Consider the following 94,355-nt stretch of genomic DNA (forward strand, 5'->3'; position numbering starts at 1 on the left):
GTGTGCGAACTGACCGATAGCCGATTCTGCGGGCACTGTTTCACCGGCTGCAACCTTGATATGGAACCAGCCCGCTACCGGCGCTTCCACGTCATAGACCACTTTTTCTGTTTCGACCTGCATTAACGGGGCGCCGCGCTCGACCTGCTGGCCTTCAGTGACCAGCCACTCGATGATGGTGCCTTCGTTCATGCCCATTGCCAGTTTCGGCATTACATAATCTGTTGCCATGATACCGAGCTCCTATTGGCAGACGTCGCGAACCGCCGCCTCGATGGCGTCGGGGTTAGGTGCCACGTAGGGCTCCATATGGCCGCCCGGCAGGGGGATATCGGGGATGCATACACGGCGAATGGGGGCATCCAGCATGTCGAAGCCCACATCGACCACCTGGGCCGCAATCTGGCTGGCCGTGCTGCGGCTGTCCCAGCTCTCGTCCACGATGACCAGGCGACCGGTTTTATCTACAGACTTGAGGATGGTGTCGATATCCAGGGGCGAGACGGAGCGCGGATCGATGATCTCCACGCTGATGTCTCCCTCTAGCTTGTCGGCCACTTCCACGGCGTTCTTGTACTGGATGCCGTTGGCAACCAGGGTTATGTCGCTGCCCTCGCGCTTGACCTCGGCAACCCCCAGCGGGACCTCGTAGGCTTCCTCTGGTACGGGGCCGCGGTCCATCATGGTGCCCAGGTGCCAGATAAAGGCTACCGGGTTGGGGTCGCGAATGGCAGATATCATCAGACCCTTGGCGTCGTAAGGTGTGGACGGCATGCAGACCTTGATACCCGGTACCTGGGCGATCATGTTATGCACCAGCATGGCGTGCTCGTTGCCCAGACGCATGCCTGAGCCACAGGCACCGGTAATCACCATCGGCAGTGACATCTGGCTGCCGTGAATGAAACGGAACTGGGCGGTCTGGGCCAGGATGGGGGAGGCTGCGTTGAGGAAAAAGCCGGCGAACATGAAATCGACGATTGGCTTGAAGCCTTCCATGGCGGCGCCAAAGGCGGTGCCGTACATGCCGACCTCAGCCAGAGGGGTGTCGACGATCCGGTCTGTGCCAAACTGCTCTACCAGGCCCATGGTGTGGGGAAAGATCCCCCCCGCGATGTCCTGGCCAACCATGAACACGCTCTCATCGCGCTCCATCTCCTGCTGGTAGGCTTCTTTGATGGCTTCAACCAGTGGTAATTCTCTTACTTCGCTCACAATAATTCTCCTGGGCAAGGGCTATGCGTAAACACCGGCCTGCAGTTCTTCGATGCTGGGCAGGGCGATGGGGCTGTCGTCGGCGAATTTCTCTACGACCACGACTTCCTCTTCCGCCTCCTTGATAATCTTGTCGATCTGCTTCTGGGTCAGCACTTTTTCCGCCAGTACGCGCTTGGTGGCCAGCACCAGTGGGTCGCGTTGCTTCAGTTCCTCCAGGTACTCGGGATCCCTGGGTTCGGCGCGCGCCAGGTCCGGCGTGCCCACGTCGTGCTCGCGCAGGCGCACTGTCTTGGCCTCCACAAAGGTCGGGCCCTTGCCTGCCAGGGCATGTTTCCGAGCCGCGATCACTGTTTCCGCAACTGCGAACACGTCCTGTCCGTCAATCACCACGGCGGGCATGCCGTAACCCTGGGCCAGGCTGGAGATATCCGGCATGGGGTGCATGTCGTCGGCAGTGGAGTGAATCGCCATGCCATTGTTTTCACAGAAGAAGATGATTGGCAGCTTCCAGTTCATGGCAGACAACATGGCCTCGTGGGCGCCGCCCTGGCCGTAGGAGCCGTCTCCGGAGGCCATCAGTACCACCTGGTTACCCTTGCGCTTGGAGGCCCAGCCCCAGCCGACAACCGGGCAGAAATGCCAACCGATAAAGCCCGAGGCGCCATAGACTTTCTGTTCCGGAAAAGACCAGTGGAAACTGGAGCGACCGCCGCAGCAGCCGTCTGCCTTGCCGGTGTGTTCTGCCAGGTAGCGGCCCACGTCGATACCCTTGCCGGCCATGTAGGCCATGCCGTGAGCGCGATGGTGAGGATTGAGAATGTCGTTCTCGCCCAAAAAGGTACTAGCGCCCACCCCGGCTGCCATGGCCCCGTCGCCGGGGTGATAAAAGCCGATGAGCTTGCCCTGCATAATGCGGTTCATCATCATTTTGTCGAAATGATCGGCGCGCACCAGGTTGCGGTACAGCGTTTTCATTTGTTCCTTGCCCAGAGCCATGGGGTTCCTCCTGCAGGATTAAGGCTGCCTGTATTGGCAGCGATAAAATTATTGTGTTTCAGACCTGCCGTTTGCAGGCTGCGTGTTGCTGTTTCAAATAAGATACGCAGTATGCCTGCATGCCTGAAGTTGAATTGGGGACAGATAAGTGTTCTATGGGGCCAACAAGGTACTACCAGCTTAGCTGCCTGTAGTTGATAAAATTGGCGGAGAGCCTGCCCCGCTTTATCGGGTATGAATACCTGTAAGCCTGACCGGATTTCAACCTCGCTTGTCCCCAAACGGTATTCAGTAAGCTCACGCGGCCCGACATAATAGCTCCGACGATTTGTGTCCAGGAGACTAAGTGCAATGACCAACACGAACTTTACAGGCAAGAATGTGCTTATCACCGGCGGCGGATCTGGTATTGGGCGAGCTCTGGCACATGCTTTCGCCGATGAAGGCGCCAATGTGACCATTACCGATATTAATCAGGAGCGAATCGACCAGGTTGTGAGTGAGGTTCAGTCCAGAGGCGTTCGCGCGGCGGGTTATAGCGTCGACCACGCTTCGGAAGATGAGAGCAGAAAATTTGCAGAACGCCTACTAGCAGACCAGGGCCATGTTGATGTGCTGTGTGCCAATGCCGGCGTGGGAGAGGGGAGTTTGTTGGAGAAAGCCGACATGGAAGACTGGCGCTGGGTCATGGGCGTCAATTTCTGGGGCGCCGTCTATGCCTTGCGTTACCTGGTGCCGTCCATGATCGAGCGTGGCAGCGGATCAGTGTTGATCACGGCCAGTGGTGCCGCTCTGTTTCCCGGGCCCGGAATGTCGATATACCACGCCAGTAAAGCGGCCGCCTGCAGCCTGGGCGAATCCCTGAGTGTTGAGCTTGCCCCGCAGGGGATCAACGTCAGTGTGCTGTGCCCGGGAATTATCAAGACCGCGATTGCCGCCGACTCACGTATGCATTTTGGCAATGAGGAGGCGGATAAGAGGACTGCTATAAACGCCGTGGAACTGTATGCCAGCGACCGCGCAGTGGAGCCAGCAGTGGTCGCGGCAGATGCCCTCAATGGACTGCGTAAAAGTAAGCTGATTATTCCCTCGCCGCGGTCTCATGTGTTACCAGGCTGGTTGCTTCACAGGCTGTCCCCCGGACTTTTCGGTCGCTTCATCGCCTTGCCCAAATGGCGCAAGGGGGAGATGATCAGCGGCATCAATGTGCGCTAGCGCTAGTGTGTTTATCCAACTAAGCAGAGGAACCGAAAATGATTCTTGGCGTAAACCATGTGGCACTGTCAGTCCCGGATATGGACCGGGCATTGCAATTTTATTGCGATTTGCTCGGGTTTAAAAAGCTGGTAGAAACAGGATGGGCTGCGGGCACGGAAGAGGCAGATACGATTCTCGCAGTGGCGGGTACGTCAGCTCGCGCATGCCACGTCGGCACAGAAAACCTGTTGATCGAGCTGTTTCAGTTCGGCGACTGTGATCCCGCACCCCAGGATCCGCGCCGCCCCGTGATCGACCATGGCATCACGCATATTTGCCTGGCCGTGACCGACCTGGATGAAGAGTACGCCAGGCTCAGCGCCGCCGGGATGCAATTCAACTCACCACCTACGGGCGTCGGTATTCCCGGTGTCCGTACTGTCTATGGCCGGGATCCCTTTGGTAACGTGGTGGAACTGGAAGAGGCCATCGGCCGCGTGAAGCCACAGCAGTCGCCGATGCCGGTGGTCTGACCCGCGCCCGTTCTGTCGAGTGAAAATTGATGATGAGCGTAGTGCTAGGCGTTCCTTTGTATAGCAGGAGAAAGTAATGAAATTTTCACGATATCTCGTTCTATTCGCGCCCTTTTTGTCTATAGCGTTTCCAATATTACTGGCGGCCCAGGAAAACCTGATCTCAAGGAATGAATCTACTGATGTCAGTGGAGTAAAGCTTTTCTATCGGGGCGATTACGATGGGGAGACGGTTACGGCCTCGAATGGCGCGATTGTCAACAAGGGCTATCATGCCAAGATACTCCGCGATGTGGAAAACGCCACCAAGGTGTTAAAGGTAACGGAGGGTGTATACACAATCGTTGGCTATAGTCTTTCCAACTATACTTTTATTGAAGGAAAAACCGGCCTGATCGCCTTTGATTCCGGTAATAACATGGGGATGGGTAAGGCCGCGCTGTCGAAGATCCGAGAGGTCACGGATAAAAAAGTTCAAAATATCATCTATTCCCATCATCACTATACGAACGGTTCGAGAGCCTACCAGGACGATGCCGGGGAACAGCTGAATGTCTATGCCCACCCAAATGTCGAGAATTTAATCAAGTCGACCTCCCTGACTCTTGGGCCGATGCAGATACGCCGTGCAGGCATTCAATTGGGCTACTACTTGCCAGAGGAAGGACCTGATGCGTATTTTGGTCCAGCTGAGCCTACGTTTGATGATCCTGCTCTGAGCGAAAGCGGGCATCTTACGGTTACTCATCCTGTAAAGAACGGCCAGACCGTCGTTATTGATGGTGTAAAAGCAGTTTTCTATCACATTATTGCTGATTCGCGGGACAGTCTCGTGGTGCATTTTCCCGATCTTGACCTGATTCTGCATAATGCAGCAATTACAAACACTGCCTTTCCTCTCTATACCTTGCGAGGAGACTACTACCGCCGTCCCAAGGAGTTAATTGCCGGTATTGATATTATTCGCCAGATCAAGCCTACCTATTTGCATGGCGCTCATGGAAAGCCCATTAGATCGAAGCAGGAAGCTTATGAAATAGCGACAGCACACAGGGACCTTTATTCTTTTATCTATAACCAGTCGGTACGCGCTATAAATTTGGGTATGACACCGGATGAGATGGTAAATACGATCCGTATCCCCGAGCATCTTGATCAGCATCCGTGGCTTTTCCCTGCCTATATTGACAACGAATACAGCCTGCGGGGTCAGTACCGTGGCATGGTGGGTTGGTACGATGAGGATACTGCTGAACTACACCCACCGCTTCCTGGTGAACTGGCGTCTGTGCTAATTGAAGGTTTCGGTGGTATAGACAATATGATTGCTGCGGCTCAGCGAGCTTTCGATCAAAGGAAGTACAACCTATCGGCAAAGCTTCTTTCTTTTGCATTGGATGGAGACGAAGATAACAAAGACGCACGCATGTTAAAGGCAAAGGCGCTGCGGGCTATGGCACATGCCACTCGAACTGGCATTCAGACACGCAATTTCATGCTGACACATGCCAGACACCTGGAAGGCAAGCAGGACTGGACCAAGCAGGCAGAGCATTCAATCATGCCACCTCCTACATTCGCCAGTTTAGAGGGCCTGCCGGTCGGATCCCTGGTCGAGATACTAGAAACCCAGATTGATCCGGCCAGGAGCAGTGAGATCAACAAGGTTATTCGGTTTGCCTATAGTGATGTGGGAGAAGAGTGGGCCATTCATGTGCGGCGTGGTGTCGCCGAGGTGTCAACGACTCTACCAGAGTCCGTCGATGCTTCCCTGAGTATCACTCGCGGCGGATGGATCAGGATTGCGCTCAAGCAGACATCACTAGAGCAAGAAATAAAAGGTGGTAGTGCTGTGATCGGCGGTGACCCGGCATCTCTGGCTTCTGTGCTGAGTGTATTTCAGTAGGCAGTACATAAAATTTTTCCCATGTCGGCCATTTGCCGGAAATCAGCAGTATTCGACCGCATGCCATCTTCAGGCCTCTCAAGGCTGCCATTATGCTGTGTATCAAGAGACAACCAGCCAGTCTGCTCAAGCATGCAGCTGTTGACCGTGCAAACTATTTGGGAGGGTTACTGAATGCAGCAATCAGATGTCGTCATCTATGGGTTAAGTGGGTATACGGGAAAATTGATTGCAGAGTCTTTGCACAACCGTGGTATTCCGTTCACCGGAGCAGGCCGCAATGCGCAAAAAATGGCTGCAGCACTTGAAATAGTCGCCGAACGTGCTGGTGTCGATAAAGTCGACGCTGCAATAGCCACTGTCAGCCATGATGACGAGGCGCTTACCGCTCTGTTTAGCGAGGCAAAGGTCGTTGTTAATGTGACTGGGCCCTTCATGCAAATGGGCGAGACGGTGGTTAGATCAGCGTTGGCCGCCAATTGCCACTACCTGGACACCACCGGGGAGCAGGATTTCATGATCGCTATGCGCACCGACTACGGCGATGCCTACGCGGCAAAGGGTTTATTGCTGTCTCCGGCCTGTTCTTATATGTGGACTATGGGTGCGCTGGCAGCGGAGGTGGCTTTGGAGAACTCTGCCATCGACTCACTGGAACTTTCGTATATCAGTGCACAGGGCGCGCCTTCCATCGCATCCAGCCAATCGTTTATGCGTATGCTTGCTGCCCCTCACTACTATCTCGCCAACAATGAGCTGATGCCATGGGCGTTGGGTCGCACCTGGGACCTTACAATTCCTGGATATGCCAAGGTCTTCAAGGCTTCGTCCTGGGGTGGTGCGGCGGAGCCCATCTGGTACCAGAACGACGACAGGGTTCGCAATTGCACTGTATATCAGTGTGCGGAAGATAACGATCTGATGGAAATGATCATTGGCGGAGTTGCGCAGATTATCGAAGGGGCAGCTGGTGATGAGCAAGCGCGGGAGGAAATGGCTATCGCCACTGCGGGCACTATTGTGCAAGAGGAGCCTCCCAAGGAAGACCCGCTGCTACACCGCGGCACGATTCACTGTAATGGTATGGGTTCAAAAGAAAAAAACTTCTGCACGCTGAATTTCCACTCGCCCTATGTTATTACCGGCGAATTCATCGCCCACGGCTGTGAGCATTTACTTGCAGGTGCTCCAATAGCGGCAGGTTTCGCCTCGGCGGCCAGTGCGTTCGGTCACAGGGAAATCTTGGAAATGCTGGAAAGACAGCACTTCGTCGACGTCACCGAGGGATAAATCATGCGCATGAATGCCTATATCGCGGGTATCGGGATGACCAGGTTTGGCAATCACCTGCAAAAGCCGTTGAAGCAACTCGCCGGAGATGCCATCACACTGGCGCTGCAAGATGCTGGTCTGGACGCAGGCGATATGCAAGCGGCTTACATGGCTAATGCAGCCGGCGGTTTGATTGTAGGCCAGGGCATGATTGGGGGGCAGGTGGCCTTGCGCGAGTTGGGCATAGGGCAGATACCCGTGCTGAATATTGAAAACGCCTGCGCATCGGCGTCTTCTGCCTTCAACCAGGCCTGTGCCATGGTCTCGGCAGGTTATTACGATGTCGCGCTGGTGTGCGGCTATGAAAAGCTTTTCCACAAGGATAAGCGGCGCACATTTGCCGCTTTTTCCGGCGCGGTCGATGTCGAATCCGAGCTGGGCTTACAGGGTCTGTTGCAAGGAATATGTGATGACCTGGGTGTAGAGGCTCCCAGCGCTGAGGGCGCGGACAAGCGTTCAGCATTTATGGATATCTATGCAGTAAGCGCCCGTTACCACATGCAAAAATATGGGACTACTGCGGCCCAGTTCGCTGCTGTCAGTGCCAAGAACAGTCTTCATGGTAGCCTTAACCCCAATGCCCAGTACCGTGATGTGCTGTCGGTGGAAGATGTACTGGCTGCCAGGGGTATTGTCGAGCCGTTGACACTGCCCATGTGTTCGCCTATCGGTGACGGGGCAGCCGCAGTGATAGTCGTCAGCGAACGCAAGGCGCGCCAGATGGGTTTGTCCAGCCCTGTGCGCGTGGTGAGCTCGGTGCTTGGCTCGGGGTGGGATCACGGGGTTAATGAACCCAACCTGGGAACACACTGCGCGCAAGCTGTATACGAAGAAGCCGGGGTAGATCCCCGGGATATCAGCTGTGTTGAACTCCACGATGCCTCTGCTCCCTCAGAAATACAGGCCTATGAATACCTGGGTCTGTGTGAGCCGGGGCAGGGCGGAGCACACGTGTAAAGTGGCGCCAGCACCCTGGGTGGTGCGCAGCCGGTCAATACCTCGGGCGGGCTCTTGCGCAAGGGTCACCCGGTAGGCGCTACCGGCACCGCACAGATTTGTGAGCTGACACTGCAGTTGCAGGGCAGGGCGAGTGAACGACAGGTAGAAAATGCCCGCTTGGGACTGGCACACAATGCCGGTGGCAGTCTGAAGACGGATACGGCCGCCACGGTAGTGACATTGCTGCAACGGGACGAGTTCAGCGGATGACTGCCCCCCCGAAACATTTGCACAAGATCCGTCGTAACGGTGACTTCATCAATCCTGTTTTGGTGATGAAAGTAATTGCGGAGCATCCTGCGGTGAACGACGGGTATGTCCAGGGCATACCCAGTGCCAATAAAGTGTATTGCGCTTAGGTCGCTATTTTTATGCTGAATTGCAAAACCGTTTTCATCACAGGGGCCGGTTCCGGTATTGGGGCGGCCACAGCCAGGTATTTTTCTGATCACGGCTGGTTTGTCGGTCTGTATGACCTCAATCTGGAATCGGTTAGAACACTTTCATCTGATCTGGGTGGCAATACTTGCTTTGCCCAGCTGGATGTTACAGTGCCCGATTCTGTGGCGGCAGCGTTCACTCACTTTGCTGAGCTTACCGGTGGTCGACTGGATGTCATGGTCAATAACGCCGGGCTGTTTCAGGATAAGCCCTTTGTGGAAGCTGATCTCGAGTTTCTGCATTTGATGATGCGGGTGAATATGGAGGGCGTGGTGAACTGCGCTCAAGCCGCCTACCCATTGCTAAAAACTACCTCGGATTCCCATTTGGTCAATTTGGGCTCGGGCTCCTCTATATACGGGATCCCCAGCAACGCAGTCTATTCATCGAGTAAGAGCTTTGTTCAGGGTTTGACTGAAGCACTGCGTGTGGAGTGGGAAAAAGATGATATTACCGTCAATGTGGTGATGCCGCTTTATGTCGCCACCCCAATGACGGAAGGCGTTAAGCTAACCCATAGCAAGGGTTCGAAAATGTTGACAGCCGAAGATATAGCGGCAGCGGTCTACGAGGCTGGAACCACCAAAGGGATGTACTGGGTGATGCCGTTCAAGGCTCGCCTGTTGTTTACTTTGCTACGGAAAATGCCTTCCATCTGGCTTCATGGCTTCGCAAAAATCTATCTGTCGGGTAAGCGCTGAATGGCCTATTTCGCGGACAAAGTCGCTGTAGTAACGGGTGCTGGAAGCGGAATAGGGCGAGCCCTGGTTGTGCAACTGGCGGGCCAGGGTTGCCATCTGGCGATTTCAGATATCAATGAGGAGAACCTCGCTGAGACGGTGTCGCTGATACCGAAGATTGACCAGGTCACAGTGAAAGCCAACACCCTGGATGTTTCTGACCGCAAGCAATTTTCCGCGTACGTCATAGGGGTTATGGCCGAATTCGGCCGGGTTGATGTAGTGATCAATAACGCGGGGATTTCTGGCCGTGACGTGACTATGGACGAATTCGATTATGCCGACTACGAGCGGGTTCTCAATGTGAATCTGTGGGGTGTTATCCACGGTAGTCATGAGTTCCTACCGCACTTGATAGCCAATCCAGGGTCTCACCTGGTGAATGTTTCAAGCATTTTTGGTTTGGTGGCACCTCCCATGGCAGGAGCATATTGCGCCAGTAAATTTGCTGTCCGTGGCTATACGGAAGCTTTGCGGACCGAGCTGCGCGATAGAAACGTACACGTCACCTGTGTGCACCCGGGAGTCGTTGCCACGAATATTGCCGCTGCTGCCGGCCTGGATGAAGAAACCATCAACACCTTTTCTACGAGAGGGCTGACGCCAGAAAGGGCAGCACGAAAAATTCTGAAGGGTGTCGAGAGGGGTAAGGCCAGAGTACTGGTAACCAGCGGAGCCTATCTGCTGGATTGTTTACAGCGGCTAATGCCGGGAGGCTACCGCTCGTTAATGCTCCCCATCATTGGTATCAAGAGCAATAAGTTGAAATAGCAAAAAACTGTCCCATGGAGGAATACTGGTCATGAGTCTACCTAGTCAAGATTTGAATGATCGGCTCAGTTTTACCGGGCTGGATAGCCAACTCGATGAGTTAACGCTTGAGTTTCAACAAAACCTGCACCGCCTCGCTGTTGAAGTATTGCGTCCGATAGGCACTGAACTGGACCGCATGACCCCGGAAGCAGTTATTGCAGAGGGTTCGCCCTATTGGGATGTCTGGACCGAGTTTAAAAAACTGGGTGCGAGTTTTTCGCTGTTGTATTCTCTCGAATCCCTGCAGGCCGCCCGCCTTATGAGCGTGATGCTCGAAGAGCTGACCTGGGGCGATGCCGGTCTGGCTATCTCACTGTCAGTTTCAGGAACACCCTGGCTGCTCGCCCATCATTTTGACAACCAGTTCCTGCTGAACAATATCCCAGAGGATTCCATCGGTTGTTGGGGCATTACCGAGCCTGACCATGGTAGCGATATGGTTGATTTCAACGGAGTTGCCATGAGCCCCGGCAGCAGCCAGTCACGACCCAACTGCATCGCCACAATCAAGGGCAATGAAGTGGTGATTAACGGTCAGAAATCCGCCTGGGTATCCAACGGCACTGTCGCCCAGTACAGTGCACTTTTCTGCAGCTGTGATCGTGGCAACGGCCTGGAAAAGGTCGCGTTGGTTGTCCCGCTGGATGCCAAAGGTGTTACTCGCGGTAAGCCGCTGGAAAAAATGGGGCAACGCGCTCTGCCGCAAGGCGAGATCTATTTCGACAATGTCAGCATTTCCACGGATTGGCTGATTGCCCCGGTGGAGCAGTACCAACAGGTAGCCAGAGCGCAATTGACCGAAGCCAATGGCGGTATGGGCATGATGTTTGCCGGCTTGGCGCGGGCCGCATTTGAAGAGGCACTAAACTATACCCATGAGCGCAAGCAGGGTGGTGTGCCCATTATTGGGCATCCGGGCGTACGTTCCAGGTTACTGCATATGTTTCGCAAGGTAGAAGCGGCTCGCGCCCTGGCGCGGCGCAATGCTGAATACAATATGACCGCACCGCAGCCGGAACTGCTCGGTTCGATCTCCAGTAAAATTACCAGTACCCAAGCGGCGTTTGAAGTAGCCAGCGATGCGTTACAGTTGTTTGGCGGGAATGGTATGACTCTCGAGTACCCGATTGAAAAAATGCTGCGCGATGCGCGTTCCTCGATGATAGAAGATGGTTGCAATGACGTTCTAGCGATCAAGGGGGGTAGTGAATTGGCCCAGGGTAAACTGCATAGCTAGTGTCGCTGCCGAAGACGTTAAAATGGTTCACTCTTACCATGAGTGCGAAGGGTAATGCCATGATAACGTCCATTTTTCAGAGTCGGGTAAATAGTTGGAGAAATGTATTTCTATGGACAGAATGGTTATTGATAACGAGGCATTCCTCTCAAGCTTGAAGAGTCAAAAACGGTTACGTTTGCTCTTCAGTGTATTGCTGGGCGCATCCTGCTCCACGGCCTTTGCCGAGAATTGGGAGCCTATGACAGGTGCGGATACTCTCCATCAATTTATTGCTGGCGCCACTGCAGAAATCAGTTTGACACCAGGGGTGACCGCCGTCGGAAAATACAATGTCGATGGTACAGCACAAATCAAGGCATGGAATGAAACCTTCCTCCGTCGTTGGGCGGTCAAAGGTGAGGATCTCGTCTGCTATTCTTCAGATGAAGAAACCAACTGTTTTCGTTTTGAAAAGAATCTGGACGACCCGGGCGCGTATCGTTCACAGAATGTAAAGACCAATGAATGGGTAGTCTTTCGAAGAGTTGAAGGTGAGGAGGGCTCCTTCAGTGGCAAGGGCCCGGGGGAAGATGATGTGGGTGGGCTGGGTACGCCATCCGCTGCCGAAATCGCAGCCGAGCTATCTGACCCCAATACCAGCCTTGGCAGTATGAACTTTCAGTTCGACTATATTGCCTACAAGGGCGATATACCTGGCGCGGGGGGCGCCGAGGCGCAGCGGGTGCTGTTTCAACCTTCGCTACCCTATAAGCTCAGTGAGACCAGCAACCTGTTCCTGCGTCCAGCCGTTCCCGTAATATTCAAACAGGATGTACCTGGGCGAACCGGTGGCTTTAACTCGGAAGGGGTTGACCTGGGAGACATCTCCTTTGATGCATCGTTGGCCAAAACGCTGCCCGGGGGCTTTGTGATGCTGGCTGGGCTTGCGGGTACGCTACCTACGGCTACCAATAGCAAACTGGGTCTTGATCAGTGGCTCCTCGGGCCTGAAGCTGCCCTGGCGACAGTGCGTCCCTGGGGAGTGGCGGGTGTTCTGGTAAGCCACCAGTGGGACGTGGCCGGTGAAGATGATTACGACACGAGTGTTACAGGGGGCCAGTACTTCTATGCGATCAACATGGGCGACGGTTGGCAGATCAACGCGTCGCCGACTTTTTCGTATAATCATGAGGCCCCCAGTGATGACAAGTGGTCATTCCCATTGGCGATCGGCGTCTCCAGAACCGTTATTTTAGCGAGCCGCCCCTGGAAATTTGGCGTGCAGTACTGGCATTATCTGGAAACACCAGACACATTCGGTCCCGATTACCAGGTCCGTTTTTCACTGTCGCCGGTGGTCAAGCTGCCTTGGTGACACCTTCAGTCGGCAAAGAATATGGGACCAATCTGGCCGTTTTCTAAGAGCGACTTTTCTGCCAGTTGCTACTCCAGTTTAGCCCGCCAACCGAAGGTTGTGTATTTTCCTCTGAGTCATGGTTCTGGCTTTCACCTGGACTCGCTGATCCAGAATGTCGTTTCGTCTTCCCTTGTATACATCGGCCGGTGCCAGGTTATCCAGGGATTCGTGGTAGCGCTCGATCTTCCCCTGCGTCATCGGGGGATACCTCCATTCCAGCTGCTACCAGCATATTCTATGCAACCTGCAGGATAGCCAGCCTCAGCCAAGCTAGGTATCATTGGCGGCTTTTTGCGGACACACGGATTGTCATGGCTAAACAACGCGTTCTAACCGGCATTACGACCAGCGGTACGCCGCACCTGGGCAACTATGTCGGGGCCATCAGGCCCTCTATAGAAGCCTCCTGCGACGACTCGCTTGATTCGTTTTTCTTTCTTGCTGATTATCATGCTCTGATCAAGTGCCAGGACCCGGCAATGGTGCGCCAGTCTACCAAGGAGATCGCCGCCACCTGGTTGGCGCTGGGTCTGGATACCGATAAGGCGCTGTTCTATCGGCAATCCGATATACCGGAGATACCGGAGTTGACCTGGGTACTCAACTGCAATGCGGCCAAGGGCCTGATGAATCGCGCGCATGCATACAAGGCCGCCGTGCAGGCCAATGAAGAGGCGGGGGAAGATCCGGACTTCGCAGTAACCATGGGATTGTTCAGTTATCCGGTGCTGATGGCCGCGGATATTCTAATGTTCAATGCCCAGCGTATTCCGGTTGGCCGCGACCAGATACAGCACGTGGAGATGGCACGCGATATAGCCGCGCGCTTCAATCATAACTTTGCCGACGTCTTCACCCTGCCCGAGGCAGTGGTCGACGACAGTGTCGCAGTGCTGCAGGGACTGGACGGGCGCAAGATGTCCAAGAGTTACCAGAACACCATCCCGTTGTTCCTGCCAGAAAAACAGCTGCGCAAACACATCAATAAAATCAAGACCAATCTGCTGGAGCCGGGTGAGCCTAAAGATCCGGATTCCTCCACGGTATTCCAGGTGTGGGCGGCCTTTGCCGATGCAGCGGAGACTGCCCGCATGCGCAAGGAATTTGAAAACGGCATCGCCTGGGGCGAGGCCAAGAAGCAGCTGTTTGAACTGGTTAATGCCGAACTGGCTCCGGCCCGAGAGCGTTACAATATGCTGATGGACGACCCCGGTCATATCGAAAGCGAGCTGCGCAAAGGCGCCGAGCGGGCGAGGGCGCACAGCGTGCCGCTGATGCAGAAGGTCCGCTACGCGGTGGGTATCGCCCCTATCACCTAAGAGAGTTCTCCAACTGGCGCCCGTCTTCTTTCTGGTGCCATTCCAGGCGCTGTCCGGCTCCCCATAAACAAGGCGGCCCAGAGCCGCCTTGATGCATTACGTTTCCTTCCTAGAAGTTGTAGCGTGCCATCAGGCCGATGGTGCGTTCGCGCAGAATATTGGTTTCGTTATACGAGCCGCCACTGAAGAACTGGTCATATTGGTCCGGGCCATCTTGTAGAATCACCTCGTCTGCGTCGAAGAGGTTCTTGACGAATACATTGACGTCCCACTTAACGTCACTGTCCCGCCAGCCTACAAACAGGTCAAACAGCTGATAGTCGTCGAACTCCTCTGCGACGGTGCCCAGACCCGCGGAGGCAGAGATATTGTCCCGCTCGCCGGTGTATTTGTAGAGGCCGCGGATATAGATTTCGGTGCTTTCCAGCGGGAAGAAGTATTCTGAGTTCAGGAAGCCGGACCATTCCGGTTCGCCTCCCACTCTCTCGCCGTCCAGATCGCAGGAACCAATCAGTTCACCCGGTTCACGGTCGTTACAGGGCTCTGCTGCGCCATCCCATTCTGCCTGCGTCCAGCTCAGGCCATAACCCATGGACCAGGTTTCGCTCAGCAGCACCTGTCCATCGAACTCAATCCCGGTCACATCTGCGTCGCCGTTGTATATCAGCCCCCCGGGCAGCACCACCGGGTTACCCGTATCGTCCAGGACCTCCACTCCCCGCACGAAACCCAGGTAGCCTTCGTACTGCTGGTAGTAAAGGGCGGCATTGAGACTGGCGCGCCCACCCCAGAACCGGGCCTTCATGCCCAGTTCAAAGGAGTCACTGGTTTCCTCATCATGCAGCAGGTACTCAGCGGGATCGGGAATAAACTGTACATTGGGAGACGGTACAATCGAGTTGCCCTTGGTGCGGTAGGCTCTGCCGTAGTTAGCATAAAGAGAGATGTCGTCGGTCCAGTCCCAGCGCAGGGTCAGGGCGCCCGTTATGGAATCATCGTCAATGTTCTGGAACTCATCCGGTATACCTTCGATGGGAAAGGCAGCGCCAGCCGGACCGGTAATCTGGTCTTTGAGGAAGTCCTGAAATTCTGGCGGGAAGCCTGCAACATCGGGCAGATAAGGGTATCCATTGAGCGTGACGGTCGCGGCACGGTACTTTTCGTACTCTGTGTAGCGTAAGCCGAGTTCCATGCTCAATGCGTCGCTGAGATAAAACGAATTAAACGTAAACAGAGACCACTGTTCCGCTTCTACCGGGACAATGGAATTGGACTGTAGCGTGAACTGATAACCACCCAGCGGGGGAAAGGCGGGGAATTCAGGGGGGAAGGTAGTCGTGGTATCAACGGTAAAATCGGCTACGACATCGGAGTCCTGATAGTACAGTCCAAGCATCCAGTCCCAGAAATCGTTGTCCGAAGAGGACAGGCGAAACTCCTGAACCCAGACCTCCTGGTCGACTGTTGATGTTTGGGAAGTACCCGCAAGCGGATTCTGGACGTAGTTTGCCTTGTCATTTTCTTCGCGATAAATCCTGGTCTCATCGGTCCAGCCTGTCACGGATGTAAAGTCGAGGCCACCTATCTGCCAATTGATCTGGAAATCGACAAAGTCGTACTCAAAGTCGGTTTTATTGACCGTCGGTGCAAGCGAGGTCCTGTCTTCCGGTTTCAGTGTCGGCCTTTGTCCCAGCGAGTCGACACCGACAACGGAGGCGGGATCGTCACCATCTCTATCGAAGGCCTGGTAAGTCAGGTCGGCGGACAGATTGTCAGTGATCTGCCAAACGGTATTCAAACGGTAGGAGGTGGCCTCCAACTCAGGGTCGTCGAGGCCGGTGGTAATGTTTTCCACGTTGCGCCCTCTATTGGTGTCGTAGACGGCGGCCACGCGTGCCGCCAGTTTCCCCTCGATCAACGGCATGCCATAGGCGACCTGGCCATTAATGCCGTCGTTGTCGTCAATGGTGCCCTGCACGTATCCGTCAGGTTCAAACAGGTCTGCCGACCGTGTGTTGATGTTGATCGCCCCTGCCGGTGATGAGCGTCCTTGCAGAGCACCTTGTGGGCCGCGCAGGATTTCGACGCGTTCCAGGTCATAGAGTTGGCCAAAGGCGATATTGTTGGTTACCAGCACATCGTTCATATAGATGGTTACGGTGCTGTCTACACCTGCCTCCGCATCCACGGAAACGCCGCGCATGGCAACTGTCTGTGATCTGGCGTTAGGCGTCGCCAGTGATACGCCGGCGGTCTGGGATTCCAGGTCTGCGAAGCCAAGGGACGAGAACTTGTCGATTGAATCGCCCGTCACCACGTTCACGGTGGCTGCAATGTCCTGCAGCGTGGACAGGCGCTTGGTGGCGGTGACGATAATTTCTTCCAGCACAAGGTCCTGCCCGATAGCAGGGGCCGTGAGGGCAGTGAGTGCGGAGGCCAGCAGGGTTTTACAAACGGTAGGAGTTCTGTTCATGCGATACCTCGATGCTGATTTGGCCTGCGACGACGGTGCTTCAGTGCCAAAAATTTATTATGAGTATGAGCAGGGTGCCGGAACACTCCGCAGTAGATGAAGCTCTCGCTTATCTTGCACCAAGATACCTAAACTGTGTGCCGTGAAAGAATGACCGAATCGGTCAATTCCGGGTGTGCATGTTAACCACGAGGGTTGCGGCGGGCCCCCACCAGACTGGCGACCACGACCGCCATGTAGAACGTGCTGAACATGGCCTGCATATAGGCCAGGGTCCTGCTGATGGCCAACGTTGGCGTGATGTCACCATAGCCCACCGAGGTCATGGTGATATAGCTGAAATAGATGACGTTGGTGAAATTGTCAGTCCAGTAGATATGTTCTATCCCGGAGAAAGAGTGGGGGAATATTTCCAGTACCATGAGGTAAATCGCTGTCCAGATCAGGCCCAGCAACATGTATATGGCCAGGGCGCCAACCACGATATTGAGATTGACCTGGTCGCTGAAAAGTATTCGCTTGGCGATCATCCAGGTCACACCAAGGTAAAAAACGAGGGTGAAAGACAGCGCCACCAGCGGCGCTGGCGACCAGTCTGCAAAGCGATGCAGCGCATTCGAGCCGGCGACCAACAACAGCGTGACAACGACAAAGTAACGCCATCGAGGGCCAAAGCGAAGGCTTGTATAGGCGACGAGTTGGGTAATGAATATAACCAGTTCCACTACAATGAGTTGCTTGCTGGCTGCGATGGAGTCCACCAGAGCAGTGGAAAACAGCAAGAAGAGTAGCGCCAGGGTGAAATAGATAAAGTTATTTTGCTCGCTAACGCCTTTCATTAACTTTCCCTTTCTGCAGCGGGGTGTGCACGTCTATAGTGAGTAGAGTCAGTAGGTCCAGCCAATCCCTGTGGTGATCGCGTAGTCTACGGTGTTGTCGTTCTCAGCCTGATTGTCCGATGTGACCCAGGACGTGATGTCCCAGTATAGGTCGTTGACTATCTCCCAGCGAATGCGCAAGTTGCCGTCGGAGCGGACACGGCCGGTGTCGGTGAGGCTGGGATACAGGTTGAAAGCCAGGTCAATTTTGACCTCAGGGGAACTGAACTGCCAAAGAGAGTACTGCGTGGACAGAAATAATTCCACATCCTCGTTAGTGTCCTCTCCGGAGAATCGCTCTGATATCACCTGCAGCCCGGTGGTCCCGGTAAAGCGGCTCCTGTGGGTGTCGATAAAATAGCGCCCCAGTCCTGCACCGGCGCCTATCCGTCGGTTGAGCCCCAGTTCGTCGTTGTCCTCATAGTTGGCGAACAGCGCGCGAAACGAATTACCGCGGTTCGTGCCCCAGGTGGAGCGGTTGATGTCAAAGCGGCTGCTCTGGCTGCGCTCGCTGTCGGAGTCAACAATGTCAGTACGGCCAGTGAGCGTATTACGAGACGTCTCGTTTTCGTAACTGACATTGGTGTTAAATGCGATCTGGCCAACAGCGCTCGCCCGGGTGTAGGAAACGGTAGTGGACAGGTAGACATCCAGCCGCTCCAGAAAGCTGTCTTCGATGGGTCTTAGTTCCACGACCTCGAGTGTCTCAATGCCTTGTTCGCCATCATTGGCGACCAGAGCGATTTGTCCCGACCTGATGCTGTCTTCAAAGGTTCCGTAGAGTCGATCTCCGTTGCTCAGGCGCAACTCGAAATGGTACTTGCTCTGGATTGAGGCAACCTCCGGCCACTCGATATTGATAGTTCCCATCGCGTCGGTACTGACCTCGAGAATGCCACCGAAAAGCGACTTGATTTCACCGGTGACTGTATCGCCGTTGTATAGCCTGATGATATCGGTCTTGCTATTGGCCAAGGCGCCGGGGCAGGCCAGCAACACGAGCAGGGTCAGGACGAGCGAAAATTTTATCTTCAAAACGGGTGCCTCACCAGGTACGAGCGTGCAGCTTAAGGCGCCATAGTAGTGAATCTTGCGGAGGTGTGCCAATAGCTCTGCCAGACGGGATTTTTTCAGGCAAAGCCGCCGTGCTATGCTGCAGTGATAAGGGATAACAACGCTGTCTTTCATGCTCACGCCTTCCAACCTGCTCAGCCTGGCGCTGCTGTACATCTGCATTCTGTTCGCCGTGGCCTGGTACGCCGATCGCAAGACCGCCCACGAGCCCGGCAGTCTGCGCCGCTATGTCGGTCGACCGGGCCCGCGAGGTGTGCTGTACGCACTCTCACTGGCTGTCTATTGTAGCTCGTGGACGTTCTATGGCGCTGTCGGTAGCGCCACCGAGTCTGCCTGGAGCCATGCCCCGATCTATCTCGGGCCGATATTGATGTTCGTCTTTGGCTGGCCAGTTATCAAACGCATGCTGCTGGTGGGTGCCCGGCACCGGGTAACTTCTATCGCTGACTACATAGGCGCCCGCTATGGTAAACGCCAGCTACTTGCTGTGCTGGTGACGCTGGTCGCTACGGCTGCCGTGTTGCCTTATATCGCTTTACAGTTCAAGGCCCTGGCCCAGGCCTGGGCGATCGTTGGCGGCACCATCGATATGCGTGAGGTCGAGGCGATAGGCGGCGATACCGGGCTGCTGGTGGCAATCATCCTGGCGGTTTTCACGATACTGTTCGGTGCCCGGCGCCTTGATGGTCGAGAACGCCATGAGGGCATGATGGCTGCTATCGCCGTTGAGTCAGTGGTCAAACTGCTGGCTTTCCTCGCTGTTGCGCTGCTTGCCCTGGGTTATCTGCTGACGCTGCCGGAAGGCGCGCGTATGGAACACCGTTCCGAGGCGCTGGGTGAAGTGGCCCTTTCTGCCGATTTTCTCGCGCGAACGCTGATCAGTGCCCTGGCGATACTTTGCCTGCCACGGCAGTTCCATGTGATGGTCGTAGAGGCGCAGGAAAGTACCGATACGCGCATTGCTCGCTGGATGTTTCCTGTCTACCTGGCGCTTTTCATGTTTATGATTGTGCCGATCAGTCTGGCGGGGGCCAGCGTCTTCTCGGTGGCAGATAACATCAGTCCCGATGTCTACGTCCAGATGTTGCCGCTTTCGCTGGATGCACCCTGGATAGCCGTAGCTGCATTTATCGGCGGTATTTCTGCAGCCACCGGCATGGTGATTGTGGCAACCGTCAGTCTGGCGATCATGATTACCAATGAGGTGGTGGCACCTATTGTCATGCGCGCCAGCGCGAGGTCTCCGACGGCGGTGCTTAAACTGGGAGACAGTCTTCGCCGTATCCGCCAGATCACAATTGCACTGATTCTGCTCTGTGCCTGGCTGGTCACCCAGTTGATCATGTCTATACCGTGGCTGGCGCAGATTGGGTTTATTTCCTTTCTGGCCGCGGCACAGCTGGCGCCGGCCCTGCTGGCCGGCCTTTACTGGCGTCGCGCACACGGGGTGGGTGTGATTGCGGGATTGCTGGTAGGAATAGCGCTGTGGTTCTACTGTGGCGTGCTGCCTGCCGTGCTGCCTGCGGAGGCAAGTCTTCTGGTTCACGGGCTTTTTGATCTGGACTGGCTGCGCCCGATGAATCTGTTCGGGATTCATGGCGAATCACGGCTTAGCTATGCCACCGCCTGGAGTCTGCTGGGTAACACCGGCGCCCTGGTAACCTTGTCCCTGCTACTGCGACCGTCGCTTGCGGATGAGCGGCAGGCTCGATTATTCATTGAGGACGGATCAGAAGTGTTGCGTGAAGAAGACCGCGACTTTGACCTCAGTCTTATTCGGGTCAGTCAGCTACAGGCACTGCTACTGCCTTTTGTGGAAGCCGAGGAGTTTACTTCAATGTGGCATCAGTTTGAAGATGCCTATCAGCAGCGGCTGTTACCCGGGGACAGGGCACCGGTGTTCGTTGTCAATCAGCTGGAGTCGGTGCTCGCGCGCATCATCGGTGCTACTTCTGCGCACCATGCCATGGAACAACTGGAGCGTAGTCAGCAGCTTCAATACAGTGATCTCGCCAGTATGGTTACGGACGCCAGTCGCTTGCATACTTTCAACCGGGAGTTGTTGCAGACCACCGTAGAGAGCCTGTTGCAGGGTGTTTCGGTAGTGGACAAGGAACTTCGCCTGGTGGCATGGAACAAGCAGTATGAAGCGATGTTCAACTACCCTGAACGCTTCCTTTACGTGGGCTGCCCCATCGAACGGGTTTATCGCTTCAATGCTGAGCGGGGAATCCTTGGCAGTGGTGGTCGCCCGGTGGAAGAGGAGGTTGAACGCCGCTTGAACTGGCTACGTGAGGGCAATCCTCATCGCCTGGAACGGCTGATGCCTGACGGTACTGTGGTGGATATTCGAGGCAATCCGCTGCCGCATGGCGGGTTTGTGACGACCTACATCGACATCACAGATTTCCGCGACGTGCTCGCACAGTTAGAGGAGGCCAAGCTTGAACTGGAACAAAAGGTCGCCACCGGTACGCAAACCCTTAGCGAGACCAACGCACGACTGCGTCAGGAGAATCGCCTGCGAGCCCAGGTTGAGTCGAGTCTGCGCGATGCGCACCAGAGCAAGACGCGGTTTATGTCTGCGACCAGCCATGACCTGTTGCAACCGATCAATGCCGCGCGTTTGTTTACTGCCGCACTCAAGCCCAGGCTTGGAAATGACATCGCTCCCGAAACGCGCCGAATCGTCGACCAGATTGACAGCTCTCTACATCGTGCGGAACAGTTGATTGCCGAACTGCGTGAAATTTCCAGGCTGGACTCCGGACGACAGATGCCGCGCCGCAGTCATTTTCCCGCTGCCGATGTGTTTGAGGCGCTGCAACGTGAGTTTGGCTCCATGGCCGGTATTCGTGGGCTGTCGCTCAAATTCCAGCCAACGTCAGTAAGCCTGTACTCAGATGAGTCACTGATCACGCGAATTCTGCAGAACTTCCTCTCTAACGCCATCAAGTATACGCCCCGCGGTCGGGTGTTGGTCGGTGTCCGGCGCCGAGCCGACGGCGCAGAGCTCCAGGTATGGGATTCGGGCCCTGGAATTGCCGAGGCGGACCGGGTAAGGGTGTTCCAGGAATTCGAGCGCTTGCAGAGTCAAATCCAGCAGGGAGAGGAGGGCCTGGGACTTGGTTTGGCGATTGTATCCCGTTATGCGGAGTTGCTTGGTCACCCGATCAGGCTGCACTCTAAACAGGGCCGTGGCACCATGTTTTCCATCACGGTGACCTATGGTCAGCAACGTGCACAGGGCAAAGATGAAGGAGACGGGGGTATTGGCACGGGCAGGGACCTGGAGGGGCTGAAGGTTATCTGTGTCGATAATGACCCGTTGATCCTCGAGGGGATGCAGCAGCTTCTGGAAACTATGGGTGCACAGGTATGTGGCGCACGAAATCGCGGGCAGTTGTTAAAGCTGTTAAGTGAGCGGGGTCGTCCGGATATTGTGCTGGCGGACTATCACCTGGATGAGGGTGATACGGGGCTTAATGCGGTTTTGGAGGCGTCTCAGCTCAGCGGAGGTGATGTGCCCTGTATTATTATCAGTGCCGATGACAGCGACGTTATCAGGGCCAGAGCCAAGGCAGTCGGCTTTCGATTTCTAGCCAAGCCGGTTAACGCGGCGCGACTGCGTGCACTGATACTCGCGCTGACTCGCAGCTGAGCCACTGCCGAGCGTCTAGTCAACACCCTGCATGCGGGCGAGGTGCTGCAGGTAAGGCAGGACCCTGGAGCTGATATCAGCGTTAGCCCCGTCGCCCCCAGGCTGTGCAGACAGCCCCAGGGTTTTCAGGACGAAACTTCCCTTGGTGCGCCCCCACTGTTCTTCTTCATAGCGGTAAGCATGACCCCAGGGATCAGTAGGGACGGCATCAAGGTAGCCCCCGTCGCGATAACTACCCAACTGGCGTCCGCTTGTGGGTTTTTCGACCAACGCCTGTAGTCCTTGTTCTGCACTCGGATAGTAGTAATTGTCGCGGTAGTACGCCTCCAACGCGTCAGCGATCAGCGCAAAGTCCGCAGTGATTTTAATGAGTTCGGTGCTGTCGGCCGTAAACGGGCCAATACCGGTCACTGCATATAAAGCTGAAGCCTGGTCGTCATTGCAATAAAACTGCCAATCATCTTCACTTGGCCGCTTATTCAGAGCGCCATTGGCCACGATGAACGGCTGGTTGAGCTGCCGTGGTTCGCTGTAGGATACATAGGCGCTGAAGCTACCGCATACAACGTTCCCCGGATATGCATCCAACTCCTGGAACTCCAGGTCGGTGGTAATCGTCAGGCTGTCTTCGACGGCCTGTTTGGCGAGACTGATGTCGGAGGAGCAAGCTGCCAGCATGAGCCCGATCAGGGCGATAGAGACTGCGCGCGTCAAGGCGAATTTCCTCTCGTTTAGTAAATGCGCAAGTATGAACAGATTGCCACCCGGACACAATTAATCTTGCGCAGCTCGACGCATGATCAGTGACACGTGTAGCCGCCATCTATGACCAGTTCAGCCCCAGTCATGTAACGCGACTCATCACTGGCAAGGAATAGACATCCGTTGGCGATATCCAAAGGCTCACCCATCGAACCCAGGGGTATTTCGCGTTGCAGGCGCTCGGCTATTTCGGCCTGGACATCAGCAGCCATCGCGGCGATACCGTCTTTCACCATAGCGGTTGAAATATACCCGGGGTGTATAGAGTTGACGCGAATCGGGTAACCCTCCGCTGCACAATGCAAGGCGGCTGATTTAGTGAAAATACGTACACCGCCCTTGCTATAGTTGTACGCGGGTACGTTCGCTTCACCGATGATGCCTTCTATAGATGAAATGTTAATGATCGATCCGCCGCAGTTTTTCATCACCCTGATGGCGGCCCGGGTGCCCATGAACACGCCTTCGCCATTGATTGCCTGTGTTGTGCGCCAGTCTGCCAGCGAAGCCTCTTCGACATTCCCGGTGATCGCGACGCCGGCATTGTTCACCAGGACATGCAAGCCACCGCACTCGGCCACGATGCCGTCTACCACGCTGTCCCACAGCTTCTCGTCAGTGACATCCTGGGTGCGAGCATGCGCCGAGCCGCCCAGACCCACGATACTTGCCGCTACACCGCGTGCGGCGTCGCCATCAACATCGCTTACAAATACGGTGGCACCTTCTTCCGCAAAGCGGTGAGCCGTTGCCGCTCCCAGACCGCCGCCACCGCCGGTGATGAGTGCAATTTTTCCGTCCAGTCGTGGTGACATGGCTATTTCCTCTTGAGTTGTTAGGTGTGTTGCCTTTGGCTAAAAGTCTGCGTAACACCTATTGAGCGGTAAGGTAACGCGCAAGCCTGTGACGCAGTCCATTTGGAAGAAACTTATCCAGCAGGTACCACAGCATGACGCCCGCGCCCATGGGGAAAGAAGTACCGTGACCCTCGGCTGCGCGCTGAATCAATGCGGCAACATCAGCAGCGTCCAGTTCTTTGGCCAATTTCTGTGGCATGTGGGCGGAGACCGCTTTACCCATGGCGGTGTTGATAACCGGCGGCTTTACGCAAGTTACATGGATATCGTGATCTCGCCACTCGAGATGCAGGGCTTCGGTGAGGCCGTCGATATAGAATTTGCTGGCGCTGTACACGGCGAGCTCCGGTACGCCGTGAATGCTGGAGGCAGAGCACAAGTTGACTGCCGCTGCTCCCGGCGTTGCCCGCAGCAGCGTAAATGCAGCCTGCAGCGTGTTGGTGGCGCCGCGTACGTTAACGTCGATGATCTGGTCATGACTCTGGTTATCTATGTCTACAAAATGACCAATGCTCAATACCCCGGCGTTATTCACCAGCAGGTCCAGCTTGCCGCCGGCGTGCTCGGCAAAGTGAGTGATCATGGACTGTACGGAGGCGTAATCTGTGACGTCGCAATAGTCTCCGCAGGCGTGTGCAAAGTCGCCGGAGGCGAGCAGTTCTTCAATGCCGCTGCGGTTGACGTCATAGATTCCCACAAACCAGCCAAGTGCTGCATAGTGTCGCGCGGTTGCCAGCCCGATTCCCTGTGCAGCACCTGTTATTAAAACTGTTTTCAACCTCATTCCTCCTGCGGTTGCGCATCCGGTTGCAAAATTTCTAGTTTCCGAGGCCCGGTTTGATGGCCTGCGTTTATCGCAGGGCCCTGCAGGCTCGCCACGGTTATCAAGTGTAGGCCGCGGTTAGCATCAAGCGAATGTGACAGCGGGACACATGTTTGTGATTTTCGGCCATTGTGCTACATTCCCGCTATTCGTTCAGGCCATCGGGCCCAATAATATAATGAAAAGAACCACGCAGATGCCGCCCCAGCATCCGCTTCGCGCGTTGCTTCCGCCGCTGGAGGTAATGGAAAAACTGGGCTATGACAGGTGCCGCTGCCTGCAGGGAACGGGTGTCACGCTGCAGCAGCTTGACGATCTTGGGTCGCGAATTACCCTGCAGCAGGAGCAGCGCTTTTACCGCAACGCCCTGGATCTCACCGACGACCCGCTGATAGGTTTGCGACTTGGAGAGCCGTTTGTGCCGCAGCGCTACGGGCTGTTTGGCTATGCGCTACTCAGCGCGGAGACCTTTCGTCATGCACTGGTTATTGCCGAAAACTTCGGCCGCCTGACCTTCAGTTTATTCAGTTTCAAGTTTGGTATTGAAGGGCAGTCAGCCTGGTTTGCCCTGTGCGATCCGCCCCTATTGGAAGAAGACCTGATAGCGGTGTACATGGACCGGGATCTCGCTGCTGCCCGCGTCGACTTTTCCGCTATCCTTGGTGAGCCGTTCAGGGTCGAGTCTCTGCAACTGCCACACCAAGGGAGGGGAAATGCCCAGGCTTACCGTCAGTACTTTGGCTGTGAGGTTGAGTTCGGTGCGCCCGATGCCCGCTTCTGTTTTGACTCGGGGGTTCTCGAAAAGAGACTTCCGCAGAGTGATCCTGACTCGTCGCGCCATTTGCAGCAGCAATGCCAGATGCTGATTGCCAAGCTCACAGCGCAGGGAAGCTTCATCGACGAGGTGCGCATGATGATACTCGCGCGCCCCGGCTATTTTCCCGATATAGACTACATCGCACAAAGGATGGAAATGTCTACGCGTACCCTCAGGCGGAAGTTGAAAAATGAGGGCAGCAATTTTCGTGACCTGCTGGAAGAGATACGCTACGGACTGGCCAGGGAATACCTCGCTGATACACAATTGCCAATGGAAGAAATTTCTTCGCTGTTGGGTTATAGCGAGGCAGGCAATTTCAGCCACGCATTTCGTCGCTGGTCTGGCATTTCGCCGACGGCCTGGCGCCAGAATGTGCCCCTTACGCGACCCAGATCAGTTTGATTCTCAGGTACTAATGACCACATCAGGGGAAACCAGGTGGATACAAAATTAATCGCTATTGTAAGCTCAGTGTTGCTTGCGGGCGCTGCATCATCGGCGCAAGCAGCAAGGCAATATACGGAAGAGCGCGTTCCCTGTGCTCGCTATGAGGAAAACCGCAGCGCTTTCTTTGGCGATCTACACGTGCATACCCGTTATTCACTGGATGCCAGCACCCAGGGAACGCGCACCACGCCGGCCCAGGCCTATGACTTTGCCCGTGGCGCACCACTGGGCATTCAGCCATGGGGTGACCAGGGCGAGCCCGGGCGCACTCTGCAACTGCAAAGGCCTCTGGATTTCACCATGGTGTCTGATCACGCCGAACTGATCGGCGAGGTGCGGATGTGTAATACGCCAGAGGTCGACGGTTACAGTAGTTGGCAGTGCTTGCTTTACCGGCATGTGCCGCGAGGCGCCTACTACCTGTTTAACTTTATGGCGACTATGAAGCAGACGCATCTCGGAATGTGTGGAGAGGAAGGCAAGAAGTGCAGGGAGGCCGCACTGATGCCATGGGAAGAAATGCAGACAGCCGCTGAGCAGGCTTATGACCGTAGCGAGGCTTGTACGTTTACCACTTTCGTCGGCTATGAGTGGACGGCAATGCAAAGCGAGAGTGGAGGAAACCTGCATCGTAACGTTGTATTTCGCAACGCCGAGGTGCCGCGCCTGCCACCTGATTTTATTGAGAATCCGGCGGCTAACCTGTTATGGGACGCACTTGATAGAGAGTGCCTGACGCCGGAAGGGGCCTGTGATGCGCTGGTTATTCCTCACAACGCCAACCTCAGCGCGGGCTATATGTTTTCAGGAAAACAGGACGATGGCGCAGCGATGACCCTTGACTACGCCAGGACTCGCGCCCGCTTTGAACCGCTGGTGGAGGTTATGCAGCACAAGGGGGCGTCGGAATGCTTTTACGCCGCTGCCGGCGGTGGCGATGAGCTGTGTGCTTTCGAGCAGCAGCCCACTGACAATATTGCAGTCTACGATGCCCCCCCCAGGGAAGATACCGGGTTTGTGCGCCAGGTGCTCGCGGACGGGCTGGCAATCGAGCAAACCCTTGGCGTGAACCCGTTCCAGTTCGGTCTGGTCGGCAGTACAGATACTCATCTGGGCGCGCCCGGTGCCACAGCGGAGGACAGATTCCCCGGGCATGGTGGTGCAGGTGTCCCAGCTCTCAAGAGAGTGCCTCCTGGCCTACCCGACAAACTCGAATACAATCCGGGAGGGTTGGCTGTGTTATGGGCGGAGGAGAATTCTCGCGACTCGCTATTCGCCGCCATGCGTCGTCGTGAGGCCTACGCGACCAGTGGACCCCGGATCAGCGCACGCTTTTTTGGCGGCTGGGACTATCCAGATGATCTCTGCGATAACCGGGAACGCATCAGTCTTGCCTACGCCGGAGGCGTTCCCATGGGTGGGGAACTGAGCGGGGCAGGGCAGGGTGATGCCCCCATGTTTATGGTGGTGGCAAGCAAGGATCCCGGGACAGCCAGTGTGCCGGGCACGCCTTTACAACGCATCCAACTGGTCAAGGGCTGGGTTGATGATCAGGGTGAAACCCACCATCGGGTTATCGATGTGGCTGGTGATGGCGACAATGGCGCAGACGTTGACCTGGCCACCTGCGAACGGCGAGGAGAGGGTTTTGCGCAGTTGTGTACAGTCTGGCGCGACGAGGATTTCGATCCCGGGCTAAGCGCATTTTACTATACCCGTACCGTTGAGAATCCCAGCTGTCGCTGGAGCCAACGGCAGTGTGTTGCGGCGGGTGTGGACTGTCGCGATCCCTCCACAATTGGAGAAGGTTTTGCAGGTTGCTGCGCTGTCGAGCACCGCCCTGTCATTCAGGAGCGGGCCTGGTCTTCGCCTATCTGGTATCACCCGCCGGAGGCCCAGGTTCAGAACTCCGTACTGCGGGATACGTTGACGTAAGTACCGGAGTGAAAACCGTTGAACCGTGTAGCCGTTACCGAGCCGTAGGCGCCAAGCAGCCCAAATTCCAAGTAGTCCCCCGGCCGCAAGCCCGCTGGTAGACGTGTTTCGCGCGAAAGCCTGTCTACCGGGTCACAGGTAGGTCCGAAAATGTGATACCCGGCTAGAGGTGCCTGCAGCAAACGACCTTCCTGCCAGGCGCGCACGGGCAGGGACAGATCGATCAGTGACTGCTCCTGCATGCCGCCGTATACGCCATCATTGAGGAACAGGCTGTTACCACAATCGCGAACGTGAATAATGCGCGTGAGCAGAGAAACCGCGGGCGCCACCATGGCGCGTCCCGGCTCACAGATTAGTGGAATATGCCGGTCAAGATGTTGCCTGGCGGCGGCTTTGATGGCGTCAAAGTACTCCTCCAGCGAGGGTAGTGCGGTTCCCGGATAATGTTCTGGAAAGCCGCCGCCCACGTTGAGAAATTGCAACGGCACTGCAGCGCGCCGAATTATTCCCGCTGCCGCCTTAATGTAACGCACGTACATTTGCGGGTCAGTGCACTGGGATCCTGGATGAAAGGTCAGCGCCGCCCTGGCACCTCTGGCCCTGATGTTTTTCAATAACGCCACGGCAGCGTCCTCGTTCGCGCCGAACTTGCTGCCGAAGTCGTAGGCAGCCCCGGCGTGATCCAGCTTGAAACGCACCGTGTAGGTAATTTGTGTATCGCCGCCGGTACAGCGATGGACCTTCTCCAGTTCAGCGACTTCATCTATCGCGAAGGAGCGCACCCCGTAGCGCAGGTAGGCTTCTGTGATCGATTCCTGTGCCTTGATCGGATTGTTAAAATGCAGGGTAGATCCAGGGCAGTGCTCCACAACGCGACGTACCTCGTCCAGAGAGGCGACATCGAAGCTCTGCATGCCGAAAGAGGAAAGCGTTTCCAGCACTCTTGCCTCGGGGTTGGCTTTCACGGCATAGCTGACCTGACCGGGGAAACCGTGTGTGAAGCACCTGGCGCGACGGCGTAGTGTGTCTGCACAGAACAGGTAAAGAGGGTCCAGCGGTTGTACCCTGCCGGTGATTTCTGCGCAATCCGCATAACCACCCTTTGTTGGTGGTCGGTTAAACACACTCGCGTTACTGCCTGTCATGGCGCGCTCCCTGATTATTATGCCTTGATTGTGAAGGACAGGGCTGTTCAGTCGACAGTTGCAAAAACTGGCTAATATGCTCAAATTAGAGTCACTTTGATAACCCCTATAGGCAAAGTGATGGAATTAACGCGCAACGACCGTAGGCTGATCGGTGTACTACAACGCAACGCTCGCCAGACTATCAGCGAGTTGGCGAGGCAACTGGACCTGTCAAGGACGACCGTGCAGAAGCGCCTGGCACTGCTGGAGTCCAGCGGCATCATCGCTGGCTACCAGCTCAAGTTGGGCGACGTCTATGAATCCAGTACCTTTCAGGCGTACGTGAACCTGGTCGTGGACCCACACCTGGGTAGTCAAATCGTGTTGGCTCTGGAGCGTATGCCGGCAGTAGAGGCCTTGTATACGGTCAGTGGGAAGATCGATCTGGTCGCGATCATACGGGTTAACTCGCCATCGGAGCTGGATATCACGCTTGATCGTATTGGCGAACTGGACGGGGTGAGGGATACAGAGTCTGCGATTGTACTGTCTACACGGTTTGACCGGCGATAGATGTTTCCGCTGGTCCGTTCAGGGCGAGTCTGTGGAGAACAGTAACAGCTGTTCTTGATTGCTCCGGTTGCGCGGTTCCAGGCGCAAACCAGCTCCCAGCAGGCGCACCGGGCGGCGCCCTCGCTGCCAGGCCGTTTGCAGGAGGCCATGGTAGGCCGCCACATTCAGCCAGTGTTCGCCGTTGTCCGGGATAATCTCTTCCATTGTGGTCTGGGTAAAGTCGCTGAACTTTACCTTCACCACACGTTTGTGGGGTCGGTATTGTTCTTCTATCGCATGGAAGCGTGTTTCCAGGTCATTGAGTAATTCGTCCAGTGCCGCGGTCATAGCGTCCGCCTCGGAAATGTCCTCGCTGAAGGTATTCTCTACCGAAATGGATTTGCGTATGCGACTGGTGCGGACCTCGCGATGATCGATACCATGCGCCAGTTGCGAGAGCCTGGAGCCGTATTTGCCGAACTTCCTGACCAGCGTTTCCAGTGGTACCTGTTGCAACTCGCCACAGGTCTTCGCGCCAAGAGCGGCCAACTTCGCGGCGGTAACGGAACCCACTCCATTGATGCGTGATACCGGTAAATCGCGCACGAAATCGGCAACCGCGTCGGGCGCAATGGTAAAGCAGCCGTCTGGCTTGTTCCAGTCACTACCGACTTTGGCGAGAAACTTGTTGGGTGCAATACCGGCAGAGACGGTAAGCTGTAATTCCTGCTTGATACATTGGCGTATCTGCTGGGCAATAAGCGTGGCACTGCCCTGGCAGTCAGAGCAGTCACTGACGTCCAGATAGGCTTCGTCCAGGCTCAGTGGCTCAATGCGTTCCGTGTAGCGGCGAAAAATGGCATGGAACTGGCGTGAAACCTCACGGTAGAGTTCAAACCGAGGCCTGAGTATCACCAGGTGGGGGCACAGTTGCCGGGCGCGGCTACTGGGCATTGCGGAATGTACACCAAAGCTGCGCGCAGCGTAGTTGCAGGTGGCGATAACGCCCCGGCCCTCTGCGGCACCGCCTACGGCAAGTGGCTGTCCGGCAAGCGAGGGATCCTCTCGCGCCTCGACCGAGGCATAGAACGAGTCAGCGTCGAGGTGAATGATCTTGCGCCCGGTTTCCGGTTCGCGGGGTGGTCTGGGCGGGTGGGGCGATGTCATGCTGATATCTGGGTGCTCGCAGCTATCAAGGTTAATACGAAATGAGTCTGCCGGGCTAGGCGTCAAGCGAACGACAGGTGTCCATCCATGATTGTACTGACTCCAGCGGGTAGCGCTGCCTGGTAAGTGCAAAATAGAAAGTGCGGCGCATATCCCGCCTGGGTAGGGCCAGCGGCACCAGGTCCCCGTTGGCGAAATTACGCTGTAATACGATGCGCGACAGGCAACCAATCCCCAGTCCTGACTCCACCGCATTCTTGATGGCCTCGTTATGGTGAAACTCCATATATACATTGAGGTCAGGGAGTAAGCCGGCCATGGCCTTGTCAAAAGTCTGGCGCGCGCCGGAAGCGGGTTCGCGAAGTATCCAGGCCGCGTCTTTTATGTCACGGGTAGACAGGCTGCGTTTGCGCGCCAGTGGGTGATTGGCGGCACAAAAAACCACCAGCTCATCCTCTCGCCAGGGAATCAACTTCAGTTCCCGGTGCTGGACCTCGCCTTCTATCATGCCGATGTCGATCTGGTAATCGAGCACCTTGGTCACAATTTCCGGCGTGTTGGCGATCTCCAGGGCGACATCTGCCTGAGGATACTGCGACAGGTAGTCGGCGAGATAGCGCGTTGCCAGGTGGTTGCCTATGGTGAAACTGGCACCCACCTTGATATGTCCCAGCCCTTTATGGGTCTTGAGTACTTCCTCAAAACTGAGCGCATGGTCGACCAGCGACTGGGCTTCTTTACGGACGGTCTGACCCACTGCGTTCAGCGTCAGTTTGTTGCTGACCCTGTCGAACAATGCAATATCGTAGCCGTGCTCCAGGGTCTGCAGGGCTTCGCTGGCGGCTGACTGTGACATATGCAGGGTGTGGGCCGCGCGAGAAATACTCTGTTGCCTGGCCACTTCGAGGAAAATCTGCAGTTGTCTCAGTGTGTACTTCATATCTGCGGTTCCAGCTGTGTATCGGTAAAACCGATAGAATGATCCATGATATCCTGTTTTACATATGGCACCAATGCCCGTAACCTTCGCCTCCAACAATAACCTGGGAGCCATGCTGGGCCGCAGCTCCCAATAGCAGCAGAGGAATGCAATTATGGCAGAGCAGAAAGCAACCAACGTGCACTGGCACGAGGGCGACATCACACGCGAACACCGCGAAAAAATTCTCGGACACAAGGGCGCGACGCTCTGGTTCACCGGACTCTCCGGATCTGGAAAAAGCACCGTGGCAGTTGAACTTGAAGGCACCCTGCATGAAATGGGCATACTGTCCTATCGCCTGGATGGCGACAATGTGCGCATGGGCATTAACAAGAACCTGGGTTTCTCTGCGGAGGACCGCACTGAGAATATTCGTCGCATTGGTGAGGTGGCCAAGCTGTTTGTGGATGCTGGCCAGATCGCCCTGTCCAGTTTTATAAGCCCGTACCGTGCGGACCGCGATCAGGTGCGTCAGCTGCATGACGAGGCCGGTATGGAGTTCATTGAGATCTTTGTCGACTGTTCGCTGGAGGCCGCAGAGGAGCGCGACCCCAAAGGGCTTTATAAGAAAGCGCGTGCGGGTGAGATCAAGAACTTTACCGGAATCGACGATCCCTATGAGGCGCCCAATAACCCTGAAATACACCTGCACTCGGACAAACAAACCCTGCAGGAAGAGGTCGATCAAATTCTTGCCGTGCTGCGCGAGCGCGGCATCATCAAACAGTAACAGGAGAGCACCATGATCAAGCCACACGGTTCAGATGAACTGAACCCGTTATTCGTCTACGACACTGAAAAACGCCACGCACTTATAGCGGAAGCTGAAAGCCTGCCCTCGCTGCTGCTGAATTCCGCGGCCGCGGCCAACGCAGTGATGCTCGGTGGCGGATATTTTAATCCACTGACTGGTTACATGAATCTCGCCGATGCGCTCTCGATTGCCGAGAACATGCACACTACATCAGGCTTGTTTTTCCCTGTGCCCATTCTCAACATGACCGAAGAGGCTGGTGTTGAGGCGGGTAGCCGTATCGCACTGCGTGACCCCAATGTTGAGGGTAACCCTGTGCTGGCGATTATGGACGTCGAGGCCGTGGAGACGGTGACTGACGAGCAAATCGACTTCATGGCGGAAAAAATCTTCCGTACCCTGGACGGGGCGCACCCCGGTGTAGCCACCTTCAAAAGCCTGGGCAAGACCGTGCTCTCGGGTCCTATTCAGGTGCTTGGCTTCTCCTACTTCCAGGCCGATTTCCCGGATACTTTCCGCACCGCCGTAGAGATTCGCAACGAGATTGCGGAACACGGCTGGGAGAAGGTCGTTGCCTTCCAGACGCGTAATCCCATGCACCGGGCACACGAAGAACTCTGCCGCATGGCGATGGAGGACCTGGGCGCCGACGGTATTCTCATTCACATGCTTCTGGGTAAGCTGAAGCCGGGCGATATTCCTGCCGAGGTGCGTGATGCGTCCATTCGCAAGATGGTGGAAGTGTATTTTCCTGCCAACACCGTCATGATTACCGGTTACGGCTTCGACATGCTCTATGCTGGCCCGCGCGAGGCGGTGCTGCACGCTGTGTTCCGCCAGAACTGTGGTTGCACGCACCTGATCGTTGGCCGTGATCACGCCGGGGTGGGGGACTACTACGGTGGCTTTGACGCGCAGACTATCTTCGACGAGGAAGTGCCCGCAGATGCGCTGGAGCTGGAAATCTACAAGGCGGACCACACCGCATACAGCAAAAAGCTGAACAAGGTGGTAATGATGCGTGATGCGCCCGACCATGCCAAGGAAGACTTCGTGCTGCTTTCAGGCACAGCAGTGCGGGAGATGCTGGGCAAGGGTATTGCGCCTCCTCCGGAGTTTTCTCGCCCTGAGGTCGCCAGGATCCTGTCCGATTACTACCAGTCGCTGGACAGCTGAAGACCTGGCGTAACCGTCAATGGCTGGCGCCGGGAAAACCTGGGCGCCAGCCCACTCCAATACGGAAAAGCAAATGAACTACGATCTTTTCAATGGCGACGCAGATGGGATCTGCGCGCTTATCCAGTTGCGCCTCGCCGAGCCGCGCGATGCCACTCTGGTCACAGGTGTGAAGCGTGATATCAACCTGCTCGCCAGGGTCGAAGCCGCACCGGGCGATGATATCACCGTGCTCGATGTATCCATGGACAAAAACCGGGCAGCGCTGGACACCGTTCTGGCTGCAGGAGCAAAAGTTTTCTATGTAGATCACCATTTCCCAGGCGAGATTCCAGATCACGCGGGCCTTACCAGTATCATTAACGAGGCCCCCGATGTGTGTACTGCAGCGTTGGTCAACGGTCACCTCGGCGGAGCACATGTCGACTGGGCCGTGACTGGCGCGTTCGGTGATAACCTCAAGGACACAGCGCGAACGCTCGCCAGGGACCTGGAGTTGTCAGCAGCAGACCTTGCCTCGCTGGAGCGGCTGGGCACCTGCATCAATTACAATGGCTATGGCCCGGCGATAGAGGACCTGCACTTTGACCCTGAAGAGCTATATCGAAGGCTTTACGCGGCGGGTTCACCCCTGGAGTTCGTGAGTGCATCGCCGGACTTCACTCGACTTGCGCAGGGTTATGACGCGGATATGGCGCAGGCTGCAGCGTTACAACCTGTCCATGCCAGTGAGTCTGTTGCAGTGTTTATGCTGCCCGACGAGGCCTGGGCCAGGAGGGTAAGTGGTGTATACAGTAATGACCTGGCTACCGATAACCCCGGTAGAGCCCATGCAGTGTTGACGCGCAAGGCCAACGGTAATTACCTGGTCAGCGTTCGCGCGCCATTGAGCAACAAGCAGGGCGCGGCAGAGCTGTGTATGCAATTTCCCACCGGTGGGGGCAGGGCAGCGGCAGCGGGTATCAACGACTTGCCCGAGGGCAGCCTGGAGAGCTTCACCAGCGCTTTCGCTGAAGCCTACTCCGGTTAACTGGCTTTGAGTGAATCGTTATTCGGGGGCCGTTGCTGACAACTGCTGTACCTGATCCACGAAGTGCCAGGGCGCCAGCATCGGCTTGAGCGCCTCTGCACTCACCGGCTCGCTGAATAAATAGCCCTGAATCAGGTTGGCACCGTTGGCGGTGAGAAAGTGGAACTGGGCCTCTGTTTCAACCCCGGTAGCCAGGGCCTTCAGTCCAAGGCTGCGCGCCAGGGAAAGGATCGCCACAACCAGTTTTGCGCCGGTGTCAGTGCGGTCCGCTTCCAGCAGGAAGCTGCGGTCAATCTTTAATTCATCCAGCGGATACTGGCTGAGATAGTGCAGTGGGGAATAACCCGTCCCGAAGTCGTCCACTGAGAGATAAACGCCGCTGTCGCGCAGCGCCTTCAGCGCGCCGACGGTCTCGGTTTCATTGCTGCTCATAATCGCCTCGCTGAGACCTAATTCGAGTTGATGGGCTTCTATTCCTGACTTTGCCAGTGTTGCATTGACCTTCTCAACGAAGGCCATGGAGAACTGCAGCGCGGATACGTTGATCGCTACTTTGCCCAGTTTGACGCCCTCATCATTGAATCGACGCACCTGCCTGCAGGCCTCAACCAGTACCCAGTCACCCAATTGCTCCATCAGCCCCGCTTTCTCTGCCAGGTTGACAAACTTGGCGGGCGGTATCTGGCCCAATTGCGGGTGCTCCCAGCGCAGCAGCGCCTCGGCACCGATGACGGACCCCGAGTTGGTATCGATTTGTGGCTGGTAAGCAAGGCTAAGACCACCCTGTTCCAGGGCGGTACGCAGGTCTGACTCCAGGCGCAGGCGCTCCGCACCCTGGTGACCCATGTTGCTGCGGTAGAAGCGATAGCGGGTTTCACTGCCGTCTTGCTTGGCATGATATTTGGCGGTACTCGCAGCTTTAAGCAGGCTCTCTACATCCTTACCGTCGGTAGGTGCGATAGCAATGCCCACGCTGGGGTGCAGCGACAACTTGTGCCCGGCGATAGTCAAAGGGGCTGTGAGGTTGTCGATCAGGCGGCCGGCCACCACAGCCGCCGAATCCGCCGAGTCGAGCTGATTCAGGATGATAGTGAATTCATCCCCGCCCAGTCTGGCGACATCAATCCCGGTCTTGCCGTCTGTGAGATAGCCGACGCTATCGCTATCGCGCACTGTTCGGGTAATGCGTTTGCTAACCTCCACCAACAGTTTGTCACCTGCACCCATACCCAGAGAGTCATAAACGCGTTTGAAGTCATCAAGATCGACAAACAGCAGGGCGAGAGTATGACCATGGCGCTGGTTCAGCTTCAGTAACAGGCCGAGTTGTTCTGTGAGCAGGTGCCTGTTGGGTAGTTTGGTAAGGTCGTCATAATTGGCCACCTGTTCCAGTTGGTCGCGCGTCTTGTTTGCTTCCTCCATTGCCTTGTCGAGAGCTTGACTGCTTTCCGATAGCTGCGAGCTGCGCTCCTGAACTTTCAGGCTGAGCAGGCGCTTGTCAATTTCGTGTACTTTTTTCGAATCACGGATGCCCTCGATAACGCCGTTAAACAGCCGGGTGATGTCCTCCAACTCCTCGCCACCACCCACTTTGATCGGCTCGTTGATCTCCCCGGCAGCGACGGCGTCAGCCATTAGTGCCAACTCTCGCAGTGGCCGGGTGACCCGCCTGGCGATCAACCAGGCAAGCAATCCACCGAGCATTGCCAGCAGCAAGTGGAAGAGCATGACACGCAGGCCAGCTGCAAGGGATTTCTCAATGAGCACGGCCGGATCCGACAATATGTGTACATAACCTATAACGCGCTGACTCGCATTGGCGCTATCGCCGGTTATAGCAACAGTAAAGTCTGTTGCGGTGAGTCCGGCTGCACCGGTGTTGACCTTGGTAAGAACCGGCAGGGTCTGATAAATGGGGGCATGTGAATTGCCCAGTGCCTGCCAGAGACTCAGGCGCAGTGGTGCGCCGGTCCCTGCGTCAAAGAAGCGTATGCCCCCATCCAGGGTCATCATACTTCGGCGTACCCCGGTAAAAGAGTCAGGCTCATGCCGGTTGGCTCCCGCGCGCGTGGCGCTGGCGAGAAGCTCGCCGAGGCCATTGAACACCTGTGCTGTGGTACCTGAGTCAGAGGAGAGAAACTGGGCGAGAGCTTGTTCCAGCTTTGCCCTGTCGGATTGGTAGATGAAATACTGCAACCCCGGTTGCCCGCGCAGATTGGCCTCGGCCCGACTGGCCAGTGCGGCGGTCTCCAGTTCGAATTCGCGAAGTGCCGTAGCGATGCCTGAGATCACCCCGATGGCGACAAGAGTGACGGCAAAGGTCAGACCCAGGCGGACTGAAATTCTCATCCGGCCCCAGCTTCGTTGTTTCCTGTTAACCCGGTGAAGGCAGTCATTGTCCTCGCCCAGCGCCCCTGTGTTTGCGTCTTTTTTCGTACACTGCTTCCTGGCAGGCCTGTGTCCAATCCAATGGCTGGAGTGCAGTAGTTTATGTAGAGGGAAGCTAGCATGAGGAAAGTGATCCTCGCAAATTCAAAAGGGAGAATAGTGCAGTTGTGTCGGTTGCGTAAAGGTGACAAAAGTTACGCGAAACAGGTCACACTACGCACCTCTGTCTCTGTATTTGCCTGTCCATTATCGACGCAACAAAGTATGCTAATGGCTTTAATAGGAAGGAAAAGAAGAAGCCGTCAATGATTGACCAGTTGTTGATCGTCGGGTTGTTTGCGTGCCTGGTTGCCAGCCTGATCTTTACCGATTGGCCTGCCGTCTGGGTGTTCACCTGTTCCATGCTTGCAGCCTATTTTGTCGGTCTTGTTGATACCGCAGACGTTCTGTCAAAGGCCTCCAATAGTGGCCTGATTACTCTTGTATTATTGTTGCTGGTATCCGTAGGCCTGGAAAAACTGTCCTGGCTCTCTCGCCTGTCTGGTCAACTGGTGACGGAAAGCTACACCTTCAGCCTGCTTCGCCTGGGTGCCGTGACGGCATTTTTCTCCGCATTTGTTAACAATACTGCGGTAGTAGCAACGCTTGCTCACAGTGTGCGCAGTAACAAACATCACCCGGCGTCACGCCTGCTGATTCCCCTTTCGTACGCCGCGATACTTGGCGGGACAATGACCTTGATTGGTACCTCCACAAACCTGATCGTGAGCAGCTTTCTCGAGGACGTCACCGGCACCGGCTTGGATTTTTTTGATTTCTTTGCGATCGGTGCAACCGCGACTGGACTCGGGCTTGTCGCGCTGGTTTTCTCTGCACGCCTGCTGCCGGCCACAGAGGACGATGCGATCGACATTACCGAATACCTGATTGAAGCAGAAGTGGATCCTGATTCAGCGCTGGTGGGAAAAAGTATCACGGAGAACAAACTGCGCGACCTGGAAGACCTGTTCCTCGTTGAACTTGTTCGTGGCGAGCACCTGATTTCACCAGTTGCCCCGCAGGAGTTTATCGAGGCAGGCGACAAACTGATTTTCTCCGGTGATATCAACCAGGTCAGTACCCTGGACGAGATCGACGGCCTGCGACTGTTCGCGATAGAAGAGGGCCTGCTGCGGGAGAATATGATCGAAGTTATCGTGATGCCCAACGCGACTATCGAGGGTAAGACGATAAAAGATAGCGGATTCCGATCGCTGTTTGATGCCGCGGTGGTCGGCATGCGTCGGGGTGGTAAGCGCCTTTCGGGGAAACTGGGCAACATCACCATACAGGCCGGCGATAACATGATGCTCGCGGTGGGCGCTGATTTCAACGAACGCAAGAACCTGGGCAAGAACTTTGTTGTGGTAGATGAGTCTGTGGGCGGGGTTAAAACAACACCACTGCAGAACTACTTGATTACTGCCGTGTTGTTGGTGGTCATTGTACTTGCAACCACTGGCATCGTGCCCCTTATCAAGGGTATGGCTTTTTTACTGGTCACCATGCTGATGATGAAGGTGGTGCGGGGCTCAGAGCTTCGTAGACGTTTTCCCTTCGAGATCTGGTTGATTATCGCCTCGGCCCTCACGCTCTCTCAGGCATTGACCAATACTGGTGTTGTGGGTGTGCTGGCTAATTTTCTACATGAACATCTGGCGGTTCTGGGGCCCTGGGCCGCGCTGGCAGGAATCTATTTTGGCACGCTGTTACTGACTGAAATGATGACCAACAATGCGGCGGCAGCACTGGCGTTCCCGATCGCCTTTGGTCTGGCGGAGAGCTACGGTCTGTCGCATATGCCGTTTATTATGGCGGTGGCGTATGGCGCCAGCGCGAGCTTTTTAACGCCCTATGGCTACACCACCAACCTGATGGTGCAAAACCTGGGTGGTTATGGGCTGAATGATTATTTCCGCGCAGGCCTACCCCTGTCCGTGGTCTATTCGCTTGTGGTGCTGGTGCTTATTCCCCGTCTGTTTCCGTTTTAGTGAACTACAGGGTGTGATTGAGCCAGGTATCGATAGCTTCAACCGCGCCATCAGGCTGTTTCGCCCACCCGCTATGTCCGAGAAACTCTCCCTGCTGCTGCTCGCCAAGATGCGTGCGTTCAATTGACGCATTGCAGAATGGCGAGAGGGCGCGTTCCACAGCGGCCGCTGTGCTGAACTGGTCTTTTTCGAAGCTAAGGGAAATGACCGGGCCCGCGTAGTCGACGAGCGCATCTGTCAGTCCCTTGTGGCTGTCGAAATCGAATTCGCCACTGATTGCCCACTGTCTCCATTGCATCATCATCGCGATGGATTCTTTTTCCCCAAAACCGATGAGGTGACCTGGGTAGTAGCCCGGGAAAACTGCGAACAGCGGTATGAGCCTGCACAATAGCTGAAGCATCCGTTTTTGCTTGCCGCTGTAGTCACCGATAAAAGGGAATGCGCAGGCCAGATGAACCACACCGTGTATCTCACCCGGGTGCTGCCCCGTATAGAGAGTCGACAAGTGTCCCCCCAGGCTGTGCCCGCCGATCAGGCGAGGTTTATTCTCTACCTGCTCTTGCAGCCATTGCATAACAGCCGGGATATCTTGTTCTAGTGTTTCAGTAAAAGAATAATGACTATTGTAGCCGGGCTGGAGTTTGCTAAGGCCGTGCCCGCGCTGCTCCATAATCGCGGTAGAGCAGCCTCGCGTCGAGAGTCCCGCCGCAAGAGGGCGGTAGAGCTTGGCCTGAATACCCAGCGCTGGCTGTAACAGCAGGGTTGCCCTGGGTGTCTGCGCGGGAGACCAGTAAATGGGAATGCTGGTGCCATCTTTAGCAGTGATATGACGTGTTTCCATTAGCGCTTTATATCACATAGTTGCACTGATCAGGGTTTCGCGGGCGGTGGCTGCAAAAATCGCTCATTATTAACGCAGCAGTCGTTGACCACCGGAGTAGGAGAACCTTAAGCTCATGGTTTTGTAACCCACGGAAACCTGAATGTCACAAAAGGAACTGCTTGCAAGGATTGATCGGCTCGAAGCCCTCGATGAGATACGCCAGTTACCGGCCAAGTACGCGCTGTCGCTGGACATGCGTGACCTGGACTCACACGTTAACCTGTTCGCACCTGATATCCGCGTTAGCCGTGACAAGGTCGGCAGAGCGCACCTGAAGCGCTGGCTGGACGACACCCTGCGGCTGCAGTTTACCGGCACCTCTCATCACACCGGTAATCACATTATCGAGTTTGATGACGTCGATCATGCGCATGGTGTTGTGTACAGCAAGAATGAGCATGAAACACCCTGCGCAGATGGCAGCATCGAGTGGGTCATTATGCAGATGGTGTACTGGGATAATTATGAGCGAGTGGAAGGGCGCTGGTACTTTCGCCGCAGGTTACCCTGTTACTGGTACGCGACGGACCTCAATAAACCGCCCGTTGGCGATAACAAGATGCGCTGGCCTGATCGCGAGCCCTATGCCGGGGCGTTCCACGACCTCTGGCCTTCCTGGGAATCCTTCTGGGACAATCCACCAGATGCTGACGAGCCAGAAGTGGCGGCACCAGCACCGCTGGACCAATTTCTTTCAACCATGCGCGGCGATGCCGGCGAACCAAAAATCAGGGTACGTTGAACCATGAGCACTGACCTATTTACACCTCTGGCCCTGGGCCAGTTGCAACTGAGCAATCGCATTGTTATGGCGCCTATGACACGCAGTCGTGCTGGCGCCAACGGCATGCCCAACGACCTGATGCTGGAGTATTACCGACAGCGCGCCGGGGCGGGCATGATCGTGTCTGAAGGTATTGCGCCCAGCGCGGCAGGGCTTGGTTATTGTCGCACGCCAGGTATCTATACAGCAGAGCAGGTCGCCCAGTGGCGGCGCATCACGGATGCTGTGCATGCTGAAGGAGGGACTATTGTTGCCCAGATCATGCATGTAGGTCGCGTTTCCAATGCCCTGAACAAGCCCGATGGGGCAGGGACGGTCGCGCCATCCGCTATTCAGGCAGCCGGCGAAATCTATACTGACCAGTCCGGAATGCAACCACATGATTGCCCCGTGGCACTGAGTTCGGAGGAGGTTGCTGCGGTGATTGAGGAGTATCGACAGGCAACGGTAAATGCCGTCGAGGCTGGTTTTGATGGGGTAGAGCTGCACTGTACAAGCGGCTATCTACCCGCACAGTTTCTTTCCACCGGCACCAACCAGCGCACCGACAATTATGGCGGCACGGTAGAAAACCGCTGCCGTTTCGTGCTGGAAACGCTGAGTGCCATGGCATCAGTTTCCGGTGCAGGCCGCGTCGGAATGCGTATCTGCCCGGCTAACCCGTTCAATGACCTCCACGATGATAATCCGCAGGAAACCTTTGAACACCTGCTCGCGCAGGCCCAGGGGCTGGGTCTTGGGTACCTGCACGTCATCCGTCTGCCCGGCGGCCGGGTAGACAACCTGGAACTGGGTCGACGCTTCTTTGGCGACCGATTGATTGGGAATGATAGTTACAGCTTTGAGGAAGCGGAAGAGGCTGTAGCTAAAGGAGAACTGAGCGCGGTTTCCTTCGGCCGCCACTTCATCGCGAATCCCGATCTTCCGGCGCGCTGGCGCAGTGGCGACGCCCTGTCGCGTTTTGATCCCGCCACTCTCTACACACCCGGTGAAAAGGGCTATATCGACTACAGTAATGCCTGAAATCACCAGGACGAGCAGATAACGATGCCCGTACAGCCCGTTGACCTGGCCGGTTGCAAACTGCTTGTTACCGGGCCCACCGGACAGGTGGCGATGCCAGTCGTTGAGCATTTCGCCAGGGTGGCTGACGTCTATGCCTTGGCTCGATTCAGCAAGCAGGAAGACCGTGATCGCATAGCGTCGATGGGGGCGAAGGTGATCGCAGCTGATTTATCCAGGCCCGATACCCTGGCCGCGATCCCTGACGATATAGATTACGTGCTGAATTTTGCGGTGGTCAAGAGTGGTGACTTTGAGTATGACCTCGCCGCCAATGGGGAGGGCGTGGGTAACCTGATGATGCGCTGTCCGCGCGCCAAAGGCTTCGTCCACTTCTCATCGACCGCGGTTTATGAATATGCCGGTCAGGAGCCTCGTAAGGAAAACTCGCCACTGGGTGATAATCATCGAGTCATGTTCCCGACCTATAGTATTTCCAAAATTGCCGCGGAGACAGTGTGTCGGTTTGTCGCCCATCAGCAGGGGATTCCCACGACAATCGCCCGGCTCAGCGTCCCCTATGGCGACAATGGTGGCTGGATGTACTTCCACATGTTGATGATGCAACAGGGCATTCCCATCGAGGTCCATCCGGATGCGCCCAATTACTATAATCCTCTGCACGTAGACGATTACATTGCCAAAATTCCCTACCTGCTCGGCGCCGCCAGTGAAGAGGTAACAACGATGAATTTCGGCGGCTCGCAGAAGGTGAGTATAGAAGAGTGGTGTGCCTACATCGGCGAATTGACCGGTCTCGAGGCCAGCTTCAGCGCGAACCCCAGGGCTTTTGGCAGCCTTGCAATCGACACCACGAAAATGGAAGAGTTGATTGGACCCACTTCAGTTGATTGGCGCGATGGTATCCTGCGTCAATTACAAAGCCTGGCGCCAGGGGTATTACGCGCTGCCAGCTAGACCAGCGAGGGTGTTTGCTGGCAGCTGGCGCTGTTTTCCCTCCAGGCGGCTACTTGACGGCGCCACCACCGTCAACGGAAAGGATCTGACCTGTAATGAATGAGGCGCGGTCGCTGCACAGAAAAACCACGGCCTCGGCAATTTCTTCCGGCTCACCCAGGCGGTTCATCGCCGCCGCGCGCTTCAAGCCCTCGGCGATCTGCGGCTGGTCCTCAAAGTACTGCTCCAGGCCCGGTGTGCGGATCACCCCTGGTGAGACGGCGTTGATGCGAATGCCCTGGGGACCATATTCCGCCGCGGAGCTCTTGGTCAGCAGGTTGACGCCGCTTTTCGCTGCCGCATAGGCGGTATTGAAGGCCTGCCCCCGCAATGAGGCGTTGGAGGAGATATTGACGATTGCACCGCCGCCCTGGGCAAGCATCGCGGGAATTTCGTACTTCATGCACAGCCAGGTATTAGTGAGACACATTGCCAGGGTCTGGTCAAAAATCTCTCTGGTGTATTCATGAATCGGGCCCGAGCCCTTGCTGAGTGCGGCGCTGTTGCAGGCAATGTCCAGTTTTCCGCAGTTTTTCAGCGCAGTATCGACCATTGCTTTGACGGACTCCTCGTCACTGACGTCGCCATAAGCAAAGCTTGCCTGGCCGCCCTGGTCGAGAATCAGTTGTACAGTCTCTTCGCCCGCCTCACGGTTGAAGTCGGCGACAACCACTGACGCGCCCTCGGCGGCAAAGCGCTGGGCAATGGCCCGGCCTATGCCCTGTCCGGCACCGGTGACAATGCCCGATTTATTTTCCAGTAACAGCATTTTCATTCTCCGTTTGTTGAGGGCAGTGGGCGCAGGGCGACCATCACCATAGGTACGACCAGAACAGCGGCCATGGCACCGGCCCAGAGGCCTTTGAAAAGAGAGTAGTTTAGTGGATTTACCTGTTCTATGCCGAACAGGTAGAAGCCCGCCAGGGTAAGCGGGGCGATCAGCAGGCAGCCGATCAATCCAAATAGTAAAGCGCTCTTGAAGACAGAGTAGGGGAAACGGTCGGCCAGGCGCTGCAGTGGTGACTGTGGTCCGAGATCTATGCTCTGCAAGCGGCCTTTCCTCAACTTGCTGCGCTGCAGGGGTATCACGATCAACGCTACAATGAAGGGCAGTAACAGTGCGGTAGCGATGATGTCTATGGCAAAGCTGTGCTCGCCCCCCCACTGCAGAGCAGGCCCGGAACGCAGCAGGAGCCAGGCGATCAGCCCATTGAATACAGCATTTGACACGCCACCGATCAGTGCTTCATGGCGCAGGTGGTGCCCAGCGGGAGCGTTCATGGCTGCTGATTCCTCGCTTGTTCAATTATCCCATTATGATAGTCTGCAAGACGGGTGGGGCAAGGTCTCCACCGATCATATTTATAAACATAATCAATCGCGGTCTGCATGAAAGAAGTTACCGTTCCGGCGAGAAAGTTTCTCCGTTTGCTGGATTACCTGCAACATCTCGGGTTGGACGCGGACGCCATTGCCGCTTGCGTAGGCCTCTCTATCAGCCGTGTCGAGGCTCTTGACCCGGGCGATCCGTTGTCTGGCAGGCAGTACTCCGCGCTCTATAAAGAAGCGGTCACACAGATGCAGACCCTGAAGCAGCCGCTGCCCTGGGGTGCGGGTGTCGGCAGTGAGGCCTTCGCCCTGATGTGCCATTGCATGATCAGTGAACGTACACTGGGCGAAGCGCTCACCATGGCGTCCCGATTCGAAAAAATGCTTTACCCGATGATAGGTCACCGGGTGGCTATTGATGTGCATGGCGAAGAAGCGCGCCTCTCCTACCAGATCAAGTTTACCGAACGCGGAGCCGCGCTGGCGCCCGAACACTGGGATCGCGCCGACTACCAGGACACCGTGGCCAAGGCTTCAGGGTTGCTGGTCTGGCGCGCACTTTGCGGCTGGTTTGTTGGCGAATGCCTGGAGGTGACTCAGGTCGAGGTGGCGGCACCGTTCGTCAATAGCGCTTATCACGACAGCATGACCGCGAAGTTTGGCGCTCCCGTTGAGTTTGATACGGCGGAAAACCAGTTTCGCTTCCCCGCAGCGCAGTTGACGCGCCGTATAGTGCATACCACCGAGTCATTGTGCGAGTTCCTGGATAATTCGGTGTACCAGCTTATTCTGATCGACCGTGAGCCATCGAGCACCAGTGCAGCGATCAAGTCGCTGATCAGCATTGACCTGGCCACAGGTCTACCCTCGTTTACCGATGTGGCGCGCCAACTGCACATGTCCGAATCAAGCCTGCGCCGACGCCTGCAGCACGAGTCAACGACCTATCAGCAGTTAAAGGACGAGGTTCGATGTCAGGTAGCCGTGGACAAATTGCTCAATGAAGATACCAAGGTCGCAGAATTATCCGACTACCTGGGTTTTACAGAGCCCAGCTCGTTCGTGCGTTCTTTCAAGAACTGGACGGGAGAAACGCCCCGTAGTTACCGCGACAAAATTCAGTCGCTGGGTGGTGGTCAATCCTGAGCGCAAATGTCAGCGGATTAGATCAGGCTGGTTTATTCCAATGCGCATCGTATAAACGATAATACTTGCCGTGTTCATGTCGCAGTCACAAGGAGCAGAATTATGCTGTTAGAAGGAAAGGTCGCACTGGTAACCGGCGCAGGGCAGGGTGTCGGTCAGGGTATTGCCCTGGCACTGGCAGCGGAGGGTGCCAGGGTTGCCGTAACCGGACGGACTCTGGAGAAACTCGAAACCACCTGTGCGCTGATTCATGAGCGTGGCGGGGAAGCGTACCCGGTGCATTGCCAGGTCAAGTCACTGGCTTCGCTGGAGGAGTGCGTGGAGTCGGTAGTGGCGCATTTCGGCGGTTTGCAGATCCTGGTCAACAATGCGCAGGAGGTGCCGCTGGGTACCCTGCAGGATGTCACCGACGAGGCCTTCACTGCTGGCTTCGAGTCGGGGCCTCTGGCGACCATGCGCATGATGAAGCTCTGCTACCCACACTTAAAGGGTGACGGTTGTATCGTTAACCTGGCCAGTGCTGCAGCCAAGCGCTGGGATATGAGCGGCTATGGCGCCTACGCGGCCACCAAGGAAGGCATCCGGTCACTGACGCGCGCAGCCGCCTGTGAGTGGGGCGGCGACGGCATTCGCACCAATGTGATTATGCCTCATGCGACCTCGCCGGGATTGAAATGGTGGGTGGAAAACCGTCCCGAAGAGGCGGCCGAGTTCGTCGCCTCAATCCCGCAGCGCCGTATCGGCGACTGCGAAGAGGACATCGGGCGCTTCGTCGCCCTGCTGTGCAGTAGTGGCTCAGCCTATGTCAATGGGCAGACCATTGCCCTGGATGGCGGTCAGGCGTTTATTGGATAAAGGGTATGACTATGCGGGTGATGGTGACAGGCGGAACGGGCTTCATTGGCTACCACACAGTGAAGGCGCTTCTGGATGCCGGTATTGAGGTGAGTTTGCTGGTTCGCAGCGAGGAGAAACTGACCAAGGTCTATGGTGAGGGCGTGGTACAGCACTTCACTTGTGGGGATATTGCCGACGCGGATTCAGTCAACGCGGCGATGCAGGGGTGTGATGCAGTGATTCACGTGGCGGCCCTGGTGTCCACTCAGGCTGCCGACGCGCAGCGGGTTTACCAGGTCAACCTGGAGGGTACGCGTAACGTCGTCGGGGGTGCTGTCGAAGCAGGCATGGAGCGGGTAATTCATGTGTCGAGTGTGACTGCGCTGTATGATCCTTCTGCTCGTATCCTTAATGAGGACTCACCCACCTCGCCAAAGCCGACAGGCTACGGTCGCTCCAAAGTGGCCTGCGAAAAGTATGTTCGTGCGCTACAGGAAAGGGGGGCGCCCGTTACCATCGTCTATCCCGCCTCGGTAATGGGCCCGGATGCCCCGGAACTTACTGAGCCGCATATTGGCTTGCAAACTTACCTGGCACAGTTTGTCCCCTTGATGAGCTCCGGGAACCAGTATGTGGACGCCCGTGACATCGCCAGCGCGCATCTGCAGATACTGCAGGGCAAGGCTGCGAGCAATCGTTTTGTGCTGGGCGGTCATTACATCCCCTGGCGCGAGTTAGGTCCTTTGCTGCAACAAATGACCGGTCAACGCATCATCAAGGTGCCGGTATCAGGCGCTGCCATGCGTATGCTGGGCAGTATTACCGAACGAGTCTCGCCTTTGTTTAACCTGGATGTGCCGCTGACCCGGGAAGGGTTGAACTATGCCACGCGCTGGGTGCGCATGGACAATAGCCGGATCGAGAAGGAGTTGGGCTTCCAGTTCCGGCCGGTGGAGGAGACGCTCGCGGACACCATACGCTGGATGTTTGAGGCGGGCTACCTTACGGCAAAGCAGGCAGGGAAGATCGCCGAGTAGCGGGTATCGGGAGTGGTATATTCCTCCCGGGACTTCCCGTTTGAAAAAAAATGGCCTAAAATCACAAAACCGTGTCCCATATCAATACGTGGTTGCGGAAGGCTTGATGTACTATGTTTCGCGAGTACGTAAACTGGCAGTTGCTCCAGAGCCGTGTTAAAAACAAAGTATGCGGCCAGTAGAGTGGCCCCAACAGGGGGCATGTAGTGTTAAAACGGAGTTATGCTGTCCCATACAGCGCAACATAAGATGCCGCTAGACCTGCGTTTCAACCAGTACTGTTATGACAGATTTTGCCGGCGTATGGTCGGCTCCAGCAGGGCCGGAGAATAAATCGGCTCGCTCAAGCAACTAAAAAAAACAGCGGTCCAAGCCGCCTTGACTATCAAAACGCACCACTACACTCGCAGAGGGAAGTAATATGAAGAAGAAGCTGCTCGCCATGTCGGTTCTCGCCGCCATCAGCACGCAAGCCAACGCTTTTCAGTTCGACACGTCAGATGACTGGGAAATCCGCTGGGACAACACCGTCAAAGCCAATGTCATGTCCCGTGTGGCAAGACAGGATAAAGACGTCAATACGCCTCGCCGTGGTGCAGCGTTTTTTCTCGCTGACGACGCCAGTCTCTCGGTAGATCGCAGCAACGGTGGCATCGTCAGCACCCGTCTGGACGTGCTGTCAGAGTTTGACGTGATCTGGCGCCAGGACTTCGGTTTCCGTATCAGTGGTTCCGCCTGGTACGACTACGCATATAAGGATTCGGATCACCCGTCCGATCGAATTTACACCTGGGCAAGTTCCAGCGTTGATCCGGGTGAATATTCCGATGCGGCTGATGACCTGCACTACTTCGGCGGTGAGATACTCGACGCCTTCGTATTTGGTAACTGGTACTTTGGCGACACCTCCCTGGGTGTTCGAGCCGGCCGGCACACTATCTACTGGGGCAACAGTCTGCTCGCCACCGGTGCGATAGCCGGTATAGGCGGCGCCATGGCGCCTCTGGACTTCTCCAAGGCACTCTCGGTACCCGGCTCGGAAGCGAAAGAATTGTTCATGCCCACGGCCAAGATCTCTGCCGTATTCCAGCCTACTGAAAACCTGACGCTGAATGCATTTTATAACTTCGAGCATCAGCGCTACCGTCTTCCGGAAACGGGTACCTACTTCAGCCCCACTGAGGGCCTGACCGAGGATACCGACTTCATTACCCTGCCGCCCGGCAGCCCTTCCGCGCCGTTTCGTACTGGTCTGAGCGGCAACAAAGACAAGCATGATAGCGGCGACTGGGGCTTCAACGTGCAGTATTTTGTTGACGCCTGGTCGTTGGAAACCAGCTTTATCTACCTCAACTACGTGGACAAGAACCTGCACGGTCTGCACGCCGGTTTCGATACAGGCCAGCTTGCCAACATTCAGGCCGCCAGCAACCCGCTGGCAGCAGTGTTGCTTTCCAGTTGGAATGGCGGTTGTGCCGCGGGTGTACTGGAGCCATGTCCGCCGAATGACCCGGTTATTGATCCTGGCGCCGGAACCATTGTATATGGCCAGGGCGGGTGGCTGTTCAAAGACGATATCGATCTGTATGCCATATCACTGGCGAAAGAGATCGGTGGCATCAGCGTCGGGGCAGATATAGTCCTGCGTCAGGATACCGGTCTTGCCCCTGACCTTGCTAAAGGTCTGCAGCGTTTCTATGGCGCACCTGAGCCCTTTGTGCCACTGATTGAAAGCGCGCTCGGCCTAGGTCATATCCCCGGCGATTATGATAGCTACGACTCGTCCAATTACCTCGGTCCGGTTGGCGATGTCTGGTCCGTTGTAATCAACGGCGTAGGCCTACTGCAAAGCGGGCGTTTCTGGGACGGCGGTTCCTATATTCTCGAAGCAACTTTCCAGATGCTCGATGACTGCACCGAGAACTGTGAATTGCTTGACTACCGCGTCTACGAAGACCGCGTCGTCAGCACCGTTGCTGCGGTTTTCCGCCCTACCTGGTACCAGGTTGCACCTGGCTGGGACCTGACTCTGCCCATGGCTGTTTCCTACACCATTGACGGAGAGAAGAGCCCCTTCACTTTCGGCGGCGATGAAGAGCGCGGCAGTGGCAGCATTGGCGTGGAGATGGTCAAGGATGGTGTATGGATTGTCGATGCGCGCTATAACGCCTATTTCGGCCCCGTAAACGCCGGCATCGCTGGCTTGCTCAAGGACAGGGACAACGTCTCCCTGACTGTAAAGCGAACCTTCTAGGAATGGTCTAGTCTACTGCTATAACGCTATAAAAAGATCGTATAAGAGGATTTACCTATGATGTATAAGAAAACTCTGGCTGCAATATGTTTTAGCAGCTTCGTTGCCGGCGGTGCCATGGCGGCGGTTTCCCCCGAGGAAGCGGCTCGTCTCGGCCAGGACCTCACGCCCATGGGCGCTGAGGCCGCAGGTAACGCAGATGGGAGTATTCCGGCCTGGAACCCGGCCGGCACGCCCATCCCCGCAAACTTTGTTGCCGGCTCCGATAACTACGTCAACCCCTACCCGGATGAAAAGCCGATATACAGCATCGACGGCAGCAACTATCAGGAGTACGCCGACGTTCTGACCGAGGGCACCAAAGCAGTATTCCAGAAACTCGGTGCAGATGGGTTCAGGATGGACGTCTATCCAACCAAACGCGAGTTCGTTGTGCCCGAGTGGATCTACGAAAACACCGCCAAGAACGCTGTGGCGGCGACGGTTGAAGACGGAGGCCAGCGAGTGGCAGGTGCTCTTCCCGGCGTTCCGTTTCCTCTGCCGCAAAGCGCGCTGGAGGTATTGTGGAATCACTTGACCCGTTATCTGACCGATCACTCGGTCACCTATGACACCTACTACGTCAGCTCTAACGGCAAACCCATCCTCTCTACTACCGGCTTCATTACCAATGTTTTGCCGATGTACAAGGTGCAGGACCAGGTGATTGGCGACATCCCGTGGGTGAAATTGCGCATTAACTACAAGGCGCCTGCCCGCCGTGCGGGTGAAATCCTTCTGGTGCATGAGCCCGGCGCTGACTTTACCGCTGGCAAGGGTCGTAAGGCCTGGCAGTACCTGACCGGCCAGCGTCGTGTGCGCCTTGCGCCGGCCGTATCGTTTGATACGCCGAACCCAGGTGTTGCGGGTACATCTACCTACGATGACTCCTTCATCTTTAACGGTTCTCCCGAGCGCTTTGACTGGAAGCTGGTTGGCAAGAAGGAAATGATCATCCCCTACACTTGCTACGATTTTGTCTTCCAGACAGAGGTGAAGGACGTGCTGGGTGAGAAGTTCATCGACCCGTCGGTGATTCGCTGGGAAAAGCACCGTGTATGGGTGATAGAGGCCACTCTGAAAGAGGGCAGCCGTCACCTGTATAGCAAGCGTCGCTTCTACATTGACGAGGACAGCTGGCAGGGACTTGCAGCGGAGAATTATGACGGTCAGGGCAACCTGTGGCGCGTGCAGTACGCCTACGGCGCCAACCTTTATGATATCAAGTCCAATTACCACTTTGCGTATGGCGCATACGACCTGGTACAGGGCCTCTACAACATTAACACCAAGCCCGTTCCCGGCGGTTTCAAGAACGGTGTAGAGCAGAGCGACTCCTACTTCACGCCCAAAGGCATGGCTCGTAGCGGTGTACGCTAGGGTATGTTGAAATCGGGGGCGCTACGTTTCGTGGCGCCCCTTTTTTGTCTAAAAACTGGATAATTACGGGAAGCAGCCCCATGGGAATAAGAAGAGCGCTGATAGGGATTCTTTTCGCGGTCGCAATGGCACCGACAGCGAACATGGTGTCTGCGCAACCCTATGACGTACTGGACCTGCCGGCAGTGCCCAGTGAACTGGCCGCCAGGTCGCTTATATTCGCCGTGCGCGAATTTAACGGCAAGTACTACGCCACGGGTCATCGTGGTCATATTCTGTATTCGGATGATGGCGTTAACTGGACTCAGGCGGAAGTGCCCGTACGCAGCAGCCTTTTGGATATCTACTTCGTGACACCGGAACTGGGTTGGGCAGTGGGTCATGAGGGTGTAATACTGCACTCCTCAGACGCAGGCAAGACCTGGGTTAAGCAATATGACGGTGAGCGTTATGGCGAAGAGGGTTTGGCCTACTATAAGCAGCTCACGGCGGATAACCCTGACAACGAATTGTACCCGTTCATGGTTGATGAGATGCAGTTTGCCATCGAACAGGGAGCGGATAAGCCGCTGTTCAAGGTGGAGTTCCACTCACCAACATATGGCCATGTGCTGGGCGCATACGGCATGATTCTGAAGACGGAGGATGGCGGCAAAAGCTGGGTCCATGTTCTGGAAACTACTGAAAATGACTCCTTTTACCACGTCTACGACGTTGCCAATCTTTCCGGGAAAAACCGTTTCTTCATGAGCGGTGAGGCGGGCTTGTTCATGATCGGTGATGCCGATACGGAAGTAGCAACACTGGTGGAGACAGTGCCCTGGCAGGGAAGTTTCTTCACGACGGCAGCGACACCGGGCGGTGCTATCGTGCTGGGTGGCCTTCGCGGCCGCATGTTCCGTACTGAGAATGAGGGGCAAACCTGGGATGAGGTGCCCAAACGCCCAACCAGTTCCATGGTTGATTCGGTGGTGTTGGATGATGGCCGCATCGTGTTTGTGGGTATCGCAGGCGAGATCCTTATCAGTGATGATGATGGAAGGACATTCAGCCTGGTGCCCCTGACCACTGGCAATCGGATATATGCCGTAGAGGAGGGACCATCAGGCAGTTTGCTTTTGGGCGGTCCCGCAGGCATCGAGAAGCTGAAGCTTCCGCAATAACAATAGATTATCGGAGAGAACGCAATGGCCCATGTGGAACAGTCAGACCTGCCGATAATTTCGGACCTGAATGACTTTGATTACAACTCCGGGACGTTCCTGGAAAAACTGGTGTTTAACCATCGTGCAGTGGTTATGGCAATCTGTGCCCTGGTGACGCTTGTACTCGGTTATCAGGCCGTCCAGATCAAGTTGCAGGCGGGTTTTGAGAAAACATTACCCAAAGCCCACGAGTATGTCATCAACTACCAGGCTAATCGCAACGAACTGAAGGGGCTCGGCAACAACCTGCGAATAGTCGTTGCTGTTAAAGATGGCACCATTTTCACCAAGGAGAACCTGAAGTTTTTCGAGGAGGTCAATGATGAGATTTTCTTCATACCCGGAGTAAACCGCAACGGGATGAAGTCCTTGTTTACGCCTAATACCCGCTGGCGTGTCGTGACTGAGGAAGGCTTTGAAGGTGGACCAGTAATTCCCGGTGACTTTGACGGTTCCGCCCGATCAATAGGCGAGGTAAAGGTCAATATCATGCGTGCCGGTATCATGGGCGACCTGGTATCCAACGACGAAAAGTCGGCCGCCATTATTGTTCCGCTTCTGGACAAAAACCCGGAGACAGGAGAGCGCCTGGATTACGCGGAACTGGGTAAGAAGCTGGAAGAGGTTCGCGCCAAGTTTACTGAAGGCAACCCGGATCGCTCCATTCATATCATCGGCTTTGCCAAGTTGATCGGTGACCTCATAGACGGCTTGATGGCGGTGATGGTGTTCTTTGGCGTCGCAGTGATCATCGCCACCTTGCTGTTGTACTGGTACACGCGGTGCTTCCGTTCAACGCTTATGGTGATTGCCTGTACATTGGTTGCTGTTATGTGGCAACTGGGGATACTTTCCTACCTCGGCTATGAACTGGATCCGTTCTCAATCCTGGTGCCGTTCCTGGTATTTGCTATTGGTGTTAGCCATGGTGCACAGAAACTCAATGGTGTGCTGCAGGATATAGGCAGGGGCACGCATCGCTATATTGCCGCGCGTTATACCTTCCGTCGTCTGTTCCTGGCCGGCGTCACAGCTCTGTTATCAGATGGAGTGGGCTTCGCTGTGTTAATGATTATCCAGATTCAGGTGATTCAGGATCTGGCCATTACTGCCAGTATTGGTGTGGTGGTGCTGATTTTTACCAACCTGATCCTGATTCCCATTGTGCTGTCTTACACAGGTGTTGGTAAAAAGTGTGCTGAACGCGCATCACACCCGCATAAGTCCATTGAAGAGATGCACTGGCTCTGGCGATTCCTGCTGGCGTTTACCAAGCGTGGACCGGCTGCGGCTGCCATCGCGGTGAGTGTGGTACTGGCGGCTATCGGTATTGTGGTGGCTCAGGACCTGCAGATAGGTGACCTTGATGCAGGGGCGCCGGAGTTACGTGAGAACTCGCGCTATAACAAGGACGTGCGCTTTATGATCGAGAACTACTCGGTCAGCACGGATGTCTTCGCGGTCATCGCAAAGACCCCGGCAGACGGCTGTATCGATTATGAGGGGCTCAGCCTGGCAAACGAGCTGGAGTGGCGACTGCGTCAACTGGAAGGCGTCGAGGACGTTCGCGGTCTCAATGTGCGTACCCGGGAAATAATGATGGGTATCAACGAAGGCTTCCCCAAATGGCAGGCACTGTTTCGTAATCAGGACACGGTGAATTATGCGGTGAGCGAGCTGGTTACGTTGGAGTACGTCGACCCGGCCTGTTCTATCTGGCCCATGTTGGTGTACCTGTCTGACCACAAAGCGGCCACGCTGACCCGTGTTGTGAATACCCTTGACCAATTCAATGTCGAGTGGGGTGAGAACGAAAAAATCCAGTTTATGGGTGCTGCAGGTAGTTCCGGTTTTGAAGCCGCCACCAATATCGTGGTCAAGAAAGCCAACCGTGAAATGCTGTTCTACGTTTACGGGGCAGTGACCCTGCTTTGTATGCTGACATTCCGCTCCATACCAGGCGTGATCTGCGCCGTCTTGCCATTGATGCTCACCTCAATCTTGTGTGAAGCGTTAATGGTGTGGCTGGGTATGGGTGTGAAAGTGGCAACCCTGCCGGTAATTGCGCTGGGCGTGGGTATAGGTGTGGATTATGCGCTTTATGTTCTAACCGTGATTCTCGCCAAGGAGAAGCAGGGTATGGAACTGACCCAGGCCTACTATGAAACGCTAAACTTTACGGGCCGTGTCGTTGCGTTGATTGGCGTGACCCTGGCTGCAGGTGTCATTACCTGGACAGCATCGCCGATCAAGTTCCAGGCTGATATGGGGGTACTGCTGACGTTCATGTTCATCTGGAACATGTTTGGCGCGCTGATCCTGATGCCAGCGCTGGCCCACTTCCTCGTCAAGCCCAAGAAGCTGGCTGCGCAGGCCTGATCGGGAGAGACAGCAAACGGCCACCGGGATCTCTCGTTGGCCGTTTTTTTAGCTCTGGAGAAAGCCATGAAACTGTTTTTACGCTTCGCACTTGCAAGTATTCTGTTGGTTGCTTGCGCCTGCTCAAGTCCCAAGATGAAAGAGTCGGTGGCGACTGAGTTTGCCCTGGAAAACCTGCATCCCGTTAGCAAGACCGGCTTTGAGGAGGCGTTCGCATTACCTGACGCTAACCTGCCGGGGTATGCATCAGTAGCATTCTCGCGACTGGAGTCGGCTGACGTAGATGTCCCCCAGACTACTATTAGTGGAACGCTGCGTCGCGACTGGCAAATGACACCCGAGAAAGAGGAAAAGCTGGCAGCGGTGTGGCGCGATGCCTCTAGCCGGGCATTTGCCGACTACCCTCGTGACGGGGCGGGTGCGTTACAGATAACCGCTGTACTGACCCGGGTAGCCCCCAGGCGCACTTCATCGAGTGCGGGTTCGGGGGCCGGCGCCGGTTACCAGAGTACCGGCGATGTGGTCGAAATTTCCGCCGAGTTTCGCATACACAATGCTGCGAATGGCGAGCTGTTGGCTGTTGTGCGAGACCGCAGGAATATTGCTTCCCTGCAGTGGGGTAGAGCCGCGGGTGTGGACCTGGTCAACCTGTTCAACAGTTGGGCAAGTCTTTTGCACACCCGCGTGTCAGGCAGGTAGGTTTTAGTGGTTGCCACAACCGGAGCAACGATCAGAGCCCACGTCGCTTTCGAGAGCCGCGGAGCCGCTGTTTTCCTGCCAGACAGCAAGAGCGAGTATCGCCGTATAAAAACCGATGATGTAAGCCATGTTGGTAACCTCTTCAAAGAGCCGAAGTAATGCCTCGGCGTTGCATACAAGGTAAGGGCGGCAAGAGTATTCTTCAAATGGCTTTATTTCATTATAATGATGAATTTAGTTCATAATACAGGGCGCTGCTAGATGGAGATACGTGAGCTTGGCCGGCTGGACCTGAATTTGCTGGTGGCGCTTGAGGCTCTGCTGGAGGAGCGTAGTGTGTCCCGTGCCGCCGAGCGGCTCTATATCACCCAATCAGCAATGAGCAAGACCCTGGGTCGACTCAGGGAGTTGTTCGACGACCAGCTTTTCGTGCGACGGGGTTCAGGTATGGTGCCCACGCCCCGTGCAGAGCAGATCGAGGCGAGCCTGCCCGATGTATTGCAGGCGGTCCAGGCCATGGTAAGGCCGCTCAGTTTCGATCCTGCCACTTATGATGGGCAGATGAATATCCTGATGCAGGGGCATATGGGGGTCTGGTTTTTGCCGGCACTGATGGCGCGACTTCAGAGCTATGCACCTAAAATGCGGGTCAGGGCCTTCTCCAGGATCGAAGATCCGTTTGAGCAATTGTCTAATGGTAACCTCGACTTCGCGCTGCAAATCGAGCGGCATCACTATCCCCCTGACCTGGAATTGACCACGTTGGCATTCGCCCGCCCCGTGCTATTGGCGCGGAGGAAGCACCCGCTGTTCAAACTGGACGAGGTCACGCTGGAGGACCTGACGCAGTATCCGCACCTTTCTTTGTTATCCACCGATATATCAGAGGTAAGCTTTCACGAGGGTGACGCTGAAGCTGTGCTGGAGTTCGAGCGCCGCGCGCCGCATCACTATGAAACGGATGACCTGCAGACCGCTTTGGAAATCGTCAGGAAAACGGACTGCCTGTTTCCGGCGCCGCCCATGTTCATAGAGCAGTTCAATTTGTCGCGCTATATATCCGCGGTGCCGATACCGGGCATTGGTGATGTGAGTATCAAGTACGTTGCGGTGCGCCATCAGCGGGTCATAGGATCTCCCGCTCACGACTTCTTCTATGAGCAGATTATCGAGCTGACAGAAGAAATACGTGACCGGTTGGGGCTTCCTGATTTGCCTGCTCTGCGCAAGCAGAGAAAGCTTGCCTACTGATAATCGATATGTCTTGCTGTGACGATCTCAACCACTGTTTACGACGAGGGCATTTCCGCTTGAACTCGCATCGCTCAACTTCCGTGCTCGCTTACCTTGCCTGCATCGCCATCTGGATGACCAACCCCGGCTTGTCTGCGGCTGAACTGCAACAGAGCCTCGATGTTGTGGAATCCACCAATCGGAGCGCAGAACAATCACAGTCAAAGATTGATGCGCTGTCGCGTGAAACCCGGATACTACTTGAAGAATACCGAAGCCTGAAAGAGAGCGCGGAATACCAGGAGGCTTACACTCGCGAGCTGGAAAACCTGGACACAGCGCAACGCGGGCAGATTGAGTCGCTTAACCGCCAGATAGCCCAGGCACGCATTACCCGGCAGCGTATTCTTCCGCTGATGCGTTCCATGGTGGACGCACTGGAGAAATTTGTTGTACTGGATCTGCCCTTTCACCAGGAAGAACGCATCAGTGCCGTGATTCAGCTGCGCCAACGCCTCGACCGGCCAGACCTGTCGGTGGCTGCCCGTTTCCGGCTGTTGATGGAGGCTTACCAACTAGAGCAGGATTACAGTCGAACGGTGGAGGCCTGGCGTGGCCCGCTGCACAGCGACGGGGAGGACCTGTCGGTGGAGTATCTCCGACTCGGCCGCGCAGCCCTTTACTACCAGAGCCTTGACCGGGAGCAGAGCGGCTACTGGGACAGGGCTCAACAAGTGTGGATACCGCTGGAATCGACGCATGGCCGGGCACTTTCCGCAGCACTGCGTGTGGCGCGCAATGAGGCCGCACCCGACCTGCTGCAGTTGCCGTTTCTGGCAACAGGAGGTGCCCCTTGATGCGCCGCTTCCTGATACTAATATTTTTATGCAGCGCTTCTGTGGTGTCAGCCCAGGAACAGGGTACACAGCAGATCGACAATCTTGACCAGCTATTACAGTCGGTGCGGCAGGAACAGGAACGACAGCGAAGCATCAACAAGCAGCGTGAAACAGCATTCCTGGCTGACAAGCGGGCGCAACAGCGACTGCTGGCCGAGGCTCAGCGGGAATTCGAGCAGCAGCAAAAGCAGAACCAGCCGCTGCTTGCGGTGACGGATAACAATGCCCGAGAGATCACCCGGCTGGAAAATGAGTTGGAGACGGTGGTCGAGGATATCGGCGATCTCTCGAGTACGTTCAGGGAGTTCGCCGGAGATTTTGCGGCGGTCTTCCAGGAGTCCATGCTCAGTGTGCAACTGGGTGAAAGGGTTGCCGTGGTGCGAGAACTCGCCTCCACTGACACCCAGGTCACCATTGAGGAAATACAAGCGCTCTGGCTGCTGCTGCAGGAGGATATGACTGAGGCCGGGAAATTAACGCAGTTTGAGGCACCGGTGATCGACACCGCAGGGGTCACGCGGACCACCAGTGTGCTGCGGCTGGGTGTGTTCAACGCCTGGGAGCAGGGCGATTATCTGCGCTATGTGCCGGAGACTGGCGAACTGCTGGCGCTTGGTCGACAGCCCCCCGCGCGTTACAGAGATGCAGCGCGCGCTATCGCCACTGCTCAAGACGGGGTGTTCACGCTGGCTGTCGATCCCACCCGCGGTAACCTGCTGGGCATGCTCAGCTTTACACCCGATTTACGCGAGCGGATCGCACAGGGCGGGACCATTGGTTTGATTATCATCGCCCTGGGTAGCCTGGGTATGCTGTTGACTGCCTGGAGGGTGGCTTATTTGCTGCTGGTTTCCAGGCGCATCAGGAGGCAATTGGCAATGGCCGCATCCCCCAGTGCTGACAACCCCCTGGGTCGGGTGCTGAAATCGGTTGAGGGAATACCCATTGACCAGGAGGAACTGCTGCAGCTGAAACTGGATGAAGCTGTGCTCGCAGAGATTCCGGCACTGGAGCGCGGCAACGGGCTGATCAAGCTGCTGGCTGCTACCTCGCCACTACTGGGCCTGTTGGGCACCGTGACCGGCATGATTCTGACCTTTCAGGCCATCAGCCTCTTTGGAACCGGTGACCCCAAACTGATGGCGGGCGGAATTTCACAAGCGCTGGTGACCACGGTGTTGGGTCTGGTTGTCGCCATCCCGCTGTTATTCGGTCACAGCGTGGTGGCATTTTTATCTCGCGCCACGGTGCAGCGCCTCGACGAGCAATGTGCAGGCGTGCTGGCCCGTTCCGCAGAGGGCCCGTAGCGTATGTCCTGGTGGTATGCAGTGAGTGATTTTATCGAACAGGGCGGTGGTGTGCTGTGGGTGTTGTTTGCCACCTGTCTGCTACTCTGGTTACTGATTCTTGAACGTGCCTGGTTCCTGCGCATTTCCTGGCCCGGCCAGGCCCGCCACCTTGTGGTCGAGTGGCAATCACGGCGGGATCGCGCGTCGTGGCTGGCAAGGAAGGTACGCCAGTCCATGCTTTGCGAGGCGTCCCTCGCTCTGCATGCGAACCTGTCACTGATCAAGGTGCTGGTGGCGCTGTGTCCCCTGATGGGCCTGCTGGGCACAGTGCTCGGTATGATTGGTGTTTTCGAGGTGATTGCCGTGAGTGGCAACGATGATGCCCAGGCCATGGCCCGCGGTGTCTACCGGGCCACTATACCCACCATGGCCGGTCTGGTAGTGGCGCTCACGGGGATATATTTCACGGTGCGCCTGCGTCAACTCGCCGACCGTCGAAGCAGCGCCCTGCGTGACGCGATGCCAGTAAGTGGAAGGGACCCTGTGGTATGAGTGCCCGCCGTCACTTACCGGAACAGGACGAAGCCGAACTCGATATGACGCCGATGCTGGACATCGTGTTCATCATGCTCATCTTTTTTATCGTGACCACTTCGTTTGTCAAGGAGTCAGGGGTCACGGTGTCAACGCCGCAGGCCAGTACTGCGTCAAAACAAGCCAATGCAAATATATTCATCGCGATTACTGCGAAAGGTGAAATTTGGGTAGACCGGCGTCCAGTGGACCCGCGCAGTGTCCGCGCTATCGTGGCGCGCCTGCACGCGGATAATCCGGAAGGCTCAGTGATTATCCAGGCCGATGAAGAGGCGTCTACCCGTACGCTGGTAGAAGTGATGGATCAGGTAAGGCTTGCGGGGGTCGAAGGCATAGCCATCGCAGCGGAGAAAGGCGTGCAATGAGTCCAAGGGCGTTGCGCCTGCTTCCCTCCCTCAGCGGGGCAGTAGTGATTACAGTAGCGATATTCCTCTTTATGCACGGCCTTATCCGCCTCAGCCAGGTAGAGCAGGTTGAACTGGCTGTCTTCCAGAACGTGGAAATACTGCGAACTGAACCGCCAGAGCCTGAACAGGATGCGCAGCAGGATCAGCCAGAGGAACTCACCCAGGAACCGCAACTTGAGATGCCGCAACTGGCGCCGCCCAGCCCGCAAACCCCACAGGCGATGGAGATGCCCACGCTGGACATGGCATTGGGAGACATTGCCATACAGGCGGTAGGCGACAGTTTCAGCGCGCCGCTGGGCGCCGGTGGGGTTAGCATTCCGGGTGGCGGGCAGGATGCACAGGGGTTTGTTGAAGTGGTGCCCTACAACACGCGCAAACCCAACGTGCCCGATGTCGCCTGGCAGAACAAGATAAGTGGCTGGGTACTGGTCGCTTTCTCTGTGACCCCCAGTGGTACCACGCGCAGCGTGAGAGTGCTGGATGCGCACCCCCGGGGCGTGTTTGAGGAAAAGGTTATCGCCGCGGTGGAGGACTGGCAGTATTCGATCAGTTTTTCCGGGCGTAGTACCGCTGATGTGGTGCTTACACAGCGTGTCGATGTGCGTTGGCAGGACTACCCTGCGAATCTTCCCAATGTCGATTAGTACTCTTCGCCTGTGCGCCGCGACACTTTGCGCCGCGCTAATATGGGCAGGCCCACTGGGCGCCCAGAACCAGGGGCAGTATCGCAGCCGCATTCAGCTGGACCCTCTGGGTGAAATGGGAAAAGGCTCGGAGATGTCCGTGTCGGAACTGGAGGCCCAGATCGATCAGATCAAGGACCCCTATGCCAGGTCCAGCGCCGGCCGTTTTCTTGCCCGGCACTCGGTGCAGGAAGGGGATTACGAGGGCGCCATACGTTACTACCGGGAGGCGCTGGGCTCGAAAGGCTTGTCCGATGTCGCCAACCGTCAGATGCTGCGAGAGCTGGCCCAGGTGTATCTTCTCAACGAAGACTTCCGGCAGGCGGCGATCACCCTTGAGCGCGCGCTGGATATCAAGCTGCAGCCCGAGCCAGCAGACTTCCTGTTACTAGCGCAGGCGCGCTACCGACTCGGCGATTACGTTGCTGTGGTCGTTGCGCTGGACGGCATCAGTGCCGCCGGTCTCCAGCTTGATCGTCGCCAACTGGGCCAGGCGTTGGCGCTGTACTACCGTGCTGGCGCCTACCAGCAGTGCGAGCATATCCTCAGGCAGCTATTGCAACTTGAACCAGAAAACCCACAACACTGGCACCAGCTCGCCACGGTATACCTGCAGCAGAACAAGCGGCGCGATGCCCTGGATCAGTTATCACTTGCGCTGGAAAAGCAGGTGCCATTTACCGGGCCAGAATTACAGTTGCTCATTGACCTGCGTGCCGATGGTGGCAACCCTTACAGTGCCGCTGTGCTGCTGCAGGAAGCGATGGTGCAGGGCAGTCTGGACAACAACGCCGCCAACCAGCGCAAGCTTTTTGAGCTGTGGTTGCGGGCGAGGGAGAGAGACAAGGCCATAGCTGCACTGCAGGAGGCAGCCCGCAGCAGTGGCGACACAGAGCTTTATCTGTACCTGGCGCAGTTACAAATGGAAGACCAGCAATGGCAGGCCATGCTTGCCACGGTGCTGGCCAGTTGCAGCCAAAGCCTGGATGATCGCTATGTCAGCCGGGCCAACCTGCTGCTGGGCGTGAGCCTGTTCAAACAGGGCCGTGAAGAGGAGGCGCGTCGGGCGTTTATCAATGCGACGCTGGTCGGCGGCGCCAATGAGCAGGCGGCACAATGGCTGCAATTTATGGATGCGGCTCCCGCCACTGAACAAGAGCTGCGTCAGGTACGTGGGCCTTGTTACGGCAGTGCGGGCAAGAAGAGCACGCTGCAACCGGTACCCCGGCAGGTTGCGGCCCGGGCAGAAACAGGCGCCGACAATCCTGTGCAGGAAACTATGCGAGATAGTTTGCCCGCGGAAGTTGCTCTCAAAACCGTGCCCGCTCGACGCTTTTATTATGTCAGTCAGGACGAGTCGATAACGCAGTTGTTGCCGCGCATACGTGCGCTTGCAGTGCGACTCAACGTCAACCTGGTCAAGTCAGGTGGCTCTGCAGATGGTCCGGTTACCTTGCTGGCGCTACCCGGTGAAGATCTACGTCTGGCACTGCCCACCAGGGGTGCGCCGCAGGCCAGCGGGCGTTATCGTCTCTATAACGCGGCGAAGTTCAAGTGTGCCTGGCTGCACCTGGTGCAGGGGGAGGGTGATGCGCAGGCGATGATGGCGGGTTTTCGTAAGGACGTGGAAGCCGCTGGCTATCGCCTGACCGGGGAATACCGGCTGCAACAGATTCCCGGTGATGACACCACGGTGGAGCTGCAGTTGGGGGTCGAGTAGCGGGCAGGCGTCGCGACAGACGCCCCAACCGTTTTGCTCAAGCGCCCTGAATAGTCTTTACCACGTCTCGTGCTGAGAGTATGGCCCCGTCAATATAGCTGACATCGAGACAGTCGCCGATGCGGTGTACTTCAGCATCCAGACTGTCCAGTTGCCCGGCCAGGCTATCATCCCCTTCGGCGCCCAATGCAATAATGACTTGCTTTGCCTTGAATGAGCGAGTCTCATCGTCGATTTCGCACACCACGCTGTCAGCGGTAATCTCCTTTACCGGCGCCTGGGCGTGAATATCCACGCCATGTTCGCGCAACATATGTAACACCCGTGCTCTGCGTACGATCGCCAGTTCGGCGCCGAGTTCGCGCCCCGGCTCCACGATGGTGACCTTGCGGCCCCTTTCCACCAGGTATTCCGCCAGTTCCAGCCCGACGAGACCGCCGCCTATAATCACTATCTGGTCAGCCAGTGGCATCCAGATGCGTGAGGCAAAACGCAGCAGGGCCACGCTGCGCAAGGCCCCTGTAAGACGACCTATCAACAGGGCACAGCGTGCAAATAGTGAAAGTTTGCGTGCCGCTGCCGGGTCGGTGCCGAAGAGTACGCCGCGCAGCTCTTCGCCGTCGAAGACATGGCGCTGGGACTTGCCGGGTATGTCCGGCGCCTGACGCAAGGCACCGGTGGCCAGAATTACGTGGTCTACATCTGCGGCGTGAATAGCAGCTGCCTGGGCCGTTTTGCCCAACTGCAGGTCGACGGGTAGCCGGCGCATCTCACTGGAGAGGTAGTCTATAAGACCCTCGTTGGGCGCATAGGCCAGTGCGGCGATGCGGGCAGTCCCGCCAAGATCTTTGTCGCGCTCCCATAGTGCAACCTTATGGCCCTGTTCAGCCAGTATGCGTGCTGCTTCCATGCCGCCCGGGCCTCCGCCGACCACCAGGACGCGGAGCGGGTTATTGCTGCTCGCGAGGATGTCACCTTCCCATTCGCGCCCCATGTTGCTGTTGACGGCACACATCATGGGCTGATTGATGAAGATCTGGCTCACACAGATATAGCAGTAGATACAGGGCCTGACCTGGGACGCATTACCGCTGGCGAGTTTTTCAGGCAAATGCGGGTCCGCCAATAGCTTCCTGCCCATCGCCAGGAAGTCATAGTCACCGGCAGCCAGATGCTGTTCAGCGGCCTCCGGCTCGATTCGCCCCACGCCGATAACCGGGATACCTACAGCCTGCTTCACCTTTTTGGCGAACTCCACGAAGCCGCCGGGCTCGTGTACCAGCGGTGCCTCGGTGAACGCAATTGCATGCGCTACGTTACCGTAGGCACTCACGTCGATAGCGTCTGCGCCGGCTTGTTCACACAGCCTTGCGGTGACCACGCAGTCATCAGGGGTGATGCCGCCTTCCGTGCGATATTCCATGGCATCGAGACGCACGAGAATAGGAAACTGGCCCCCGGTCCTGTCCCGTACGGCCGCGATTATCTCTGTCAGGAAGCGTGCGCGGTTCTCCCGTGAGCCCCCGTACTGATCATCGCGCCGGTTGCTGTAAGGGGAGAGGAAGCTGGCGATGAGGTACCCGTGACCCGCGTGGATTTCGATTCCGTCGAAACCGGCACGCTGGGCACGTTCCGCCGCGTCGGCAAAGCCGGCAACGATCCCGGCTATATCTGCGGCCTGCATCTCAAAGTACTGCGGCCCCTTACCGTCAGGCCCGGCCGCTTTGATGAAATGCCCGATTTCGTTGCGTGTCAGTACGTGAAACATGTCGCTTGCAGAGGGGCGCAGGATGGAGGGCAGGGGGATTTTACGCCCCGCCACGGTGTCTTCCTGTGCCATCTTTCCGCCATGATTGAGCTGGGCGACAATCTTTGCGCCGTGCCGGTGCACTCTGTTCGCCAGATCAGTAAGGCCTGGGAGAAATTCGTCTTTGGAAAAACCCACTGTATTGGGCATGGTGGAACCGTTGGGGAAGCATGCGGCTGAAGTCTCCAGAACCAGCAGTCCGGCACCACCACGAGCTCGCTCTTCGTAGTATGCGAGCAGGCGTTCTGAGCAACTGCCGTCTGTATTCGCGAAATTTGAGCCCATTGCCGCCAGTACGATGCGGTTGCGCAGGGACATGGAACCGATTTTGCCGGGAGAGAGCAACTTGCCAAACGCTGTAGACATTTCTGTGACCTCTTTTCCTTTTATATATGAGAATATGGATGACAGGCGGTTGGGCTAAAAGTACGGGGCAGTCCAAACTCGTAGACATCTGCGCTCTGTCGGGTCTGTAGCGAACGCAAATGCACATGAAGTTGGAGGCCCATGTCCTGTATGCTTTAGCCCGCACTAATGATAATCATTGCCATGCGTATCACCCGATACCGTGGATGGTCGCAGATGGGAACCGCAGCCCATAACTAATAAACAGGAGCACACACTATGCAGAAACAATTCAGGAACTCACTCATGAGCGTTGCCGTACTGGCAGCCCTTGGAGTGTCTGACTATGCCGCAGCGCAACTTGAAGAAGTTGTGGTAACGGCACGAAAAAGAGCGGAAAGCATGCAGGATGTGCCTATGGCCATTTCTGCATTCAGCGCCCAGCAGCTGCAGGATGCGCAGATCGATGGCATGGAAGATCTTGAGCGCATGACCCCTAACGTCACCCTCACTGAAACCAGTGGTCTTCAGGCTGGCTCGATAGCGGTCTTCATACGCGGTATCGGCAATGATCCCGGTTTTGCGCAGGGTGTGGGCATTTACGTCGATGACGTGTACATGAACCGCACAGCTGGCGCACTATTGGAAGTCTATGACGTGGAGCGCATCGAAGTGCTGAAGGGCCCCCAGGGTCACCTTTATGGGCGTAATACCATTGGCGGTGCGATCAAGTACGTTTCTCGAGAGCCCTCTGAAGAGGTGATGGGTGGCGTCGAGCTCAAGACAGGCGAGTTTGACCTGATGCAGCTCAAGGCCAACATTTCCGGCCCTATCATTGGGGACACTTTGCTGGGTAGCTTTGGCGCACTGTATCGCGAACGAGACGGTATCCAGGAAAATACCCTCGACGGTGAGGAGTTCTGGGATCAGGATGTGGCATCCTATCGCGGCAGTCTGATATGGAACGCGACAGACAGCCTGCGCATCAAACTGGCTGGCGACTATTTTAAGGACGATTCCACTCCGCGCATACCCAATCGCAGTGGTGTAAACACAGCCTTCATGGGCCAGCTTGATTTCTTCACCAATGGCGCAAATTTCTTCCTGGCGCCCGGTACCGGCCTGCTGCAGTCCCCGAACGATGCGGGTTTGCCCTCGGACCCGGATGAAGTATCCACCGACCAGGGTGCACTGCTCGATGAGTATGAAATAGAGGCGACCACCGTAGCAGTGACCATTGACTGGGACATTAACGACCAGTGGTCTTTCAAGTCGATCACCGCCCAGCGCAATGTTGATCACATTCAGCCCTTCGATTTTGACGGTAGTGAGCAGAACTTTATCAACACCATCAATGATCGTGAGTTCGAGGATTTCAGCCAGGAATTCCAGGTTAACTATAGCGGAGACAGCTTTGAAGTCGTCGCCGGAGCCTATTACCTGGACGGTGATACCTCGGCCCCGGGTGTCACTACCCAGACTCCGCGCCTGTTGGGTACAACGCTGCAGTTCAAAGATACCTTTGTTGATGAGCGGGAAATTCAGTCAACCTCTGTCTACGCCAACGTGGACTGGAGCATCTCCGAGAGCTGGCAGCTGTCGTTTGGCGGACGTTACACCAAGGACGAGAGAGAGGAACGCCAGCAAGCCACGGTCGACCAGACCTTGTATGCGCTTGCGCTGGGTAACACGCCCTTTGGCGTTGTGCCCCTGGCCATCGCACCGGGACAGGGTGACAATGCCGCTGCCAGCCCCAACTTCGTGGCCTGGGCGACACCTTTCACCGATGCTATCGACATTTCATTCCCCGAGCCAACCAATGCCAAGGATGACTGGACCGAATTCTCGCCCAGCGCACGCCTGACGTGGTTTGCAACCGATGACATGATGGTTTATGCGGGCTTCTCCAACGGCTTCAAGTCCGGCGGTTTCCAGAGACAAAGTGGTAAGAGCACTGCATTCGACCCGGAAACTGTGGATTCCTACACTCTGGGTATCAAGAGCACCTGGCTCGACGGCACACTGCGTGCCAACGGTGAGGTCTTCCTCAACGATTATCAGGACAAGCAGTTGGCAACCATTGGCCTGGTCGAAGGTAACCTGGAAGAGTTTGTCGATAACGTGGGTGAACTGGAGACCAGCGGTGTTGAACTGGAGTTGATCTGGCTGCCCGCTTTAGAGGGACTCACAGTGGGTCTAAACGTGGGCTACCTCGACGTGGATGTGAAGGCCTTTGATTCTGAAGAGGGCGACCGTGCTGACACCACAGCAATTGGCTTCTCTCCTGACTGGACCGTAGCAGCGCGGGTCAACTATGACTTCGATCTCTCCGATTGGGGCACCATGATGATTGGTACTGACGTTGCCTATCGCACCGACTCTTACACCAACTCGCCCATCGACCTGACCAATGAAGCTGCCGCTGAAGCGCAGATTCAGGAAGAGCATGCGATCTGGAACGCCATCGCGGCATTCCGCAGCGCTGATGGCCACTGGCGGGTGGCGGTAGAAGGCAAGAACCTCGAAGACAAGCGGGTGGTCACCAACACCTTTGACCTGACCCTGTTCCAGACTGCCGGTTATAACATGCCGCGCACCTGGGCTGTGTCAGTCGGCTACGAGTTCTAGAACGGTAGTAGTGTGGAGCCCATTTGGGTCTCTTGTTGCCGCGTCCTACGGGCGCGGCTTTTTTATGCCTGAAAGTAACGCTATATAAAAGGATTGGATTATGAGATTCACCTTGTTAACAGGTCTGGGTGGAACAGCCGACTACCATCAGATCGCGCGCACTGCGGAGTCTGCGGGTTTTCATTCGATGGGCGTGCCAGACAGCCTCTTTTATCCGGAGATTACCGAGTCCGACTACCCGTATATGGATACGAATGCGGTACGTCAGGTGCTTGATGGAGTGCCGGTACTGGAGCCTTTCATCGCCATGGCGGGTATGGCCGCTGTCACCGAGCGCCTGCGTTTTTATCCGGCGGTGATGAAGGTACCCGTGCGTCAGCCGCTGGTTCTGGCCAAGGCACTGTCCTCGCTAGCCGTGGCCAGCGGCGGTCGCGTCAGCCTGGGTGCCGGCCTGAGTCCATGGAAGGAAGACTTTACATTTAACGGTGTTGATTTTGACCAGCGCGGCAAACTCTTCGACGAATGCCTGCATATTATTCGTGCGGCGATGAGTGGTGACTACTTTGAATATGAGTCAGAACATTTCAATATAGGTCGCTGTAAGCTCTCACCGGTGCCCGACACGGCAGTGCCCATGCTAATTGGTGGTCACGCCAAGCCTGCGCTGCGGCGAGCGGCCAGACTTGGTGACGGCTGGATCTCCGCCAATTCTGATTACGATACACTGAAAGGCCTGCTGCAAACGCTGGCAGAATTGCGCCGCGAGCACGGGACTGATCAAAAAGAAGGGTTCGAGATACACGCATTTGATGTCACTGCGCGCAAGATCGAAGATTACCAGCGCCTTGAAGCGCTTGGGGTCACAGATATCTGTGTAAATCCGTGGAATGCCTATGATCCTGATATTACGCTGGAGAAGAAACTGGCGGGTATCCAGCGCTTCGCAGAGGGTATTATCCACCGCTATCCGTAAACCCTGCGCCGGACTTATCACCCGGCTGTAATCCTGCCCCATACTGGGGCAGGCCAGGGTGAAATTCCTAGAGGGACTCTGGACGCATCATCGCATCGTGGCCGCCGTCGATATACAGCATCGCTCCGCAGATGAAGCCTGCACGGTCGCTGAGCAAGAAGCTGGCGGCGTCGGCCATGTCCTGGGGGACACCGGGCCTGCCGACTGGAATAGACGCAATAAACTGTTTTATCGCCTCACTGTAAGTGGGGTCATCCTCGACGGCCATGCTCAGGGGAGTGCGGGTGTAACCCGGCCCTATGGCATTCATGCGAATGCCCTCGGCAGCGTAGGCCTGGGTATTCTGGCGCATCCAGCGCGTTACCGCTTGTTTGGTGCCGGAGTAAACCGGCTGTCCTTCCATTTCTTCCGCCAGCGCAAAGGCCTGCTGCTCGTTTCCTTCCAGCAGTGCGCTGATGAAGTCGGGGTTTGTCGGCATGGGCGCGGAGTTTGAGGAGACCAGCAATACAGCTGCCTTGTTGCGAGCCAGCATGGGGCGCAGCCCCGCTATCAGCTCAACCGTGCCGTAGTAATTGACGCTGGTTATCAGTGACTTGTTGGGTACGTGCGAGCCAAGCCCTGCGCTGGTAACCAGGCCTGCCAGTTCGCCTCCGGTGGCGGCTTCTATGGCGCCGATGGCGTCTGTACGGCCTTCAGCAGTCGACAGGTCAGCGACGATGTCCGCCTCCTGGATGTCCAGGCTGAGGCAGCGGTTGCCTTCGCTCCTGAGCTGCTCAGCGATGGCCAGTCCAATACCGCTGGCGCCGCCAGTAATAACATAGGTTCCCATAATTTATTTTCCTGTTCTGTTAGTCGGGGGTGTCGTTTCCTGCAGTGCCGAGGCGGCAGTGTGCCCATCGGCATCAGCTTGGGGCAGGGCAAAGGCGATGTAGCTGTCTCCGGTGGGCGTGCCCAACTTGCCGCCGCTGCAGGTAACTACAATATATTGTCTGCCGCCGATTTCATATGTGGCCGGTGTTGCGTAGCCGGCCGCAGGTAATTTGTACTGCCAGAGCAGTTTGCCGCTGCGCTTGTCGAAAATGCGCAGCATCTCATCGGAGGTGGCTGCGATAATGAGCAGTCCGCCAGCGGTAACCACTGGACCGCCATAGTTGCGCGTGCCAGTAGCCGGAACGCCTTCCTCGCGTAGCTGCGCGTATTCGCCCAGCGTTACCTGCCAGGCCCGCTTGCCGGTGGCCAGGTCAATGGCGGTGAGCGTGCCCCAGGGCGGCTGCACCGCCGGGTAAAAACGTTCGTCGACAAAATCGTTGTAGCCGGCGAACACATAGGCGGTCTCGGTTTCCCCGTCCTGTTCTGCGCTGGCCTCACCCGCATCAAACGCGAATACGTAGTCCACGAGCGCTTCGAGATCATGGCGAGCCAGCTGGGGAAACGGCATCATGCGGCCCTTGCCAGCGCGGATCACCTCCATGGCGTCTCGCTTGTCGCTGCGCTGGGCAATGCCGGCCAATGCGGGTGCATAGGGATAAAAGCCCTGCAAATCCAGGCCGTGACAGCCGCTACACTGTTGACGAAACAGGAATGCTCCACGGCCCACACTGCTGCCTTTATTTACCTCAACTGCCTGCACCTGAATGATGTGCGGCGCCTCAATGGCGTTGATGTAGTAGAGATTGCTCTGCGGGTCAAAAGCACCGCCACCCCAGTTGCCACCGCCATAAAACCCGGGAAAGAGCACCGATTTCTTAAGCCCCGGGGGGCGCATGTAAGCGAACTCCTCGGCGTCTTCCAGCTGCTTTTTGACATACGCGTAAGTGCGGGGGTTTATCTGCGACAGGTCGTCAGCCGAAAAAGTCTGGCGGGTAAATGGTTCGGGTAAAGTGACCATGGGTTGTGTGGGGTAGGCCACTTCGCCCGGTACATTGGATGCCGGCACCGGCACTTCCTCAATCGGGAACACAGGTTTACCCGTATCGCGGTCAAGCAGGTAGAGCACGCCCTGTTTAGATGCCTGCGCCAGCACATCACGCTTGCCGTCCTGGGTGGTGACTGTCGCCAGGGTCGGCGCGGAGCTGAGATCCCGGTCCCATAGATCGTGATGCACGGTTTGGAAGTGCCAGAGGCGCTTACCGCTGCGTGCATCCAGAGCGATGATAGTATTACCAAAGAGGTTGGCACCGACACGCCCGGAGCCGTCAAAATCGGGTGTGGGTGAACCGGTGGGAACGTAGACCACGCCCCTTTCCCGATCCACGCTCATGCCTGCCCAGGCGTTGGCGCCGCCGGCCGTTTCCCAGGCCCTGGCAGGCCAGGTTTCGTGGCCGGTTTCGCCGGGGTGGGGAATAGTGTGAAAGGTCCAGGCCAGTGAGCCGTCAATGGTGCTGTAGGCTCGAATGTCGCCGGGTGCCGCGCCGGCGCTTTCCGCAACCGCTGACCCCATTATGATCAGATCGTCGAAAATGACGCCGGGCGAGGGTGCATTGATGCTGACCTTTTGTGGATCCCGACCCAAGCCCAGGCGCAGGTCTACTCTGCCATTTTCGCCAAAGCTCTTTATCGGTTTTCCGGTAAGGGCGTCCAGGGCCATCAGGTAATGGCCGGTTGTGAACAGTACGCGTTTGCCCACTTCCCCTTGCCAGTACGTGATGCCGCGCATATTGGAAAGCCCGACGTGCGTCAGTGGCGGGTTGTAGGACCAGAGTTCCTTACCGCTAGCCGCATCCAGCGCGAACACGTTGTACAGCGGGTTGCGGCCATAGAGGACGTTGTCCACTATGACCGGGTTCACCTGTAGTTCGGAGGTCGCTGGCAGTGGCGCACCCTTTGCACTCTCGTAGCGCCACGCCACGGTCAGTTGCCCGACGTTGCCCTCATTGACCTGATCCAGTTCCGAGTAGTGCGTGTTGCCGTCGTCACCGCCGTAGGTCTGCCACCCGTAGAAGTCAGTGGCGCTAGCGACTGAGCCCAGGGTTAGCAGTACCAGACCAGTTAATCCGACAAGGCCCTGCCTCATTATACGTCCCGGTTATCCAGGGTCAGCTTCCAGTCGGGTACGTGCAACTGCGGTGTCTTGCCGCCGTCCACCGGTAAAACGATACCGGTTATGAATGCAGCATCGTCAGAGGCAAGGAAGCAGATGCTATGCGCAAGGTCCTCCGGGGTGCCAAGGCGGTGAATGGGGATGGAGCTTGCCATCAGCTCTTTCATGGCCTCATTCTTACCAACCGATGCGTCCAGACCGGGGGTTTCCACTGCGCCAGGAGCGACCACGTTGACCCGCACGCCGTAGGGTGCAGCTTCCATTGCTGCGCACATGCTGAACTGGTTTACCGCGGCTTTTGCGGCGGAATAAGCGCCCGCGGCGACACCGGCGCGCAGGCTGCTCACCGAGGAAATGTTAATGATGGAACCGCTGCCCTGGGGCTGCATAATCTTCATTGCTGCCTGTACACCGATAAAGACGCTCTCTACCGAAACGCCGAAGTTGGCGCGCCAGTCCTCAATATTCTGGTCCAATACCATGCCGCCGATGACTGACGGGGCATTGTTGACCAGCACGTCCAGGCGGCCGAATTCTTCAGCGGTATCGGCAATGAGTTTGGCGAAGGCATCGATATCTCCGATATCCAGTTCCACTCCCTTGAACTTGCCACCAAACTGGGCGATCTCTTCTGCCAGGCTGTCCAGCCGCGGCATTCGGCGGGCGCAGGCAATAACCTGGGCACCTTCCCTGGCGAGTTGCAGGGCAGTGGCCCGGCCAATACCCATGCTGCCGCCAGTCACGATGGCGACCTTTCCGTCAAAGCGTTGCTGTGTCATGTGGTGTATGCTCCTCTCTTTGTGTGTTCCGAATCCATTCGTTGAATGCGCGGTTACAGTGCCAACGTGGCCGTGCCACTGACATGGTAGCCGCGGCTGTTGCGTCCGCCAAACTGCACTTCAACCTGGCCGTCGTCTGCGGCAGAAACCTGCCCCTGCATAACCATGGTATCACCGGGTACGTTTGGTGCCATCAGTTTGAATCTCAGCTTCTGCAGGCGGCTGCCAGGGCCAGCCCAGTCACTGAGGTAGCGGGCGCACAGGCCGCTGGTGGTGAGTATATTCATAAAAATATCGGGCATGGCCGCTGCTCTGGCAGCTGGTGCATTATGGTGTACGTCGATGAAGTCCTGAGTGGCAACGGCGCCGCTGACAATCAGCTTATGGGTGATGGGGATCGCCAGTTCAGGCAGCTGCTGTCCAGCGGACACTGAGCTCGGGTCAAGATCGACAAAATCAGGCTCCCATTCGCTGGTCGGGAGTGTTACCGGCTGTGCTGAATCTGCCGAGTTACTGTCATCCGCCTGCTGTTCCTGGGCAGGCGCATACTGCAGATAGGTAATCAGTGCCTCGGCGAAAAGCTGCTCGTTCTGGTCCAGATACTCAACTCGCTCAGTCACAAAGTAGCCCTGGCCCAGCCCGGTCTCTTTCAGTTCACTGATATTAACGACCGTCGTAAAGTGGTGGGCCCTGTCACCCTCGTTCAGGTAACGATGGAAGCTGATGTCATAGCTCACAGCCACGTTGGCCGGAAAACCGTGCTCACTGAGTGTATCGAAGACCTGATAGGGGGCGTCGTCGGTCGAGCCCGGCGCGTAGACCATATTGACGTCGCGCATGGTCCACATCTGCATCATTGCCGGTGGCGCTAGCGCAGAGGTGATACCCCGTGCTGCCTGGTAAGCCGTATCCAGGTAGAGCGGGTTGCGGTCACCCATGGCGCTGCACCATTGCCAGACCTGTACACGGCTTACCGGGTTAAAGCTGTTGTAAGGCCCCAGCCGATTGCCTGTCAGTGCCTTGGTATCCAGTTCTTTCTGATCAGAGACCGCGCGATTCATAATTCTGCCTTTTCTGCTGCACGATCCAAAATCTTAGGTCTTTTGCTTTGCAGCCGACAGCACCGAAGGGGTCGAATACATGTGCGAGATGTGTCAATCACCCAGCGGGGGCCCGGCAATGGCGGCATTCTACCCTTGAAAACGGCAGGCAGTGGCCCCATATCCCCCCGCAGGTAATAATCTAATTAAATTTCAATCGCTTAGCTATCGAGGTTGACCAATGACTGCAGATGTTAAAAAGGAGACCATGGGTTTCCAGACCGAGGCGAAGCAGCTGCTTCACCTGATGATCCACTCTCTCTATTCCAACCGGGAAATCTTCCTCCGCGAACTGATATCCAACGCATCAGACGCCATCGACAAATTGCGTTTTGCGGCCTTGTCCAACGAGGCCTTACTGGAAGGTCAGGGTGACTACCAGGTTCAGGTGGATGTGGACAAGGACGCGCGAACCATCACTATCGCGGACAACGGTATCGGTATGAACCGTGACGAGGTGGTCGAACACCTTGGCACCATCGCCAAATCCGGCACCGCGGCCTTCATGGAAAGTCTCACTGGCGACCAGCAGAAAGACTCGCAATTGATTGGCCAGTTCGGCGTTGGGTTCTACTCTGCGTTCATCGTGGCAGATCGCGTTGAGGTGCATACGCGTAAGGCAGGAGAAGATGCTGACCAGGGCGTGGTTTGGGAATCACACGGAGAATCAGAGTTCAGCGTAGAGCCGCGTGACAAGGCGACTCGTGGTACCAGTATCATGCTGTTCCTGAAAGACGACTGCGAGGAATTCGCAGACGACTTCCGCGTGCGTAGCGTGATCAAAAAGTACTCTGACCATATCTCGGTACCGGTAATGATGCTCAAGCCCGCAGCGCCAGTGGCAGAAGACGCGGAAGAGCAGACAGAGCAGCCCCCCGAATACGAAGCCGTTAACGAGGCCACCGCACTGTGGACACGCAGCCGCACCGAGATTTCAGATGACGAATACAACGAGTTTTACAAGCACGTATCCCATGATTTCGATGAGCCGCTCACCTGGAGCCACAACAAGGTAGAAGGCAAATTCGACTACACCAGCCTGCTCTACATTCCCAAGCGCGCTCCGTTCGATATGTGGAACCGCGACATGGCCAGGGGCCTGAAGTTGTATGTGCAGCGCACGTTTATCATGGACGACGCAGAGCAGTTCCTGCCTCTGTATTTGCGTTTTGTGAAAGGTGTGGTGGACTCCAACGACCTGCCACTGAACGTATCACGGGAGATCCTGCAGCAGGACGCAGCAGTAGAGTCCATGCGCAGCGCGTTGACCAAGCGCGTGCTGGATATGCTTTCGAAACTGGCGAAGAAAGGCGGTGACGACTACGCCGGTTTTTGGAAAGAGTTCGGCCAGGTGTTGAAAGAAGGCCCGGCTGAGGACTTTGCCAACAAGGAGAAAATTGCCGGTCTATTACGTTTTTCCTCGACGCATACTGATGCGCCGGAGCAAGACCAGTCCCTGGAAGACTATGTGCAGCGTATGCAGGAAGACCAGGAGAAAATCTTCTATGTTGTTGCCGAGAATTTCAATACCGCCAAGAACAGTCCCCATCTGGAGGTATTCCGCAAGAAGGGCATTGAGGTGCTGTTGCTCTGCGACCGCGTTGATGACTGGCTGATGAATCATCTCCAGGAGTTTGACGGCAAGGCCTTCCAGGACGTCGCTCGTGGGGCCCTGGACCTGGCAGCGGACACGGAAGAAGAAAAAGCCGAGCAGGAGAAGCTGCAGAAGGAAAGCGAAGCGCTGGTAGAGCGCATGACAAAGGTGCTCGAAGGCAAGGTGGCAGAAGTCCGGGCGACGGCGCGACTGACAGACTCACCGGCCTGCCTGGTGGTGGGTGAATTCGATATGGGCGCGCAGATGCGGCGCATAATGGAAGCGGCAGGACAACCGGTTCCAGACAGCAAACCGATTCTGGAGATTAACCCGGGGCATCCTCTGTTGGAAATGCTCGACCAGGAGCAGGACGAAGACCAATTTGCCGAGTTGTCAGCAATCGTGTTTGATCAGGCTAACCTGGCCGAGGGAGGGCAGTTGGATGACCCGGCTGCCTACGTGTCCAGGCTGAACAAGCTGCTGCTCACACTGAGCGGCAGGTAGGCTTTCCAGGCGAACCACGGCAGGCGTAGCGCCTGTCGTGGTTCGCCTGTCCCTGCAGAAATAACCCGATCCGCTGGATCGGTATCCCGGTCACCCCGATTCTCAATCATATACGAGGCCTGGCCTGGGAACAGGTTTTTGCGACGCTATGTAAAAAGCGCGCTCATGCTATTCGTTTTGGTAGACTGTGCGGCAAAAGCATAAGAATGGAGTTGGCGATATGACCACTCGACACACCGTCGCGGTGCTGGGCGGTGGCAGTTTTGGCACGGTTATCGGCAACATCATCGCCAACAACGGTCACAGCGTCAGGCTCTGGTTACGTAATGACGGCCTGGCCGCGACCATTAACAGCTCCCGGGAGAACAGTGTTTACCTGCCGGGGTATCATCTCAGCGACAGACTGTACGCGACGACATCATTGCGCGAATCGGTAGCGGATGCGGATATCGTTTTCGTTGCGGTTCCCGGGAAGTCGTTCCGTGAAGTCGTGCAGCAATTGCCCCGGATGATTTCTGGCGATAGCCAGGTTATCAGCTTGACCAAGGGTATAGAGCCAGGTGGCTTTCGCCTGATGAGCCAGATCTTGCGCGAGGAGTTGCCGGATAACCCGCTGGGTGTGCTGTCGGGCCCCAATCTCGCCAGCGAGATTGCCCTGGGCCATGTATCCGCTTCAGTGATAGCCAGTGAGTCGCCTTCCGTAACCCGGTGCATCCATGACCTCCTGCACTGCGAGGCTTTCCTTATCTACGCGTCTGATGATATGTACGGTGTGGAACTGGGCGGCGCGCTCAAGAACGTCTATGCGATTCTCGCCGGCGTCGGCGCAGCCTTGGGTTTTGGTGAAAATACCCAGGGCATGCTGCTTACCCGAGCACTGGCGGAAATGTCGCGTTTTGCTGTCTGTCTGGGCGCCAACCCGTTGACGTTTCTCGGGCTCTCGGGGGTGGGCGATCTTTTTGTGACCTGTTCATCACCTTTATCACGTAATTACCAGGTAGGGCTCGCATTGGGAAAAGGCCGGCCATTGGAGGATATTCTGGCGACGATGGACCAGGTAGCGGAGGGCATCAATACCCTCGGGTTGCTCAAGCGCGAGGCCGACTCCCGGGGCGTGCCCATGCCATTGGTGGACGGCCTCCACGCTATTCTTTACGAACACCGGGAAGTCGAGGACGTACTGACGTCCATAATGCACCGGGAGCAGGCCCAGGATGTGGAGTTTGTCATCCGCTAGTTAACAGATGGAATTGCTATGTTATTGACGATATGGCGCCACGGTCAGGCCGGAAGTGCTGCAAGTGACCGAGTGCGGGAGTTAACTGCGCAGGGACGTGCGGACATTGGCCTGGGCGTCCAGCGCTTCGCGCAACAGTGTGAGAAAAGAGGCCTCGCGCCACCAGACCACATCCTGTTCAGCGAGTGGGTTCGCACCCGCCAGACTGCAGGCATACTGGCGAGCTTTTTTCCCGATGCTCCTTGTACAGCCTGTACGGCCCTGGTGCCGGGCCGTTACCCTGCGGATGTGGACAATGAACTGGACGCAAGGTGGTCCGCCGGGCCTGCACAGCACCTGCTGCTGGTGTCACACCAGCCACTGGTTTCAGCGCTGGTTGATCATTATCTGGGGCAGCCGGGAAGGGTGGCGCCGTTGCTGCCCGGGGGACTCGCGACCCTGCAGCTCGATGTGTTCGCCAGTGGCTGCGGTAGCCTGTGCTTCTCTGCCCAGCCCCCTGAATATGAGGCAGTGGTATGAGTGACGTCGTGCCAGTTGAACGAGCGTGGGATGTTCATGGGCTGCATTTGACCGCCCAGTGCTGGGGTGATCCAGAAAGTCCGCCCGTGCTGGCCCTGCATGGATGGTTGGATAACGCCGCAAGCTTTGCTCCTCTCGCTGCCTGCCTGGCCGACGCGTTTTATGTGGTCGCCCTGGATCTCTCCGGTCATGGCCAATCCGGTTGGCGCTCTGCCGATGCGACATACCAGGTCTATGACGACCTTCCCCAGATCAGGGGTATCATAGAGCAGTTGGGCTGGAGCAAATTCGCACTGATCGGGCATTCGCGGGGCGCTATTATCGGTACGCTCTTTGCCGCGACGTTCCCGGAGTTGGTCTCGCGGCTGATACTGCTGGACGGTATCGTGCCGTCGCCACTGGAGCCAGCGGGTTTTGTCGACCAGATGCGCAACTTTGTGATAGAGAAGGAGCGTCTGTTAAATCGGCAGTACCGCATCTTTGAGAGCGAACAACAGGCTGTCATGGTGCGCGAAGAGCAGGGGTTGAACAGGGCGTCGGCACAGCTCATAGCGATGCGCAATCTGCGAGCCTGCGAGGGCGGCTTTACCTGGTCTACTGACCCCCGGTTGCGGGGCGCGTCGGCGGTTAAGATGACCACAGAGCAGATTGATGTCGTGTTGGCCGCAGTGACCACGCCGACACTGCTAATGGCGGCAGAGCAGGGGCTGGCTGGCAAGCACCCGGAAGTATTCCAGTCCCTCGAGGAGCGCATGCCCGACATTAAGCTTGAACAGGTGCCGGGAGGACATCATTTCCATATGGAGAACGGTGTCGTTACACTTGCGCAGAGATTGCAGCGCTTTTTGCTGGGTCGTGGTTGAGGTTATATGTCAATTATCATCAAAGTTGTTATTGCGGCCCTGTTTGTTGTCGTACTGCCCGTTCGGGCGGAGAATCCCGCAGTACTGCTGCAACAGTTCGATGCTTACCCGCACGCGGTCAGGGTAGGGCACGGAGTGACCACGGTTAATGACCACGAGATTGGCCTGGGTGCCATGCGCAAGGTTCGCGGCGTGTGGGGCTTCAAGAAGAGTGAGCGCCAGAGCGGCGAGTTGACCCGCTATACCTGGCAGATCACTGACGGCTTCACGGCGAATGAGATACTCACCGAGATCGAGTCAGCACTCAAGCCAGAGGAACTGCTATTCGCTTGCGAGGGTCGCAGCTGCGGTAAAGGCGCCCAGTGGGCCAACAGGGTGTTTCACGAGCGTTTGCTCTATGGCCGGGACGACCAGCAGCGGTATCGTGTTTACGGTCGTGATGGTGAGCCGTCCGGTTACCGTCTTTTGCTGTTCAGTTCGACACGCACTGCTGACAGGCAATACCTGCACGCTGAATTGCTGGCGATTGCTCCCTAGCCACGGGTCGTCGCTGTTGCTTACATTTGCAGCAGCTGCAAAAATTCGTCGCGTGTGGCCTGGTGCTCTCGAAAGCTACCGAGCATCGCGGACGTTTTCATTACCGAGTTCTGTTTCTCGACGCCGCGCATCATCATGCACATGTGACGGGCCTCAATGATGACGCCCACGCCTTCTGCCCCAGTGACTGTCATGATGGTTTCGGCGATCTGGCTGGTCAGGGATTCCTGTATTTGCAGCCGGCGGGCGAAAACATCCACCAGTCGGGCAACCTTGGACAAACCCAGCACTTTTCCAGTGGGAATGTAGGCGACGTGGCAACGGCCAATGAACGGCAGCAGGTGGTGCTCACACAGTGAGTACAGCTCAACATTCTGCACCAGTACCATTTCGCTGGACTCGGACGGGAACAGGGCTTCATTAACGACCTCGTCCACCGATTGCTGATAGCCACGGGTGAGAAACTCGAACGCGCGCGCGGCACGTGCTGGCGTGTCCACCAGACCGGGTCTATTGAGATCCTCGCCGATGGCCGTAATTATATTTGCCCAGTTCTCTTCCACCAGATAACGCCTCATATCGAAGGTAAACCAGCCGCCGTTGCGGCGCAGCGATAGTAACAATCGCCCCCACGCATGGCAAACCGGGGGCAACAGCGAGTACACTTCACCGATGGATGAAAATAGCGATCAGAGCAGGCGTTTCAGCAGTGTGGGAGAGGCCATGGAATACTGTTGCGCAGCGTTGGAAAACGGCGACGTTTTCTTCGGCCACGGCACGGACAACGCCTGGGATGAGGCTGTGCAACTGGTGCTATTCGTCGCACAACTGCCCGCTGATGCAGATGACGGTTGCTTGAGCACTCCACTCAGCGCGGCGCAAGGCGAGGAGGTATTGTCCCTGCTGCGTCGACGCACCCTGGAGCACGTACCGCTGCCGTACCTGACCGGGAAGGCATGGTTTGCCGGTATCGAGTTTGCCTGTGACCGCAGGGCGATCGTGCCGCGTTCGCCTATTGCTGAATTGATACTCAATGATTACCGGCCCTGGTACGCAGGCAAGCAACCGCAGCGTATTCTTGACCTGTGCTGTGGTGGCGGTTGCATCGGGTTGGCGGCGGCGGTATATGCTCCCGAGGCAGCGGTGGACCTTGTGGATCTCGATACGCAGGCGCTGGAGCTGGCAGCGGAGAATCGTGCATTACTAGGCTGCGAAAACAGGGTAGAGATAGTGCAGTCTGACCTGTTTGATGCGCTTGCCGGACGGCGTTATGACCTGATTCTGTCCAATCCTCCCTACGTCGATGCTGCAGACCTGGCGGCGATGCCTGAGGAGTACCAGCATGAGCCGGAGCTGGCCCTGGGAAGCGGCACAGATGGCCTGGCGCTTACGCGGGTCATCCTTGCCCGTGCGCTGGACTTTCTCAATGATGACGGTTTGCTGGCAGTTGAGGTCGGCAATAGTTGGGAAGCACTGGAGCGGGCCTATCCGGGGGTTGCGTTTACGTGGCTGGAGCTAGAGGCCGGCGGCCACGGCCTTTTTGTGCTGACTGCGCAGGAATTACGTCAATACCGTGAGAGCCTGAGCGGATAATAGGTATAATAGGCGGCCCTAAACTCGCAGGCGCAGCATCAAGATGTCCGGTAACAGTATTGGCAAGCTTTTCACCGTCACCAGTTTTGGCGAGAGTCATGGACCGGCGTTGGGCTGTGTCATTGATGGCTGTCCCCCTGGGCTGGAACTCGACAGCGCCGACCTGCAAAGAGACCTCGACAGGCGCAAGCCGGGCACGTCGCGTTATACCACCCAACGCCGGGAGGCGGATGAAGTCCGGATTCTGTCCGGCGTGTTTGACGGCAAAACTACTGGTACGCCCATCGGTCTGTTGATCGAAAACACCGACCAACGTTCCAAGGACTATACCAACATCGCCAACACGTTTCGTCCGGCGCATGCAGACTACACCTACAATCAAAAGTATGGTTTTCGCGACTATCGCGGAGGCGGCCGTTCCTCGGCCAGAGAAACGGCCATGCGCGTGGCAGCAGGCGCTGTAGCGAAGAAATACCTGGGCAGCCGCTACGGTATCGAGGTGCGCGGCTACCTTTCCCAACTGGGTCCCATACGGGCAGAAAAGCTGGACTGGGCGCAGGTTGAGACCAACCCGTTCTTCTGCCCTGACGCCGATGCCGTGCCAAAAATGGAAGCCTACATGGCGGACCTTAACAAAGAGGGCGATTCCATCGGCGCACGCATCAATGTGGTGGCGTCCAACGTCATGCCCGGGTTGGGCGAGCCCGTCTTCGACAGGCTCGACGCCGATATCGCTCACGCCATGATGAGTATCAATGCGGTGAAGGGCGTGGAGATTGGCGCCGGCTTTTCCAGCGTGGAACAAAAGGGAAGTGAGCACCGTGACCTGCTGACGCCAGAGGGGTTTATTGGCAATAACGCGGGCGGCGTGTTGGGTGGAATTTCCAGTGGCCAGGACATTACGGTCAGTATCGCGCTGAAGCCCACCTCCAGTATTCGTCAGCCGGGTGCCACCATCGATACGCATGGCAAGGCAATGGAGATGGTTACCCACGGTCGCCACGATCCCTGTGTGGGTATTCGCGCCACACCTATTGCCGAGGCAATGTTGGCTATCGTACTCATGGATCACCTGCTGCGCCATCGAGGGCAAAATGCAGATGTGCGGTGTGAGACACCGGTTATCCCGGCTTCACGCCCGAACTGATGGCTTGGCTGACCGGTGAGTAAAGCCGTTCGCAGGTACTATCGCACCATACTTCTGGGCGTTGCGGCCATGGGCGTATTGATCTGGTCGGCGATAGACCAGTTTGGTATCGCCTGGGAAGAAATGTTGGAGCTGTTCCTGGTCACGCTGTCGGTGATTGCCCTGGTGATTCTGGCGGCGGGCATTGCGGTGGGGGTGTGTGTGGCGCTGCGGCGTTTATTCAGTAACAACGATTGAGCGGCGCAGCCACCCGTGCGCATCGCATACCACCCGCGCGCAATGAACAACTGGAAACCGCTTACTCCAGATCAATATCCAGCGTCATCTGATTGGCGATCTCGTCCAGGGTGTCGTGCAGGTTATCCATGTCCAGATCCTGTGGCACCTGTGCGTCGATGCGTGCCTGAAACAGCATTTCGCCACTCATTGCGGCACTATGTACGTGACTATCCATCTCTACTACATTGATCTCACGCGAGGCCAGCGCCCGGGATATCTCCTTGACGATGCCCAGGCGATCAGGCCCCAAAACCCTCAAAGTAATCGCTTTTCCGCCGCTGCTGACCGGGTCGCCTTCAGCCGGTGTTACCCGTACGCTTAAACCATTGGCGTCCAGGGCTTTCAACGCGGTTTCCAGCGAGGGCGCATTGCCGGCAGGTAGTGATACCAGCACCAGTCCGGCAAATTTGCCACCCAATTGCGATAGCCTGCTCTCGTGCCAGTTCCCCTGGTTGCTCTCGATGGTACTGGAAAGCTGTTCCACCAGGCCGGGGCGATCGTCGCCGATAAAAGTAATAATGTAGGAAGCGTCCAAGACGGGGTCTCCACTTTCAGTTACGCAGGCCGTATATTACCCTGCATCCCGATTGGGCAGAAAGAGTAAACTACAGTGACTTCATATATACAGGTGCCCGCCGACCGCCTTGAGCCCGAGGTGCTGCAAAACTTGCTGGAAGATTACGCCAGCCGGGACGGTACCGACTACGGCGCGGTGGAGTTGACCCTGGACCAGAAGACCGGCAATCTGCGCCGCCAATTGCAGAATGCAGATCTGTGCATTCTTTATGATGTGGAAGCTGAGGAATGGGATATTGTCGTGGCCGAGCAGGCACGTGCACTACTGGAGGGGTAGCCGTCATTAATGTCTATTGAAGTTGACCATATTCTCGATGCCAAGGGGCTGTTTTGTCCTGAACCAGTGATGCTGCTACACAATGTTGTCCGTGACATGGCCACAGGTGAAGTGGTGCAGGTGCTCGCTACAGACCCTTCAACCCAGCGCGATATACCCAAGTTCTGTCAGTTTCTGGGGCACGAGCTGCTGCAGCAGGACGCAGCGGACGGCAACTACCGCTATTGGTTGCGTAAACGGGACGCGCAGTAGTGCAGGAAGCCAATCCCGCGGGCGCGTCAGTATCCGCTTGTGACCGGCTGGAAATGGCCTTTGCGCGCTGCTTCGCCCGGTCCGAGAGCACGCTTTTGGTGGGAGGGGCCGATGAACCGCTCTATCAGCCTGCCACAACAAAGGGTGCCCCCAATCTGCTTTACTACCGCGAAGACTACTTCGCATCAGCTTTGCATGAAATTGCACACTGGTGTATTGCCGGTGTCGATCGGCGTCAGCAGGTGGATTTTGGCTATTGGTATGCCCCGGAGGGACGCAATGCTGCTCAGCAGAGAGCGTTTGAGGCGGTAGAGGTCAAGCCGCAGGCATTGGAGTGGTTTTTCTCGCTGGCTTGCCGCCACCGGTTTCGGGTCAGTGTGGACAACTTCGGTCCGCAAGGCGATCTCCCCGATACGTCCTTCTTTCGCCAGCAAGTCGCCGCGCGGGCGAGGGCCTATCAGGCCGCAGGGCTGCCGCAGCGGGCCGGCCAGTTATACCGTGTACTGGCCCACGAGTTTGGCGGCCCCGGGTCGCTTGATTCGCTGCGTTTTAATGCCGCAGACCTGGCCTGATATGCGCCAGCGTGCATGGCTGCTGGATGCCTCCATTTATATTTTTCGCGCCTGGTTTTCGCTGCCCGACCGCTGGCATACCGCTGATGGCATGCCGCTTAACGCCGTTTATGGCTATGCTGGTTTCCTCTGCGACTTCATCGCGCAGACACGCAAGGGCGACTGGGTGACGGCAGCGTTTGATGAAAGTCTTGGCACCGGCTTTCGTCATCAGCTTTACCCACTCTACAAGTCCAGCCGGGAACTGCCAGACGCGGCGCTTGCTTTCCAGTTGCGGACCTGTCGCCGGTTGACAGAATTGAGCGGCGTCAGTTGCTACGGTGGGCCAGGGTACGAGGCCGACGATTATCTCGCCAGTCTCGCTGCCCTGGCAAAAGCGCGAGACCTTCCGGTCACGGTGCTCACGCGGGACAAAGACCTGGGTCAGCTGCTACAGGACGACCAGGACAGCTGGTGGGACTTCGCGGCAGACCAGCGACTGGACATAGTTGCCTTCACCGAACGATTTGGCGTGCGCCCTGACCAGTTCGCCGATTATCTGGCTCTGGTCGGTGACCGTATCGATGATATCCCGGGCGTACCCGGGGTCGGACCCAGGACCGCAGCGCTTCTGCTCCAGCACTTCGGCGATATAGAGACACTCTGGCGCCAACTGGACAGCGTAGCTGGGATACCGGTGCGCGGGGCTGCAAAGTTGGCGGACAAACTGTCGGCGCACAGGGAGCAGATTCACCTGTCCCGTCAGCTGGCGACACTGGAGGCGGCTATACCCGCAATGGCGCCCGCACAGCCGTTCGCGCCCGGTCCACAGGCAAGCGAGCAGGTCATTGCCTACCTGGAAGCGCTGAACATCAAAGGACCACTGCTACAGCGCTGGCGGCGGCTGCAAGGTGAGATGGCATGCGCGTCGTAGCGGATGAAAACATACCTGCGGTGGAGGCGCTGCTGGCTGATCAGGTTACGGTGCGGCGACTGCCGGGCAGGGATATCCGGCGCGGCCACCTGGTTGACGCAGATGCCTTGTTGGTGCGCTCGGTGACCCGGGTGGACGCCGCTTTGCTGCAGGGCACATCCGTCAAGTTTGTGGGAACAGCCACAGCAGGTACCGACCATATCGATCAAGCATGGCTGGACACGGCGGGGATCCGCTTCGTTAATGCGCCGGGCGCGAATGCCAACTCCGTCGTCGAGTACGTGCTCTGCGCTATCGCTGAAGTCGATGACTATCTGGAGCGATTGCTTGCGGGCGCCCGTGTGGGTATCGTCGGTTATGGTCATGTGGGCAAAGCCCTGGCAGCGCGTTTTGACGCACTGGGAATACAGCACCTTGCATATGATCCATGGCTTGATGCGGGCGAAATCGCCTCGTTGGCGCCGCTGGATGATGTGCTGCGCTGCGAGGTGATCTGCCTGCATGCGGAGCTGACTCGACGGCAGCCCTGGCCCAGTTACCATTTGTTGGATCAGCAGCGCCTTGCGCAACTGCAGCAAACACAGCTGTTGATCAATGCCAGCCGTGGTGCCGTGGTCGATAACGCAGCACTGCTGTGCAGGTTGAGGGCACCCGGTGCGCCCCAGGTGCTACTCGATGTGTGGGAAGGGGAGCCGTATATCCGCGCTGACCTGCTGCAGCAGGTGCGCCTGGGAACCGCCCATATCGCCGGCTACAGTCTGGACGGCAAGGTACTGGCAACGCGCATGCTCTGTGAGGCGCTCGCCACACAGAATCCAGCGCTGGCAGTGCAGGATATAGACCCGCTGTCACCACTTCCACTCCTGGAGATTGAGGCTGGAAGCGGCCCTGCCGATGCATTGCGCCATTTGCTCGCCGCCAGTTACGCCATTGGCGACGATGACAAACTGCTGCGGGAGGCTATCCTGGACATTGACTCCTCTGCCGCGGGCGATAACTTCGACAGTTTGCGTAAACACTATGCCAGGCGCCGTGAGTTGGCCGGCCGCACGGTGGCGCTCACCGCGCAGACGAAAAGCTTTAGTACGCTGGTGGCCGCTCTCGGTTGCATAGCTGTCACCAGGGGAACGGAAGATGCCTGAACTGAATATTGGCCTGATCATTAACCCGCTGGCCGGGCTGGGCGGCAGTCGCGGACTCAAAGGCAGTGATGGCGATACGCTGCGCCAGCTGGCTGCGACCATGACTGAGGAAGAACTGCATCGCTCGCAGGACCGGGCAATGCGTGCGCTGGCCCCTTTGACTGACGTACCTGAAGTGCGCTTTACCACCTGGTCTGGTGCGATGGGCGCTGACGTGTGCGCCGAGCTGGGGCTCACGTTCGCGGTGCTGGGCGGACCGGGGGAGGGGCTTTCCGGCGCCGCCGACACCGTAGCGGCGGCCAGAGCCATATGCGCTTCCGGCGTTGATATATTGTTGTTTGCAGGTGGCGACGGCACTGCCAGAGATATCTTTGATGCGGTGGGCCAGTCACTGCCCGTGCTGGGCCTGCCGGCGGGGGTGAAAATGCACTCGGGTGTGTTTGCGGTATCGCCGGAGGCCGCGGGAGAATTATTGTTAGAGCTGGCACGGGGTGGGCTGGTGGGCTTGCGCAGCCAGGAGGTCCGTGACATTGATGAGGAAGCCTTTCGTCGCGACGTGGTACGCAGTCGCTTCTACGGCGACATGCTGGTCCCGGGTGAAGGGCGCTTCCTGCAACACACCAAAGTGGGGGGGCGGGAGAGTCAGGAGCTGGTGGCTGCCGAGATCGCCACCTGGATGGCTGAGCAAATGGACGAGGACACCTGTTATCTGATCGGCCCCGGTTCCACAACGGCAGCGATCATGGACGAGCTGGGTGTGGCCAATACCCTGTTGGGTGTAGACGTGGTGCGCAACAGGCAGCTACTTTGCGCGGACGCCAATGAGTCGGACCTGCTTGAAGTGCTCGCTGCCAACCTCGGGCCCGCGAGAATAGTAGTCACCGCCATTGGTGGCCAGGGGCATATTTTTGGTCGCGGTAACCAGCAGTTGTCGCCGGCGGTGATTCGTGCGGTGGGTGCGGATCGAATTTCAATTGTTGCCGCAAAATCAAAAATCACCAGCCTGGAAGGGCGCCCGCTGCTGGTGGACACCAATGATACGGAACTGGATGAAGAACTTTGCGGTTACCACGAGGTCATAACCGGCTATGACGACCGGATACTCTATCCTGTAGGTCGCATGCCCATTGAGGAGTCAAGATGAAAGACGATGAACAGTGGCGCGATAAGCTCACGCCAGAGGAATATCATGTGTGTCGCGAAAAAGGCACGGAACGGCCTTTTACCGGTGAATACTGGGACACCACAGACGACGGTGTCTACAACTGCCGTTGCTGCGGCGAGGCCCTTTTCCTTTCCGACACCAAGTTTGACGCCGGTTGCGGTTGGCCCAGTTTCTTCAAGCCCGCGGACTCAAACGTAATTGAAGAGACGGCGGACAATAGCCTGGGCATGTCGCGCACTGAAATTACCTGCAAGCAATGCGGCTCACACGTGGGTCATGTATTTACCGATGGGCCGGAGCCTACCGGTCTGCGTTACTGCGTTAACAGCCTTTCGGTAAAGCTGGAGAGGGACGGCGAATAAAGCCTAGCGGTTCCTGCGCAAGCCGGTGATTTCAGCCATGATCGCCACGGCTATCTCCAGCGGGGTTTTACTGCCAATGGGCAGGCCGACGGGAGCGTGCAGCCGCTCGATGTGCGCCTCGGCAACGTCCAGAGCACGCAATCGCTGCAGTCGTTTATCCGTGGTGCGCTGTGAGCCGAGAGCGCCCACGTACCAGGCTTCGGTTGCCAGTGCCTCCATCAGCGCCATGTCATCGATGCGCGGATCATGGGTGAGCGTGATGACGATCGCAAACCGGTCTGCGGCGTGTGCCAGCACAACATCATCCGGCATACCCTGAATCAACTCCACTTCAGGGCCGGGCCACTGGGCCAGCACCTCTGGCCTGGGGTCAGTCACCATGACCTGGTAATCCATTGCCAGCGCCAGTTCCGCCAGCGATTGTGCCAACTGCCCGGCGCCGACCAGCAACATGCGCATCTGTGGGCCGAAACACTGACTCAGCGTGTCTTGTGTGACTGAGAGTTCTGTATAGCGCCCCACGGATTTGACTCGGGTTTCGCCACTTTTGATAGACACTGTACGCAGTAGACAGCGTCGTTCACTCACTGCTGCCGAGGCCTGTTCCAGCCAGTTGCTATCACTTTGCACCAGTGCCTGAACCAGTATGCGCAGCCGGCCACCGCAGGGGAGGCCGAAACGTTCGTTTTCTTCCGCCGTCACCCCATAGTCGAGCAGCTGTGGACAACTGGTGTCGATCTCACCATTGCCAAGTCGAGCTACCAGGTCCTCCTCCACGCAGCCGCCGGAAAGTGAGCCAGCGGTGTGACCTTGCGCATTGCAGACCAGCATGGAGCCTCTGGGGCGCGGTGAGGCGCCGATCGTCTCGACGATAGTGCACAGCCAGGCAGTCTGGTTGCTCTGGCACCATGTAAGGGCTTGTTGGAGTACTGCTTGATCTTGTGTATGCATAGCTAAACGTTGAAGTGGCGATTAAAGGGAAAGTCTCGAATGCGCTGGCCGCTGGCGGCAAAGATCGCGTTAGCGATACTGGGCGCGACTGGCGGCACACCGGGCTCGCCCACGCCCGCAGGTAAAGCGTCGCTGGGGATGATGTGAGATTTGATTACCGCGGGCGTCTGGTTGATACGGGCCACGGGGTAATCGTGGAAATTTGATTGCACGGCAGCACCGCGCTTGAAGTCGATATTGCCCATCATTGCCAGGCTGAGCCCAAAGATCATTGCCCCCTCAATCTGTGCATGCACCCGGTCAGGGTTGACCACGGTGCCGGCATCGATAACGCAGTGCATTTCGGTAACGGTAAGCCGACCCTCTACGATCTTCACCTTGCTGGCCACCGCTACATAACTGAGAAAACTGCGGGCGGCGCTGATTCCCCAACCCTCTCCCTCGGGAAGGGCCTCACCCCAGGGAATACTGTCCCGCAACTGACGGATGACGCCCTTTAATCTGGCGGTGTCGTAGGGGTATTCCTTGAGACTACGGCCATAGTTCCCAAACTTGAAGCCTTCCGGGGCAAAATCCAGGTGACGATCCTCGCCAATAGTGTCCAGCCAGAATTCGACGCTGTCGCGGCCTGCCGCGTGGGCAAGCTCGTCCATGAAGCAGCCTACACCAATCGCATAGGGAATATTGAAAACGGAGCGCAGCCAGCCAATACGCACCTGGGTCTCGGCTACATGGCTCTCGAGTCGTAAATTGGGAACACTGAAGGGGATGCTGCCGAAGGTCATGTTCAGTGCGCCGTCATCCTGGATGTTGGCGTCTCTATCAAAGGTCGACCTGATGGGAGGGGTTGCTTCCCTCGCCAGCCAGGCGGTTAGTGCGCCGTCCTGGTCAAGCCCACCCTGGTAATATTGAGCAGAACAGGAATGGTAATAATCGTGTTCGACATCGTCCTCACGGCTCCATACCACCTGCACAGGTTTGCCGCTGGCCCTCGCCAGCAGCGCGGCCTCCACACTGTAGTCCGGCTTGGATTTACGGCCGAAGCCGCCACCCAGAAGTGTGACGTGTACCTTGACCCTGGAAACATCGAGATCCAGAGCCTCTGCAACGGCACGTTGTGTCGCCTGTGGCGTTTGGGTACAGGCCCAGACCTCGCAAATATCGTCGTGGATATGGGCCGTTGCCACTGGTGGCTCCATGGGCGCATGGGCGAGATAGGGCGTGCGGTAGTTCGCTTCAACGGTTTTCGCGGCACTGGCCAGCGCCTTGTCTGTGTCACCGCGTTCGCGCGCCACCTTGCCGGGGCCGGAGCTCACCCGCTCTGCAAGCGTATCCAGATAGCGCTCGGAGTCGAAAGTGGCGTGCTGACCGCCGTTCCACTGCACGTCAAGCGAGTCTCTGGCAGAGAGGGCTGTGTAAGTATCGGTCGCCAGCACGGCGACACCTTCAAGCGCGTGAAAGGAGGAGGGCAGCGCTGTGCCGCCGATCTTGACCACCTTTACCACACCAGGAAGCTTCAGGGCGGCGGCTTCATTGTAGGATTTGACTTTGCCCTGTAGCGTGGGTGTACGCTCAATGCTGGCGAAGAGCATGTCGGGGATACGGACATCTGCACCGTATGTGGTGTTCCCACTGCACATGTCGTCCAGATCAACAATTGGCACACTTTTGCCGATGTAGCGGAATTCGGACGGGTCCTTCAGTGTCAGCGTATTCAGGTCGGGCAGGGGCAGCGTTGCCGCGGCCGTGGCCAGTTCGCCAAAACCCATTGAGCGGCCATCCCTATGATGAACCCTGTGTTGTTGCGCAGAAACATCGCGGACGTCGGCAGCCCAGGTGTTTGCCGCGGCCTGCCTGAGCATGGCCTGTGCCGCAGAACCCATCTGGCGCATAACCTGGTAGAAGTTACGTATAGAGCGCGACCCGTCAGTATTCTGACTGCCATAATCGGCGTTGGCCAGACCCTGTATCACATGCACCCTGGTCCAGTCCGCTTCCATCTCATCGGCGACGACTTGCGGCAGACTGGTACGAATTCCGGTACCCATCTCTGAACGGTGAGCGATAATCTCAACGGTGCCGTCGGTTTTAAGGCTGACAAAGAGATTGAGGGGCGCACCCTCAGCTTCGTCCAGCACACTGGCGAGTACGGTGCCTGGAATGCTGCCCATGAGTACGAGGCCACTGCTGGCCACGCCCGTCAGAGCCAGGAAGCGACGACGCGACAGGGTGGTTATAGTGTTCATTTCTTCTCCGCTGACTGGCCACTGGCATCGCGAATGGCTTCGCGTATGCGTGGATAGGTACCGCACCTGCAGATATTGCCAGACATGGCCGTGTCTATTTCGGCTGGGGTCGGTTGCTGGTTATTGGCCAGCAGAGCGGCTGCGGACATGATCTGGCCCGACTGGCAGTAGCCACACTGGGGGACATTATGTTGCTTCCAGGCGCGTTGTACGGGGTGACTGGCATCTTCGGACAGGCCCTCAATGGTCACCACTTTTTTGCCATGCAAAGCGGAGACCGGCGTCTGGCAGGAGCGAACCGGTTGGCCGTCCAGATGCACGGTGCAGGCACCACACAGTCCCTTGCCGCAGCCGTACTTGGTGCCTGTTAGTTGCAGGTGGTCGCGCAGCGCCCAGAGCAGGGGGAGTTGCGGAGAAATGTCGATTTCGTAGGCCAGGCCATTGATATCCAGTTGCATGTGGATTGATTTCCTATGCGGTAATTGGGCTTCTATTGAGATTGCAGGCGATACTCATCAAGCAACGGCGCGACCAGCGCACTGGCGTAGCTTTTTTCACCGCCCATGTCTGCGGCCAGGCCGACCTCGAGAAATTTCTTCTCCAGAATAATAGCAAAACGCACCACGTTAAACAGGTCGTAGTAGAGACTGTTTTCTGTGGATAGCCCCGTCAATGCCTGCCATTGCTGATACAGTTCGGGGCGGTCCGGCAACCCGCTCAAGCGCTTTACCCCCAGGCCGACGCTGTTGGCATAGTCAACCCAGTACCACCATGACAAGTCCATGAGCGGATCGCACAGACTGGCCATCTCCCAGTCAATGACCGCAGCCGGTTGCAGGTCTTTCCAGATTACATTGCCCACCCGTGCGTCACCCCAGCAAAGTCGCACAGAGCCGGATTCAGGGGCGTTTGCTTTGACACATTCGAGGCCTTCCAGGACTATCGGTGCAAGGCTTGTTGCAACGTTGTCGTCGGCAATTGCGGCGAACTTGTCGATTTCATGCTGCAAGATTGATTGCCCATCAACTGAGCGCGGCAAGGATGGCGTATCGTAGGCAGACATATCAATGGAGTGTATCTGTGCGAGTACCTCCAACCCATTGCGCCACATTTGCGAACGCTGCTGTGCACTGAGCTCTGTCACCCAACTGCCGAACGCATAGGGAGGGTTGTCACTGGGGATCAGGCCGTCGGTGAAGTGCATTACGTAGAAGTCGCAACCGACCAGTGTCGTATCCGGTTCGTAGGCCACCAGCTCCGGCACCGGCACACCGTTTGCTCCCGCGATTTCCATCAAACGATATTGCAGCATCAGGTCGTAGTCGGCGAACAGTGGGTTGTTCAAGGGTTTCATGCGGCAGACGAAGCGCATTGGTTGTCCGTCTACTTTGGCGTTGAGTAGCAGCGTCACGCTGCTTTCACCGCTTTCCTCAGGGAATGTCAGTTCGTTGAGGTGTACCTGTGCAGCACCCGGCAACTTCTCCGGCAGCCAATTCTCCAGCTTCTGGCGTATGCTCTCCAGATCACCAATTTCTTTTCTGGCCACAATCACTGCTCCCTATTGCCGCTTTCAGGCCTGTCGCGGCGTTCTATCGTTCTATGCCCTGACTGACTAACATGGCAAAGCCCGGCTATTGTCGTCAATAGGTAAACACCTGAGCCGTAGCGCGATACATGGTAATAGCCGCTGCGAGGATGGAGGTTTTGGAGGGTAGGGCTGCATAGCGGTCGAGTGGCGTCCCCTAGGGGGTTCGAACCCCTGTTACCGCCGTGAAAGGGCGGTGTCCTAGGCCACTAGACGAAGGGGACATTTGGACTCAATCGAGAGGCGCGAAGTTTATTGGCCTCAAATGGGTCCGTCAAGCGCGGGCCCGAACTACTGTACCGACCTGAGACTGGATCGCGCCTGATGGATGTCGAGTACCTTGCCCTGTGCAGCAGCATCATGACGCAACTCGTCCAATTGTTGCCATGTGGCGATTTCGTCGTCTGGCATGTAATGCAGGCATTCGCCGCCCAGAAACCAGAGAATTTCCCTGGGGAAAGTTGGTGCAAAGTCGGGGTAGGTGACAAATAGCCGGGACACCAGGGCGGGGCCATCGACGTACAGGTCACCCGCTTCTGAGGCGAGCTTGCTAAAGCTTCTGGCAAGCTCACGCAGGCTGTCATCCTCGGGCAGGTGCTCGGTGCGAGTAGCAAATGTTGTTGCGAAGTCGCCCAGCAAGTCGCGGCAATAGCGGGCGTATTGTGCATCATCCATAGAGATTATCGTCTGCTGGCAGGTTAGCGGTTACAATAGCGCCCTTTTCTCAAGCGCCAGACCAGACCAGATGATACCAGCACTCACAATCGAACGCCTCAGCAAGGTGTACGACAATGGATTCGAGGCTCTCAAGGGCATCAGCCTGACCGTTGAACAGGGCGACTTTTACGCCCTGCTAGGTCCCAATGGGGCCGGCAAATCGACGACAATTGGCATTATATGCTCGTTGGTGAGCAAGAGCGGGGGCCGGGTGCAGGTATTTGATGCGGATATCGACGAGGACTTCCCGGCGGCGAAGAAAACTATCGGCATAGTACCCCAGGAATTCAACTTCAATATGTTCGAGACCGTGTCCGATATCGTGGTCAACCAGGGCGGTTATTACGGCATGCCGGTTGAGCTTTCCCGCGAACGGGCCGAGAAGTATCTTAAGGAACTGGGTCTCTGGGACAAGCGCAATGTGACATCGCGAACTCTCTCTGGTGGCATGAAGCGCAGGCTGATGATTGCCAGGGCATTGGTTCACGAGCCCAGGCTGCTGATTCTCGACGAACCCACTGCGGGTGTGGACATCGAGATGCGCCGCTCGATGTGGGACTTTCTGCAGCAGATCAATGCTGAGGGCACCACCATCATTCTCACCACGCATTACCTGGAGGAGGCCGAGGCGCTGTGCCGCCATATCGGGATTATCAATCACGGTGAAATTGTGGAAAATACCTCCATGCGCGAACTGCTTCGACGCCTGCACCGCGAAGTATTTATCCTCGACACAGAGGATACCCTGCCTGAAGTGATCAGTATCGCGGACTTCACCTGCCGCAGGCTGGATGAGCACAGTGTTGAAGTCGAGGTACAAAAAGGGCAGCACATTAACGATGTGTTCGCAGCGCTGGATGCACAGGGAGTGCGTATCAACAGCATGCGCAATCGCGCCAACCGCCTGGAAGAGATGTTCGTCAACCTGGTGGAGGGCGTCGCATGAACGCCACAGAACAGTTCAATGCCTTCATGACCATCCTGCGTAAGGAGATAAAACGTTACCTGCGCATCTGGACCCAGACATTGCTGCCTTCAGCGATAACCATGTCCCTGTACTTCGTCATATTCGGGACGCTCATCGGCTCCCGAATCGGCGAGATGGGCGGTTTCAGCTACATGCAGTTCGTTGTTCCGGGGCTGATCATGATGGCCATTGTCACTAACTCGTATTCCAATGTGGTCTCCTCGTTTTTTGGTTCAAAGTTTAATCACAGTGTTGAAGAACTGCTGGTTTCGCCCACGCCCAATTATGTGATCCTTATGGGTTACGTTGTTGGCGGTGTCACCCGCGGCTTGCTGGTAGCGGTGGTTGTTACACTGGTATCGCTGTTTTTTACCGACATGCAGATACATAGTTATCTCGTGGTAGTGAGCGTCGTGCTGATGACGTCGACGCTGTTTGCGTTGGCCGGCTTTATCAATGCTGTTTATGCCAATAGCTTCGACGATATTTCCATCATCCCTACCTTTGTGCTCACGCCGTTGATCTACCTTGGTGGGGTTTTCTATTCCATGGATCTGCTACCCGACTTCTGGGCCGCGGTATCCAGGCTCAACCCGCTGGTCTATGTGGTGAACGCGTTTCGCTATGGTGTGCTCGGGGTCTCTGATGTCAGCCTCTCGGTCGCATTTGGCATGATCGCGTTGTTCACCGTGGCCGCATTCGGTTACAGCATGCACCTGCTCAATAGCGGAAAACGACTGAGGCAGTAGCACTATGGCTGAATTCTCCGATGAACTGCTATTGGGCAAGCAGACACCCGTAGTGGATCAATACAGCCCGGACTTGCTCTATCCCATTCCTCGGGAAACGGGACGTGACGGGCTGTCGCTGGACCCATCGCGGGCAATGTACGGCGTGGATCTCTGGCACGCTTACGAGATGTCCTGGCTGGATGACAATGGCAAGCCAGAGGTGCGGGTGGGGCGTTTCAGTGTGCCCGCCGATTCGCCCAATATGATTGAGTCGAAGTCGTTCAAGCTATACCTGAACTCACTGAACAATACGCGCTTTCAGTCCGAGGAGGATCTGCTCGCAGTGATTGCAAGGGACGTTAGCGCTGCCACGGGCGCTGCGGTGGCCTTAGAACTGTTGCCGGTCACTTCGCCTGCATTGGGCGGCGCAGTGCCTGAGGGCGAGTGTATCGATGGGCACAGTATCAACGCCAGCGCGGGGAGCCCCGCGGCGGATACGCTGCGTACAACGGGGGAGGGAATAGAGGAATCCCTGCACAGTCACCTGCTGCGCTCGCTGTGCCCGGTGACGGGGCAGCCGGATTGGGCCAGCGTGTGGATACACTACCGCGGCCAGTCGTTGGACCATTGCAGCCTGTTACGCTACATCATCGCTTTTCGCCAGCACCAGGAATTTCACGAGCAATGTGTGGAGCGTATGTTTTCTGATATAGGCTCGGTAACGCAGGCGGATGTTTTGCACATTCAGGCCTTTTATACGCGTCGTGGGGGTATGGATATCAACCCGTTTCGCAGTACAGACCCCGGCGCCCGGCCGCGGCCCAGGATGAACCGTCAGTAATAGAGCCGCGCCCTCGCTGGGTGGCCGTTTTTTTAGTAGTTCGGGGACTGGAAACGGCCACGGCTTGTGCTATTATGCGCGCCCTCAATGGTGAGGTGGCCGAGTGGTCGAAGGCGCACGCCTGGAAAGTGTGTATACGGAAACGTATCGAGGGTTCGAATCCCTCCCTCACCGCCATAAACCTGAAAGGGCTGCCCATCGGGTGGCCCTGGCTCTTCCCCA

84 protein-coding genes, 2 tRNA genes and 1 pseudogene (1 of these 87 only partly in view) are annotated in these 94,355 nt (G+C 56.7%); 57 read left to right on the top strand and 30 right to left on the bottom strand.

The features are described from left to right. The 3 genes in view from C0039_RS10735 to C0039_RS10745 are tightly spaced (at most 21 nt apart) and all read right to left on the bottom strand, a layout consistent with a single transcriptional unit that may run on beyond the window. Nucleotides 1–231: the 5' end (the start) of a dihydrolipoamide acetyltransferase family protein gene (locus C0039_RS10735; protein ID WP_207796425.1), read on the bottom strand. It extends 1,032 nt beyond the left edge of the window; 231 of the gene's 1,263 nt are visible here — the first part of the coding sequence; it begins with the start codon at nucleotides 229–231; its stop codon lies beyond the left edge, outside the window. Nucleotides 232–243: 12 nt separating this feature from the next. Next, a complete protein-coding gene (locus C0039_RS10740; protein ID WP_076001509.1) occupies nucleotides 244–1,215 on the bottom strand; it encodes an alpha-ketoacid dehydrogenase subunit beta in 972 nt (323 codons plus the stop codon). 21 nt (nucleotides 1,216–1,236) lie between these two features. Further along, nucleotides 1,237–2,214, bottom strand: a complete 978-nt coding sequence (locus C0039_RS10745) for a thiamine pyrophosphate-dependent dehydrogenase E1 component subunit alpha (RefSeq protein WP_101518053.1) — start codon at nucleotides 2,212–2,214, stop codon at nucleotides 1,237–1,239. Between the two features lie 351 nt (nucleotides 2,215–2,565). Between C0039_RS10745 and C0039_RS10750 the strand changes: the two genes are divergently transcribed. From C0039_RS10750 to trpS, 10 genes and pseudogenes are all read left to right on the top strand, one after another. Continuing rightward, the gene (locus C0039_RS10750) at nucleotides 2,566–3,429 is read left to right on the top strand and encodes an SDR family NAD(P)-dependent oxidoreductase (RefSeq protein WP_076001507.1); all 864 of its coding nucleotides are present in this window, start codon (nucleotides 2,566–2,568) and stop codon (nucleotides 3,427–3,429) included. 38 nt (nucleotides 3,430–3,467) lie between these two features. After that, nucleotides 3,468–3,944, top strand: a complete 477-nt coding sequence (locus tag C0039_RS10755; RefSeq protein ID WP_076001506.1) for a VOC family protein — start codon at nucleotides 3,468–3,470, stop codon at nucleotides 3,942–3,944. A gap of 76 nt (nucleotides 3,945–4,020) precedes the next feature. Then, nucleotides 4,021–5,850: an alkyl sulfatase dimerization domain-containing protein gene (locus C0039_RS10760; RefSeq protein WP_084179884.1), complete on the top strand. Its 1,830-nt coding sequence runs from the start codon at nucleotides 4,021–4,023 to the stop codon at nucleotides 5,848–5,850. Between the two features lie 174 nt (nucleotides 5,851–6,024). Further along, nucleotides 6,025–7,140: a saccharopine dehydrogenase family protein gene (locus C0039_RS10765; RefSeq protein WP_076001505.1), complete on the top strand. Its 1,116-nt coding sequence runs from the start codon at nucleotides 6,025–6,027 to the stop codon at nucleotides 7,138–7,140. A gap of 9 nt (nucleotides 7,141–7,149) precedes the next feature. Next, a pseudogene (locus tag C0039_RS10770) lies at nucleotides 7,150–8,391 on the top strand (thiolase family protein). 161 nt (nucleotides 8,392–8,552) lie between these two features. Then, nucleotides 8,553–9,323, top strand: a complete 771-nt coding sequence (locus tag C0039_RS10775) for an SDR family NAD(P)-dependent oxidoreductase (protein WP_076001503.1) — start codon at nucleotides 8,553–8,555, stop codon at nucleotides 9,321–9,323. After that, nucleotides 9,324–10,133, top strand: coding sequence for an SDR family NAD(P)-dependent oxidoreductase (locus C0039_RS10780; protein ID WP_076001502.1), 810 nt, complete (start codon nucleotides 9,324–9,326; stop codon nucleotides 10,131–10,133). 31 nt (nucleotides 10,134–10,164) lie between these two features. Then, nucleotides 10,165–11,412: an acyl-CoA dehydrogenase family protein gene (locus C0039_RS10785; RefSeq protein ID WP_101518054.1), complete on the top strand. Its 1,248-nt coding sequence runs from the start codon at nucleotides 10,165–10,167 to the stop codon at nucleotides 11,410–11,412. 112 nt (nucleotides 11,413–11,524) lie between these two features. Beyond that, nucleotides 11,525–12,769: a hypothetical protein gene (locus tag C0039_RS10790; RefSeq protein ID WP_101518055.1), complete on the top strand. Its 1,245-nt coding sequence runs from the start codon at nucleotides 11,525–11,527 to the stop codon at nucleotides 12,767–12,769. A 353-nt stretch (nucleotides 12,770–13,122) separates the two neighbouring features. After that, nucleotides 13,123–14,130 (top strand): tryptophan--tRNA ligase, encoded by a 1,008-nt coding sequence (gene trpS, locus C0039_RS10800; protein WP_101518057.1) that lies wholly within the window; start codon nucleotides 13,123–13,125, stop codon nucleotides 14,128–14,130. A 109-nt stretch (nucleotides 14,131–14,239) separates the two neighbouring features. Here trpS and C0039_RS10805 read toward each other — a convergent pair whose 3' ends face one another. The 3 genes from C0039_RS10805 to C0039_RS10815 form a co-directional block, all read right to left on the bottom strand. Beyond that, the gene (locus C0039_RS10805; protein ID WP_101518058.1) at nucleotides 14,240–16,603 is read right to left on the bottom strand and encodes a TonB-dependent receptor; all 2,364 of its coding nucleotides are present in this window, start codon (nucleotides 16,601–16,603) and stop codon (nucleotides 14,240–14,242) included. A 182-nt stretch (nucleotides 16,604–16,785) separates the two neighbouring features. Next, on the bottom strand, nucleotides 16,786–17,442 hold the full coding sequence (locus C0039_RS10810; RefSeq protein ID WP_101518059.1) for a potassium channel family protein: 657 nt from the start codon (nucleotides 17,440–17,442) through the stop codon (nucleotides 16,786–16,788). Between the two features lie 48 nt (nucleotides 17,443–17,490). Beyond that, nucleotides 17,491–18,516, bottom strand: a complete 1,026-nt coding sequence (locus C0039_RS10815; RefSeq protein WP_165787098.1) for a DUF481 domain-containing protein — start codon at nucleotides 18,514–18,516, stop codon at nucleotides 17,491–17,493. Between the two features lie 151 nt (nucleotides 18,517–18,667). Here C0039_RS10815 and C0039_RS10820 point away from each other — a divergent pair, with 151 nt between their 5' ends. Next, nucleotides 18,668–22,216, top strand: coding sequence for a hybrid sensor histidine kinase/response regulator (locus tag C0039_RS10820; RefSeq protein ID WP_101518060.1), 3,549 nt, complete (start codon nucleotides 18,668–18,670; stop codon nucleotides 22,214–22,216). A gap of 15 nt (nucleotides 22,217–22,231) precedes the next feature. Here the strand turns inward: C0039_RS10820 and C0039_RS10825 are convergent, their stop codons facing one another. The 3 genes from C0039_RS10825 to C0039_RS10835 all read right to left on the bottom strand — a co-directional run bounded on the left by C0039_RS10825 (nucleotide 22,232) and on the right by C0039_RS10835 (nucleotide 24,613). Continuing rightward, on the bottom strand, nucleotides 22,232–22,930 hold the full coding sequence (locus C0039_RS10825) for a type II secretion system protein GspG (protein ID WP_084179882.1): 699 nt from the start codon (nucleotides 22,928–22,930) through the stop codon (nucleotides 22,232–22,234). A gap of 86 nt (nucleotides 22,931–23,016) precedes the next feature. Next, nucleotides 23,017–23,793 carry an SDR family oxidoreductase gene (locus C0039_RS10830; protein ID WP_076001494.1) on the bottom strand — a complete coding sequence of 259 codons (777 nt, stop codon included), beginning with the start codon at nucleotides 23,791–23,793 and terminating at the stop codon, nucleotides 23,017–23,019. Nucleotides 23,794–23,851: 58 nt separating this feature from the next. Then, nucleotides 23,852–24,613 carry an SDR family NAD(P)-dependent oxidoreductase gene (locus C0039_RS10835; protein WP_076002425.1) on the bottom strand — a complete coding sequence of 254 codons (762 nt, stop codon included), beginning with the start codon at nucleotides 24,611–24,613 and terminating at the stop codon, nucleotides 23,852–23,854. Between the two features lie 241 nt (nucleotides 24,614–24,854). Between C0039_RS10835 and C0039_RS10840 the strand changes: the two genes are divergently transcribed. Both C0039_RS10840 and C0039_RS10845 read left to right on the top strand, forming a co-directional pair. Then, nucleotides 24,855–25,880, top strand: coding sequence for an AraC family transcriptional regulator (locus C0039_RS10840; protein WP_165787099.1), 1,026 nt, complete (start codon nucleotides 24,855–24,857; stop codon nucleotides 25,878–25,880). A 36-nt stretch (nucleotides 25,881–25,916) separates the two neighbouring features. After that, the gene (locus C0039_RS10845) at nucleotides 25,917–27,860 is read left to right on the top strand and encodes a DUF3604 domain-containing protein (RefSeq protein WP_243391597.1); all 1,944 of its coding nucleotides are present in this window, start codon (nucleotides 25,917–25,919) and stop codon (nucleotides 27,858–27,860) included. Here the strand turns inward: C0039_RS10845 and C0039_RS10850 are convergent. After that, nucleotides 27,827–29,008, bottom strand: coding sequence for a type III PLP-dependent enzyme domain-containing protein (locus tag C0039_RS10850; protein WP_101518062.1), 1,182 nt, complete (start codon nucleotides 29,006–29,008; stop codon nucleotides 27,827–27,829). The two genes, C0039_RS10845 and C0039_RS10850, sit on opposite strands and share 34 nt — an antisense overlap. A 120-nt stretch (nucleotides 29,009–29,128) precedes the next feature. Between C0039_RS10850 and C0039_RS10855 the strand changes: the two genes are divergently transcribed. Then, nucleotides 29,129–29,563 carry an Lrp/AsnC family transcriptional regulator gene (locus C0039_RS10855; RefSeq protein WP_076001490.1) on the top strand — a complete coding sequence of 145 codons (435 nt, stop codon included), beginning with the start codon at nucleotides 29,129–29,131 and terminating at the stop codon, nucleotides 29,561–29,563. Between the two features lie 18 nt (nucleotides 29,564–29,581). On the opposite strand, the gene dinB is transcribed toward C0039_RS10855, so the two are convergent. Further along, nucleotides 29,582–30,709: a DNA polymerase IV gene (gene dinB, locus C0039_RS10860; RefSeq protein WP_101518089.1), complete on the bottom strand. Its 1,128-nt coding sequence runs from the start codon at nucleotides 30,707–30,709 to the stop codon at nucleotides 29,582–29,584. A 55-nt stretch (nucleotides 30,710–30,764) separates the two neighbouring features. Further along, nucleotides 30,765–31,649 carry a LysR substrate-binding domain-containing protein gene (locus tag C0039_RS10865; RefSeq protein ID WP_076001488.1) on the bottom strand — a complete coding sequence of 295 codons (885 nt, stop codon included), beginning with the start codon at nucleotides 31,647–31,649 and terminating at the stop codon, nucleotides 30,765–30,767. A 154-nt stretch (nucleotides 31,650–31,803) separates the two neighbouring features. Between C0039_RS10865 and cysC the strand changes: the two genes are divergently transcribed. From cysC to C0039_RS10880, 3 genes are all read left to right on the top strand, one after another. After that, complete coding sequence (gene cysC, locus C0039_RS10870) at nucleotides 31,804–32,421, top strand: adenylyl-sulfate kinase (protein ID WP_076001487.1); 618 nt, start codon at nucleotides 31,804–31,806, stop codon at nucleotides 32,419–32,421. Nucleotides 32,422–32,433: 12 nt separating this feature from the next. After that, the gene (gene sat / locus C0039_RS10875; protein WP_076001486.1) at nucleotides 32,434–33,621 is read left to right on the top strand and encodes a sulfate adenylyltransferase; all 1,188 of its coding nucleotides are present in this window, start codon (nucleotides 32,434–32,436) and stop codon (nucleotides 33,619–33,621) included. Between the two features lie 73 nt (nucleotides 33,622–33,694). Continuing rightward, nucleotides 33,695–34,651, top strand: coding sequence for a DHH family phosphoesterase (locus C0039_RS10880; protein WP_076002424.1), 957 nt, complete (start codon nucleotides 33,695–33,697; stop codon nucleotides 34,649–34,651). An 18-nt stretch (nucleotides 34,652–34,669) separates the two neighbouring features. On the opposite strand, the gene C0039_RS10885 is transcribed toward C0039_RS10880, so the two are convergent. After that, a complete protein-coding gene (locus C0039_RS10885; protein WP_101518063.1) occupies nucleotides 34,670–37,000 on the bottom strand; it encodes a putative bifunctional diguanylate cyclase/phosphodiesterase in 2,331 nt (776 codons plus the stop codon). 344 nt (nucleotides 37,001–37,344) lie between these two features. Between C0039_RS10885 and C0039_RS10890 the strand changes: the two genes are divergently transcribed. Then, nucleotides 37,345–39,069: an SLC13 family permease gene (locus C0039_RS10890; RefSeq protein WP_076001484.1), complete on the top strand. Its 1,725-nt coding sequence runs from the start codon at nucleotides 37,345–37,347 to the stop codon at nucleotides 39,067–39,069. Nucleotides 39,070–39,073: 4 nt separating this feature from the next. Here C0039_RS10890 and C0039_RS10895 read toward each other — a convergent pair whose 3' ends face one another. Further along, nucleotides 39,074–39,913 (bottom strand): alpha/beta hydrolase family protein, encoded by an 840-nt coding sequence (locus C0039_RS10895; RefSeq protein WP_076001483.1) that lies wholly within the window; start codon nucleotides 39,911–39,913, stop codon nucleotides 39,074–39,076. A gap of 142 nt (nucleotides 39,914–40,055) precedes the next feature. Here C0039_RS10895 and C0039_RS10900 point away from each other — a divergent pair, with 142 nt between their 5' ends. The 3 genes from C0039_RS10900 to C0039_RS10910 are packed head-to-tail and all read left to right on the top strand — an operon-like array spanning nucleotide 40,056 to nucleotide 42,719. Then, nucleotides 40,056–40,697: a nuclear transport factor 2 family protein gene (locus tag C0039_RS10900; RefSeq protein WP_076001482.1), complete on the top strand. Its 642-nt coding sequence runs from the start codon at nucleotides 40,056–40,058 to the stop codon at nucleotides 40,695–40,697. A gap of 3 nt (nucleotides 40,698–40,700) precedes the next feature. Then, entirely contained in the window at nucleotides 40,701–41,762 is a 1,062-nt protein-coding gene (locus tag C0039_RS10905; protein WP_076001481.1) for an alkene reductase, read from the top strand. A 24-nt stretch (nucleotides 41,763–41,786) separates the two neighbouring features. Then, on the top strand, nucleotides 41,787–42,719 hold the full coding sequence (locus tag C0039_RS10910; protein ID WP_207796428.1) for an NAD-dependent epimerase/dehydratase family protein: 933 nt from the start codon (nucleotides 41,787–41,789) through the stop codon (nucleotides 42,717–42,719). 49 nt (nucleotides 42,720–42,768) lie between these two features. On the opposite strand, the gene C0039_RS10915 is transcribed toward C0039_RS10910, so the two are convergent. Together C0039_RS10915 and C0039_RS10920 are read right to left on the bottom strand one after the other, a co-directional pair. Then, on the bottom strand, nucleotides 42,769–43,527 hold the full coding sequence (locus tag C0039_RS10915; protein ID WP_076001480.1) for an SDR family NAD(P)-dependent oxidoreductase: 759 nt from the start codon (nucleotides 43,525–43,527) through the stop codon (nucleotides 42,769–42,771). A 2-nt stretch (nucleotides 43,528–43,529) separates the two neighbouring features. Then, on the bottom strand, nucleotides 43,530–44,039 hold the full coding sequence (locus C0039_RS10920) for a hypothetical protein (RefSeq protein WP_076001479.1): 510 nt from the start codon (nucleotides 44,037–44,039) through the stop codon (nucleotides 43,530–43,532). 108 nt (nucleotides 44,040–44,147) lie between these two features. On the opposite strand from C0039_RS10920, the gene C0039_RS10925 reads away from it, so the two are divergent. The 8 genes from C0039_RS10925 to C0039_RS10960 all read left to right on the top strand — a co-directional run bounded on the left by C0039_RS10925 (nucleotide 44,148) and on the right by C0039_RS10960 (nucleotide 55,063). Then, the gene (locus tag C0039_RS10925) at nucleotides 44,148–45,233 is read left to right on the top strand and encodes an AraC family transcriptional regulator (RefSeq protein WP_084179879.1); all 1,086 of its coding nucleotides are present in this window, start codon (nucleotides 44,148–44,150) and stop codon (nucleotides 45,231–45,233) included. A gap of 102 nt (nucleotides 45,234–45,335) precedes the next feature. Beyond that, nucleotides 45,336–46,088, top strand: a complete 753-nt coding sequence (locus tag C0039_RS10930) for an SDR family NAD(P)-dependent oxidoreductase (RefSeq protein ID WP_084179878.1) — start codon at nucleotides 45,336–45,338, stop codon at nucleotides 46,086–46,088. Between the two features lie 5 nt (nucleotides 46,089–46,093). After that, nucleotides 46,094–47,107 carry an SDR family NAD(P)-dependent oxidoreductase gene (locus tag C0039_RS10935; protein ID WP_101518064.1) on the top strand — a complete coding sequence of 338 codons (1,014 nt, stop codon included), beginning with the start codon at nucleotides 46,094–46,096 and terminating at the stop codon, nucleotides 47,105–47,107. Between the two features lie 421 nt (nucleotides 47,108–47,528). Then, entirely contained in the window at nucleotides 47,529–49,361 is a 1,833-nt protein-coding gene (locus C0039_RS10940; protein WP_101518065.1) for a DUF1302 domain-containing protein, read from the top strand. A gap of 57 nt (nucleotides 49,362–49,418) precedes the next feature. Then, nucleotides 49,419–50,780, top strand: coding sequence for a DUF1329 domain-containing protein (locus tag C0039_RS10945; protein WP_076001474.1), 1,362 nt, complete (start codon nucleotides 49,419–49,421; stop codon nucleotides 50,778–50,780). An 80-nt stretch (nucleotides 50,781–50,860) separates the two neighbouring features. Beyond that, nucleotides 50,861–51,943 (top strand): WD40/YVTN/BNR-like repeat-containing protein, encoded by a 1,083-nt coding sequence (locus C0039_RS10950; RefSeq protein ID WP_076001473.1) that lies wholly within the window; start codon nucleotides 50,861–50,863, stop codon nucleotides 51,941–51,943. Nucleotides 51,944–51,967: 24 nt separating this feature from the next. Next, nucleotides 51,968–54,364 carry an efflux RND transporter permease subunit gene (locus C0039_RS10955; protein ID WP_076001472.1) on the top strand — a complete coding sequence of 799 codons (2,397 nt, stop codon included), beginning with the start codon at nucleotides 51,968–51,970 and terminating at the stop codon, nucleotides 54,362–54,364. Between the two features lie 66 nt (nucleotides 54,365–54,430). Further along, nucleotides 54,431–55,063 carry a hypothetical protein gene (locus C0039_RS10960; RefSeq protein WP_101518066.1) on the top strand — a complete coding sequence of 211 codons (633 nt, stop codon included), beginning with the start codon at nucleotides 54,431–54,433 and terminating at the stop codon, nucleotides 55,061–55,063. 3 nt (nucleotides 55,064–55,066) lie between these two features. Here C0039_RS10960 and C0039_RS21410 read toward each other — a convergent pair whose 3' ends face one another. Further along, nucleotides 55,067–55,192, bottom strand: coding sequence for a hypothetical protein (locus C0039_RS21410; RefSeq protein ID WP_279304925.1), 126 nt, complete (start codon nucleotides 55,190–55,192; stop codon nucleotides 55,067–55,069). Nucleotides 55,193–55,324: 132 nt separating this feature from the next. Here C0039_RS21410 and C0039_RS10965 point away from each other — a divergent pair, with 132 nt between their 5' ends. The 7 genes from C0039_RS10965 to C0039_RS10995 are packed head-to-tail and all read left to right on the top strand — an operon-like array spanning nucleotide 55,325 to nucleotide 61,891. Next, the gene (locus tag C0039_RS10965; RefSeq protein WP_076001470.1) at nucleotides 55,325–56,314 is read left to right on the top strand and encodes a LysR family transcriptional regulator; all 990 of its coding nucleotides are present in this window, start codon (nucleotides 55,325–55,327) and stop codon (nucleotides 56,312–56,314) included. Between the two features lie 59 nt (nucleotides 56,315–56,373). Next, entirely contained in the window at nucleotides 56,374–57,153 is a 780-nt protein-coding gene (locus tag C0039_RS10970; protein ID WP_076001469.1) for a DUF3450 domain-containing protein, read from the top strand. Beyond that, nucleotides 57,153–58,502 (top strand): MotA/TolQ/ExbB proton channel family protein, encoded by a 1,350-nt coding sequence (locus tag C0039_RS10975; RefSeq protein ID WP_101518067.1) that lies wholly within the window; start codon nucleotides 57,153–57,155, stop codon nucleotides 58,500–58,502. Before C0039_RS10970 ends, C0039_RS10975 begins: the two co-directional genes overlap by 1 nt. Nucleotides 58,503–58,523: 21 nt before the next feature. Continuing rightward, on the top strand, nucleotides 58,524–59,036 hold the full coding sequence (locus tag C0039_RS10980) for a MotA/TolQ/ExbB proton channel family protein (RefSeq protein WP_232334809.1): 513 nt from the start codon (nucleotides 58,524–58,526) through the stop codon (nucleotides 59,034–59,036). Beyond that, a complete protein-coding gene (locus C0039_RS10985; RefSeq protein WP_076001467.1) occupies nucleotides 59,033–59,443 on the top strand; it encodes an ExbD/TolR family protein in 411 nt (136 codons plus the stop codon). The genes C0039_RS10980 and C0039_RS10985 overlap by 4 nt, the downstream gene beginning before the upstream one ends. Continuing rightward, nucleotides 59,440–60,132, top strand: a complete 693-nt coding sequence (locus tag C0039_RS10990; RefSeq protein ID WP_076001466.1) for an energy transducer TonB — start codon at nucleotides 59,440–59,442, stop codon at nucleotides 60,130–60,132. Before C0039_RS10985 ends, C0039_RS10990 begins: the two co-directional genes overlap by 4 nt. Beyond that, entirely contained in the window at nucleotides 60,122–61,891 is a 1,770-nt protein-coding gene (locus C0039_RS10995; RefSeq protein ID WP_165787100.1) for a tetratricopeptide repeat protein, read from the top strand. Before C0039_RS10990 ends, C0039_RS10995 begins: the two co-directional genes overlap by 11 nt. A 37-nt stretch (nucleotides 61,892–61,928) precedes the next feature. Here C0039_RS10995 and C0039_RS11000 read toward each other — a convergent pair whose 3' ends face one another. Next, entirely contained in the window at nucleotides 61,929–64,064 is a 2,136-nt protein-coding gene (locus tag C0039_RS11000) for an oxidoreductase (protein WP_076001464.1), read from the bottom strand. Nucleotides 64,065–64,349: 285 nt separating this feature from the next. On the opposite strand from C0039_RS11000, the gene C0039_RS11005 reads away from it, so the two are divergent. Both C0039_RS11005 and C0039_RS11010 read left to right on the top strand, forming a co-directional pair. Continuing rightward, nucleotides 64,350–66,671: a TonB-dependent receptor gene (locus C0039_RS11005; RefSeq protein WP_165787101.1), complete on the top strand. Its 2,322-nt coding sequence runs from the start codon at nucleotides 64,350–64,352 to the stop codon at nucleotides 66,669–66,671. Nucleotides 66,672–66,771: 100 nt separating this feature from the next. Beyond that, complete coding sequence (locus C0039_RS11010) at nucleotides 66,772–67,644, top strand: TIGR03619 family F420-dependent LLM class oxidoreductase (protein WP_076001462.1); 873 nt, start codon at nucleotides 66,772–66,774, stop codon at nucleotides 67,642–67,644. A gap of 67 nt (nucleotides 67,645–67,711) precedes the next feature. On the opposite strand, the gene C0039_RS11015 is transcribed toward C0039_RS11010, so the two are convergent. From C0039_RS11015 to C0039_RS11030, 4 genes are read right to left on the bottom strand one after another with little or no spacing between them, the layout of a single operon-like run. After that, entirely contained in the window at nucleotides 67,712–68,473 is a 762-nt protein-coding gene (locus C0039_RS11015; RefSeq protein WP_076001461.1) for an SDR family oxidoreductase, read from the bottom strand. A gap of 3 nt (nucleotides 68,474–68,476) precedes the next feature. Next, entirely contained in the window at nucleotides 68,477–70,657 is a 2,181-nt protein-coding gene (locus tag C0039_RS11020) for a pyrroloquinoline quinone-dependent dehydrogenase (RefSeq protein ID WP_101518069.1), read from the bottom strand. After that, nucleotides 70,657–71,463 (bottom strand): SDR family NAD(P)-dependent oxidoreductase, encoded by an 807-nt coding sequence (locus C0039_RS11025; RefSeq protein WP_076001459.1) that lies wholly within the window; start codon nucleotides 71,461–71,463, stop codon nucleotides 70,657–70,659. Before C0039_RS11025 ends, C0039_RS11020 begins: the two co-directional genes overlap by 1 nt. 53 nt (nucleotides 71,464–71,516) lie before the next feature. Continuing rightward, nucleotides 71,517–72,524, bottom strand: a complete 1,008-nt coding sequence (locus C0039_RS11030) for an FAS1-like dehydratase domain-containing protein (protein WP_084179872.1) — start codon at nucleotides 72,522–72,524, stop codon at nucleotides 71,517–71,519. A 220-nt stretch (nucleotides 72,525–72,744) separates the two neighbouring features. Between C0039_RS11030 and htpG the strand changes: the two genes are divergently transcribed. The 5 genes from htpG (at nucleotide 72,745) to C0039_RS11055 (ending at nucleotide 77,817) form a co-directional block, all read left to right on the top strand. Further along, nucleotides 72,745–74,661, top strand: a complete 1,917-nt coding sequence (gene htpG, locus C0039_RS11035; RefSeq protein ID WP_101518070.1) for a molecular chaperone HtpG — start codon at nucleotides 72,745–72,747, stop codon at nucleotides 74,659–74,661. A 220-nt stretch (nucleotides 74,662–74,881) separates the two neighbouring features. Beyond that, complete coding sequence (locus C0039_RS11040; protein ID WP_076001457.1) at nucleotides 74,882–75,898, top strand: NAD(P)H-dependent glycerol-3-phosphate dehydrogenase; 1,017 nt, start codon at nucleotides 74,882–74,884, stop codon at nucleotides 75,896–75,898. An 18-nt stretch (nucleotides 75,899–75,916) separates the two neighbouring features. Continuing rightward, the gene (locus C0039_RS11045) at nucleotides 75,917–76,417 is read left to right on the top strand and encodes a SixA phosphatase family protein (RefSeq protein ID WP_076001456.1); all 501 of its coding nucleotides are present in this window, start codon (nucleotides 75,917–75,919) and stop codon (nucleotides 76,415–76,417) included. Beyond that, complete coding sequence (locus tag C0039_RS11050) at nucleotides 76,414–77,280, top strand: alpha/beta fold hydrolase (protein ID WP_076001455.1); 867 nt, start codon at nucleotides 76,414–76,416, stop codon at nucleotides 77,278–77,280. The genes C0039_RS11045 and C0039_RS11050 overlap by 4 nt, the downstream gene beginning before the upstream one ends. A 6-nt stretch (nucleotides 77,281–77,286) precedes the next feature. Next, nucleotides 77,287–77,817, top strand: coding sequence for a DUF4892 domain-containing protein (locus C0039_RS11055; protein ID WP_084179871.1), 531 nt, complete (start codon nucleotides 77,287–77,289; stop codon nucleotides 77,815–77,817). Between the two features lie 20 nt (nucleotides 77,818–77,837). On the opposite strand, the gene folE is transcribed toward C0039_RS11055, so the two are convergent. Further along, nucleotides 77,838–78,395, bottom strand: coding sequence for a GTP cyclohydrolase I FolE (gene folE, locus C0039_RS11060; RefSeq protein WP_165787102.1), 558 nt, complete (start codon nucleotides 78,393–78,395; stop codon nucleotides 77,838–77,840). Between the two features lie 94 nt (nucleotides 78,396–78,489). Between folE and prmB the strand changes: the two genes are divergently transcribed. From prmB to C0039_RS20915, 3 genes are read left to right on the top strand one after another with little or no spacing between them, the layout of a single operon-like run. Next, nucleotides 78,490–79,410: a 50S ribosomal protein L3 N(5)-glutamine methyltransferase gene (prmB, locus tag C0039_RS11065; RefSeq protein WP_101518071.1), complete on the top strand. Its 921-nt coding sequence runs from the start codon at nucleotides 78,490–78,492 to the stop codon at nucleotides 79,408–79,410. 43 nt (nucleotides 79,411–79,453) lie between these two features. After that, nucleotides 79,454–80,557 (top strand): chorismate synthase, encoded by a 1,104-nt coding sequence (gene aroC, locus C0039_RS11070; RefSeq protein WP_101518072.1) that lies wholly within the window; start codon nucleotides 79,454–79,456, stop codon nucleotides 80,555–80,557. 15 nt (nucleotides 80,558–80,572) lie between these two features. After that, complete coding sequence (locus tag C0039_RS20915) at nucleotides 80,573–80,794, top strand: hypothetical protein (RefSeq protein WP_133125983.1); 222 nt, start codon at nucleotides 80,573–80,575, stop codon at nucleotides 80,792–80,794. 61 nt (nucleotides 80,795–80,855) lie between these two features. Here the strand turns inward: C0039_RS20915 and C0039_RS11075 are convergent, their stop codons facing one another. Next, entirely contained in the window at nucleotides 80,856–81,371 is a 516-nt protein-coding gene (locus C0039_RS11075) for a glycine cleavage system transcriptional repressor (protein WP_101518073.1), read from the bottom strand. 75 nt (nucleotides 81,372–81,446) lie between these two features. On the opposite strand from C0039_RS11075, the gene C0039_RS11080 reads away from it, so the two are divergent. Genes C0039_RS11080 through msrB form a run of 7 tightly spaced genes read left to right on the top strand, consistent with a single transcriptional unit; the run spans nucleotide 81,447 to nucleotide 86,095 of the window. After that, nucleotides 81,447–81,689: a YheU family protein gene (locus C0039_RS11080; protein ID WP_084179870.1), complete on the top strand. Its 243-nt coding sequence runs from the start codon at nucleotides 81,447–81,449 to the stop codon at nucleotides 81,687–81,689. 9 nt (nucleotides 81,690–81,698) lie between these two features. Then, nucleotides 81,699–81,941: a sulfurtransferase TusA gene (gene tusA, locus C0039_RS11085; protein ID WP_076001451.1), complete on the top strand. Its 243-nt coding sequence runs from the start codon at nucleotides 81,699–81,701 to the stop codon at nucleotides 81,939–81,941. Continuing rightward, nucleotides 81,941–82,513, top strand: a complete 573-nt coding sequence (locus tag C0039_RS11090) for an elongation factor P hydroxylase (protein ID WP_232334807.1) — start codon at nucleotides 81,941–81,943, stop codon at nucleotides 82,511–82,513. Before tusA ends, C0039_RS11090 begins: the two co-directional genes overlap by 1 nt. A gap of 1 nt (nucleotide 82,514) precedes the next feature. After that, nucleotides 82,515–83,426 (top strand): 5'-3' exonuclease, encoded by a 912-nt coding sequence (locus tag C0039_RS11095; protein ID WP_076002418.1) that lies wholly within the window; start codon nucleotides 82,515–82,517, stop codon nucleotides 83,424–83,426. Beyond that, nucleotides 83,414–84,568 (top strand): 4-phosphoerythronate dehydrogenase, encoded by a 1,155-nt coding sequence (locus C0039_RS11100; protein ID WP_101518074.1) that lies wholly within the window; start codon nucleotides 83,414–83,416, stop codon nucleotides 84,566–84,568. The genes C0039_RS11095 and C0039_RS11100 overlap by 13 nt, the downstream gene beginning before the upstream one ends. Next, nucleotides 84,561–85,712, top strand: coding sequence for an ATP-NAD kinase family protein (locus C0039_RS11105; RefSeq protein ID WP_101518075.1), 1,152 nt, complete (start codon nucleotides 84,561–84,563; stop codon nucleotides 85,710–85,712). Before C0039_RS11100 ends, C0039_RS11105 begins: the two co-directional genes overlap by 8 nt. Next, the gene (gene msrB, locus C0039_RS11110) at nucleotides 85,709–86,095 is read left to right on the top strand and encodes a peptide-methionine (R)-S-oxide reductase MsrB (RefSeq protein ID WP_076001448.1); all 387 of its coding nucleotides are present in this window, start codon (nucleotides 85,709–85,711) and stop codon (nucleotides 86,093–86,095) included. Before C0039_RS11105 ends, msrB begins: the two co-directional genes overlap by 4 nt. 3 nt (nucleotides 86,096–86,098) lie before the next feature. Here the strand turns inward: msrB and C0039_RS11115 are convergent, their stop codons facing one another. The 6 genes from C0039_RS11115 to C0039_RS11140 all read right to left on the bottom strand — a co-directional run bounded on the left by C0039_RS11115 (nucleotide 86,099) and on the right by C0039_RS11140 (nucleotide 91,552). Beyond that, nucleotides 86,099–87,046 (bottom strand): XdhC family protein, encoded by a 948-nt coding sequence (locus tag C0039_RS11115; RefSeq protein WP_101518076.1) that lies wholly within the window; start codon nucleotides 87,044–87,046, stop codon nucleotides 86,099–86,101. A gap of 2 nt (nucleotides 87,047–87,048) precedes the next feature. After that, on the bottom strand, nucleotides 87,049–89,292 hold the full coding sequence (locus tag C0039_RS11120) for a xanthine dehydrogenase family protein molybdopterin-binding subunit (protein ID WP_101518077.1): 2,244 nt from the start codon (nucleotides 89,290–89,292) through the stop codon (nucleotides 87,049–87,051). After that, a complete protein-coding gene (locus C0039_RS11125) occupies nucleotides 89,289–89,750 on the bottom strand; it encodes a (2Fe-2S)-binding protein (protein ID WP_076001445.1) in 462 nt (153 codons plus the stop codon). The genes C0039_RS11120 and C0039_RS11125 overlap by 4 nt, the downstream gene beginning before the upstream one ends. 32 nt (nucleotides 89,751–89,782) lie before the next feature. Then, nucleotides 89,783–90,838, bottom strand: coding sequence for a phosphotransferase family protein (locus C0039_RS11130; protein ID WP_133125984.1), 1,056 nt, complete (start codon nucleotides 90,836–90,838; stop codon nucleotides 89,783–89,785). Nucleotides 90,839–91,025: 187 nt separating this feature from the next. Then, nucleotides 91,026–91,101: transfer RNA gene (locus tag C0039_RS11135), tRNA-Glu, on the bottom strand. A 67-nt stretch (nucleotides 91,102–91,168) separates the two neighbouring features. Continuing rightward, nucleotides 91,169–91,552, bottom strand: coding sequence for a PA2817 family protein (locus tag C0039_RS11140; protein ID WP_084179868.1), 384 nt, complete (start codon nucleotides 91,550–91,552; stop codon nucleotides 91,169–91,171). A gap of 70 nt (nucleotides 91,553–91,622) precedes the next feature. On the opposite strand from C0039_RS11140, the gene C0039_RS11145 reads away from it, so the two are divergent. From C0039_RS11145 to C0039_RS11160, 4 genes are all read left to right on the top strand, one after another. Continuing rightward, on the top strand, nucleotides 91,623–92,540 hold the full coding sequence (locus C0039_RS11145) for an ABC transporter ATP-binding protein (protein WP_076001443.1): 918 nt from the start codon (nucleotides 91,623–91,625) through the stop codon (nucleotides 92,538–92,540). Next, nucleotides 92,537–93,310: an ABC transporter permease gene (locus C0039_RS11150; protein ID WP_076001442.1), complete on the top strand. Its 774-nt coding sequence runs from the start codon at nucleotides 92,537–92,539 to the stop codon at nucleotides 93,308–93,310. The genes C0039_RS11145 and C0039_RS11150 overlap by 4 nt, the downstream gene beginning before the upstream one ends. Before the next feature lie 4 nt (nucleotides 93,311–93,314). Beyond that, nucleotides 93,315–94,133 carry an NADPH-dependent 7-cyano-7-deazaguanine reductase QueF gene (gene queF / locus C0039_RS11155; protein WP_101518078.1) on the top strand — a complete coding sequence of 273 codons (819 nt, stop codon included), beginning with the start codon at nucleotides 93,315–93,317 and terminating at the stop codon, nucleotides 94,131–94,133. A gap of 89 nt (nucleotides 94,134–94,222) precedes the next feature. Beyond that, a tRNA-Ser gene (locus C0039_RS11160) sits at nucleotides 94,223–94,310 on the top strand. Nucleotides 94,311–94,355 lie beyond the last annotated feature (45 nt).

The sequence above is a fragment of the Pseudohalioglobus lutimaris genome (genome assembly GCF_002866825.1).
GTDB classification, from domain to species: Bacteria; Pseudomonadota; Gammaproteobacteria; order Pseudomonadales; family Halieaceae; genus Halioglobus; species Halioglobus lutimaris.

Excerpts from the sequence above, each read along its gene's own strand:
- C0039_RS10745 (WP_101518053.1), bottom strand. The coding sequence starts at position 2,214 with ATGGCTCTGGGCAAGGAACAAATGAAAACGCTGTACCGCAACCTGGTG.
- C0039_RS10750 (WP_076001507.1), top strand. The coding sequence starts at position 2,566 with ATGACCAACACGAACTTTACAGGCAAGAATGTGCTTATCACCGGCGGC.
- C0039_RS10755 (WP_076001506.1), top strand. The coding sequence starts at position 3,468 with ATGATTCTTGGCGTAAACCATGTGGCACTGTCAGTCCCGGATATGGAC.
- C0039_RS10760 (WP_084179884.1), top strand. The coding sequence starts at position 4,021 with ATGAAATTTTCACGATATCTCGTTCTATTCGCGCCCTTTTTGTCTATA.
- C0039_RS10765 (WP_076001505.1), top strand. The coding sequence starts at position 6,025 with ATGCAGCAATCAGATGTCGTCATCTATGGGTTAAGTGGGTATACGGGA.
- C0039_RS10775 (WP_076001503.1), top strand. The coding sequence starts at position 8,553 with ATGCTGAATTGCAAAACCGTTTTCATCACAGGGGCCGGTTCCGGTATT.
- C0039_RS10780 (WP_076001502.1), top strand. The coding sequence starts at position 9,324 with ATGGCCTATTTCGCGGACAAAGTCGCTGTAGTAACGGGTGCTGGAAGC.
- C0039_RS10785 (WP_101518054.1), top strand. The coding sequence starts at position 10,165 with ATGAGTCTACCTAGTCAAGATTTGAATGATCGGCTCAGTTTTACCGGG.
- C0039_RS10790 (WP_101518055.1), top strand. The coding sequence starts at position 11,525 with ATGGACAGAATGGTTATTGATAACGAGGCATTCCTCTCAAGCTTGAAG.
- trpS (WP_101518057.1), top strand. The coding sequence starts at position 13,123 with ATGGCTAAACAACGCGTTCTAACCGGCATTACGACCAGCGGTACGCCG.
- C0039_RS10805 (WP_101518058.1), bottom strand. The coding sequence starts at position 16,603 with ATGAACAGAACTCCTACCGTTTGTAAAACCCTGCTGGCCTCCGCACTC.
- C0039_RS10810 (WP_101518059.1), bottom strand. The coding sequence starts at position 17,442 with ATGAAAGGCGTTAGCGAGCAAAATAACTTTATCTATTTCACCCTGGCG.
- C0039_RS10820 (WP_101518060.1), top strand. The coding sequence starts at position 18,668 with ATGCTCACGCCTTCCAACCTGCTCAGCCTGGCGCTGCTGTACATCTGC.
- C0039_RS10830 (WP_076001494.1), bottom strand. The coding sequence starts at position 23,793 with ATGTCACCACGACTGGACGGAAAAATTGCACTCATCACCGGCGGTGGC.
- C0039_RS10840 (WP_165787099.1), top strand. The coding sequence starts at position 24,855 with ATGCCGCCCCAGCATCCGCTTCGCGCGTTGCTTCCGCCGCTGGAGGTA.
- C0039_RS10850 (WP_101518062.1), bottom strand. The coding sequence starts at position 29,008 with ATGACAGGCAGTAACGCGAGTGTGTTTAACCGACCACCAACAAAGGGT.
- C0039_RS10855 (WP_076001490.1), top strand. The coding sequence starts at position 29,129 with ATGGAATTAACGCGCAACGACCGTAGGCTGATCGGTGTACTACAACGC.
- dinB (WP_101518089.1), bottom strand. The coding sequence starts at position 30,709 with ATGACATCGCCCCACCCGCCCAGACCACCCCGCGAACCGGAAACCGGG.
- C0039_RS10865 (WP_076001488.1), bottom strand. The coding sequence starts at position 31,649 with ATGAAGTACACACTGAGACAACTGCAGATTTTCCTCGAAGTGGCCAGG.
- cysC (WP_076001487.1), top strand. The coding sequence starts at position 31,804 with ATGGCAGAGCAGAAAGCAACCAACGTGCACTGGCACGAGGGCGACATC.
- sat (WP_076001486.1), top strand. The coding sequence starts at position 32,434 with ATGATCAAGCCACACGGTTCAGATGAACTGAACCCGTTATTCGTCTAC.
- C0039_RS10880 (WP_076002424.1), top strand. The coding sequence starts at position 33,695 with ATGAACTACGATCTTTTCAATGGCGACGCAGATGGGATCTGCGCGCTT.
- C0039_RS10885 (WP_101518063.1), bottom strand. The coding sequence starts at position 37,000 with ATGAGAATTTCAGTCCGCCTGGGTCTGACCTTTGCCGTCACTCTTGTC.
- C0039_RS10890 (WP_076001484.1), top strand. The coding sequence starts at position 37,345 with ATGATTGACCAGTTGTTGATCGTCGGGTTGTTTGCGTGCCTGGTTGCC.
- C0039_RS10895 (WP_076001483.1), bottom strand. The coding sequence starts at position 39,913 with ATGGAAACACGTCATATCACTGCTAAAGATGGCACCAGCATTCCCATT.
- C0039_RS10900 (WP_076001482.1), top strand. The coding sequence starts at position 40,056 with ATGTCACAAAAGGAACTGCTTGCAAGGATTGATCGGCTCGAAGCCCTC.
- C0039_RS10905 (WP_076001481.1), top strand. The coding sequence starts at position 40,701 with ATGAGCACTGACCTATTTACACCTCTGGCCCTGGGCCAGTTGCAACTG.
- C0039_RS10910 (WP_207796428.1), top strand. The coding sequence starts at position 41,787 with ATGCCCGTACAGCCCGTTGACCTGGCCGGTTGCAAACTGCTTGTTACC.
- C0039_RS10915 (WP_076001480.1), bottom strand. The coding sequence starts at position 43,527 with ATGCTGTTACTGGAAAATAAATCGGGCATTGTCACCGGTGCCGGACAG.
- C0039_RS10920 (WP_076001479.1), bottom strand. The coding sequence starts at position 44,039 with ATGAACGCTCCCGCTGGGCACCACCTGCGCCATGAAGCACTGATCGGT.
- C0039_RS10925 (WP_084179879.1), top strand. The coding sequence starts at position 44,148 with ATGAAAGAAGTTACCGTTCCGGCGAGAAAGTTTCTCCGTTTGCTGGAT.
- C0039_RS10930 (WP_084179878.1), top strand. The coding sequence starts at position 45,336 with ATGCTGTTAGAAGGAAAGGTCGCACTGGTAACCGGCGCAGGGCAGGGT.
- C0039_RS10935 (WP_101518064.1), top strand. The coding sequence starts at position 46,094 with ATGACTATGCGGGTGATGGTGACAGGCGGAACGGGCTTCATTGGCTAC.
- C0039_RS10940 (WP_101518065.1), top strand. The coding sequence starts at position 47,529 with ATGAAGAAGAAGCTGCTCGCCATGTCGGTTCTCGCCGCCATCAGCACG.
- C0039_RS10945 (WP_076001474.1), top strand. The coding sequence starts at position 49,419 with ATGATGTATAAGAAAACTCTGGCTGCAATATGTTTTAGCAGCTTCGTT.
- C0039_RS10950 (WP_076001473.1), top strand. The coding sequence starts at position 50,861 with ATGGGAATAAGAAGAGCGCTGATAGGGATTCTTTTCGCGGTCGCAATG.
- C0039_RS10955 (WP_076001472.1), top strand. The coding sequence starts at position 51,968 with ATGGCCCATGTGGAACAGTCAGACCTGCCGATAATTTCGGACCTGAAT.
- C0039_RS10960 (WP_101518066.1), top strand. The coding sequence starts at position 54,431 with ATGAAACTGTTTTTACGCTTCGCACTTGCAAGTATTCTGTTGGTTGCT.
- C0039_RS21410 (WP_279304925.1), bottom strand. The coding sequence starts at position 55,192 with ATGGCTTACATCATCGGTTTTTATACGGCGATACTCGCTCTTGCTGTC.
- C0039_RS10965 (WP_076001470.1), top strand. The coding sequence starts at position 55,325 with ATGGAGATACGTGAGCTTGGCCGGCTGGACCTGAATTTGCTGGTGGCG.
- C0039_RS10975 (WP_101518067.1), top strand. The coding sequence starts at position 57,153 with ATGCGCCGCTTCCTGATACTAATATTTTTATGCAGCGCTTCTGTGGTG.
- C0039_RS10985 (WP_076001467.1), top strand. The coding sequence starts at position 59,033 with ATGAGTGCCCGCCGTCACTTACCGGAACAGGACGAAGCCGAACTCGAT.
- C0039_RS10990 (WP_076001466.1), top strand. The coding sequence starts at position 59,440 with ATGAGTCCAAGGGCGTTGCGCCTGCTTCCCTCCCTCAGCGGGGCAGTA.
- C0039_RS10995 (WP_165787100.1), top strand. The coding sequence starts at position 60,122 with ATGTCGATTAGTACTCTTCGCCTGTGCGCCGCGACACTTTGCGCCGCG.
- C0039_RS11000 (WP_076001464.1), bottom strand. The coding sequence starts at position 64,064 with ATGTCTACAGCGTTTGGCAAGTTGCTCTCTCCCGGCAAAATCGGTTCC.
- C0039_RS11005 (WP_165787101.1), top strand. The coding sequence starts at position 64,350 with ATGAGCGTTGCCGTACTGGCAGCCCTTGGAGTGTCTGACTATGCCGCA.
- C0039_RS11010 (WP_076001462.1), top strand. The coding sequence starts at position 66,772 with ATGAGATTCACCTTGTTAACAGGTCTGGGTGGAACAGCCGACTACCAT.
- C0039_RS11015 (WP_076001461.1), bottom strand. The coding sequence starts at position 68,473 with ATGGGAACCTATGTTATTACTGGCGGCGCCAGCGGTATTGGACTGGCC.
- C0039_RS11020 (WP_101518069.1), bottom strand. The coding sequence starts at position 70,657 with ATGAGGCAGGGCCTTGTCGGATTAACTGGTCTGGTACTGCTAACCCTG.
- C0039_RS11025 (WP_076001459.1), bottom strand. The coding sequence starts at position 71,463 with ATGACACAGCAACGCTTTGACGGAAAGGTCGCCATCGTGACTGGCGGC.
- C0039_RS11030 (WP_084179872.1), bottom strand. The coding sequence starts at position 72,524 with ATGAATCGCGCGGTCTCTGATCAGAAAGAACTGGATACCAAGGCACTG.
- htpG (WP_101518070.1), top strand. The coding sequence starts at position 72,745 with ATGACTGCAGATGTTAAAAAGGAGACCATGGGTTTCCAGACCGAGGCG.
- C0039_RS11040 (WP_076001457.1), top strand. The coding sequence starts at position 74,882 with ATGACCACTCGACACACCGTCGCGGTGCTGGGCGGTGGCAGTTTTGGC.
- C0039_RS11045 (WP_076001456.1), top strand. The coding sequence starts at position 75,917 with ATGTTATTGACGATATGGCGCCACGGTCAGGCCGGAAGTGCTGCAAGT.
- C0039_RS11050 (WP_076001455.1), top strand. The coding sequence starts at position 76,414 with ATGAGTGACGTCGTGCCAGTTGAACGAGCGTGGGATGTTCATGGGCTG.
- C0039_RS11055 (WP_084179871.1), top strand. The coding sequence starts at position 77,287 with ATGTCAATTATCATCAAAGTTGTTATTGCGGCCCTGTTTGTTGTCGTA.
- folE (WP_165787102.1), bottom strand. The coding sequence starts at position 78,395 with ATGAGGCGTTATCTGGTGGAAGAGAACTGGGCAAATATAATTACGGCC.
- prmB (WP_101518071.1), top strand. The coding sequence starts at position 78,490 with ATGGATGAAAATAGCGATCAGAGCAGGCGTTTCAGCAGTGTGGGAGAG.
- aroC (WP_101518072.1), top strand. The coding sequence starts at position 79,454 with ATGTCCGGTAACAGTATTGGCAAGCTTTTCACCGTCACCAGTTTTGGC.
- tusA (WP_076001451.1), top strand. The coding sequence starts at position 81,699 with ATGTCTATTGAAGTTGACCATATTCTCGATGCCAAGGGGCTGTTTTGT.
- C0039_RS11095 (WP_076002418.1), top strand. The coding sequence starts at position 82,515 with ATGCGCCAGCGTGCATGGCTGCTGGATGCCTCCATTTATATTTTTCGC.
- C0039_RS11100 (WP_101518074.1), top strand. The coding sequence starts at position 83,414 with ATGCGCGTCGTAGCGGATGAAAACATACCTGCGGTGGAGGCGCTGCTG.
- C0039_RS11105 (WP_101518075.1), top strand. The coding sequence starts at position 84,561 with ATGCCTGAACTGAATATTGGCCTGATCATTAACCCGCTGGCCGGGCTG.
- msrB (WP_076001448.1), top strand. The coding sequence starts at position 85,709 with ATGAAAGACGATGAACAGTGGCGCGATAAGCTCACGCCAGAGGAATAT.
- C0039_RS11115 (WP_101518076.1), bottom strand. The coding sequence starts at position 87,046 with ATGCATACACAAGATCAAGCAGTACTCCAACAAGCCCTTACATGGTGC.
- C0039_RS11120 (WP_101518077.1), bottom strand. The coding sequence starts at position 89,292 with ATGAACACTATAACCACCCTGTCGCGTCGTCGCTTCCTGGCTCTGACG.
- C0039_RS11125 (WP_076001445.1), bottom strand. The coding sequence starts at position 89,750 with ATGCAACTGGATATCAATGGCCTGGCCTACGAAATCGACATTTCTCCG.
- C0039_RS11140 (WP_084179868.1), bottom strand. The coding sequence starts at position 91,552 with ATGGATGATGCACAATACGCCCGCTATTGCCGCGACTTGCTGGGCGAC.
- C0039_RS11145 (WP_076001443.1), top strand. The coding sequence starts at position 91,623 with ATGATACCAGCACTCACAATCGAACGCCTCAGCAAGGTGTACGACAAT.
- C0039_RS11150 (WP_076001442.1), top strand. The coding sequence starts at position 92,537 with ATGAACGCCACAGAACAGTTCAATGCCTTCATGACCATCCTGCGTAAG.
- queF (WP_101518078.1), top strand. The coding sequence starts at position 93,315 with ATGGCTGAATTCTCCGATGAACTGCTATTGGGCAAGCAGACACCCGTA.